Below are 115,343 nucleotides of genomic sequence, written 5' to 3'. Positions count from 1 at the left end.
TGGTCCTCGCCTTTAAACAATTTAAAACCCGATTCAACGAACACCGTGCAGTAAAGCTCAGCAGGCTGGCCGCGGTGCTTAATCCTCTGTCTGAAAAGAAGGAAGTATGATGCGTACTCAAATCTCCCCGTCACTGATGTGTATGAACCTGATGGAGATCAAGCACCAGCTACAGGTTCTCGACTCGCGCGCTGACTTTCTTCATGTGGATATCATGGATGGTCATTACGTTAAAAATATAACGCTCTCCCCTTTCTTCATTGAGCAGATCCGTCCTTTCACCCGCGTGGCGATCGACGTGCATCTGATGGTGGAAGAGCCGACTAATTTTATCGAGGCGGTTGCAAAAGCGGGGGCTGACTATATCTGTCCGCACGCGGAGACGATCAACCGCGACGCGTTTCGCGTCATTAATCTGATCCGCAGTTATGGTAAAAAAGTGGGCGTGGTGCTCAATCCAGCCACCCCAATCTCATATATTCAGCACTATATCCATTTGCTCGACAAGATCACCGTGATGACGGTGGATCCGGGCTACGCCGGCCAGCCTTTTATCCCGGAAATGGTTGAAAAGGTGCGTGAGCTGAAAGCACTGAAGCAGCAGCACGGATATCACTATCTGATCGAAATCGATGGCTCCTGTAACACCCGCACTTATCACCAGCTTATTGGCGCGGGCGCAGAAGTCCTGATTGTCGGTACCTCGGGCTTATTTAACATTCATGACGATTTAGCCACCGCCTGGAAGATGATGCGCGACAGCATTGATGAAGCCCAGGGGCTGGCGCAGGTGTCTGCATGAAACCGCGCTGGCTCGGTATCGACATTGGCGGCACCGGTACCCGGCTGCAGCTCATGGAAGCGGGAGGCGTCTGGAGCAGCTTTCGCAAGGTGCCCACCGCCAGCTGGGCCCGGCAGCCGGACGCGCTGCAGGCACTGGCTCAGCTTATTGATGATACGCTGGAACAGCAGCCAGTCAGCGGCATTATGCTGGGCCTGCCGGGTATCCTCAGCCGCGACAGAATGCAGGTGATTTCGCTGCCTTTTATCCAGGCGCTGGACCACCAGCCTGTGGCGGCATGCCTGGCAGCGGAGCTCGGTGTGCCCGTGGCGATGGACAAAGATGTGAACCATCTGATGCTGTGGGATCTGCTGCAGCTGGAGCAACTGCCGGATAACGCCGTCGGCCTCTATCCCGGCACCGGAATGGGCAACAGTCTGTGGCTCAATGGGCAGTTTTATCATGGCGAGCATGGCGGTGCTGGCGAACTGGGGCATGTGCCGGTGGCAGGCAATGATCTCCCCTGCCCGTGCGGTAATCGCGGCTGTGCGGAGACCCTGACTTCAGGCCACTGGCTGAGTCACTGGGCCACGCTGAACGCCGCCGACACGCCTATTTCTGCGCTGTTTACCCATCACGGCGACCAGCCTGAACTTCAGGCATTTGTGCGACGGCTGGCGCAGCTGATTGCAACTGAGATGAATATACTCGACCCGGAATATCTGATCCTCGGCGGCGGTGTGCTGGCGATGGCTGATTTTCCGCTGGCGTTGCTGCGCAACCAGATTCAGCAGCATCTTCGGCCACCGGTCACGCGCGAAAACCTGAAGATCATTTTCAGCCACTCAACCGACTACACGGGCTGTCGCGGTGCCTGTCTCGCCGCCGAACGCCTGTTCAGGAGCGCAGGATGAAAGGAAAAGTATGTGTTTTCGGTTCCTTTAACCTCGATGTTGTTGCCGTGATGCGTCGCTTTCCGCTACCAGGGGAGTCGCTGACAGCGCACAACAGCATGATGGGCGCGGGCGGTAAAGGCGCCAATCAGGCTACGGCGGCGCTGCGCGCTGGTGCTCGGGTGCACTACATCGGTAAAGTGGGCAATGACGATTTTGGCCTTTTCGCGCGACGTCATCTGGAGAAAACCGGCTTTGACGCCATTACGCTGTTTACCTGTAAAGAGAAACCCACCGGTAACGCGCTGATTTACGTCGCAGGCGACGACGCTGAAAATATGATTTCTGTCTATCCGGGCGCCAATACCACCGTGACCGCTGCAGAGGTCACGCGCTGCCAGCCTACGGTAGCCGCTGCCGATATTCTGCTGGTACAGCTGGAAAACAACCTGAGTGCCATTCAACGCATGGTTGATAACGCGCGTGCCAGCGGCACCTTTGTGATTCTCAACCCGGCGCCGTGGCAAAAAATCAGCGATGCGCTGCTGGCAAAGGTTGATTTGCTGACGCCTAACAGCACGGAAGCGAGCCAGCTTAGCGGGGTAACTGTTACTGATTTTGCCAGCGCACGTCGCGCCGCTGAGGTACTGCATCGTAAGGGTGCGCGTCAGGTCATTATCACGCTGGGCATTGCTGGCGCCCTGCTCTCTACACCTGCGCAGCAGCAGCGTATTCCGCTTTTTCCGGCACAGCCGCGCGATACCACAGGTGCTGGCGACGCGTTTAATGGCGCGCTTGCCGCCCGGCTCGCGTCCGGCGAGGATCTGCCCCAGGCGGCGCGATTTGCTGCGGCATTTGCCTCACTCTGTGTCGAACGTGCCGGCGCAGCCGACTCGATGCCCTCGTATGCCGAGGCTTTCGCGCGGCTGCAGGCGCATCCGGAATGTATTATCGAGCCGATTGAGAGCGTAATCGCGTGATGCAGACCGGCAAGCTGATCTTCATCAGTTCCACTCTGAACTCGCGCTGAACAGCGCGAGGATTTTCAGGAGAGTGCTCATCGGGCATCTCCTCCCGTGCCTGGCAGGAAACCGTCGTGCTGCGACGTGTTGATGGCGTTACAGCCCGGCGATCAGTTATCAGGAGGGGAATCGTTTTTTGCTCAGTATAAAATGCTCAACGCCTGAAGATGTGCGCTGACGCCCTTCCCCCTTTACAGCTCCCGCCCAAACACGAAATAATCTCCTTTTGAGCCATGCCACGAACGACGGTGAGGCCTTAACGTAACTTCAACGCTGCGGACACCCTATGAATAACGAAATTTCTCTCAAATATTATGATGTCGCAGATGAGTATGCGACGGAGTCTGCTAAGCCGGTAAGCGAAGCAGAACGTACCCCGCTGGCGCATTACTTCCAGTTGCTGATCACCCGTTTGATGAACAACGAAGAGATCAGTGAAGCGTCGCAGCAGGATATGGCGCGTGAAGCCGGCATTGATGAGCAGCGTATTGATGATATCGCGGAGTTCCTGAACCGCTGGGGCAACGAGTAACTGTTACTCATCGCCAGACGAGTGAGCGCCATACCGTCGCTCCCTGGCGCAGCTGAAAATTATCATCCAGACTTATATAGTCTGTGCAGGCATTGTGTTTTACACTGCGCGCTGTAAAAAACTGAGTAGATTAAGCAGGCAAAAATGGCGATGAACGGAACGATCACAACGTGGTTTGAAGATAAAGGTTTTGGCTTTATCAAAGATGAAAACGGCGATAACCGCTATTTTCATGTGATTAAGGTCGCCAACCCTGACCTGATCAAAAAAGATGCGGCGGTGACCTTTGAACCCACCACCAACAACAAAGGCTTATCTGCCTATGCGGTGAAAGTCGCGCCGACAAGCAAATACATCTACATCGCAGGCGAGCGGCTGAAGATCACCTCGATCAAATCTTACCTGGTCTACAGCGAAGAAGTCCCGGTCGATGCCGGTGTCGATAAAGAGAACGCGGTGCTGTCAGTCGGCCTGTTGCTGAATAACATCCGGCCGAAATCTGACACGAAAGCGAATGAAATGCGCTCGCTGAAAAAGCTGGCGGTCACCACATTCCAGGGAACCACGCTGACCTTCTCTGAAGATGAGATCGACATCGACAGCACGGTTAACGTGCTTAAAAGCCTGAAATAATCCCGCAGGTGGGCCAGTTTTCTGTGAGCAGGATGCTGGCCTGACAGACCGCTTCGGTCTGCTCTACAGGTTTTTCCCCGGATACATCATCCCTGCCAGCTGTGCGCAGTGGCCAGAAAACGATACTCGTGCAGACAAAACTGCCCTGCTCTTCCAGCTAATCCATTGTTTATGAAAAAACAAAGGTCAAACGCGCTGGTCATCAAGGATCATCCCCATAAAGCTACATTCCAGGGTAGAATCAGATTCTTTGTTCAGTCATTGCCAATATTTCCATCATCGCAAATTGATACGAAAAGTGGGTGAAATAAGGTATAAAGCCGCATGAAAATCCCAAACAGAATCCAGCCACTGGTCGATGACGGCCTGATTGACGATGTCCTGCAGCGGCTGAAAAGCGGCAAAGAAGCAGACGTCTATACCGTGCTTTGCGGCGGCAAGGTGCAGTGCGCCAAAGTCTATAAAGAAGCGACTCAGCGTAGCTTCAAGCAGGCGGTGCAGTATCAGGAAGGACGTAAAACCCGCAACAGCCGTAACGCCCGCGCCATGCAGAAAGGCACGAAATTTGGCCGTAAGCAGCAGGAAGAGTCCTGGCAGACTGCCGAAGTAGACGCATTGTTCCGCCTGGCTAACGCCGGTGTTCGTGTACCTCAGCCTTATCTCTGCATCGACGGTGTGTTACTGATGGAGCTGGTGACTGACGCCAACGGTGCGGTTGCGCCGCGCCTCAGCGATGTCATGCTCTCCGAAGAGCAGGCAATCACCGATTTCAACACCATGATCCGTAACATCGTTCGCATGCTCTGTGCAGGTATCGTGCATGGTGACTTATCCGAGTTCAACGTGCTGCTGGACGATCAGGGACCGGTGATTATTGACCTGCCCCAGGCGGTTGATGCGGCGGCCAATAACCATGCCGAGTCGATGTTCGAACGTGACGTAAACAACATCACTTCATACTATGGTCAGTTCGCTCCGCAGCTGCTTAAGACGCGCTATGCCAAAGAGATCTGGTTGCTGTATGAGGATGGCAAGCTCACACCAGAAACGCCGCTTACCGGAGAGTTTGTGGAAGAGGAGCGCGTGGTTGATATGGATTCGCTGATGGATGAGATCATCACTGCAGAGGATGAATATTACGAACGCCAGCGTGCCAGCCGTGAGCGCGACGAAGAGTAATCGCCCATTAATAAAAAAGGCAGTGAGTCGCCTCGCTGCCTTTTAATGTTCGCAGTTTTACAACGCTATCATCGCACCACGACCGTCAGCGCAATCAGAGTTAAGCCGATAATCATCACGCCAACAAAAACTTTATCGAGCCTGCCTTTTTTCATCTTCTCCTCCCTAGAACCACTGACCAAACCTGCGGATGTAGACATGTTTCATTCCCTGCGCCACCAGGCAGTAGCTGAACAGCGTCAGCACCAGCCACGGGAAGTATTGCCATGGCAGTGGCACCAGACCGACCATCGCGCCCAGCGGTGAGAACGGAATCAGGATGCCCAGCGCCATAATCGTCAGCGTGGTCAGCATCACCGGTAAGGTGGCGCGACTCTGGATAAACGGAATCTTCCGGGTACGCAGCATATGCACTACCAGCGTCTGTGACAGCAATCCCTCTATAAACCAGCCGGACTGGAACAGCGACTGCACGCCCGCATGATTCGCGCCAAAAACGAACCACATCAGCGCAAAGGTCGTGACGTCAAAAATTGACGACGTCGGCCCCATCCACAGCATGAAGCGTTTAATGTTGCCGGCATCCCATTTACGCGGCTTATTCAGAAACTCACGGTCAACCTTGTCCCACGGCAGTGCCAGCTGGGAAATGTCATACATCAGGTTCTGAATCAGCAGATGAATGGAGAGCATCGGCAAAAACGGAATAAAAGCACTGGCCACCAGCAGCGAGAAAACATTGCCGAAGTTGGAACTGGCGGTCATGTTCAGGTACTTGATGATGTTGCCAAAGGTCTCGCGTCCTTTGAGGACACCTTCATTCAGTACCTGTAAATCTTTCTCCAGCAGGATGATGTCCGAGGAGGCTTTCGCCACATCTGCCGCGCTGTCCACGGAAATCCCGGTATCCGCCGCCCGGAGTGCAGGCGCGTCATTAATGCCATCTCCCAGGAAACCGACGGTGTGACCATTCTGCTGCATCAGCCGCACCAGACGTGATTTCTGCAGCGGCGTCAGCTGGGCAAACAGCGTGCAACGTTCCACTTCCTGCGCCAGTTCGTCATCGTTCATCGCCTCAATCTGATCGCCGGTCAGCATCGCCGGATCGGTCAGTCCGACATCGGCGCAGACACGCAGCGTCACCAATGGGTTGTCGCCGGTCAGCACTTTCACCGCCACACCACTGTCGCGCAGGGCTTTAATCGCTTTACCCGCGCTGGCTTTTGGCGGATCGCGGAAGGTCAGCATGCCCTGAATAACCAGATCGCGCTCGTCACTGTCGTTGAGCGGCGCGCGCAGCTCCTCATCACGGGTTGCCACGAGCAGCACACGATAACCCTGCTGATGATAGTGTTCGGTCTGTGTCAGCAGCGCCGCTCGCTGCGCCGCATCCAGTGCAACGACCGCATCGCCCTTGCGCACGGCGATACTTACCGCCAGCATCTCTTTGACTGCGCCTTTGCAGATCAGCTGTGAACGATGCTGAGCCAGATCTTCCACCAGCACTGAAACCCGGCGGCGATCAAAATCAAACGGCAACTCATCCACCAGTTGAAACTGGCTGCGCAGAGACTGCGAAATGATTTTATCGCCCGCGCTGAGTACGGCGCGGTCCATCAGGTTTTTCGCGCCACTCTGGCTGCTGCCGTTCAGCCATGCCAGCAGCAGGACCTGAGCATCTTCATTGCCCTGTGCATCCAGATGATGCGCCAGCAGAATGGTGTCCTGAGTCAGCGTGCCGGTTTTATCCGTACAGAGCACGTCCATTGCCCCAAGGTTCTGAATGGCATTGAGCTTTTTAACGATGACTTTGCGACGAGACATCGCAATTGCGCCTTTGGCCAGGTTGGCGCTGACAATCATCGGCAGCATTTCCGGGGTCAGCCCGACCGCAACCGCCAGTGCAAATAGCGTGGCATCCATCCAGTCACCTTTGGTGAAGCCATTTATCAGCAGCACCACCGGCACCATCACCAGCATAAAGCGGATCAGCAGTTTGCTGACGCTATTCACCCCGCGATCAAATGCAGTTTGCGGACGGCTTCCGGTCAGCGATGAGGCCAGCGAGCCAAACCAGGTTTCGCCACCGGTCGCGACGACGACGGCGCTGGCTGTACCGCTGGCTACGCTGGTACCCATCAGGCAGATATTCGCTGACGCCAGCAGCTCTTTAGCAGTCTGGCCTGTGCCGTCAATACCCGCTTCACTGCTGTGTTTCTCAACCGGCAGCGACTCGCCGGTCAGCACCGCTTCACTGATAAACAGGTTACGTGAACTCAGGAGGCGCACATCGGCTGGCACCTGGTCGCCGGTGCTGAGCAGAATGATATCGCCCGGCACCAGTTCACTCATATCCACATCCTGGCGCTGTGCGGTTTCGCTGTCCGCCTCACGCCGCAGCACGGTAACCTGGCTACGAACCAGTGACTGCAGCGCCTGCGCCGCACGGTTGGTGCGAAACTCCTGCCAGAAGCGCAGCAGCCCGCTCAACATCACCATGGTGCAGATGATGATCACCCCGGAAAGATCGGTCTCCTGACCGGCGCGCAGCGGCAGCCAGTAGTCCGTTACAAAACTCACCAGCGCCAGGACCAGCAATACGTAGATAAACGGGTTATTAAACGCCATCAGCAGCTGAATCAGCGCCGGTGGCGCTTTCTCATGCGCGACTTCATTGCGGCCGTACAGGCTCAGGCGTTTCGCCGCTTCAGCCTGAGTCAGGCCCTGGTGGTGGCTGCGCAGGTTTGCCAGCGTCGTCTCAATGTGCTGGCCTGCCTGCTGTGCCACAGCAAACATTTTTTTACTTTTTTTATCGTTACGGTTGCCGGATGAAGTGATCGCAACCTGCTCCAGTTTCATGTCGCTCATTTCGACATCTCCCTGATTTAAAGCAATAGTTGTCCTGCACGCAAAATAAGGTGCATGGATAAAACCTGGCGAAGCCGGGTTATTTAATGCGGTGACCTTCAGGAATAATCACGTTATTCCGCCTGCACGCAAAATAATGATGCGCACAGGATTAGCCGACGTCGGTTAAACGCAGCATGTTGAAAGTCTGAGATCGTCAATCGGGCGTAGCCTGCGCTACGCCAATCGGGGCGGAGGAAAAAGAGCGAATATAAACAGCAGCATAACGCGCACTCCTGTGAATGACAGGATTTAAAAAAGGAGCGCGATCGTTAATTAAAGCGGGGATCGCTGCTCGCCGATTGGCAAGCAGCAAAGAAAATTCAGCTTGCCAGAATTAAAGTTAATCGGGTATCACTGTCCAACTGAATTCTCCTGAAATTATCTGCAGCCATTATAAAGAGCGTCTGGCTGCGGTAAAGCAATAATAACCTGAATAATGGTTTCGTTGAGGTTTTGTTTCTGCTCAGCTTACCGCTTCGTTAACAGAGTGGCGATCTTCTTATAACCAGCAGGTAACCCTTATAACCTTTTGGCATATGATTAGCCCATATTCGACTATTCTTCACACCGGCCCTTTCGTAAACTCGCGTAACTTTTTAGAGGCAAGGAAATTTCATGAAAACTATAATTCCATCACTGCTGGCGCTGACGCTGGCTGGCGCCTTCACAGCACAGGCCGCAACACCAAAAGATACGCTGGTAATTGCACAATCTACTGACGACGCCGACAGCTTCGATCCGGCCAAAGGGTTTGAACTGACCAGCGTTCAGGCTTTTACAAACATCTATCAGCGTCTGGTCCAGTCCGATCCGCAGAACCCGGTGGACCTGAAGCCTACTCTGGCGACCTCATGGCAGCCCGGCAGCGACAACCGCAGCCTGACCTTTGAACTGCGCAAAGATGCGAAATTCTCTACCGGCAACCCACTGCGTCCGGAAGATGTGATCTTCTCGCTGGGCCGCGTGGTAAAGCTGAACCTCGATCCCTCTTTCATCCTGACACAGCTTGGCTGGACTAAAGATAACGTCGACGGCTTCCTGAAGAAGGTCGACGACAATCACGTGCAGATTAGCTGGACGGCTAACGTCAGCCCGACCTACGTGCTGAGCCTGCTCTCTGCCCCGGTTTCTTCCATCATTGATGAAAAAACCGCGATGGCGAACGCGAAGAACGGCGATTTTGGTAACGCCTGGCTGGCAACTCACTCTGCGGGCAGCGGTCCGTATCAGATCCGTAAAGTGGTGATGCATCAGGTGGTACTGCTCAGCGCTAACCCGACCTCACCGGCGGGCGCGCCAAAGATGAAAAATATCCTGATCAAAAACGTACCGGAACCGGCTGCGCGTCGTCTGCTGCTGGAACAGGGCGATGCCGATATCGCCCGTAACCTGGGTGCCGATCAGATCGCTGCGCTGAACGGCAAGAAAGGCGTGAAGACGGAAGCGATTCCCATGGCGTCGCTCTACTACATCCAGTTCAACATCGGCGCAAACGAGACGATGAAGAATCCGGCCTTCTGGGAAGCAGCACGCTACCTGTGGGATTACAAAGGTATCGCTAACGAGCTGCTGAAAGGTCAGTTCGACGTGCATCAGAGCTTCCTGCCGAAGGGCTTCCTGGGCGCAATCAACGACACGCCATACAGCTACGATCCGGAAAAAGCCAAAGCGATTCTGAAGAAAGCGGGCCTGAGCAACGTGACCTTCAAGCTCTCTACCAGCAACCAGCCGCCTTATCTGGATATCGCACAGGCGCTGCAGGGCAGCTTCGCCAAAGCAGGCGTGAAAGTGGAAGTGGTACCGGGCCTGAGCTCAGAAGTGTCGACCAATGTGAAAGCGCATAAATATGAAGCGACGCTGAACGCCTGGGGTTCTGACTACTTCGATCCCAATACCAATGCCGCCTCGTTTGCTTACAACCCGGAAGATGGCAGCAAAACCATCGCTTACCGTTCAGACTGGCATATTCCTGAGCTGAACAAGCAGGTGATTGCGGCGACAGCAGAAAGCGATCCGAAAAAACGCGTGGCGCTGTATGAAGCAATGCAGCGTGAAGTAATGAAAAATTCACCTTACGTGATTGGGATGCAGGCGAAGAACCTGATCGCCCTGCGCGACAACCTGAAAGGCTACGTGCAGGGTATCAACCCTGACATGGTGTATTATTCGCAGGTTACTAAGTAATGGCACAGTCTGTCCCTTCAGCCGGGTTCGCCCGGCTTTTTTGGCAGCGTGGCGGACGGCTGCTCGGTAGCGTATTGTCGCTGCTGGTCACGTTGCTTGGCCTGCTTGCCTTCACCTTTATGCTGTCGCATCTGTCGCCGATTGATCCGGTGCAGCAGATTGCCGGCGATCACGCCAGTGAAGCGACTTACGCGCAGGTGCGTCATGACCTGGGTCTCGACGAGCCGGTGCTGATGCAGTTCTGGCGCTATGTCGAACATCTGGCGCACGGCGATCTGGGTGTCTCCCGTCTGACCAATCAGTCGGTGAGTGGCGATCTGATGTCCACGTTCCCGGCCACCATTGAGCTGGCGACCTGCGCGATGATCTTCGCGGTGGTATTCGGCGTCGCGCTGGCGCTGCTGGCGGCCTGGAAACCGGGCAGCTGGATCGATAACCTCGCCCGCTTTATCTCGCTGCTGGGCTACTCGGTGCCGGTGTTCTGGCTCGGCCTGCTGGGTCTGCTGCTCTTTTATGCGGTGCTGCACTGGTCCGCCGGACCGGGACGACTGGATGATATCTGGGTCTATACCCTTGAGCCGAAAACCGGCTTTGTGCTGATCGACAGCTGGCTCTCAGGTGAACCGGAGATGTTCCGCAACGCGATTGCGCACCTCTGGCTGCCGGTGGTGATTCTCGGTCTGCTGGCGATGGCGGGCATTACCCGCCTGCTGCGTGCGGCGCTGCTGGAAGAGAGCAGTAAAGAGTATGTGGTGCTGGCGCGTGCCAAAGGTGCCGGTCGGGTGCGCATCCTGCTGCGCCATATATTCCCTAACGTGCTGGGCACGCTGGTTACGGTGATCGCCCTCTCCTACGCCACGCTGCTGGAAGGCTCGGTGCTAACCGAAACCGTCTTCGCCTGGCCGGGAGTGGGTCGCTATATGACCAATGCGCTGTTCTCCGGCGATGTGCCGGCGATTCTGGGCTCAACCCTGTTGATTGGCAGCTGCTTTATCCTGATTAACACCCTGGCAGATGTTTTAACCTGGTTAACCGATCCGAGAACCCGATGACGCAACAACTCTCTGAACCCGAAACGCTACGGCCACGCCGTCGCCGTCAACGCGTGACCTCGTTAACCGTTGGCCTGACGCTGGTCGCGATTCTTATCCTGATGGCGCTGCTGGCACCGCTGATTGCACCTTTCGACCCGAATGTGCAGACCATGTCGAGCCGCCTGCTGGCGCCGTCAGCACAGCACTGGTTTGGCACCGATGGCTTTGGCCGCGATCTGCTGTCGCGCGTGATTTACGGCACACGCCCTACGCTGCTGCTGGTATCGCTGATTCTGGTGCTGACTATTCCGGCCGGACTGCTGATCGGCATCACCGCCGGTTACGTTGGCGGCTGGACCGAACGCCTGCTGATGCGCATCACCGATATTTTCCTGTCGCTGCCCAACCTGGTAATCGCGCTGGCGCTGGTGGCGATTCTCGGCCCTGGCCTGATGAACGGCGCGCTGGCACTGGCGCTGACCAGCTGGCCGCCGTTTGCCCGTCAGGCACGCGCTGAAACGCTGGCACTGCGCCGCAGCGATTACCTCGCCGCCGCGCGGATGCAGGGCATTACGGGCTTTCGCCTTATGTTCGGTCATATCCTGCCGCTCTGCATGCCGACGGCGGTGGTCCGCGCTGCGCTAAGCCTGGGCGGGATTATCCTGGCTGCTGCCGGACTCGGTTTCCTCGGCATGGGCGTTCAGCCGCCGACGGCTGAATGGGGCTCAATGGTCGCCGAAGGCAGTAAAGTGATCTTCGATCAGTGGTGGGTTGCGGCTGCACCGGGTGCGGCGATTCTGTTTGCCAGCCTGGCCTTTAACCTGACAGGCGATGGCCTGCGCGACCGACTGGATACCCGTCATGCAAAATAATCTGCTCCTTGCCGAAGGGCTGACCATTCGCAGTGATGAAGCACTGCTGGTCGATAACATCAGCTTTTCCGTGGGCCGCGAACGTGTGGCGCTGGTCGGTGAGTCCGGCTCCGGGAAGTCACTGACCGCCCGCAGCCTGATGGGACTGCTCTCGCCCGCGCTGCATCTGCAGGCCAGCCAGCTTCAGGTGGCAGGTGAGAATGCGCTGACGCTGAGTGAGCGTCACTGGAACCAGCTGCGCGGTAACCGCGTGGCGATGGTGATGCAGGACCCGAAATATGCTCTTAATCCGACGCGCACCATTGGCTGGCAGGTGGAAGAACCGCTGATCCTGCATCGCCGCCTGAGCCGTGCCGAGCGCAAAGAGAAAGTGTGTGAGATGCTGGATGCGGTCGGCCTGCCCGATCCGCGTCGTCTGATGCAGCAGTATCCGCATCAGCTCTCGGGCGGCATGGGCCAGCGTGTGATGCTGGCAATCGCACTGATCACCGATCCTGACTTCCTGATCGCTGATGAACCCACCTCTGCACTGGATCATGCCATGCGCGATCAGGTGCTGGCGCTGATTCGCGGTCTGGTGGAAGCGCGTAACATGGGTCTGCTGCTGATCAGCCACGATTTGCAGCAGGTTTCGGAACATTGCGAGCGGGTGATGGTGATGTACAAAGGCCGGTTGCTGGATACGCTGCCCGCCGCTGAACTGCCTCACGCGACCCATCCTTACACCCGCACACTGTGGGCCTGCCGTCCGGGTAAAGCGACCCACGGACAGACTTTACCGGTGCTGGATCGCGCTGCGCTGGAGGCGAATTATGATTGAGTTACACAATCTCAGCGTCGCCCACAAACAGGGTTATGACCTTCGCACCGTGGTGCATGAGGTTAATCTTGAGGTTAACGCGGGCGAGTGTTTTGGTCTGGTGGGTCCTTCGGGCTGCGGCAAATCGTCACTGCTGTGGGTGCTGGCAGGTCTGAACCCACACTGGCAGGGCCAGATGCAGCTTGCCGGTCATACTGTTCAGCCGGGCAAAGCCTTTACCGGTGCGCTGCGTCAGGAAGTGCAGATGGTGTTCCAGGACCCTTATGCCTCGCTGCATCCGCGTCACCGGCTGCGTCGCACCCTGTCGGAGCCGCTGAAGCTGCTGAAACGCGACAATATCAACGATCGTATCGATCAGGGTTTCCGTCACGTCGGACTCGATCCTGCACTGGCAGATCGCTATCCACATCAGCTCTCCGGCGGTCAGCGTCAGCGCGTCGCCATCGTGCGCGCCCTGCTGCTGCAGCCAAAGATCCTGCTGCTGGATGAGCCGACATCGGCACTGGATATGTCAGTGCAGGCGGAGATCCTCAACCTGCTCAACGATCTGAAACAGCAGGATGGTCTGACAATGGTGCTGGTCAGCCACGATCCCGATGTTATCGATCATATGTGCGATCGCGCGGTGCGCATGGCGCAGGGCCGCATCATCGAACAGATCTCTGCCTGAAACCCGGCCGGACGGCGTTAATCTGCCGTCCGGCGCTGTTTCACTCGTCGCGCATTTCGTAACTCGCCTCTTAATCGGCCTTAACCCCTCTTCTCTCCTGCCGGACGGTGTGTGGTTCTCTCACAGCCATCTTGATTGCCACGCTACGCTATTGACGGTTGTACGCTAAAGCAGCGCCTCTATACGACTGCACAAAACGCAGCACCAGACTGATGCGGTATACTCGCGGCAACTATTTCATGAGAGGAAAAAGCGATGACGGTAAAACTGCGTCCACTGGAGCGGGAAGACCTGCACTTTGTCCATCAGCTGGATAACAACGCCAGCGTGATGCGCTACTGGTTTGAGGAGCCCTATGAAGCGTTTGTGGAGCTGTCCGATCTCTACAACAAGCACATTCATGACCAGACGGAACGCCGCTTTGTGGTGGAGCATAGCGGGCAGAAAGCGGGATTAGTGGAACTGGTGGAGATTAACCATGTGCACCGCCGCGCCGAGTTTCAGATCATTATCGATCCGGCGCATCAGGGCAAAGGGCTGGCAACCCAGGCGGCAAAGCTGGCGATGGATTACGGCTTTTCGGTTCTCAATCTCTATAAGCTCTACCTGATTGTCGATCAGGAAAACGAGAAAGCGATCCATATCTATACCAAGCTCGGCTTCGAGATCGAAGGCGTGCTTAAACATGAATTTTTCATTAATGGGGAGTACCGCAACACCATCCGCATGTGCATTTTCCAGCATCAGTATCTGGAACGCCATAAAACGCCAGGCGGAATGGTGAAGCCGACCGCGCAGTGATCAGCCGCGCGCGCCAACCGGATTCATGAAGGGACGTGGATGTTCCGGCTTGAGGTCGTACATGCCGCCATAGAAAGGATCGACCAGCAACCAGCCGGGGAATCCACCTAATGGGATATTGCCCAGCAGATACCAGAGGTTAGCGCGAGCCTCGATAGGCACTGTAACCGGCACGTAGCCCGGGCTTTCCAGCATCAGCAGATAGTGCTTTTTGCCGAAGTAGCGGCCGGTGGATTTTGCCAGCTCAACGGTCTGCGGCGTGAAACCCTGCGCAACTGCGTAGCCACGCTCATCCTGCACGGTAAAGCGCGCGCCCTGCGGCAGAGAGTCGATGCGCACCATTTGGGTTTCAGTGCCGACAATGGTGGCACAGCCGCTAAGCAGCAGCGCGGCGGCCAGAGCCAGAATTCGCTGTTTCATGAAGGGGTCCACAGAGTGATCAGTGCTCAAAGTGTAGACCGCCTTCTTTGTCTCAATCGGGCTATCATCGCCCGATTCAGCCAGCTTATTGCGGTTGACAAGCGCGGGCGATAGCCGCGATGTCGTTGGGTGAGGTGCGACAGCAGCCGCCAATCAGCTTCGCGCCCGCCTGCTGCCACTCATCCAGCTTGTCGTGCAGCGTGCAGCCCGACGGCGCGGAATGCCATGTTTTGCTGCTGGCATCATACTGCTCGCCGGAGTTGGGATAGACCACCAGCGGCTTGTCGGTCAGCCTCTGCAACTGCTGCAGCGCTGGCGTTACGCTCTCCAGCGCTACGCAGTTGATCCCCAGCGCTATCACCTGCGGCTGCTGATTCAGCCAGCTCACCACCTCTGACAGCGGCGTGCCGTCGCTGATATGCCCGGCATCACGCAGCGTAAACGTGAACCACGCACGGCCTTCCGGGAATTCAGCCAGCAGCTTCACCAGTGCCTGCGCTTCCGCAAACGAAGGCAGGGTTTCACAGGCCAGCAGATCGGCACCCGCCGCCAGCAGCGCCTGCACGCGCGGACGGTGAAACGCCATCATTTCCGCTTCCGGCAGTGCATAGTCACCGCGATATTCCGAACCATCCGCCAGGAAAGCACCATATGGCCCCACCGATCCCGCCACCAGCAGCGTTTTCGCATCGGGCCGGACCGCCAGATAGTCCTGACGTGCGCGGCGCGCCAGCTCGACGCTCTGGGCGATCAATGCCAGTGACTGCGCTTCATCAAGACCACGTGTGGCAAAGCCCTGCGGCGTCGCCTGATAGCTGGCGGTAATGGCACAACGCGCACCGGCGACAAAATAGTCGTAGTGCACCTGATAGATGAGCTCAGGATTTTCCATCAGCACCTTTGCTGACCAGAGCGCATCGGCCAGATGGCAGCCGCGGGCTTCCAGTTCGGTGGCCAGCGCGCCATCCAGAATCAGCAATGGTGACTCTGTTAAAGCCTGCGCGACAGGGTTATGCGACATCTTTGGCCTCCTCAGGCTTCGGGGATGATTTGTGGGTCAGATGGTATGCGGCGTAGCAGAACAGGACAAACGGGATGCCACACCATAGCGCGATACGCTGAGTTGGATCGAATGCCAGACCAACACAGGCCAGCAGACAGAGCAGAAAGCCCAGAATCGGCGTCAGCGGATAGAGCGGCGCGCGGTAAGCCAGATCGGCCAGCGATTTGCCCTGCTGAAGGTGACGGCGACGGAAAACAAAATGCGAGGCGCAGATGCTGAGCCAGACCGCGACCACCGCAAAGCCAGAGATAGCCGACAGCGCCACAAACACCGTGTCTGGCGCAACCACGCTGGAAACCAGCGCCAGCAAACCGCCCACCATGCTGACAGTAATTGCCAGCATGGGTACGCCGCGCTTGTTCACCCGGGAAAAGGCACGCGGCAGCGTATTTTCGTTGGCCAGCGACCAGAGCATACGGCCCGATGCGTAAAGGCCGGAGTTGGCTGCTGACAGGATTGCAGTCAGGATCACAAAGTTAATGATGTCAGCCGCATACGGGATGCCGATCTTTTCGAACACCAGCACAAACGGACTTTTTACGATGCCAGCCTGATCCATCGGAATCAGCGCCGCCAGCACAAAGACTGTGCCGATGAAGAAGATGATCAGCCTGGCCACGGTGGTGCGGATCGCCAGCGGCAGCACTTTCTCCGGCTGCTGGGTTTCACCGGCCGCAATCCCGATCAGCTCGGTGCCAGAGAAGGCGAAGTTCACCGCCACCATCGTCATCAGAATCGGCAGTACGCCATTGGGCAGCCAGCCGTGCGCGGTAAGATTGCTCAGACCGGGCGCGGGCGTGCCATCTTTCATCGGGATAAAGCCAAACATCGCTGCGCCGCCCAGCACGATAAAGGCGACGATCGTGACCACCTTAATCAGCGAGAACCAGAACTCCCCTTCGGCGAAGAAGCGGGTTGAGATGACGTTCAGCAGATAGATGGCGCAGCAGAAGACCAGGCACCATATCCATACCGGAATCTGCGGGAACCAGTACTGCATACAGAAGCCCGCCGCCGTCAGGCTGGAGCCCAGGGCTACCGTCCAGGTCAGCCAGTAGAGCCATGCCACGGTATAGCCGGTTGCCGGACTGAGATAGCGCGCAGCGTAAACGTGGAACGCGCCGGTTTCCGGCATCGCCACAGAGAGTTCACCCAGACAGACCATCACCAGCCAGACCACCAGCGCGCCAATCAGATAGGCAAGCAGCGTCCCCGCTGCTCCGGTAGTAGAAATGATATAGCCGGTGTTAAAAAACAGGCCAGTGCCGATTACGCCGCCCAGCGATAACATCACCAGATGGCGCACTTTCATGGTGCGTTTAAATTGTTCCTGCGAGGGAGTTGGCTGTTCGCTCATCTTTTTTATCCGTATGGACGTCTAAACATCTATAGTGGACAATTTTATACGCGTCACAGCGGGTAATTGCAACGGCAGGAAACAGGGAGGATGGAAAGGCAGTTCAGAGCCCCGTCGCGGCGGGGCCTGATGCGTCAGCCGAAAACGCTTTGAATATAGCGTTCCAGCGCCATGCGGGAACTGAATCCGTGCGGGATGCCGTAATGTTCCTGTGAATCACCCGCCAGGTAGAGAGGGAATTGGGTGTAGTGATCGCAGGTCTTCATTTCTGAAGCGGGTTCAGCGAACGGCTGGCTCTTCTCTTTCAGTGTCGGGTGAATCACTAAAGCCATGCGCCCCATGCGCGCTTCGCGATTCACATAAACGTAGTTCTCTCCACGGCGATAGCCATAGGCCCGTGGGGTAATTTCATCGACTTCGAAACCCGCTTTTTCCAGTACGCGCGCTACCTCATCCGGTCGTAAATACATGCTCGATCCTCTCCTCTTTCAAAAGCTTCGCAACCTTACAACAGCATGACAGAGTGGGCATTCGGAATTTTCCCTAAAGAACACTCCCGCGTCTCGTTAATCTCAAGGTCGTCTACACTAGTATTACGTTTTTAAATCAAAGGGAGCTAAAAAATGTTTAATCGCACTGTAAAAAACGATGACATTGATATCAATCAGGACGTTAACGAACTGGCCGATTCACTGGAAGCGCTGTTGAAATCTTACGGCAGTGACGCCAAAGACGAAGTGGACTCAGCCCGCAGTCAGGCTGAGAAACTGCTGAAACAGACCCGCTCTAAACTGAACGGCGGCAGCAACCGTGTTTCACAGGTTGCGCGTGATGCTTCCGCTCAGGTTGATACCTATGTCCATGACAAGCCATGGCACGGTGTAGGTATCGGTGCCGCATTCGGTATCGTCGTGGGCGTACTGCTGGCTTCACGCCGCTAAGCTAAGCGCTGAGAAATCCCCTGAGCCCTGCCCTGTGCGGGGCTTTTTTTTGCCTTTTTTGCGGCCAGCGACATTTACAAAAGATTTTTCCAGGCTGCAGGGCGCATCCCTGCTGGCTTTTCCTCTGTTGCGCAAATACAAATCATAAAACCCTATATATGGTGGGCTTGACCACAAAAACCACTACATCTAGTATTTAGCTCATCAGCACGACACCTGCTGTTCGTCACAATGAAGCCCGCAACCTGTCGCGTCAGCTTTGTTTTCGGGCATCAGAACCGCACACAGAGGGAAATACGAATCATGCGCATTATTATTTACACTAAAGATAACTGTGTCCAGTGCACGGCGACCAAAAATGCGATGGACCGTCAGGGTCTCGCCTATCAGTTAATCAATCTCGACAGCCAGCCGGAAGCGATCGACAACCTGAAATCACTGGGTTACCGCCAGGTGCCGGTGGTGATGGCAGATAACGATCACTGGAGCGGCTTCCGCCCGGACAAGATCGCCACTCTGCGATCGCTTTCTGCCGTCGGGGGCTAAGCGCATGTTCCCGCTGGTCTATTTTTCCAGCCAGTCGGAAAACACCCACCGGTTTGTCACGCGCCTCGGCCTGCCCGCCTGGCGCATCCCGCTTGATGCCAGTGATCAGTTGCATATCGACCAGCCCTATATTCTGGTGGTACCCAGCTATGGCGGTGGCAGCAGTCGCGGTGCAGTGCCCGGTCAGGTGATTCAGTTTCTTAATGATGAGGCGAACCGCCGTGGTATTCGTGGCGTGATCGCAGCAGGCAACCGTAACTTCGGTGCCGGTTACTGCCTGGCGGGCAGCATCATTGCAAAAAAATGTCAGGTTCCTTGTCTTTATCGCTTCGAGCTAATGGGAACCCCTGACGATATTGCGAAAGTTAAAGCGGGAGTAACCCAATTTTGGCAACAACAGATACCCTCAACGGCGTGACGCTCGATTATCACGCCCTCAATGCCATGCTGAACCTCTACGATGCTGACGGCCGTATCCAGTTCGACAAGGATCGCGAAGCGACACGTCAGTTTTATCTGCAGCATGTGCAACCTAATACCGTCCCCTTCTCCAGCAACGCCGAGCGTTTACGCTATCTGGTGGCGGAGAGCTATTACGAAGCGGATGTGCTGAATCAGTACGATTTTGATTTTCTGCTTGAGCTGCATGAGGTGGCGGAGAAGTGGGGATTTGAGTTCAAAACTTTTCTGGGCGCCTGGAAGTACTACACCAGCTATACCCTTAAGACCTTTGACGGCAAACGCTATCTGGAAACCTTCGAACAGCGCGCCTGCATGGTGGCACTGACACTGGCTCAGGGCGATGAAACGCTGGCGCGAGCGCTGCTGGAGGAGATCCTCAGCGGCCGTTTCCAGCCCGCGACGCCGACCTTTCTGAACTGCGGCAAACAGCAGCGCGGTGAGCTGGTCTCCTGCTTCCTGCTGCGCATCGAAGACAATATGGAGTCGATTGGTCGCGCAGTGAACTCGGCATTGCAGCTGTCAAAGCGCGGCGGCGGCGTCGCCTTTTTACTGTCGAACCTGCGTGAGTCTGGTGCGCCGATTAAACGTATTGAAAATCAATCGTCGGGCGTTATCCCCGTAATGAAAATGCTGGAAGATGCCTTCTCCTATGCGAATCAGCTTGGTGCGCGTCAGGGCGCCGGCGCAGTCTGGCTTAATGCGCATCATCCCGATATTTTCCGCTTTCTGGATACCAAACGCGAAAATGCCGACGAGAAGATCCGCATCAAAACGCTGTCGCTGGGCGTGGTTATTCCTGATATCACTTTTCAGCTGGCAAAAGAGAACAGACCCATGGCGCTGTTCTCGCCCTATGATGTTGAGCGGATTTATGGTCAGGCCTTTGGCGATATCAGTATCAGCGAGAAGTATGACGAGATGCTGGCGGACGATCGCATCCGTAAAACGTATATTCAGCCACGCGACTTCTTCCAGACGCTGGCCGAGATTCAGTTTGAGTCGGGCTATCCCTATATCATGTATGAGGACAGCGTGAACCGCAGCAACCCGATTGCCGGTCGCATCAATATGAGTAATCTCTGCTCTGAGATTCTGCAGGTGAACAGCGCCAGCGAGTACCATGATGACCTGAGCTATCGCCGCATCGGCAAAGATATCTCCTGTAATCTTGGCTCCCTGAATATTGCGCATGCCATGGATTCGCGCGATCTGGCGCGCACCGTGGATGTGGCGGTTCGCGCTCTGACCTCGGTGTCGATGATGAGCGAGATTGGCTCGGTGCCGTCGGTCGCCGAAGGCAATCGCCGTTCGCACGCCATCGGGCTGGGTCAGATGAACCTGCACGGCTATCTGGCGCGGGAAGGCATCGCCTACGGCTCACCGGAAGCGCTGGATTTCACCAATCTCTACTTCTATTGCATTACCTACTATGCGCTACGCACCTCTAATCAACTGGCGCAGGAGCATCAGAAGACGTTCGAGGGCTTTGCGGATTCGCAATACGCCAGCGGCGTTTACTTCGATAAATATCTGCAGCGGGAATGGCTGCCGCGCACTGAACGGGTGACGACGCTGTTTGCCGATGCCGGACTGACACTGCCGACCCAGGCGGACTGGCAGGCGCTGCGTGATGCAGTGATGCAGCACGGGCTGTTTAATCAGAACCTGCAGGCGATCCCGCCGACCGGTTCGATCTCCTACATCAATCATGCCACCTCCAGCATCCATCCGATTGTCTCCCCTATCGAGATCCGCAAAGAGGGTAAAACCGGTCGCGTCTACTATCCCGCGCCGTTTATGACCAATGAGAATCTCCACCTCTATCAGGATGCGTATCAGATTGGGCCGGAAGCGATTATTGATACCTACGCAGAAGCGACTCAGCACGTCGATCAGGGCCTGTCACTGACGCTGTTTTTCCGCGATGACGTCACGACCCGCGACATCAACAAAGCGCAGATTTACGCGTGGAAAAAAGGGATCAAAACGCTTTATTACATTCGACTGCGTCAGATGGCGCTTCAGGGCACGGAGGTTCAGGGCTGCGTCTCATGCTCCCTGTAATGAAAACGATGAAACTTAAACAAATTCAGGCGATTAACTGGAATCGCATTCAGGATGAGAAAGATCTTGAGGTGTGGAACCGTCTCACCAGCAACTTCTGGCTGCCAGAAAAGGTGCCGCTCTCTAACGATCTGCCCGCCTGGCAGACGCTGGATAAACAGCAGCAGCAACTGACCATCCGGGTCTTCACCGGCCTGACGCTGCTGGATACCATCCAGAACGTGATCGGCGCGCCGGGACTGATGGACGATGCTATTACGCCACACGAAGAGGCGGTACTGTCGAACATCAGCTTTATGGAAGCCGTCCATGCGCGCTCTTACAGTTCTATCTTCTCAACTCTTTGTAATACGCAGGATGTGGATGCCGCCTATCAGTGGAGCGAAGAGAATGTGCCGTTGCAGAACAAGGCGCGCATCATCCTTGAACACTACCGGGCGAATGATCCGCTGAAGAAGAAGATCGCCAGCGTTTTTCTGGAGTCGTTCCTGTTCTATTCCGGCTTCTGGCTGCCGATGTACTGGTCGAGCCGGGGCAAGCTGACCAACACTGCCGATCTGATTCGCCTGATTATTCGCGATGAAGCGGTGCACGGTTACTACATCGGCTACAAATATCAGCAGGCGCTGGCCACGGCTGACGATCTGCGTCGCGAAGAGCTGCAGCAGTTCGCCTATGATCTGCTGCTGGCGCTGTATGAGAATGAAGTGGCTTACACCGAGGCGCTCTATGCCGATGTCGGCTGGGTGGAAGAGGTGAAAACCTTCCTGCACTACAACGCCAACAAAGCGCTGATGAATCTGGGCTACGAGGCGCTGTTCCCGGCGGAGCTGACGGCGGTAAATCCGGCCATTCTGTCGGCGCTGTCCCCCAATGCTGACGAGAACCACGACTTCTTCTCCGGTTCAGGCTCCTCCTATGTGATGGGTAAAGCGGTCGAAACCGAAGATGAAGACTGGAATTTCTGAGGGTTACCGGGTGCTGTTTTATCAGCATCCGGTTTTCACTGGCAATGGCATAGCAGCCGCGCCACCGCGACTCATCATAAGAAAAAAATATTACTGCAATACCGCCTGACTATTTCATTGTTTATTGATGTTCATCCGCCCCGTATTTTCTTTTTTTCGGCCAATTATTTCACTGAACATGGTCGTTTCAGGCGTGATTATTTTCCTGCATCGGTCCCCATTATTTCCGTAATATTTCACGTTGGTGACGTCTGTTTTTCTCCCTTTCACGCAGCAAATCGACCTAAATGCCAATAAATCCCTGATTATTTCACAAAAAATTAATCCGCGCTTATCCCTTGTGAGCACTGAAGATAATCTACATCTGAATGCCCCGTGCCCGGCAAACATCCCAACTCAGGGTTGTCAGATAACGTCAGTGTGCTACGGTATGGCCTGCTTAAATTTCAGCGGGAACGACAGGTTAATATCAGATATTTCAACCAGGATTTAATGACTGCATGGCTATTAAGCTCGAAGTAAAAAATCTCTATAAAATATTTGGCGACAATCCGGATCGCGCGTTTAAATATATTGAAAAAGGTGCGACCAAAGATGTCATTCTGGAGAAGACCGGTCTCTCTCTTGGCGTAAAGAACGCCAGTCTGGCTATTGAAGAAGGCGAGATATTCGTCATCATGGGGTTATCTGGTTCAGGAAAATCGACCATGGTTCGCCTTCTCAATCGTCTGATAGAGCCGACGCGCGGCCAGGTGATTATTGATGGTGTCGATATTGCCAAAATATCGGCCAGCGAACTGCGTGACGTGCGCAGAAATAAAATCAGCATGGTATTCCAGTCATTTGCTTTGATGCCGCACATGAATGTATTAAATAACACGGCATTTGGCATGGAATTAGCGGGCGTCGCACTGGCTGAACGCCAGGAAAAAGCCCTGGAAGCGTTACGTCAGGTCGGGCTGGAGAATTATGCGCACGCTTACCCGGATGAACTTTCCGGGGGAATGCGACAGCGCGTCGGATTAGCCCGCGCGCTGGCAATCAATCCTGACATCTTATTAATGGATGAGGCCTTCTCCGCACTGGATCCGTTGATTCGTACTGAGATGCAGGATGAGCTGGTTAATTTACAAGCCAGGCATCAGCGCACCATCGTCTTTATTTCCCACGATCTGGATGAAGCGATGCGTATTGGCGATCGCATTGCCATTATGCAGGGCGGCGAAGTGATACAGGTTGGTACGCCGGATGAGATCCTGAATAACCCAGCCAACGACTATGTCCGCACCTTTTTCCGTGGCGTCGATATCAGTCACGTATTCAGCGCCAAAGATATAGCCCGTCGTAGCGCGGGAGCATTGATCCGCAAAGCGCCTGGTTTCGGTCCGCGCTCCGCCATGAAACTGCTGCAGGATGAAGACCGCGATTACGGCTACGTGCTGGAAAAGCAGAAATTTATCGGCGTGGTTTCCACCGATTCTCTGAAAGCGGCGCTGGCAGCAGGCGAAGGTATCGACAGCGCCCTGCTCGACACCCCGGCGGCGGTTCCCGCCGATACCTCATTGAGCGATTTGCTCTCTCACGTCGCGCAGGCTCCCTGTGCGGTGCCCGTGGTCGGCGAAGAAAATCACTATGTCGGTCTCATTTCCAAAAGCACGCTGTTGCGCGCGTTAGATCGTGAAGGAGCCCAGCCATGAGTCAGGACACCACCAATCCGTGGGATAGCGGCACCGCTGCCAGCACTCAGGCTGCGCCCACCAGCAGCGGCGGTGCCGATGCCTGGGGCACGCCCGATGGTAGCGCGACAACCCATGCAGCCAGCAGCAGTGACTGGCTCAACAGCGCCCGTGCACCCGCACCGGAACATTTCAGTATCATGGATCCGTTCCACAAAACCTGGATCCCGCTTGATCACTGGGTGACCACCGGTATCGACTGGGTGGTCAACCATTTCCGCCCGCTGTTTCAGGGGATCCGGGTGCCGGTTGACTATATCCTCAGCGCCTTTCAGCAGCTGTTGCTGGGAATGCCAGCACCAGTGGCAATTCTGGTGTTTGCGCTGATTGCCTGGCAGATCGCAACCCCCGCCATGGGCATTGCCACGCTGGTATCGCTGATCGCCATAGGTGCCATTGGCGCCTGGTCGCAGGCGATGGTGACGCTGGCGCTGGTGCTTACCGCGCTGATGTTCTGCATTCTCATCGGCCTGCCGCTGGGGATCTGGCTGGCCCGTAGCGAACGGGCAGCGCGTATTGTACGACCTCTGCTGGATGCAATGCAGACCACACCCGCCTTTGTCTACCTGGTGCCGATTGTGATGCTGTTTGGTATCGGCAACGTGCCGGGCGTGGTGGTAACGATTATCTTCGCCCTGCCACCGATTGTGCGTCTGACTATTCTCGGCATTAAGCAGGTACCCGCCGATCTGATCGAAGCGAGCGAATCCTTTGGTGCCAGTCCGAGACAGCTGCTATTCAAAGTGCAGTTGCCGCTGGCGATGCCCACCATTATGGCGGGCGTCAATCAGACCCTGATGCTGGCGCTGTCAATGGTGGTGATCGCCTCGATGATCGCCGTCGGCGGACTCGGTCAGATGGTCCTGCGCGGTATTGGCCGTCTTGATATGGGGCTGGCTACGGTGGGTGGCGTGGGAATTGTGATTCTTGCCATTATCCTTGATCGCCTGACCCAATCGTTTGGTCGCGATAGCCGCAGCCGCGGTAATCGTCACTGGTATCACACCGGTCCGCTGGGCCTGATCTTCTCTCCTTCGCGTAAAAAATAATCTGTCGGGCGGTGCCTGCGCGCCGCCCATCCTGACGCGACATCTTAAATAAGGAATGACTATGCGCAACAGAGCCTCTCTGCTCGCCGCCGTGGTAACCACGCTGGCCGTTTCACACGTCTCCGCTGCCGATCTGCCGGGCAAAGGTATTACGGTGCAACCTATACAGAGTACTATCGCTGAAGAGACTTTTCAGACCCTGATTGTCAGCCGCGCGCTGGAAAAACTCGGCTATCAGGTCAGCAAGCCGAGTGAAGTGGATTACAACGTTGGCTACACCTCTATCGCCGCTGGCGACGCCACCTTTACCGCGGTGAACTGGCAGCCACTGCATGACGACATGTATAAAGCTGCCGGTGGCGATCAGAAGCTGTATCGACAGGGAACCTACGTTACCGGTGCCGCCCAGGGTTATCTGATTGATAAGAAGACCGCCGAGAAATATCACATCACCAATATCGAACAGCTGAAAGATCCTAAGATCGCCAGACTGTTTGACGCCAACGGCGATGGCAAGGCGGATATGACCGGCTGTACGCCAGGCTGGGGCTGTGAAGCGGTAATTAATCATCAGAACAGCGCCTTTGGTCTCAGTGATACCGTGACCGCTAATATGGGTAACTATTCGGCGATGGTGGCGGATACGCTGGCACGCTACAAACAGGGTAAGCCGATCCTTTATTATACCTGGACGCCCTACTGGCTGAGCGATGTGCTGAAGCCGGGCCGCGATGTAGTCTGGCTGCAGGTGCCGTTCTCGTCGCTGCCTGGCGAACAGAAGGATGTGGATACTAAGCTGCCAAACGGCGCGAACTACGGTTTCCCGGTTAATACCATGCACATCGTCGCCAACAAAGCCTGGGCGGCGAAAAATCCGGCGGCGGCCCGTCTGTTTGCGGTCATGAAGCTGCCTATTACCGATATCAATGCTGAAAACTCAGCGATGCATGCCGGACAAAACTCAGAAGAGGCGATTAACCGTCATGTTGATGGCTGGATTAAAGCGCATCAGGCTGAGTTCGATAAATGGATCAGCGAGGCTCAGGCCGCCGCGCAATAACATGAAAACATGTCCACCCCAGGGTGGTTGGTAAAAGTGCTGGCTCAGGGAGCATACGCCTTAAGTCGGACAGTGATTAAGGGCGGAAACATTTCTGCCCTTTTTTATGCCTGCTATCCCGACTGGTATGGCCTGTTAATAAACATGCGTGTGAAATAGTTTTTTGAGTTATTATTAACCTCAAATGATTATTAGCGACCGATGCTGTTTATGAATGCGACTCGCCAGGGTCTGACGCCTGCTTTAGTGATTCTGATGTCGGTAGCAACCGGCCTCTGCGTAGCCAGTAACTACTACGTTCAGCCACTGCTTAATACCATCGCTCAACAGTTTGATCTCTCTGTTAGCCTCGCCGGGTTTATTGTCACCACGGCGCAACTCGGCTATGCCTGCGGATTGCTGTTGCTGGTGCCGTTAGGCGATCGCTTTGACCGACGCAGCCTGATTGTAACGATGATCCTGCTGGCTGCGGCGGGCATGGTCATCATCGCCCTTTCGCACTCATTTCCCTTTTTACTGCTGGGCACAGTCATGACTGGCCTGTTTTCGGTCGCTGCGCAAATCCTGGTGCCGCTGGCTGCCACACTGGCCGAGCCGGAGCGGCGCGGCAAAATCGTTGGTACCGTCATGAGCGGTTTGCTGCTGGGGATTCTGCTGGCGCGCACCGTGGCAGGCGGTCTCGCACAGCTTGGCGGCTGGCGTACGGTCTACTGGACAGCCAGTTTGCTGATGGTCGTGATGGCGCTGGCGCTGTGGCGAGCGCTGCCACGTGTTAAGCAGTCCGTGCCAATGAGCTATCCACAACTGCTGGCCTCTATCTTTCGCCTGTATGCAGGTAATCGCGTGATCCGCACCCGCGCGTGGACCGGCTGTCTCGCGTTTGCCAATTTCAGCCTGCTGTGGACCTCAATGGCGTTTCTGCTTTCTGGCGCGCCTTATCACTTCTCAGAAGGTGAGATCGGCCTGCTGGGGCTGGTCGGTGCCGCAGGGGCGCTGGCCGCTCGTCAGGCGGGCTCACTGGCTGACAGGGGTAAAGCGAAGCTGACGACCCGACTCGGCCTGCTGCTCATGTTGCTCTCCTGGGCCGCTATTGCATGGGGCGCAGCGCAGCTGGTGCCGCTTATTATTGGCATTCTGCTGCTGGATCTGGCGGTGCAGGCTGTCCATATCACCAATCAAAGCGTGATCTATGCGCAGATGCCGGAGGCGCGTAACCGTCTGAATGCAGGTTACATGACCAGCTACTTTATAGGTGGTGCGGCGGGTTCGCTGCTCTCCGCCACCGCTTATCATCTGTGGGGCTGGCATGGCGTCTGTGGCGCTGGCGCACTGCTTACGCTGACTAATCTGCTGATCTGGGCAAAGGGATCGCGCTTTGAGTCGGAAATAATCAACTGAATCCTGGCCCGACAGTGCAAGGGTCTGGTCACAAATGGTTAGGTTTGTTATGGTTAGTAACAAAGCTATTCACTTCGGTTATTTTTCCTCGCGATATTATTAAATTTGCCCTCTTTTGAAAACGTCCCGGCTCAGCGCTGCCGCCGGGTGTACGGGTTTTTGACCCAGGGCCAGGGAGTGGCCTGGAATACCTTTGATGGTACAGAGTGCGGGTCTGAGAGCGATCACCTGCCAAAAAGTGACTACGCTTACCCTGTCACCATAGTTATTATACAAGTTGCAATTAGTGAGGTTTTTTTTAATGGAAAGTTCGTTTACTCCCATTGAGCAGATGCTAAACATCCGTGCCAATCGCCATAAGGATTTTCCGTTACAGGAAATTATTCTGACGCGTCTCTGTATGCATATGCAGGGTAAACTGCTGGACAACCGTAATAAGATGCTGAAAGCACAGGGGATTAATGAAACCCTGTTCATGGCGTTGATTACGCTGGATGCGCAGGAAAACCACAGCATTCAGCCTTCTGAACTCAGTTCAGCCCTTGGCTCTTCACGCACCAATGCGACGCGCATTGCCGATGAGCTGGAGAAGCGCGGCTGGATTGAGCGTCGCGAAAGCGATCACGACCGTCGCTGCCTGCACCTGCATCTGACCGATAAAGGCATGGAGTTCCTGCGTCAGTTGCTGCCCCCTCAGCATCAGAGCCTGCAGTATCTCTGGTCGTCGCTGTCAGTCGATGAGAAATCCCAGCTGGAAGGTATTACCCGTAAGCTGCTTAATCGTCTTGATAAAATGGATGAAGATCAGCTGATCGCCTCGCTGTCCCGCTAATAGCAATAAGTGCGACACAATCACCCGTCGAAATCGTTATTTTAACTTCCTTTTTTATCTGGCCAGCGCCTAGTCGCTGGCTTTTTCGACTCGGGCGCTGGCAGAAATGGATTTCTGCTGCCCGTCTAAATGGAAAACGTGGAGAAAGTCATGAGTGCAACGGCAGAAGCACAAAGTCCGCAACCGTCAGCCAGTAAAAAGAAGAAGCGCAAAAGTGTGCTCATTGTGCTGGCGCTGATCTTTGTGCTGATTGGTATTGCCTGGGGGGTTTACTGGTTCCTGGTCCTGCGCCATTTTCAGGAGACCGATGACGCCTACGTTGCAGGTAATCAGGTGCAGGTGATGGCACAGGTTTCCGGTAGCGTTAACAAAGTCTGGTTTGAAGATACCGATTTCGTTAAAAAGGGCGATGTGCTGGTTTCACTCGATAAGACGGATGCTGAACAGGCGTTTGAAAAAGCGCAGACAGCACTGGCCACCAGCGTGCGTCAGACGCATCAGCTGATGATCAATGGCAAACAGTACCAGGCCAGCATTACGTTGCAGCAAACTGCGCTGGCGCAGGCACAGGCCGACCTGAAACGTCGTGAGCCATTGGGTGTAGCTAACCTGATTGGCCGTGAAGAGTTGCAGCACGCCCGGGACGCTGTCGCGACGGCTAAAGCGCAGCTGGATGTCGCGATTCAGCAATATAATGCTAATCAGGCGATGATCCTCAATACCTCGCTGGAGAATCAGCCAGCTGTGCAACAGAGCGCAGCTGAGTTGCGTGATGCCTGGCTGGCACTGCAGCGCACTGAGATCCGCAGCCCGATGGATGGTTTTGTCTCACGTCGCAGCGTGCAGGTCGGTTCACAAATCTCCACCAGCACCCCGCTGCTGGCTGTCGTGCCTGCAACGAATCTGTGGGTCGATGCCAACTTCAAAGAGACCCAGCTGGCTGGCGTACGCATTGGTCAGCCTGCCACCGTGGTTGCCGACATCTACGGTGACGACGTCGTTTATCATGGCAAAGTCGCAGGACTGGATATGGGCACCGGCAGCGCCTTCTCTCTGCTGCCTGCACAGAATGCTACCGGTAACTGGATCAAAGTGGTTCAGCGCCTGCCGGTTCGTATCGAACTGAATCAGGAAGATATCGCCAGACATCCACTGCGCATCGGCCTCTCCACGCTGGTCAAAATCGATACCACCAGCAACGAAGGCAGTGTGCTGGCTACCAGCGTCCGCCAGCAGGCCGCTTACAGCAGCAATGCTCTGGCGATTGACCTTGCGCCGGTCAATCAGCTGATCACCGATATTGTCCGCGCCAACGCCGGATGATGACGCGGAGGCTGTAATGGCACAAAAACCGCTTGAAGGGATGCCGCTGGTCCTGATGACCGTTGCGCTGTCGCTGGCGACGTTCATGCAGGTGCTGGACTCGACCATCGCCAACGTGGCCATCCCTACGATTGCCGGGAACCTGGGCGCGTCGAACTCTCAGGGTACATGGGTAATCACCTCGTTTGGTGTCGCGAATGCGATCTCGATCCCGCTGACCGGCTGGCTGGCAAAGCGCATTGGTGAAGTGAAGTTGTTCACCTGGTCGACCATTCTGTTTGCCATCGCCTCCTGGGCGTGTGGTATGTCAGATAGCCTGGAGATGCTGATCTTTTTCCGTGTCATTCAGGGGATTGTTGCAGGTCCATTGATCCCGCTGTCGCAAAGTCTGCTGCTCAACAACTATCCGCCCGCTAAGCGCAGTCTGGCACTGTCGCTGTGGGCGATGACGGTGATCGTCGCGCCGATCTGTGGCCCGATACTGGGCGGCTGGATCAGCGATAACTATCACTGGGGCTGGATCTTCTTTATCAACGTGCCGATTGGTGTGGCCGTGGTCATACTGACGCTGCAAACGCTGCGTGGCCGGGAAACTAAAACCGAAATCCGGCGGATCGACATGGTCGGGCTGGTGCTGCTGGTCGTGGGGATCGGCTGTTTACAGGTCATGCTGGATCGCGGAAAGGAGCTCGACTGGTTTAACTCGGTCGAGATTATCGTGTTAGGGGTCGTGGCATTGATTGCGCTCACAGTCCTGCTGGTCTGGGAGCTGACGGACGATCACCCGATCATCGACCTCTCCCTGTTTAAGTCGCGCAATTTTACCATTGGCTGTCTGTCGATCAGTCTGGCGTACATGCTCTACTTCGGCTCGATAGTTCTGTTACCGCAGCTGCTGCAGGAGGTTTACGGTTATACCGCAACCTGGGCTGGCCTGGCGTCGGCACCGGTAGGCATCATACCGGTGATCCTGTCGCCGATTATTGGTCGCTTTGCGCATAAGCTCGACATGCGACGACTGGTCACATTCAGCTTCATTATGTATGCCATCTGCTTCTACTGGCGCGCGTATACATTTGAACCGGGGATGGACTTTGGTGCCTCAGCCTGGCCGCAGTTTATCCAGGGCTTTGCCGTGGCCTGCTTCTTTATGCCACTGACGACTATTACGCTGTCGGGACTGCCGCCGGAGCGCATGGCCGCAGCATCCAGCCTGTCGAACTTTATGCGTACGTTTGCTGGCTCGGTAGGCACGTCGATTACAACCACGATGTGGACGAATCGCGAGTCGATGCATCATAGCTATATGACCGAGTCGATTACCCCGTACAACGTTAATTCGCAGCAGATGTATAGCCAGCTGGAGAGCCTGGGAATGACGCAGCAGCAGGCCTCGGCGTATATCGCGCAGCAGATTACCAATCAGGGACTGATCATTTCAGCGAATGAAATTTTCTGGGCATCGGCGGGGGTATTCCTGATCCTGCTGGTGCTGATCTGGTTTGCCCGTCCGCCGTTTGGTGCAGGCGGTGGCGGCGGTGGCGCACACTGACGTGACAAAGCAAAACGGGCCTTTCGGCCCGTTTTTTTATGCGTTCTGACGCCACCATTCGGCGAGCAGTACGCCGGTTGCGACCGAAACGTTGAGACTTTCTACGTTGCCGGTGCCGCCAATCGACAGGCTCATGTCACCCTGTTTGAACGCGGTGTCAGAAAGACCTTCACGTTCCTGACCTAACACCAGCACCATTTTCTCCGGCAGCTTAGCCTGCGCCAGCGGCGTGCCCTGATGGCTGGAGGTGGTCACGATGGTGTAACCCGCTTTACGGAACGCTTCCAGACCTTCGCTGAAAGTTGCGCCGCTGATGGCCTGAACATGCTCGGCACCGCCTTCTGCGGTGCGCACTGCTGCACCCGACTCCAGCAGTGAGGCATCGTTTACCAGCAAACCTTTTACGCCAAAGTGCGCGCAGCTGCGCATAATCGCGCCCAGGTTATGCGGGTTACTGACATCTTCCAGTGCCAGTACGCAATCTTTGGTTGTTGCCTGGCTCAGCCATTCCGAAACCGCCATACCCATACGCTTTTTGATCAGGAAGCAGACGCCACCGTGATGCTCAGTGCCTGATGCTTTGGTGATCTCTGCATCTTCTACCACGTGATAGGCTTTGCGGTTCGCCGCCAGCCAGCGCAGCGATTCACGGAAACGCGGAGTCACTTCCTGAATGAACCAGGCGCGAACAATCGCTTCCGGACGACTCTGGAACAGTGCCTGACAGGCGTTCTCACCATAAACGCGGGTTTCTTCGTTACGCTGACGACGGATCTGCTCAGGATCAACAAAGCTCTTGCCGCTGATGCCGCCATGATCGGGCTTATCACTCTCAGGCGATGCAGCACGGTCTGCTGATGGCGCGCGTGATACGGTGCGCCATGGGGAGTCGCTGCTGCCATAGGCGCCACGGCTATCATCGCCACGATCGTTGCGGCGACCTGCACCCTCGTCTGAACGGCGTGGCGCGCCACGTCCGCCTTCGTCACGGCGCGGTGAACTGCTGCGACCAGTGTCGTCGCTGCGACGCCCCGCGGAGCGACCACCTTCCTGACTGCGTTCTGTACGGGGGCCAGATGAACGACGATTATCATCCTGGCGGGCAGCAGCGTGACCACCTTTGCCTGTACGAGGATTCGGCGCACGCGCACTTTTATCGTCCTCGCCACGCACGTACATCACCTTAACCTTGCCGCTCTTGCCTTTAAATTCGTCGTTCATATCTTCCTCCTGCATTGAGAGCGCGCAGATTACCTGATGTGCTGGCGCTTAGCTATCAACTATTGAACCTATAGAGCAATCCAGATTGAGCAGGAATCCGCCCTCTTTCATAATGGACAACAATTACCAGACTGACACTTTTAAACCTCAGAGGTTCCTATGAATACGGTATGCGCTTCCTGCCAGGCAACCAATCGCGTTCCTGAAGAACGCCTTGCCGATGCGGCGAAATGCGGCCGCTGTGGAAATGCGTTGTTTGATGGCGAGGTGGTCAATGCCACCAGCGCTAACTTTGACAAATATCTGCAGGACGATCTGCCGGTGGTGATCGATTTCTGGGCGCCCTGGTGCGGTCCCTGCGTCAATTTTGCGCCCGTGTTTAAAGATGTCGCCAGCGAGCGCAGCGGGAAAGTCCGCTTTATTAAAGTAAACACCGAAGCGGAACCGGCCCTGAGCGCCCGTTTCAACATTCGCAGTATTCCTACCATCATGCTGTTTAAGAACGGCGAGCGGGTGGACATGCTTAATGGTGCCATGCCCAAGGCACCGTTTAACGAATGGCTGGATGAATCACTGTAATATTAAGAGGCCAGCCAGTCTGGCCTTTTCCTTTTCACCTGCGCTTCGATTACACTGACGTTTTTTCCTGCCCTGAAACCTCATGTCTGATAATGCTGTTTTGCGCTTGCGCACCGAACGCCTGGCGCGTGCCACCCGTCCTTTCCTTGCGCGTGGAAATCGTGTCATTCGCTGCCAGGGTTGTCTGCTGCCAGAAGCCAGCTGTCTTTGCAGTCAGATCGTGCCTGCGTCTGCCCGTAGCCGCTTCTGCCTGGTGATGTTTGATACCGAGCCGATGAAACCGAGCAACACCGGGCGTCTGATTGCCGATATTCTGCCGGATACCCAGGCGTTTGGCTGGTCACGCACCGAGCCGCATCCGCTGCTGCTGGCGGCCGTGCGCAATCCTGATTATCAGCCGCTTGTCGTCTTTCCGGCCGCCTATGCGGATCCCGGTCGCGAGGTGCTGACAACGCCACCCACCAGCGGCAAGCCGCCGCTGTTTATCATGCTGGATGGCACCTGGACCGAAGCTCGCAAGATGTTCCGCAAAAGCCCCTGGCTCGACGCCCTGCCGGTGATGTCGCTGAATGTGAGTACCCCTTCGCGCTATACACTGCGGGAGGCGCACGGCGAAGGTCAGCACTGTACCGCTGAAGTGGCCGCGGCGCTGCTGGCGCAGGCGGGCGATCGGCTGGCGGCAGAAGCACTATCTCACCATTTTGATCAGTTCCGTGCGGCCTACCTGGCAGGGAAACCGCATCACGCCGGACAGGCTTAGCCGCATCCCTCTTCTTCCGGCAGGCGAGCGCCTGGGCTGACCGATCCGAAGATCCGGATCTTCAGCCTGCGATCTGCCCGGAAGCACTGCCAGCAAAAAGCGTTTACAATCACGCAAATCCCGATCTCTGGAGGGCGAGATGAGCCAACGCGGACTGGAAGCGCTGTTACGACCTAAATCAATTGCGGTGATTGGTGCCTCGGTCACGCCCGGGCGTGCCGGATACTTTATGATGCGTAACCTGCTGGCGGGCGGTTTTAGCGGGCCGGTTTTGCCGGTGACGCCAAAATATAAAGCAGTCAGCGGCGTGCTGGCCTGGCCCACCATCGACAGCCTACCTTTCGCGCCCGACCTGGCGGTGATCTGTACCCACTCGAAACGTAACCTCGAGTTGCTGCAACAGCTCGGCGAAAAAGGCTGCAAGGCCTGCATTATCCTCTCCGCGCCCGCCAGCCAGTCGGCCGAGCTCAAAGCCTGCGCAGGTAAATGGCAGATACGTCTGCTGGGACCGAACAGTCTGGGCCTGCTGGCGCCCTGGCAGGGATTGAATGCCAGCTTCTCGCCGGTGCCAATTGAGAAAGGCCGCATCGCGTTTATCTCTCAGTCCGCCGCCGTCTCTAATACCATTCTCGACTGGGCGCAGCAGCGTAATCTCGGTTTCTCCTGGTTTATTGCGCTGGGTGACAGTCTGGATACCGATGTCGATGACCTGCTCGACTTCCTGGCGCGTGACGGCAAGACCAGCGCCATCCTGCTCTATCTTGAGCACCTCAGCGACGCGCGTCGTTTTGTTTCCGCTTCCCGCAGTGCCTCGCGGAATAAACCGATATTGATCATCAAGAGTGGTCGCAGCCGCGAAGCCCAGGCGCTGCTTGGCACCCACAGCGGCCTTGACGCCGCCTGGGATGCGGCCATTCAGCGCGCCGGGTTGCTGCGGGTCCAGGATACCCATGAGCTGTTCTCCGCCGTTGAATCGCTAAGCCATATGCGCCCGCTGCGAGGCGACAGGCTGATGATCATCAGCAATGGAGCCGCACCTGCCGCGCTGGCGCTGGATGAACTCTATGCCCGTAACGGAAAACTGGCGCAGCTCAGCGATGAGACACGTCAGCAACTGGAGGCGCTGCTACCCGCGGGTGCAGGTCGCGGTAATCCGCTGGATTTAAAAGATGACGCCACAGCGGAACGTTATGCCGCCTGTGTGGAGATTCTGCTCAACAGCCATGAACTTGATGCATTAATGATTATTCATGCGCCAAGCGCGGTCGCGCCCGCAACTGAAACGGCCGCACATCTGATCGACACCATAGCCCGTCACCCGCGCGGTAAGCTGGTGACGCTGCTGACCAACTGGAGCGGCGAGTTCTCTTCCCAGGCTGCACGTCGTGCCTTTACGCAGGCAGGCATCCCGACCTGGCGCACGCCGGAAGGCACCGTCACCGCCTTTATGCATCAGGTTGAGTATCGCCGTAACCAGAAGCAGCTGCGTGAAACCCCTGCCCTGCCCACAACACTGAAGCAGGATAGCGCTCAGGCTCACCAGTTGCTGTCACAGGCGCTGTCGCGCGGCGTTACCGCGCTGGATACGCACGAAGTGCAGCCAGTATTGCAGGCATACGGGCTGGCGACACTGCCGACCTGGATCGCCAGCGACAGCACATCGGCTGTGGCGATTGCCGATCAGATTGGCTATCCGGTGGCGCTGAAACTGCGTTCACCCGATATCGCCCATAAGTCGGAGGTTCAGGGTGTAATGCTCTATCTGCGCAATGCCAGCGAAGTAGAGCATGCCGCTGAGGCCATTTTTGATCGGGTCAGACAGACGCTGCCGCAGGCGCGTATTGAAGGGCTGCTGGTTCAGAGCATGGCCAGCCGTGCGGGCGCGCAGGAGTTGCGGGTCGTGGTCGAACAGGATGCCCTGTTTGGCCCAATCATTATGCTGGGCGAAGGCGGCGTTGAATGGCAGGCCGATAAACAGGCTGCGGTTGCCTTGCCTCCGCTGAATATGACTCTGGCACGCTATCTGGTGATTCAGGCAATCAAAAGCGGAAAAATCCGCAGCCGTAGCGCCCTGAATCCGCTGGATATCCCCGGTTTAAGCCAGTTGCTGGTGCAGGTTTCTAACCTGGTGGTGGATTGCCCGGAGATCCAGCGACTGGATATTCACCCGCTACTGGCAGCGGGTAATGATTTTACCCTGCTGGATGTCACCCTGACGCTGGCTCCGTTCGATGGCGATAACGAAGCGCGACTGGCAATTCGTCCTTATCCTCAGCATCTTGAGGAGCAGGTAGAATTGAAGAATGGGCAATTCTGCCTGTTCCGGCCGATCCTGCCAGAAGATGAACCTTTGCTGCGCGACTTCATCAGCCAGGTGACCAAAGAAGACCTTTACTACCGCTACTTCAGTGAAATCAATGAATTCACCCATGATGACCTCGCCAATATGACTCAGATCGATTATGACCGTGAGATGGCGATCGTAGCGGTGCGTCAGCATCAGGGACGACCTGAGATCATCGGCGTAACCCGCGCTATTTCTGATGCGGATAACATTGATGCGGAGTTTTCGGTGCTGGTCCGTTCTGACCTGAAAGGGTTAGGCATGGGCCGCCGTCTGCTGGAAAAGATGATCCGCTACACCCGACATCACGGCTTGCAACAATTGAACGGTATCACCATGCCCCATAATCGCGGCATGATTACGCTGGCCCGTAAACTTAACTTTCATGTTGATATTCAACTGGATGACGGTATTGTCAGCCTGAAATTGTCCTTACAGAATGAGATCAACCCACCTTGTAGAGAAAGGTAAAAAACGTTCGAATTGACGGAGTTGATGTTATTATTTGTGGTTATAACCCTGATTTGATGGCAAAAGGCCATGCAATGAACAGAGAAGAAGTGCACTGTGATGTTGTCTAAATTCAAACGTAACAAACACCAACAACACCTCGCACAGCTGCCTAAACTGTCACAATCCGTTGCGGATGTGTCGACACTTTATTCGCCTGCTGAGTTTCGCCAGACGTTGCTGGAGAAAATAGCGACCGCACAGACACGCATCTGTATTGTTGCGCTTTATCTGGAAAATGATGACGCCGGACGTGCCGTTATGGATGCGCTCTATAGCGCGAAGCAGGCGCGGCAAACGCTGGATATCTCCATTCTGGTCGACTGGCACCGCGCGCAACGTGGCCGAATTGGCGCAGCACGAGGCGTAACCAATGCTGACTGGTATTGCGAAATGGCCACACGCTATCCGGATATTGCCATCCCGGTTTATGGCATTCCGGTTAATACGCGTGAAGCGCTGGGTGTGCTTCATCTAAAAGGCTTCATTATTGATGATATGCTGCTCTATAGCGGTGCCAGCATCAATGATGTCTACCTGCATCAGCATGATAAGTATCGGTATGATCGCTATCAGGTTATCCGGAATCCCCAACTGACCGATACCATGTATGAGTGGATCACGCTGAATCTTAAACCTGCAGAAGCCGTCAACCGGCTCGATTTTGCAGAACGCCCCTCAAGTCCTGAAATCAAAAATGAGACACGCCAGTTCCGTCAGGATCTCCGGGGTTTCAATTACCAGTTTGAAGGCAATGCCGGCAATGATGAACTGACGGTCACGCCACTGGTCGGTCTGGGCAAGCATAGCCTGCTCAATAAAACCATTTTCCATCTGATGCCCTGTGCGGAACAGAAGCTGATCATCTGTACCCCTTACTTCAACATGCCCGCCCTGCTGGTGCGTAATATCATTCATCTGCTGCGCCAGGGGAAAAAAGTCGAGATCATCGTCGGTGATAAAACCGCCAATGATTTCTACATTGCGCCTGATGAGCCATTCAAAATTATCGGCGCGCTGCCTTACCTGTATGAAATCAATCTGCGTCGTTTCATGAGCCGTCTGCACTACTATGTTACGACCGATCAGCTGGTCGTGAGACTCTGGAAGGATGGTGAAAACAGTTATCACCTTAAAGGGATGTGGGTTGATGACGAATGGCAGCTGATTACCGGTAATAACCTCAACCCGCGTGCATGGCGGCTTGATCTGGAAAATGCGGTGCTGATTCACGATCCTCATCAGGAGTTAGCGGCTCAGCGTGAGAAAGAGCTTACGTTAATCCGTCAGAACACGACGATAGTGACGCATTTCCGTGAGCTTGAAAGCATTGCCGATTATCCGGCTAAAGTGCGGAAACTGATTCGCCGTCTGCGCCGGATACGTATCGATCGCCTGATCAGCCGTATTCTTTAATCGCTGCGGCCATAGAGGCATTCATTACGCGAAGTGTCCTGTTGCTGTGCTGTTGTGCAGTGGATGCGTCGATATGGCGGAAGATCAGCGAACCTGACGGGATAAAGCGGAACATGTTTTCGCTTCTGCCGCGCTGGCTGCTGCAGGCAATAAATATGGGCAGCGTCAGCCTCTTTCTGGCCGTCAAAACCAGACTATCGGCATCCTGTTTTCATTAAGTATTGGGGCGGAAAAAGAGTGGTATGACAGCCGCCCGAATGGCAGCGGCTGGCGCTGGAAAGCGTTCGTGTGGGATGCCGCGGATGCAACCCGCGGCATTACCCTGTGGAATCTGAGTCAGTCGCCTTGTTAAAGCGTAATCCCTTTGCCGCGTCTGTGCAGCAACAGCGACACCAGAAAGGCTACCGCACCCATCGCTGAAACATACCAGAAGAAGGTGGTCTCAATCCCCTGCTGCTTCATCAGCAACGCCACATACTCCGCCGACCCACCGAACAGCGCATTCGCGACTGCGTATGATAGCCCGACACCCAGAGCACGCACCTGCGGCGGAAACATTTCGGCTTTAAGAATGCCGCTGATGGCGGTGTAGAAGCTGGTAATCAACAAGGCCAGCATGATTAACAGGAAAGCTACGCCAGGACTTTGCACGTTTTGCAGCAGGGTCAGAATGGGTACTGTACATATCGCCGCCCCCGCACCAAAGATCATCATCGAAGTGCGACGACCGATTTTATCTGACAGCGCACCGATTATTGGCTGAATCAGCATGAAGACCAGCAGTGCCCCGGTCATCAGCCCGCTGGCCGTTTTTGGATCCATGCCTGATGTGTTAACCAGATACTTTTGCATGTAGGTGGTGAAGGTGTAAAAACTCAGGGATCCACCCGCGGTGAAACCCAGCACCATCAGGAAGGGACGGGTATGATTGCGCAGTAACCCGATGACGCTACCCGCATCACGATGTTCGCGGCTGGCTTTATCTGACGTTTCTTCCAGAGAGCGTCGTAGCCATAATGCGACAACGGCGAGCAGTGCGCCGAGGAAGAACGGAATGCGCCAGCCCCAGCTGCGCAGCTCTGCATCAGTGAGCACAAATTGCAGGACCACCACGGTCAGCACCGCCGCTAACTGACCGCCAATCAGCGTGACGTACTGGAAAGAGGCATAGAATCCCTTGCGTCCTTCCAGGGCGACTTCACTCATGTAGGTTGCGCTGGTCCCATACTCCCCACCCACCGATAATCCCTGAAACATACGCGCCAGCAGCAGAATGACGGGAGCGGCTACGCCAATCGCTGCATAACCGGGCAGGCAGGCGATCACCAGCGAACCAAAACACATCATACAGACCGAAACCAGCATCGAATTTTTTCGGCCATGCTTGTCGCCAATATAGCCGAATAACCAGCCGCCAATCGGACGCATTAAAAATCCTGCTGCAAAAACGCCCGCTGTCTGCAATAACTGCGTTGTGGTGTCACCCTTTGGGAAGAAGATGTGCGCAAAGTAGAGCGAGAAGAATGAATAGACATAGAAGTCGAACCATTCAACCAGGTTGCCCGATGACGCGCCGACGATTGCCCAGATACGTTTCTTTGTATCATCCGGCTGAGTTTTATTATTGGTGGGTGTCATGCCTTACCTCTGTTCCTTGCTGATCAACAGCGTTTAAAGGAGTGAGTAAAGCATTTAAGTCTACCGAAGGTAAAGGCGGGGTAATCCGAGATTATATTTGTGAGCCATGTCGCTAATTATCGAAAAATCAGCGAGTTGCTGGCAATCATGAGAGAAAGCCGGCCGGTGATAGCGCTGCAGGAAGCGGGAAAATCATTAACAATTTTGCTAAATAAAGCGTAATTCAGACGTAAAAAAGCCCCGCACTCTCGTGCGGGGCTTCTTCACTTATATAATGCCTGGCAGTTCCCTACTCTCGCATGGGGAGACCCCACACTACCATCGGCGCTACGGCGTTTCACTTCTGAGTTCGGCATGGGGTCAGGTGGGACCACCGCGCTAAAGCCGCCAGGCAGATTCTGTCTCCGCGCCGCCCCTTAAGGCCGCGCAGATATATCCGGTACAGGCTGAAAATCGTCTCTCTCAAAAACGCCTCTGGCGTTGTAAGGTTAAGCCTCACGGGTCATTAGTACCGGTTAGCTCAACGCATCGCTGCGCTTACACACCCGGCCTATCAACGTCGTAGTCTTCAACGTCCCTTCAGGACTCTCAAGGAGTCAGGGAGAACTCATCTCGGGGCAAGTTTCGTGCTTAGATGCTTTCAGCACTTATCTTTTCCGCACTTAGCTACCGGGCAATGCCATTGGCATGACAACCCGAACACCAGTGGTGCGTTCACTCCGGTCCTCTCGTACTAGGAGCAACCCCCCTCAATTCTCCAGCGCCCACGGCAGATAGGGACCGAACTGTCTCACGACGTTCTAAACCCAGCTCGCGTACCACTTTAAACGGCGAACAGCCGTACCCTTGGGACCTACTTCAGCCCCAGGATGTGATGAGCCGACATCGAGGTGCCAAACACCGCCGTCGATATGAACTCTTGGGCGGTATCAGCCTGTTATCCCCGGAGTACCTTTTATCCGTTGAGCGATGGCCCTTCCATTCAGAACCACCGGATCACTATGACCTGCTTTCGCACCTGCTCGAGCCGTCACTCTCGCAGTCAAGCCAGCTTATGCCATTGCACTAACCTCACGATGTCCGACCGTGATTAGCTGACCTTCGTGCTCCTCCGTTACTCTTTAGGAGGAGACCGCCCCAGTCAAACTACCCACCAGACACTGTCCGCAGCCCGGATCACGGGCCTACGTTAGAACATCAAACATTAAAGGGTGGTATTTCAAGGTTGGCTCCACGCGAACTGGCGTCCGCGCTTCAAAGCCTCCCACCTATCCTACACATCAAGGCTCAATGTTCAGTGTCAAGCTGTAGTAAAGGTTCACGGGGTCTTTCCGTCTTGCCGCGGGTACACTGCATCTTCACAGCGAGTTCAATTTCACTGAGTCTCGGGTGGAGACAGCCTGGCCATCATTACGCCATTCGTGCAGGTCGGAACTTACCCGACAAGGAATTTCGCTACCTTAGGACCGTTATAGTTACGGCCGCCGTTTACCGGGGCTTCGATCAAGAGCTTCTCCTTGCGGATAACCCCATCAATTAACCTTCCGGCACCGGGCAGGCGTCACACCGTATACGTCCACTTTCGTGTTTGCACAGTGCTGTGTTTTTAATAAACAGTTGCAGCCAGCTGGTATCTTCGACTGGCTTCGGCTCGGGGAGTAAATCCCTCCACCTACGCGCCAGCGTGCCTTCTCCCGAAGTTACGGCACCATTTTGCCTAGTTCCTTCACCCGAGTTCTCTCAAGCGCCTTGGTATTCTCTACCTGACCACCTGTGTCGGTTTGGGGTACGATTCTGTGTTACCTGATGCTTAGAGGCTTTTCCTGGAAGCTGGGCATTTATCACTTCAGCACCGTAGTGCCTCGTCGTCACGCCTCAGCGTTGATAAGGGACCGGATTTACCTGGACCCTCCGCCTACACGCTTAAACCGGGACAACCGTCGCCCGGCTGATATAGCCTTCTCCGTCCCCCCTTCGCAGTAACACCGAGTACAGGAATATTAACCTGTTTCCCATCGACTACGCCTTTCGGCCTCGCCTTAGGGGTCGACTCACCCTGCTCCGATTAACGTTGAACAGGAACCCTTGGTCTTCCGGCGAGCGGGCTTTTCACCCGCTTTATCGTTACTTATGTCAGCATTCGCACTTCTGATACCTCCAGCATGCCTCACAGCACACCTTCGACGGCTTACAGAACGCTCCCCTACCCAACAACACATAGTGTCGCTGCCGCAGCTTCGGTGCATGGTTTAGCCCCGTTACATCTTCCGCGCAGGCCGACTCGACCAGTGAGCTATTACGCTTTCTTTAAATGATGGCTGCTTCTAAGCCAACATCCTGGCTGTCTGTGCCTTCCCACATCGTTTCCCACTTAACCATGACTTTGGGACCTTAGCTGGCGGTCTGGGTTGTTTCCCTCTTCACGACGGACGTTAGCACCCGCCGTGTGTCTCCCGTGATAACATTCCTCGGTATTCGCAGTTTGCATCGGGTTGGTAAGCCGGGATGGCCCCCTAGCCGAAACAGTGCTCTACCCCCGAGGATGAGTTCACGAGGCGCTACCTAAATAGCTTTCGGGGAGAACCAGCTATCTCCCGGTTTGATTGGCCTTTCACCCCCAGCCACAGGTCATCCGCTAATTTTTCAACATTAGTCGGTTCGGTCCTCCAGTTAGTGTTACCCAACCTTCAACCTGCCCATGGCTAGATCACCGGGTTTCGGGTCTATACCCTGCAACTTAACGCCCAGTTAAGACTCGGTTTCCCTGCGGCTCCCCTATACGGTTAACCTTGCTACAGAATATAAGTCGCTGACCCATTATACAAAAGGTACGCAGTCACCCCCATAAAGAAGGCTCCCACTGCTTGTACGTACACGGTTTCAGGTTCTGTTTCACTCCCCTCGCCGGGGTTCTTTTCGCCTTTCCCTCACGGTACTGGTTCACTATCGGTCAGTCAGGAGTATTTAGCCTTGGAGGATGGTCCCCCCATATTCAGACAGGATACCACGTGTCCCGCCTTACTCATCGAGCTCACAGCACGTGTGCTTTTGTGTACGGGAGTATCACCCTGTACCCTGCGACTTTCCAGACGCTTCCACTAACACACATGCTGATTCAGGCTCTGGGCTGCTCCCCGTTCGCTCGCCGCTACTGGGGGAATCTCGGTTGATTTCTTTTCCTCGGGGTACTTAGATGTTTCAGTTCCCCCGGTTCGCCTTGCAGCACTATGTATTCATGCTGCAATGATGCACAGAGTGCACCGGGTTTCCCCATTCGGACATCGACGGCTGTAGCGGTTCATATCACCTTACCGTCGCTTTACGCAGATTAGCACGTCCTTCATCGCCTCTGACTGCCTGGGCATCCACCGTGTACGCTTAGTCGCTTAACCTCACAACCCACAGGCGTTTTACAACGCTGCGAGCTGCAAGCATTTGAGAGACTCGAACATGTCGCGCTTTTCATTCTTATTACGGAGAATGAAAACGACACGTCGTTTCAATTTTCAGCTTGTTCCGGATTGTTAAAGAGCATAATACTTCGCAGCACACCGTTGCCGGTACGCTCTGAAGTATTCAGAAAAAACAGATAAACGGTATGGTGGAGCTAAGCGGGATCGAACCGCTGACCTCCTGCGTGCAAGGCAGGCGCTCTCCCAGCTGAGCTATAGCCCCATACAGTTACTGCAGAGACCACTACTACCACTCAACCGAGTACACTTCGTGAGAAATGCAATTCGTGCTCAGGCAAGGCATGTTTCCGCGAAGCATAGTGAACTATGCGAGCCGGAGACATAACGCAGCGTGAGTGCGAATTTGGTAGGCCTGAGTGGACTTGAACCACCGACCTCACCCTTATCAGGGGTGCGCTCTAACCACCTGAGCTACAAGCCTGTAGAGGTTTTTTCTGCTCGTTACTTTTTATCAGACAATCTGTGTGGACACTGCGCGGGAAGGTATCTTCAGGTAAGGAGGTGATCCAACCGCAGGTTCCCCTACGGTTACCTTGTTACGACTTCACCCCAGTCATGAATCACAAAGTGGTAAGCGCCCTCCCGAAGGTTAAGCTACCTACTTCTTTTGCAACCCACTCCCATGGTGTGACGGGCGGTGTGTACAAGGCCCGGGAACGTATTCACCGTGGCATTCTGATCCACGATTACTAGCGATTCCGACTTCACGGAGTCGAGTTGCAGACTCCGATCCGGACTACGACGCACTTTGTGAGGTCCGCTTGCTCTCGCGAGGTCGCTTCTCTTTGTATGCGCCATTGTAGCACGTGTGTAGCCCTACTCGTAAGGGCCATGATGACTTGACGTCATCCCCACCTTCCTCCGGTTTATCACCGGCAGTCTCCTTTGAGTTCCCGCCATCACGCGCTGGCAACAAAGGATAAGGGTTGCGCTCGTTGCGGGACTTAACCCAACATTTCACAACACGAGCTGACGACAGCCATGCAGCACCTGTCTCACGGTTCCCGAAGGCACTAAGGCATCTCTGCCGAATTCCGTGGATGTCAAGAGTAGGTAAGGTTCTTCGCGTTGCATCGAATTAAACCACATGCTCCACCGCTTGTGCGGGCCCCCGTCAATTCATTTGAGTTTTAACCTTGCGGCCGTACTCCCCAGGCGGTCGACTTAACGCGTTAGCTCCGGAAGCCACTCCTCAAGGGAACAACCTCCAAGTCGACATCGTTTACGGCGTGGACTACCAGGGTATCTAATCCTGTTTGCTCCCCACGCTTTCGCACCTGAGCGTCAGTCTTTGTCCAGGGGGCCGCCTTCGCCACCGGTATTCCTCCAGATCTCTACGCATTTCACCGCTACACCTGGAATTCTACCCCCCTCTACAAGACTCAAGCCTGCCAGTTTCAAATGCAGTTCCCAGGTTAAGCCCGGGGATTTCACATCTGACTTAACAGACCGCCTGCGTGCGCTTTACGCCCAGTAATTCCGATTAACGCTTGCACCCTCCGTATTACCGCGGCTGCTGGCACGGAGTTAGCCGGTGCTTCTTCTGCGGGTAACGTCAATCGGTAAGGTTATTAACCTCACCGCCTTCCTCCCCGCTGAAAGTACTTTACAACCCGAAGGCCTTCTTCATACACGCGGCATGGCTGCATCAGGCTTGCGCCCATTGTGCAATATTCCCCACTGCTGCCTCCCGTAGGAGTCTGGACCGTGTCTCAGTTCCAGTGTGGCTGGTCATCCTCTCAGACCAGCTAGGGATCGTCGCCTAGGTGGGCCATTACCCCGCCTACTAGCTAATCCCATCTGGGTTCATCCGATAGTGAGAGGCCCGAAGGTCCCCCTCTTTGGTCTTGCGACGTTATGCGGTATTAGCCACCGTTTCCAGTGGTTATCCCCCTCTATCGGGCAGATCCCCAGACATTACTCACCCGTCCGCCACTCGTCACCCAAGAGCAAGCTCTCTGTGCTACCGTCCGACTTGCATGTGTTAGGCCTGCCGCCAGCGTTCAATCTGAGCCATGATCAAACTCTTCAATTTAAGTTTGATTTGCTTAAACAAGTTAAGCGGTGCTCATCTGTAAAACGTCATAATGAATTTCATTATGTGTTCACTCGTGAGGCTTTGATATTTTGTTGCGTCCGGAGACGCTGATATCAATCCTGCGAGTGCCCACACAGATTGTCTGATAAATTGTTAAAGAGCAGTGCGAACAGTGCGTTAGCGTCCTGTCGCGAGGTGGCGTATATTACGCTTTCCTCCTGCAGAGTCAACCTCTTTCTCAGAAGTTTTTCTCCGGCGGCGCAGTCTCCTGTGCCTGCTGACCCGTTTTCCGTTTCCGGTTTGCCGTGTCAGTGGAGGCGCATTATAGGGAACGGCTGAGATAGCGCAAGTGCAAATTAAGACTTTTTTTCTGACCGTTCACTTTGCAGCCAAAAAGAACAGTAAGTAAGCAAAAACCCCTTTAAAGGGTAAAAAAAACGGGCCAGAGGCCCGTTTTTCGATTCGCACTATTACTGATGTGCCGTTATGACGTCGTTAACGACATCCATTTCGATGGTTTTACCCGGCACCAGCGAACCTGCAAGGATCTGCTGAGCCAGCGGGTTCTCGATCTGCTGCTGTATCGCACGTTTCAGCGGACGCGCACCATAGACCGGGTCATACCCATTTTCCGCCAGCAGTTTGATCGCATCATCGGAGATGTGCAGCTGATAGCCACGTTCATCCAGACGTTTGTACAACCGCTGCAGCTGAATCTGCGCAATGGAGGCAATGTGTTTCTCCGCCAGCGGATGGAACACCACTACCTCATCAATACGGTTGACGAATTCAGGACGGAAATGCTGTCCGACCACACCCATCACAATATCTTTCATTTCCGGATAGCTGAGATTACCGAACCGCTCCTGGATTAAATCTGATCCCAGGTTAGAGGTCATGATCACCACGCTGTTACGGAAATCGACCGTACGGCCCTGTCCATCCGTCAGACGCCCATCATCCAGCACCTGCAGCAGAATGTTGAAGACATCAGGATGCGCCTTTTCAACTTCATCCAGCAGGATGACGGAATAAGGACGACGGCGCACCGCTTCGGTCAGATAACCGCCCTCTTCATAGCCGACGTAGCCCGGAGGTGCACCCACCAGCCGTGAGACCGAATGTTTTTCCATAAACTCGGACATGTCGATACGCACCATCGCATCGTCACTGTCGAACAGGAAATTAGCCAGCGACTTACACAGTTCGGTTTTACCTACCCCGGTTGGACCCAGGAACAGGAAAGAGCCGATAGGCCGGTTAGGATCAGAGAGACCTGCACGACTACGGCGTATGGCATTCGATACCGCTTCTACCGCTTCATCCTGTCCAATGACCCGGCCATGCAGATCCTGCTCCATGCGCAGCAACTTATCACGCTCACCTTCCATCATGCGTGCCACCGGAATACCGGTCCAGCGCGCCAGTACATCGGCAATCTCCACATCTGTTACGCGGTTGCGCAGTAACTTCATGGTTTTACCTTCAGCCTGAGTCGCTGCGGCTAACTGTTTTTCCAGTGCCGGAATTTTACCGTACTGCAGCTCTGACATCTGAGCGAGATCGCCCTGGCGACGGGCCTGCTCTAAATTCAGACGCGCCTGCTCCAGTTCAGCTTTGATGTTCTGCGTGCCGGACAGCGAGGCTTTCTCTGTCTTCCACTCATCTTCCAGCTCAGCGTATTCACGCTCTTTCTGATTCAGCTCGGTTTCCAGCATTTCAAGACGCTTGATGCTGGCATCGTCCGCCTCTTTCTTCAGCGCCTGCTGCTCCAGCTTCAACTGAATGATACGGCGCTCCAGGCGATCGAGTGACTCCGGCTTGGAGTCCATCTGCATACGAATACTGGATGCCGCCTCATCAATCAGGTCAATGGCTTTATCCGGCAGCTGGCGGTCAGCAATGTAACGATGAGACAGCGTTGCTGCCGCGACAATGGCCGGGTCAGTGATCTGCACATGATGATGCAGTTCGTAACGCTCTTTCAGGCCACGCAGAATCGCGATGGTGTCTTCCACACCTGGCTCAGCCACGAAGACTTTCTGGAAACGACGCTCCAGCGCGGCATCTTTCTCGATATACTGACGATACTCATCCAGTGTGGTGGCACCCACGCAGTGCAGTTCACCACGCGCCAGCGCAGGCTTAAGCATATTGCCCGCGTCCATCGCACCGTCCGCTTTACCCGCACCGACCATAGTGTGCAGTTCGTCGATAAACAGAATGACGTTGCCTTCCTGTTTCGACAGATCGCTCAGCACCCCTTTCAGACGCTCTTCGAACTCACCGCGATATTTCGCCCCGGCGACCAGTGCACCCATATCCAGCGCCAGCACCCGACGACCTTTCAGGCCCTCAGGCACTTCACCGTTAATGATGCGCTGCGCCAGCCCTTCAACAATCGCAGTTTTACCCACACCAGGTTCACCAATCAGCACCGGGTTATTTTTGGTACGGCGCTGCAGAACCTGAATAGTGCGGCGAATCTCTTCGTCACGGCCGATGACCGGATCGAGTTTGCCCTTCTCGGCACGCTCGGTCAGATCGATGGTGTATTTCTTTAATGCCTGGCGCTGATCTTCAGCACCCTGATCGTTCACGTTGTCTCCTCCCCGCATCTGTTCAATCGCACCGGTGATTTTTTCGCGTGTTGCGCCCGCTGCTTTGAGCAGATCGGCCAGTGAGCCACGAGATTCCAGAGCGGCCAGAACAAATAATTCTGATGAAATAAAGTTATCGTTGCGCTTCTGCGCCAGCTTATCGCACAGGTTTAATACCCGGACGAGGTCAGATGAAGGTTGAACGTCCCCTTCGCTGCCTTCAACTTGTGGCAGGCGATCGATGGCCTGCTCAACCTGAGCGCGAAAAGGCGTAACGTCGACACCCGCCGAAGTCAGTAAAGGTGAAACCGATCCGCCTTCCTGTTTAAGCAATGCGCTCATCAGGTGCAGAGGTTCAATGAATTGGTTGTCGTGTCCCAGAGCCAGGGACTGCGCGTCGGCGAGAGCCAGCTGAAATTTGTTAGTAAGACGATCCAGACGCATAATTCCTCCCATTACAGGTCAAAATGCTACTGGAGATTAAATGAGGTCATCCCTCAAAAATTTCAAGGTTAATGACCTGAGATTTGAGTAAAAAACACGCTAACTGGACCGTCTTATGGCGTAAGGTTATAACAGCCAGATTAAAGTTGCCATACGCCCGGTGATACCATCGCGACGGAAGGAGAAGAAATCATCGCGCTGCGTAAAGGTACAACGGCTGTCAGCGCTGATTGAATTCACGCCCGCTGCCTGCAGTCGCATACGCGCCAGCAGCCAGATATCAGCGTAAAAACGGTCGCCTGAAGGACGGAAAGCCTGCACAGCGCGGGGATCCTGCGCCATAAAAGCCTCACGCACTTCTGCGCCAACCTCAAACGCATCCGGTCCGATGGCCGGCCCCAGCCAGACATGAATCTGCTCAGGCGGAGAACGAAACTGCGCCAGCGTATTTTCCAGTACACCGGCACAGAGCCCGCGCCAGCCTGCATGTGCTGCCGCCACTTCCGTCCCATCCTGCGAACAGAACAGCACCGGCAGACAGTCAGCGGTCATGATGGCGCAGACGACCCCGGGCTGATCGGTAATGCAGGCATCAGCACGTAATGGCATGTTTCCGCCTGCAGTCAGACGCACGACCTCCGTGCCATGAACCTGCTCCAGCCACTGCGGCATAGCGGGCAAATCCGCCTTATCCACCAGCAACTGACGGTTAAGCGCCACCGCATCCGGATTATCTCCCACGTGCCCGCCGAGATTCAGCGCATCCCAGGGCGACGTGCTTACGCCACCCTGTCGCTGCGTCGAGCAGGCCCGAACGCGTGACGAGGCGGGCCATTGCGGCGTAATCAGACTCATCACCAATTCATCTGGTCTTTAAATTCTTCAGTGTCTGCTTTTAACGCCGCGATTAAATCAACCATGTCCTGTGGAAGCGCAGCATGGAATTCCATCTCAATACCACTGATTGGATGATAGAGGCGCAACATCGTGGCGTGCAGTGCCTGACGATCGAAACCGCGCAGCGTAGTAATAAATGCCTCTGATGCCCCTTTTGGCGGACGCGGGCGGCCACCGTAAAGTGGATCGCCCACCAGCGGATGGCTGATGTGAGACATATGCACACGGATCTGGTGAGTACGACCCGTCTCCAGACGCAGACGCAGACGGGTATGAGCCCGGAAATGCTCCATGATGCGATAATGCGTCACCGCCGGTTTGCCCATTGGATGAACCGCCATATGGGTACGTTTGGTGGAGTGACGGCTGATAGGCTGCTCAACCGTGCCGCCCGCCGTCATATTGCCAATCGCGACCGCTTCATATTCACGGGTGATTTCGCGACGCTGCAGCGAGTCCACCAGATGCGTCTGAGCCGGAACGGTTTTCGCGACCACCATTAAACCGGTGGTGTCTTTATCCAGGCGGTGTACGATGCCGGCGCGTGGCACATCCATAATCGCAGGGTAGTGATGAAGTAAGGCGTTTAACACCGTGCCATCCGGATTACCGGCGCCAGGGTGAACCACAAAGTCACGTGGTTTGTTGATGACAATAATGTCTTCATCTTCATAAACGATGTCGAGTGGCAGATCCTGAGGTTCCCAGCGCTGTGCCTCTTCGATCTCAGCGTCAATCGCGACCAGCTCGCCGCCCAGCACTTTTTCTTTGGGGGTATCGACCATAACGCCGTTTACAGTAACGCGACGATCAAGGATCCACTCTTTTATGCGGGAACGTGAATAATCAGGGAACAATTCCGCCAAAGTCTGATCTAAACGTTGTCCGAGTTGTGATTCGGATACCGTTGCGGTGAGTTGAACTTGTTGTGCCATATACAGCTTCTTCGTTAACGTTGGGTTTTCACGGCGATGCCGTTTAATATAATGTGCTATCGTACCTGGTCATTACCGGGAGCTATACGGACAGCTTCCGCCATAACATTTGAGGATAATCACTTCGTCATGACGCGTATGAAACATCTGGTGGCTGCTGCCACACTGAGCCTGGCACTTGTTGGTTGTTCCGGCTCAAATGACGCGGTACCGGACAACCCGCCTTCTGAAATCTATGCTACAGCGCAGCAAAAGCTGCAGGACGGTAACTTTAAAGCCGCGATTAAGCAACTGGAAGCGCTGGATAATCGTTATCCGTTCGGTCCTTATTCGCAGCAGGTGCAGCTGGATTTAATCTACGCGTACTATAAAAATGCCGATCTGCCCCTGGCGCAGGCTGCCATTGCTCGCTTTATGCGTCTGAACCCCACGCATCCGAACATTGACTATGTCATCTATATGAAAAGTCTGACGGACATGGCGCTGGATGACTCCGCGCTGCAGGGCTTCTTTGGTATTGATCGTTCTGACCGCGATCCGACGCACGCTCGTGATGCTTTCCGCGACTTCTCCCAGCTGCTGCGTAATTACCCGAACAGCCAGTATGCGGCTGATGCTCAGAAACGCCTGGTCTATCTGAAAGACCGTCTGGCTAAATATGAGCTGTCAGTGGCGCAATTCTATACTAAGCGTGAGGCTTATGTCGCGGTTGTTAACCGTGTAGAAGGTATGATGCGCGATTATCCGGATACGCAGGCGACACACGATGCCCTGCCGCTGATGGAAAATGCTTACCGTAATCTGCAGCTGAACGCTGAAGCTGACAAAGTGGCGAAAATCATTGCAGTCAACAAAAGCTGATTGCCCGACCGATTTCAGCCACAAAAAAAGCAGCCTGCGATGGCTGCTTTTTTTTGCCCGAAGAACAGTCAGATTTGGATCTGATTCCAGCGAGCTAACTCATCCAGCATGCCGTGTTAATCGTTTCGCTTCAAGCCATTTCAGCGAGTTTCTCTGCCTTTCTCACAGAATGTTGTAACTGACAAAAAGTGACATTTTTTTGTGATCAAAATCTCACATTTAACGTTTTTTCGCGCTATGCTGAGAAGACCAAGACGGAAATGACAGAGAGGTAAGAATAATGATTCTGAACATTACCAGTAAACAAATGGACATCACCCCGGCAATCCGAAGCCATGTTGAAGACCGTCTCGCCAAGCTCGAAAAATGGCAAACCGACCTGATTAATCCGCATATTGTCCTGTCCAAAGAGCCCAAAGAATTCGTGGCTGATGCCACTATTAACACACCGAACGGGACTCTGGTGGCCAGCGCCAAGCACGACGATATGTATACCGCCATCAACGATTTGATTGCGAAACTCGAACGTCAGCTGAATAAAGTTCAGCATAAGTCTGAAGCCCGCCGCGCCAGTGCCAGCGTAAAAGACATTATCCCCGCCGACGAAGAGTCCTGATTTCCTTAACGCGCCTCCGGGCGCGTTTTTTATTGACAGCTTTTAAGCAGTACGGTTACTCTCAGGTCACTCACATTTCGGACATTACGATGAAACCCACTCTGTTTTTCTTCGCTTTCTTTTTTACCTTCCCCTGAACGGGAGGCTATTCGTCGTGTGAAAATGAAAGCGAAGACGAACAACGAAGCCTCCCAACCGGGAGGCTTTTTTATTGGATAGCATACAGGTGAGCCCTATGAATCCCGACAATCCCTTGCTGGCGTTACGCGATAAGATCAGCGCAGTGGATAAAAAACTTCTGACGCTGCTGGCCGAGCGTCGTCTGCTGGCAGTGGAAGTCGCACATGCAAAACTTGCCACGCATCGCCCGATTCGGGATGTGGAACGCGAACGTGCGCTGCTGGAGAATCTGATTGTACTGGGTAAAGCGCATAAACTGGATGCGCACTACATCACCCGGCTGTTCCAGCTGGTTATTGAAGATTCAGTGCTGACTCAGCAAGCACTGCTGCAGAAAAATCTCAACCATCCTCATGCGCATGCCGCCCGTATCGCATTCCTCGGCCCGAAAGGCTCTTACTCGCACCTTGCCGCACGCAACTACGCGTCACGTCATTTCGACAGCATGGTGGAGTGTGGCTGCCTGAAATTTCACGACATCATCAAGCAGGTCGAAAATGGCCTGGCTGATTACGCCGTGATGCCGATTGAGAACACCAGTTCGGGCTCGATCAATGATGTCTACGATCTGCTGCAACAGACCAGCCTCTCTATCGTGGGCGAACTGACCTTACCTATCGACCACTGCGTGCTGGTGAATGGCCCCACCGATCTGCAGCAGATTGAGACGGTGTACAGCCATCCTCAGCCCTTCCAGCAGTGCAGCCAGTTTATTAACCGTTTCCCGCACTGGAAAATTGAATATACCGAGAGTACTGCGGCAGCGATGGAGAGAGTGGCTGCGCTCAACTCACCTAAGGTGGCAGCATTAGGCAGTGAAGCCGGTGGTGAGCTCTATCAGTTGCAGGTGCTGGAACGTAATCTGGCAAACCAGCAGCAGAACCATACCCGCTTTATCGTGCTCGCCCGAAAAGCCATCGAGGTTTCAGATCAGGTGCCAGCGAAAACGACACTGATTATGGCAACCGGCCAGCAGGCGGGTGCGCTGGTTGATGCACTATTGGTGCTGCGTCAGCACAACCTGATTATGAGCAAGCTGGAGTCACGCCCGATTAATGGCAATCCGTGGGAAGAGATGTTTTACATTGATGTGCAGGGTAACCTGCAATCAGAGCGGATGCAGCAGGCTCTGCAGGAGTTACAGACCATGACCCGCTCTCTGAAGGTGCTGGGCTGCTATCCCAGCGAGAATGTGATACCCGCTGAACCCGGCGATGAAACCGTTGAATAGCAAAAAGGCATCCGCAGGGATGCCTTTTTCGTTTATGGCCGACTGTCATTGGCCGAGCGTAACAGACTCCGGCTTTCCACCAGGAAGCGTTTCGCGTGATCGCCAAACCACTGCTCGACCCGGTTAAAGCTGGCAATGAATGCCTGTTTATCGCCCTGCTCCAGCAGCGCAATCGCTTCACCAAAGCGCTGGTAATAACGTTTGATCAGCGCCAGATTACTCTCTGACGACATGATGATATCCGCGTAAAGCTGCGGATCCTGAGCAAACAACCGCCCTACCATTGCCAGCTCCAGTCGATAGATAGGCGATGAGAGTGCCAGCAGCTGATCAAGATTCACGTTTTCTTCAGCTAAATGCAGACCGTAGGCAAAGGTGGCAAAGTGACGCAGTGCCTGAATAAACGCCATGTTCTGGTCATGCTCTACAGCGCTGATACGATGCAGACGCGCACCCCAGACCTGAATCTGCTCCAGGAACCACTGATACGCTTCCGGCTGTCGGCCATCACACCAGACCACCACCTGTTTTGCCAGGCTGCCGCTGTCCGGGCCAAACATCGGGTGCAGACCCAGCACCGGACCATTATGAGTGGCCAGCATCGCCTGCAGAGGCCGGTTTTTCACAGAAGCCAGGTCCACCAGAATACAATCTTCCGGCAGTGGCGGCAGCTGTGCAATAACCTGCTCGGTCAGGTGAATCGGCACACTGATGATGACCATACCGGCATCGCTGAGCAGCGTTTCAGCCTGAGGCCAGTCTTCTTTATCCAGCGTTTTAACTGTGTAGCCTGACAGGCCGAGCATTTTTTCAAACAACCGGCCCATCTGGCCTTTGCCGCCGACAATCACCACCGGGCGCAATTCAGGACAGAGGGTTTTAAAGCCTTTGTCATTTTCGCTGGTATAGGACTCGCGCATCACACGACGCAGCACATCTTCAATCAGATCCGGGGGGACGCCGAGCGCCTCTGCCTCTTTGCGACGCGAAGCCAGCATTGACGCTTCACGCTCAGGGACATAGATAGGCAGACCGTAACGGCTCTTCACCTCCCCCACCTCAGCCACCAGCTCCAGCCGTTTAGCCAGCAGATCCAGCAGCGCCTTATCAACACTGTCAATTTGATCGCGTAACGCGGTCAGTTCAGCCACCATTGCTCTTACACCTCTTGTGACAGACGCGCCGACAGCACTCCCTGCAGATCCTGATGCATCTCACGCAGCAACGTTTCGGTCACTTCCCAGTTGATGCACGCATCGGTTACGGAAACGCCATACTTCATTTCGCTGCGCGGCTGCTCAGAAGACTGGTTACCTTCATTGATATGGCTTTCCAGCATCAAACCAATGATTGAACGGTTTCCGTCTTTGATCTGCGCAATAGCGGATTCCGCTACGCCAGGCTGACGGCTGTAGTCTTTATTCGAATTGCCATGGCTGCAATCTATCATTAAGGCTGGACGCAGTCCCGCCTTCAGCATCTCTTTTTCACACTGCGCGACATCTTCGGGACCGTAGTTCGGCGCTTTGCCACCACGAAGAATTACGTGACCATCCGGATTGCCCTGAGTCTGCAGCAGGCAGACCTGACCGGCCTGATTAATCCCGACAAAACGGTGCGGCATTGCAGCAGCACGCATCGCGTTGATTGCTGTGCCCAGACTGCCATCGGTGCCATTTTTAAAGCCAACTGGCATCGACAGGCCCGAGGCCATCTCACGGTGCGTCTGAGATTCTGTCGTCCGTGCGCCAATCGCCGACCAGCTGAACAGGTCGCCCAGGTATTGCGGGCTATTCGGATCCAGCGCTTCTGTGGCCAGCGGCAAGCCCATTTCAACCAGGTTCACCAGCAGCTGGCGCGCAATATGCAGACCCGCTTCCATATCAAACGAGTTATCCATGTAAGGATCATTGATCAGCCCTTTCCAGCCAACGGTAGTACGGGGTTTTTCAAAATAGACGCGCATCACAATATAGAGCTGATCTTTCAGCTGTTCAGAAAGCGTTTGCAGACGACGAGCATAGTCCAGTGCCACTTCGGTATCGTGAATCGAGCAGGGTCCGCACACCACCAGCAGACGCGGATCGCGGCCGGCAATAATGTCAGAGATAGTCTGGCGGGACGCCGCGACCTGATCCTGCTGTTCAGTTGTCAGTGGAAACTTCGCTTTCAGTTCTTCAGGCGTGATCAATACCTGTTCACCGGCGATATGCACATTGTTCAGCGCGTCTTTTTGCATGATGGCGATCCTTTGGCTCGATATAGCGGATAAGGGCTCCTCATTGAGGATTGCAAATACTGTATCACAGACAATACATAGCGCAAGATTACATGTACACATTTATTACCACAGGTCTGAATAAACCAACCTAACGACAAATAAGATCATATATATCATTTATTTAAATTTGATAACGGGATTAATTACAGCCTCCTTAATGTAAAATAAAGTTTACATACACTCTTATTGCGTTTCTGTCAGTTGCAGGCAAAATGAGAATATTGTTTATTTTCAGGCTGAGTCCATTATGCACGCCTCCCCACTGAACATCTCCCTCCGACCTTTTCTGCTAAGCGACGTCTCCGCGTTTACCGCTGCGGTCAATGCTTCTCTGGACAGCCTGATCCCGTGGATGGTCTGGGCGCATCACGATTACCAGCCTCATGATGCCGAAAGCTGGATCCGCTTTACCCACTGGCAACGGATGAAGGAGGAAGCGGAAGAGTTTGCGATTGTTGATCAGCATGACCAGCTGCTGGGGGGCGCAGGAATACGCTTTGCCCGCCATCCGGGTGACACCAGCGCAATAGGTTACTGGGTTCGCAGTGACGTTCAGCGCCAGGGAATTGCCAGCCGCGCGGTGGCAAAGCTACTCCCTCTGGGGTTTTCACGACCGGAGACCCGGTTGATTGAAATTCTGGCGGCGGAGGACAATCTGGCCAGTCGGAGAGTCGCTGAAAAGTGCGGCGGTCAGTTTATTGGCTGTCGCTATGGCCTGATCGTATTAGAGGCGGGACCGGTTAATACGGCGATTTATCATTTTCACCGGCCGGACGCCGGTTGACTGCAGGCTGCAAGGATGGCACTGACATAAAAAAGGGGCTGGCAGATGCCAACCCCTTGTTTGCTATTAACTTTTAGATGTCGCGTTAGCGATACCTTAGTTAAGACGCTCTTTAATACGAGCAGACTTACCAGTACGCTCACGCAGGTAGTACAGTTTGGCTTTACGCACAGCGCCACGACGTTTAACAGCGATGCTGTCAATTACAGGTGAATGAGTCTGGAATACACGCTCAACGCCTTCGCCGTTAGAAATTTTGCGAACAGTGAATGCAGAGTGCAGACCGCGGTTACGAATAGCGATAACCACGCCCTCGAATGCCTGCAGACGTTTTTTAGAACCTTCAACGACCCATACTTTCACTTCCACGGAATCACCCGGGCGGAAGGAAGGTACGTCCTGTTTCATCTGCTCTTGTTCAATTTGCTTGATAATGTTGCTCATAATTAAATCTCATATCCTGGGTAAACTGATAGTCGGGGAAGAGCTTACTCTTCCACATCATCGTTTTGTTGCTGCTGAGATTCCCGCTGGAACTCATTCAACAACCTTGCTTGCTCTTCAGTCAGAGCCAGGTTTTCCAGAAGTTCAGGTCTTCTCAGCCAGGTACGGCCTAGCGACTGCTTCAGACGCCAGCGGCGAATATCAGCATGGTTACCTGACAGTAATACTGCCGGGACTTCCACGCCGTCTAACACTTCAGGTCGGGTATAGTGCGGACAATCCAGCAAACCTTCAGAGAACGAATCCTCATCGGCTGACGCCTGCTTGCCGAGTACGCCGGGAATAAACCGGGCGACTGCGTCAATCATCGTCATCGCTGGCAGTTCCCCGCCACTGAGAACGTAATCACCGATTGACCATTCTTCATCAATTTCGGTCTGGATTACGCGCTCATCAATCCCTTCATAACGGCCACAGACCAGAATTAACTTGTCCCGTGCCGCCAGTTCGCAAACGCCCTGTTGGTCCAGTTTGCGACCCTGAGGTGAAAGATATATCACCCTGGCCCCTTCACCTGCCGCTGCTTTCGCTGCGGAGATGGCATCCCGTAAGGGTTGTACCATCATCAGCATTCCCGGTCCGCCGCCGTAAGGACGATCATCCACGGTACGGTGCCGGTCGTGAGTGAAATCACGAGGACTCCAGCTCTGAATGCTGAGCAGACCGTTTTTTACAGCCCGGCCAGTTACCCCGTAATCGGTAATAGCGCGAAACATTTCTGGAAACAGGCTAATAACACCAATCCACATTGTATTCGCCGTTACGTTACCGTTCGATTCGGAGATCAAAAACCAGGATCCCAATCTACCTCAATGACGCCAGTAGAGAGATCGACTTTCCTGATAACCTGTTCATCAAGAAACGGAATTAACCGCTCCTGAGCACCGAACGCATCCTTCAGGTTTGCCTTAACGACGAGAACGTCGTTCGAGCCGGTTTCCATCATATCGATGACTTTACCCATCTCGTAGCCTTCAAGGTTAACGACCTGGCAGCCCATAAGGTCTTTCCAGTAGTAGTCGCCCTCTTCCAGCGATGGCAACTGCGTCGAGTCAACCTGAATTTCGCAATTGGTTAACTGAGCCGCCGCATCCCGATCTTCAATGCCTTTGACTTTGATGATCAGGTCCTGATTGTGGTGCTTCCAACCTTCCAGTTCGACCTGCTGCCATTTACCGGCGCGCTGGATGAACCAGGGTTGGTAGTTGAAGATGCTTTCAGCGTCTTCAGTGGAGGAAAACACTTTGAGCCAGCCGCGAATACCGTAGGCGGCTCCCATCTTACCCAACACAATTGGGTTAACAGGAGGCTGTGCGGCAAGTTGTCTGCTCATGCTCACCACCGTGACAGATTAAGCTGCTTTCTTAGCTTCTTTGACCAGCGCGTTAACGCGGTCAGAAAGCGTTGCGCCCTGGCCAACCCAGTGCTCGATACGATCCAGATCAAGACGCAGACCTTCAGCCTGACCAGATGCGATCGGGTTGAAGAAACCAACGCGCTCGATGAAACGACCGTTGCGTGCATTGCGGCTGTCAGTGACGACGACCTGATAGAACGGACGCTTTTTAGCGCCGTGACGTGCCAAACGAATTGTTACCATAACATCCTCTTCAGTTAATAAAACACCCGGCCCCCATCGAGGAACGGGGTCCGGGTGCTGTATAAAAAGCCCGAAAATTTTACTCATTTTGGCGAAAAAAGCAACCCAAACCGTGCCTTTTCGGGCTTTTTTGTGGAACGCTTTAGCGGCCAGGGAAACCTGGCGGCATCATACCCTTCATGCCGCGCATCATTTTCGCCATACCGCCCTTCTTCATTTTCTTCATCATACGCTGCATGTCGTCGAACTGCTTTAATAAGCGGTTAACGTCCTGCACCTGCATACCGGAACCGGTAGCAATACGGCGCTTGCGCGAGCCTTTGATGATTTCTGGTTTCTCACGCTCTTTGCGCGTCATCGAGTTGATGATGGCTTCCATGCGCACCAGCACTTTGTCATCCATCTGCGACTTTACGTTATCTGGCAGCTGTCCCATACCCGGCAGTTTACCCATCAGGCTGGCCATGCCGCCCATGTTGCGCATCTGCTTTAGCTGCTCAAGGAAGTCATTGAGATCAAAACCGTCGCCGGTTTTCAGCTTCTTAGCCAGTTTCTCCGCCTGATCGCGGTCAACTTTGCTTTCGATGTCTTCAATCAGGGAGAGTACGTCACCCATGCCCAGGATACGCGAAGCAATACGCTCCGGGTAGAATGGCTCAAGCGCTTCGGTCTTTTCACCGACGCCCATGAATTTGATCGGTTTGCCGGTGATATGGCGAATTGACAGCGCCGCACCACCGCGTGCATCACCGTCAACCTTGGTCAGAATAACACCGGTCAGCGGCAGCGCTTCATTAAAGGCTTTTGCCGTGTTTGCGGCATCCTGACCGGTCATGGCATCGACCACAAACAGGGTTTCTACCGGCTTGATCGCCGCATGAACCTGTTTGATTTCGTCCATCATTGCTTCGTCAACGTGCAGACGGCCGGCGGTATCCACCAGCAGCACATCGTAGAACTTCAGACGAGCTTCACGCAGCGCATTGTTGACGATATCGACCGGCTTCTGGCTGAGATCGGACGGACAGAAATCCACGCCAACCTGCTGTGCCAGCGTTTCCAGCTGTTTAATTGCCGCCGGACGATAGACGTCGGCAGAAACCACTAAAACTTTCTTCTTGTGCTTCTCGCGCAGGAATTTACCCAGCTTAGCAACACTGGTGGTTTTACCGGCACCCTGCAGGCCCGCCATCAGCACCACGGCTGGTGGCTGTGCTGCCAGGTCGAGTGCGTTGTTCTCTGCACCCATCGCCGCAACGAGTTCGTTACGTACGATTTTGATAAACTCCTGACCTGGCGTCAGACTTTTATTCACATCATGACCGACCGCGCTCTCTTTCACACGGTTGATGAAGTCACGCACCACCGGCAACGCAACGTCAGCCTCAAGCAGTGCCATGCGCACTTCACGCAGGGTCTCTTTGATGTTCTCTTCAGTCAGCCTTCCGCGGCCGCTGATATTTCGCAGGGTTTGCGACAAACGATCGGTTAAATTATCAAACATGGTCTCTCACTAAAAAAAAGATCGCGAGGCGCCTGATCGGCAGAATGCGGCGGATTATAACACGAAGCCTCGGCGATCTCTGCAATTGCCCCTCAGATCGTTTGGAGCCTGCTTCGGCTGGCGCTATACTGCCTTTTTCCTTATCTGACTGAACCTGAAAGGATCTATGTTCGTTTTCGCGATAGTGGCGCTATTCGCCTACTCCTTAAGTCTTGCCTTGATCATTCCCAGCCTGTTGAAACGTAACGGCGGCTGGCGGCGAATGGCGATGCTCTCTGCCTGTGTGGCGCTGGTGACACACGCGGTGGCCTTGCAGCAACGCATATTTGCTATTGATAGCGGACAGAACTTAAGCCTGCTTAACATTGGTTCACTGGTCAGCCTGTTGATTTGCGCCATCATGACCATTGTGGCGTCACGCAACCGTGGCTGGCTACTGCTGCCGATTGTTTATAGCTTCGCGCTGATCAATCTGGCCTTTGCCACCTTTGTCCCCAATGCGTTCATCACGCATCTGGAAACTACGCCAGGCATGATGATCCACATCGGCCTGTCGCTGTTCGCCTACGCAACGCTGATCATCGCCGCGCTTTATGCGCTGCAGCTGGCGTGGATCGATTATCAGTTAAAAAACAAGCGACTGGCGTTCACCCAGGATATGCCGCCGCTGCTGACCATCGAACGTAAGATGTTTCATATCACCCAGGTTGGCGTCGTGCTGTTAACGCTGGTGCTCTGCACCGGTCTGTTTTATATGCAGGATCTCTTCAGCGCAGAAAACGTCGATAAAGCCGTGCTCTCGATCATCGCGTGGTTTGTTTATATCGTTTTGCTCTGGGGGCACTATCATGAAGGCTGGCGTGGTCGCCGCGTCGTCTGGTTTAACTGCAGCGGTGCGGTGCTGTTGACCATGGCTTACTTCGGCAGCCGCATCCTGCAGCATCTGCTTGTCCCTGGTTCTCGTTAAAAAGGAAGTTTTGCGTTGGAGAATGTTTCAACTACCACGCTGATTATTATTCTCTGCATCATGGTACTGGTTTCAGCATATTTCTCAGGTTCTGAAACCGGCATGATGACACTGAATCGCTATAAACTGCGCCATCAGGCTAAAAATGGTGATCGCGCAGCTCGACGTGTCGAAAAACTGCTGCGCCGCCCGGATCGTCTGATCAGTCTTGTGCTGATTGGTAATAACCTGGTCAACATCCTTGCTTCCGCGTTAGGCACTATTGTCGGAATGCGTCTGTATGGTGATGCGGGTGTCGCCATTGCAACCGGCGTGCTGACCTTCGTGGTGCTGGTCTTCGCTGAAGTGTTACCCAAAACCGTGGCGGCCCTTTATCCGGAAAAAGTGGCCTATCCGAGCAGCTTTTTACTTACTCCGCTGCAATACATCATGCTACCGCTGGTCTGGCTGCTGAACACCATTACCCGGCTGCTGATGCGCCTGGCAGGTATTCGCTCTGACGGCTCTGTTAACTCAGCGCTGAGCAAAGAGGAGTTACGCACCATTGTCTATGAGTCGCGTAGCCTGATGTCACGCCGTAACCAGGACATGCTGCTCTCCGTGCTCGACCTGGAGAAAGTCAGCGTTGACGACATTATGGTGCCGCGTAATGAGATTGTTGGTATCAACATCAACGATGACTGGAAGTCAGTCGTGCGCCAGCTAAGCCATTCACCTCATGGGCGCATTGTGCTGTTCAGAGATTCACTGGATGACTGCGTCGGCATGCTTCGTGTGCGTGAAGCCTGGCGCATGATGACGGAGAAAAAAGAGTTCACTAAAGAGACGCTGCTGCGCGCTGCCGATGAAATCTACTACATTCCCGAAGGAACGCCGCTGAACACCCAACTGGTGAAGTTCCAGCGCAACAAAGAGAAAGCGGGCGTGGTGGTGGATGAATATGGCGACATCAAAGGGCTGGTGACGATAGAGGACATTCTGGAAGAGATTGTCGGTGACTTCACTACCTCCATGTCACCGTCGCTGGCGGAAGAAGTGATGCCGCAGAATGATGGCTCCGTGCTGATTGAAGGCAGTGCCAGCGTGCGCGAAATCAATAAGGCCTTTAACTGGGATCTGCCAGAGCAGGAAGCGCGTACCATCAACGGCATGTTGCTGGAAGCGCTGGAGGAGATCCCTTCTATTGCCACACGTGTTCAGATTGGTAACTACAACGTCGATATTCTGGACGTGCAGGATAATATGATTAAACAGGTGCGCATCACGCCGAAGACGCCGCTGAAAAAATCGGTCGGTTCCTGAAGCCATAAAAAAACGCCGCAATCGAGATGATGCGGCGTTTTTTTTAGCAGAGAAGCCCTGACTAGATGTGCAGTTCTTTCAGCTTTTCAGCAGGCAGTTTCAGATCGTCATTACGGTTTACGCCGATCTCATGCGCCAGCACATTGCGGGCAATCTGCTGCGCTTCATCCAGTGAGTGCAGCTTGTAGCTGCCACACTGATATTCATTCAGCTCAGGGATCTGGTTCTGATCTTTCACTTTCAGAACATCTTCCATCGCCCCTTTCCACGCTTTCGCAACGCGCTGCTCGTCTGGCGTACCAATCAGGCTCATGTAGAAGCCGGTACGGCAGCCCATTGGCGAGATATCGACGATTTCCACACCGTCACCATTCAGGTGATCACGCATGAAGCCGGCAAAGAGATGCTCCAGCGTATGAATGCCACGCTCAGTGAGGATATCAATGTTCGGACGGCAAAAACGCAGGTCAAAAACGGTAATCGTATCGCCATGCGGAGTCTTCATGGTTTTCGCAACGCGGACTGCCGGTGCGCCCATGATGGTGTGATCAACGGTAAAACTGTCCAGTAGTGGCATACGTCACCTCCTGTTCTGAGAATTTTTTTTAAAACGATGAAACTTTTCTGTTCGCCCAACGTCTGAATATATGAAAGACGCGCATTTGTTATCATCATCATCCCTGACAACAGAGATGTTAATTTGGCCACATTGATGTGGCCTTTTTCTTTTCTACCCTTCCCGGCTCGCCAGATACGCTTCAAAATCCAGCTTATCATTTGCTTCCAGCTGCTGCTGTGCAGCAACAGATTCCTGCGCCTGACGCGTGAAATCTTCTTCTGTCAGCACTTCCAGCGGTTCTTCACAGAGCATATGGCGATACTGTTCAGCCAGTGCCACGCCGGTGCCGGTTACACCATTATCCTTCATTGCCTGAAGGATGCGCGCCGAGTAGGTTAGCTCAGGATCATCAAAGGATGCTACCAGTTGATCACAAACCTGCTGATATTCCGTGCTGTCCTGATTGTGACTGTCTAAGACTTCAGCAACCCGGCGCAGGTCGGCAAACAGGGTTTTGCCCACTTCAACCAGCGAATGTTCCGCTTCTCCACAACCCACCGCAATTTTCTGATCCGGTTTACGCCCTTCGAGCACCACCCGATTCCAGTTTTTGCGGGTGCATTGCAACTCATCTGCACTCATTTCCGGTGCATCCGCCAGGGTACACCAGATCAGGAACAGATCGAGGAAGCGAACCTGATTCTCATCGACGCCGATGGCAGAGAACGGATTGATATCCAGTGAACGTACTTCAATGTATTCGATGCCACCGCGCAGCAGCGCATCAGAAGGCGCTTCACCCGAGCGTGTAACACGCTTAGGCCGGATGGGCGCATAGAGCTCGTTCTCAATCTGCAGCACGTTAGTGTTGAGCTGCAGCCAGTTACCGTCAGCATCTTTGGCGCCCATCGCTGCATACTCATCTGACGGCGTCTTGATCGCTTTTTTCAGCGCAGTGACATAGCCTTCCAGCGAGTTAAACGTGATGCCCAGAGCGCTCTGCGATTTATTGGTGTAGCCTAAATCGCTCAGACGCAGCGAGGTGGCATACGGCAGCCACATCGTATCTTTGTCATTGGTTTCAAATGGCAGCGCGCTCTCACGACCCTGCAGGAAACTGGAGCTGATAGCCGGTGATGCGCCAAACAGATAAGGTATCACCCAGCCGAAGCGATAGTAGTTACGAATCAACCGCAGATAACCTGCGGAGATAGTCTCTTTTCCGCTTTCCTGATCTTTCACGTCAGCCCACTCCTGCCAGAAAGAAAGTGGCAGCGAGAAGTTATAGTGAATGCCAGAGATCGTCTGCATTAACGCGCCGTAGCGGTTTTTCAGACCTTCGCGGTAAAGGGTCTTCATCTTACCGATATTGGATGTGCCATATTGCGCCAGCTCAATATTGTCAGCATCGTCAATGACGCACGGCATACTGAATGGCCACATGCGTTCATCACCGAGTTCACGGGCAACGTGACGGTGGATATCGCGCAGGAACGCCAGCATATGATCAATGCTGTGATCCACTGGCGTGATGAATTCCAGTAACGTTTCGGCAAAATCAGTGGTGATCCAGTCATGTTTCAGCGCCGAGCCCAGAGATTCCGGGTGGCCGCTTTTTGCCAGATCGCCATTTTCCTGTACACGCAGCGTTTCACGCTCGATGCCACGACCAATCCCTTTAAGGGCATTGGGATGCGCTTCCAGCCAGGATAGCGCTTTAGATACGTCCGGGATCACATTACCCCCCCGCTGTGATAATAATTTATTTTTGTTCAGCATAATGTTAACCGTAGCCCCGAATCTGTGCGAATCAATGCCACCATTGCATACCCTGTAATGTGGCAGTCGCGATAACGATATAACGCAGTGTTTTGCCGACAGCGAGAAACAGTATCGCTGGCAGCCAGGCGAAACGTAACCAGCCCGCGAGAACGCAGAGCAGATCACCTATCACCGGTAGCCAGCTGAATAAAAGTGCTGCTGGTCCCAGTCGGTGCAACCACGTCATTGCTGTGTCATGCCATCGCCCCTGACGTTTTAACGGCAGCAGGCGACCAATAAGAATGTTGGTTAAACCGCCCAAGGTGTTTCCCAGTGATGCGGCTACAAGCAACCCGTAAACTGATGTCTTTTTTGCTATCAATAGTGCTATCAGTAATGCTTCAGAACTTCCCGGCAGGAGCGTCGCACTCAGAAAACTGCTGCCAAACATCGAGGCATAGGTAAGTACGTCACTCACAGTAAACGAACATCCACCACTGCAATGCCTGCCGCTTTAGCGGCCTGAATACCAAAGTCTGCATCTTCGAACACCACACAACGTGCCGGCGCCACACCCATCAACTCAGCGCAGCGCAAGAAGGTCTCAGGCTCAGGTTTATGATGCTGTACGTCGTCAGCGCCGACGACTGCCGTAAAGAGCTCACGCACGCCAAGCTGCGTCAGTAACGCCTCTGCCATGCTATGTTCACTTCCGGTCCCCACAGCCATAGGACGACGCCCGTGATACGCCTTCGCCACATCCAGTAAAGGCAGCGGCTTAACGTTTTCCAGCAGCATCGCTTTCACAGCAGCGGTTTTTTCTGCAGCAAGAAGATGAGGGTCGTGTGACGACTGATTGGATTCAATGATGAATTGCGCAAGCCGCCAGGCAGGTGCGCCATTAAAGTCGATAATACGTGCTTCATCCAGCGTTAATCCGTAACGCTGGAGCACCTGACGCCACGCTTTTCGATGTGTCGGCTCAGTATCAAGAATCGTGCCGTCCATATCAAAAATCAGGCCGTCATATTGATCGTACATTGTCACTCCGGACATTCACCAAATGAGACATTACTTTAGCCTAATGTGGACAGGTTGTCGCCAGGGGGGATGAACAGCAAATGCTTTGAAAGCATTAGCAATTTTTGTTTTCAGATAAAGGTGATCGTGCGCGGCCAGCGATAACCGTACGAATTTTCAGCGATTTTTTAACATTACTCTGGCAGGCAAGCGGTGGCGGACGGGCGTGGGCAGTAAAATGGCGATCTCTGAGGCGGAGAAAATGTGTTACGTGTCGCTTAAGTCAGGATGATGAATCAATGGGGCAGATCAGGCAGGAAAACAGTGTGGGTAAAGCCAGAGGGTAACTGCAGGGGAGCAGTTCAGGATGCTCGTTCAGCGCTTGCTGTACAGGGTATAAAAAAGTATGTCTCTTTTGAGGTCTTAGCGATGATTACGCCAAATTCATTGAGGGAACTTAAAACTGAAGAAGATGGTGCATCCAGGAGGATTCGAACCTCCGACCGCTCGGTTCGTAGCCGAGTACTCTATCCAGCTGAGCTATGGATGCATTGGGGTCTATCTTTTGGGGTACAACTTTTTATGGACTAACAGAAACCAACCTGAGGATGTTACAAAGAATGGTGCATCCAGGAGGATTCGAACCTCCGACCGCTCGGTTCGTAGCCGAGTACTCTATCCAGCTGAGCTATGGATGCATAAATCTAATTCTTGTACAACGCAGGGTGCTAACTACTCACCATGAAAGGAATTGCTAATTCGCTTTATTTCTTTATTTTCGATGGTGCATCCAGGAGGATTCGAACCTCCGACCGCTCGGTTCGTAGCCGAGTACTCTATCCAGCTGAGCTATGGATGCATCGAAAATGGCGGTGAGGGAGGGATTCGAACCCTCGATACAGCTTTTGACCGTATACTCCCTTAGCAGGGGAGCGCCTTCAGCCTCTCGGCCACCTCACCTTACGCTTTCTTTCGAACCGTGCGTCTGAACTTGTTTCTGCTCATCGGCACTGCGTGGCGCACATATTACTTTCCCGGACTTTTAAGTCAAACAATTTTTCCGAAACTTTGTTTGATTGAGCAAATCACACACAATTGGGGCAAAATGAAGACAAAAAGAGTGAATTATCAACAATGAGAGAGGATGACGTTAACTACACAGGGAGAAAGCGGGAGAGAAGAAAAGAGAGGATTTTTAGACAAAGCGGTAGCGCCTCGCACAGGTGCGAGACGCTGAATCCGTTAAACGCTGGTTTGTTGCGTTTTTTCAGCCTGGATGCGTTGATAGATCTCTTCGCGATGCACAGACACTTCTTTCGGTGCGTTAACCCCAATACGTACCTGGTTACCTTTAACACCCAGCACCGTTACAGTTACCTCATCACCGATCATGAGGGTTTCACCAACTCGACGAGTTAGAATAAGCATTCTTTGCTCCTTGAAAGATTAAAAGAGTCGGGCTTGTACAGGCTCCCGGCATTATCCATCATTTAACGCTGCACATTGACTATGAGAGATACACCAATGCACATCGATGCGCCAATACATTCTGCTGATAGTTAGTTTAGCCGAAATACACTACATCAGCCTGACTTTGTCATTTGCTGCTTTAGCATCGTATTAAAAAGCGCCGGAACCAGAGTTCTGACGCTTTTTACAATGCCTTGTTCTAAGTCATTAAAGGCGGCTGTTAACCCAGCTCTCAACGCCTGCCAGAGCGCCTTTCAGCCCTTTAGCATCCGTACCACCCGCTTGTGCCATATCAGGACGGCCACCGCCCTTCCCGCCTACCTGCTGTGCCAGACCGGCGATCAACTCGCCCGCTTTAACACGGCCAGTCAGATCTTTGGTCACCCCGGCAATCAGCGACACCTTACCTTCGGCAACCGTCGCCAGCACGATAATCGCAGACCCGAGTTGATTCTTGAGGTCATCAACCATGGTACGCAACATCTTAGGCTCGACATTGTTGAGCTCGCTGACCAGCAGTTTCACGCCCTTAACATCGATGGCATTGCTACTCAGTGAAGCGCTCTCCTGGGCAGCTTGCTGGTCGCGCAGTTGCTGCAACTCTTTCTCCAGAGCCCGCACATGGTCAACGAGACCACGCACTTTCTCGTTCAGGTTGCTGCTGTTCGCTTTAACCAGTTGCGCAAGATCCTGCAGCTGACTGCTTTGCGCATTAACCTGTGCCAGCGCGCCTTCACCCGTAATAGCTTCGATACGACGGATACCTGCTGCCGTACCTGACTCAGCCTGAATACGGAACAGGCCGATATCACCGGTGCGTGCAGCGTGAGTACCACCACACAATTCGACTGAGAAATCACCCATGGTCAGAACGCGCACGCGCTGATCATATTTCTCGCCAAACAGTGCCATTGCACCTTTAGACTTCGCCGCATCCAGATCCATCACTTCCGTTTCAACCGGCAGGTTGCGACGAATCTGCGCATTGACGATATCTTCGACCTGACGAATCTCCTGAGGTTTCATCGCTTCGAAATGCGAGAAGTCAAAACGCAGGTATTTGTCGTTAACCAGCGAGCCTTTTTGCGCCACATGCTCACCTAAAACCTGACGCAATGCGGCATGCAATAAGTGGGTAGCAGAGTGGTTCAGACGGATGCGCGCACGACGTGCCGCATCAACCTGCGCCTCAAGACGATCACCGATACGCAACTGCCCTGCGGTCAGCTTACCGACATGACCGATTGCCTGACCATATTTTTGTGTATCCTGGACGCTAAATTCAGCATTCTTCCCTTTCAGCAGACCGGTATCGCCTACCTGACCACCTGATTCGCCATAGAATGGCGTTTCATCCAGCACGACCACGGCATCCTGACCTGCGGTCACTTCATCTACCGCTTCGCCCGCAACATAGAGCGCTTTTACCGTGGCGGCTAAATCGAGCTGATCATAACCTTTGAATGATGAGGCGGCATCAATGCGAATAACATTGCTGTAGTCAGCACCGAAGCCACTCGCTTCACGTGCGCGCTGACGCTGCTGCTCCATCGCCTGCTCAAAGCCCGCTTCGTCGATTTTCAGATTGCGTTCGCGGCAGACGTCAGCCGTTAAGTCAGCCGGGAAGCCAAAGGTATCGTAAAGACGGAAGACGATTTCGCCATCCAGCGTGTCGCCCTGCAGTTTTTCCAGCTCTTCATCCAGCAGCGCCAGTCCGCGCTCCAGCGTTCTGGCAAACTGGTCTTCTTCGCTCTTCAGCACCTGCTCAACCTGAGCCTGTTGACGCTGCAACTCTTCGCCTGCCGCGCCCATGACCTCAATCAGTGGTGCAACCAGCTTATAGAAGAAGGCTTCTTTGGCGCCCAGCATGTTGCCATGACGCACGGCACGACGAATGATACGACGCAGCACATAGCCACGGTTCTCATTCGACGGGATCACACCATCGGCAATCAGGAAAGCACAGGAACGGATGTGGTCGGCAATAACGCGCAGCGATTTGTTGCTGAGGTCAGTTGCACCGGTAACCTGCGCAACGGCCTGAATCAGTTTCTGGAACAGGTCGATTTCATAGTTGGAGTTAACATGTTGCAGAACGGCGGAAATACGCTCAAGGCCCATTCCGGTATCAACCGACGGTTTTGGCAGCGGCAGCATGGTGCCATCTGCCTGACGGTTGAACTGCATAAAGACAATGTTCCAGATTTCAATGTAACGATCGCCATCTTCTTCCGGGCTGCCTGGTGGGCCACCCCAGATGTGATCGCCGTGATCGTAGAAAATCTCGCTACATGGACCACAAGGACCGGTATCGCCCATCTGCCAGAAGTTATCAGACGCGTATGCGCTGCCCTTGTTGTCACCGATGCGAATAATGCGCTCGCGCGGCACACCGATTTCATTCGCCCAGATATCAAAGGCTTCATCGTCGGTTTCATAGACCGTCACCCACAGACGCTCTTTTGGCAGGCTGAACCACTGCTCGCTCGTCAGCAGTTCCCAGGCAAAACCAATCGCCTCTCTCTTGAAGTAGTCACCAAAGCTGAAGTTACCCAGCATTTCAAAGAAGGTGTGATGACGTGCGGTGTAACCGACATTTTCAAGATCGTTGTGTTTACCGCCTGCGCGTACGCAGCGCTGTGACGTGGTCGCACGTGTGTAATCACGTTTGTCCTGCCCGAGGAACACATCTTTAAACTGGTTCATCCCGGCGTTGGTAAACAACAAGGTTGGATCGTTATTCGGTACGAGGGAGCTGCTGGTTACAACCTCATGTCCCTTGCTATGAAAAAAGTCGAGAAACGCTTGACGGATCTCAGCAGTGCTCTTGCTCATATATGTCCTGGAATCACGCTAACGAACGTTCCCTCTGATCGGCGCGACCACACTTTCGTGGTGCCTGATTAGTGGAACAAAAAGTGGGAATAAGATAAATTTTCTTCAGTGGGAAGTAAAATTACATCGGCTTTTAGTCATCAAAATTTCTGAAAACGGATTGGATATCTTCGGTCATAAAGCCCTTTGACTGCAGATAGCGTAGTACTTTCGCTTTCTCTTTCCACTCTGTGGGCAATGGGTGTCCGAATTTTCGTTCCGCCAGCTGAGCCGCGCACACCGCCCAGTCGACTTCCGTCTCTTCCATCGCAAGATCAATGGATTCACGGTCAATGCCTTTCTGGGCCAGTTCGAGGCGCACACGTTGCGACCCAAAACCTTTGCGGCTTCGACTCTGAATAAAACGCTCGGTAAAACGTTCGTCATTGAGCCAGCCGCTCTCCTGGCACCAATTCAGTACCTGTTCAAGCAGCGCTTCAGTGACAATTTCAGGCTCTTTTTTCTGTGCCCATGCGGAACGCTGCGCTGATTGTTGCAGCTTACGGGCTAATTCTGCACGGCTGTGATCGCGCTGGCCAAGAATACGCATCGCACGGTCCAGCAGACGGGAATAGGAGACGACATCAGGTTGGGGCTGAGAGGGTTCAGTCATACTGCGCACCTTGTACAAACAGGAGTGAGATTATGGCGACAGAACAGGACAGAGGGAAGGCAAGAAGAGTAATGGCGGGGGGAAACAACGATGGGAGAGGCTTTCGCCCCTCCCGCATCAGTGATTAGAAGTCTTCGTTCGCTTCACTTGCTGCGTTTTCTTTCTCGGCAGCCTTGTCAGCTGCTGCGAGTTTTTCATCCGCGCCGTTGAGCAGCATCTCACGCAACTTCAGATCAATTTCGTTTGCCACAGCAGCATTCTCTTTCAGGAAGTTGCCGGCATTCGATTTGCCCTGACCAATCTTGTCGCCGTTATAGCTGTACCACGCACCCGCTTTTTCAATCAGCTTGTGCTTCACGCCCAGGTCGACCAGCTCACCAAAGGTATTGATACCTTCGCCATACATGATCTGGAACTCAGCCTGTTTGAATGGCGCGGCGATTTTGTTTTTCACCACTTTAACGCGGGTCTCACTGCCGACCACGTTATCGCCCTCTTTGATTGCGCCGATACGACGGATATCAAGGCGGACAGAAGCGTAGAACTTCAGCGCGTTACCACCGGTGGTGGTTTCCGGGTTACCAAACATCACACCAATTTTCATACGGATCTGGTTGATGAAGATCAGCAGGGTATTAGACTGCTTCAGGTTACCGGCCAGCTTACGCATGGCCTGGCTCATCATACGTGCCGCGAGGCCCATGTGAGAGTCACCGATTTCACCTTCAATTTCTGCTTTAGGCGTCAGAGCGGCAACGGAGTCGACGATGATGACATCAACCGCACCAGAGCGCGCCAGCGCATCACAGATTTCCAGCGCCTGCTCACCCGTATCGGGCTGAGAACAGAGCAGGTTCTCAATGTCTACGCCCAGTTTCTTGGCGTAAACCGGATCGAGCGCATGCTCAGCATCGATAAAGGCACAGGTTTTGCCTTTACGCTGCGCAGACGCGATAACCTGCAGGGTCAGCGTGGTTTTACCAGAAGACTCCGGTCCGTAGATCTCAACGATACGACCCATTGGCAGACCGCCTGCGCCTAACGCGATATCCAGCGACAGCGAACCAGTAGAGATGGTTTCCACATCCATTGAGCGGTCTTCACCCAAGCGCATGATGGAGCCTTTACCAAATTGTTTCTCAATCTGGCCAAGCGCGGCAGCTAAAGCCTTCTGTTTGTTTTCATCAATCGCCATTTCAACTCCTAATCAAGCCGGGTAAACACGCACTCAGGGTGCCTGTACTCTTTCTGTTGCCAGTAATTATACTGTATAGTCATACAGTATCAAGTTTAATTTGTCAGAAATTCGCCATACAGCGTCTGTAAGGCCCATGCCACCGACTGGCGGCGAACGGCCTCACGATCGCCGTTAAAATGTTGCTTCAACGCCAACACGTTGTCCTGTGGACCGGCAAAGCCGAACCACACCGTACCCACCGGTTTTTCTTCATTGCCGCCATCCGGGCCCGCAATACCGCTGACAGAGATCGCGTAGTCAGCATGGGCCGCCTTGCGGGCACCCTGCGCCATCTCGCGCACCACCGCTTCACTGACCGCGCCATACTGCGCCAGCGAGTCAGCCTGCACATCCACCATCTGATGTTTTGCTTCATTGCTGTAGGTCACAAAACCGCGTTCGAACCAGGCGGAACTGCCGCTGATATCGGTAAAGACTTTAGCAATCCATCCACCCGTGCAGGATTCCGCACAGGTTACGGTGGCATTGCGTTGCTTCAGCTTCTCACCTATCTGCGCACTAAGCGCCTGCAACTGCTGATCATCCATTACCATTTCTCCCTGGGTTGTGGATTGAAGGTGGTGCAGAAAGTCTGCTTTTTCAAGGACGCTTATCCCGATTGCACTGTTTTTGCGACCGGCTTTCCATCGTACTTACTCTTTTTTCATCGCAACCATGAAAAGACGCGGGAAAGCGAGCAGAACCTGACCATCGGCCTGAGCCGGATAGGCGGTAAGCAGACGCTGATGATAATCAGACAGAAAAGCCGTCTGTTCAGACGCATCCAGCGTCGCCAGGAAAGGTCGTAAGCCCGTCGCCTGCAGCCAGCTGATAATCGCCTGCGCATCGGCCATTACGTGATAGTAGGTGGTACGCCAGATATCCACCTCACAACCGGCCTGCACCAGCAGATCGTAGTACTCGCCTGTTGAAAGCAGCTCTGTACGTTCAACTGCACTGGCATTGATGCGTGAATGCCAGCGCTCTGTTGCCGCCACCTCGCGCATCAGTTGATGCGAGGGCTCATTAAGGTTATCAGGCATCTGGATAGCCAGCACGCCTCCAATTGCCAGCTGGCTGACAAGATGAGGAAACAGCATGGTGTGGTTGTCGAGCCATTGCAGAGAAGCGTTGGCATAAATAACCTGCTGCGGCACCTCTGCCTGCCAGCTGCGAATGTCTGCCTGAACAAAACGGCAGTGCGGCAGGCGTTCGCTGGCCTGAGATAACATCGCTGCTGAACTGTCGAGTCCGGTGACCTGCGCCAGCGGCCAGGTATCGGCGAGCAGTTCGGTACTGTTGCCGGGCCCGCATCCCAGATCGGTTACCTGCTCAACCTGTTCCAGGCTAATACGCGCCAGCAATTCGCGGGCTGGACGGGTTCGTTCCGCTTCAAATTTACGATACAGCACAGGATCCCACTCTTTCATCATGACCTCTCGCTCAGTTATCAGGTGCATCCGCTTACTGAGACGGATGAAAGACGAAAAAGTGCGACACGTTGCTCACTTTTGAATCATGTGCTGGCAGAGATGGACTGGAATAATTAAGTTAAAACACTGTTTCATTTTTTAACGCCCCATCCAGGAGTTCGCTATGAGTGAAAAATCGGCTTTTGCCGGCGTCTGGTGCCCTAGCGTCACCCCGTTCAATGCGCAGGGTGAACTCGATATCGACGCGCTCGGACGACATTTTGCCCGCCTCAATGATTCCGGTCTGGATACCTTGTTGGTGATGGGCAGCATTGGTGAATTCGCCTCACTGACACAGCAGGAGCGTTTACAGCTGATCAGGGAAGCCAGGCCGTTGTCACCCCTAAAAATGGTGGCGAATGTCTCGGCGACCTGTATCCCTGACATGCTGGAACTGACTGAAGCCGCCTGGAAAAATAACTTTGACGCAGTGATGGTGCTGCCGCCCTACTATTACGGCCAGACGCAACAGCAACTGATGCACTACTTCGAGGCACTTGACGCGCAGCTTGGGGGAAAATGGTTTGCCTATAATTTTCCGGCACGCACCGGCTGTGATTTGACGCCGGCGCTGATTGCTGAGCTGGCAGCAAAGTTACCTAACTTTGTGGGTATCAAAGATACGGTGGATTGCCTGTCGCATAACCGGGCGATGATTGAGGAGACCAGCAAAGTGCGCAGTGATTTCGCCGTGCTGTCAGGCTATGACGAATACCTGCTTCCCAATCTTCTGGCGGGCGGCGCCGGGGTGATTTCAGGTCTGAATAATCTTGTACCAGAGTACTTTGCGCAGATGATGGCCGCGTGGCGAAATGGCAATCTGTCTGAGCTGACGCGTCTGCAGCAGCAGATCGGCAGGCTGATGGCAATTTACAGTATTGGCGATGATTTTGTGACGACGATTAAGACGGCCGTGGCACGTCGTTATGACTCAATGAACAGCGCCTCACGTAACTACGGTGGTGCGCTGAATGCGGAACAGTGCGCCGCGATCGATCGGCTTTTCAGCTAACTGAATAACGGGCGCATCCCTGCGCCCCGGATCTCAGTTCTTTTTCACGAACTCAGATTTCAATTTCATCTGACCAAAACCGTCAATTTTACAATCGATGTTGTGATCCCCTTCCACCAGACGGATGCTTTTCACTTTGGTACCAATCTTCAGCGATGAGGAGCTGCCCTTCACCTTGAGATCTTTAATCACCGTGACGCTGTCGCCATCTGCCAGCAGATTGCCATTGGCATCACGCACTTCCAGCGATCCGTTGCTGCTGTCACCCTCTCCTTCGGTCCAGATATGACCGCAGGAGGGGCAGTTGAGGTTATCGCCATCTTGCCAGGTGTAATCGGCGTGACAAGCTGGGCAGGCAGGTAAAGACATAACGACTCCAGAGATATCAGTGGCTGTGTGGCCTGAAAAAGGGCGTCATCATATAACCTTACAGTTAACAAGGATAGCCTTTATAACAGGCCACCCTGCCGTGCCTTGCTCACCGCCTCACCCAGCTGCCACACCGCCATCGCATAATGGGTGCTGTGGTTGTAGCGGGTAATGACATAGAAATTCGGTAAGCCGTACCAGTACTGGTAGCTGGTGCCTAAGTCGAGGCGCAGCAGACTGACCTGATCGTTTCCGTCCAGCGAGCCCTGTGGTGACAGGCCTGACGCCGCCAGCATGCTCACGCTGTAACGGGTTTTGAAGCCATCTTCCAGCATCGGTGCCTGACCGCTGGCCGGAACCGCCACATTTTCGCCGCTGCGCCAGCCGTGCTTCTGGAAGTAGTGCGCCACGCTGCCGATAGCATCCTCCGGATCCCACAGGTTTGCGTGACCGTCGCCGTTGAAGTCAACCGCATAATCATTGTAAGACGACGGCATAAACTGGCCATAGCCCATCGCCCCGGCGAAAGACCCTTTCAGCGCCAGCGGGTCATCCTGCTCTTTACGCGACATCAGAAGGAAGGTTTCCAGCTCGCTGCTGAAGTACTCGGCGCGGCGCGGATAGTTAAACGATAAGGTTGCAAGCGCATCCAGGATCCGCGTTTTCCCCATCACGCGACCCCAGCGGGTTTCCACGCCAATGATGCCGACAATAATTTCTGGCGGCACACCATAGACCTGCTGCGCACGTTGCAGCGCATCCTGATACTGGTTCCAGAACGCCACACCGTTTTGTACGTTATCGGGCGTAATAAACTTGTTGCGATAGCGGATCCAGGCACCGTTAGGCCCCGGCGCAGGCGTGTAGCTCGGCGCCTGGCGATCCATCAGCCGCAGCACATAATCCAGTCGCTTAGCCTGACCGATGATGTTGTGCAGCTGCTCACGATCAAAGTCATGCTTCTCCACCATTTTATCGATAAATTGCTCTGCTGCCGGATTACCGGCGAAGTCGCCGAACATTGCCTGTCCGCTGTGGGACGGCTGCAGTAAAAAACCGCCCTGAGGTGCAGCCAGCATCTTCTGCTGGGACGGAACTTCAGGTTTGCTGCTGCAGGAGGCCAGAAGCGGGATGAACGCAAGGAGGGCTAACTTGAGACGCATCGGTTATCCATAAACGAGGGGTAAATTCAGATGCGGTAATAGTAGTCGTTCAGCGCAGTGACATACAGTCCGGAATGTTAAAAAAACGTCAACGCCGCAGTGGATCAGACAGGGCTGCGGGGCGGTGTCTCCCCCGCAGCCATCGGGCGTTTAGCGGCGGTTTCTCACCAGCTGATAACGACGGGTCAGATACTCAACCGGCGCGCTCCAGATATGCACCAGTCGGCAGAACGGGAACAGCAGGAACAGCGTCATGCCCAGCACCATGTGCACGCGGTAGATAAACGCCACGCCTTCCAGATGCTGCGACGCGCCACCGTGGAAGGTCACCACTGCCTGAGCCCAGCCCACCAGCTTCATCATCTCACTGCCGTCCATATGCTGAGCGGAGAACGGAATGGTCAGCAGGCCCAGCGTGGCCTGAGCCACCAGCAGTGTCAGGATCAGAATGTCGCCGACGCTACTGGTGGCCCGCACCCGAGGATTGGTCAGACGGCGCTTCAGCAGCAGCGCGCCACCCGCCAGCGTCAATGCACCAAACAGGCCTCCGGCTATCATCGCCAGCTTCTGCTTCACGTCGATTGGCAGGAACGATTCATACATCCAGTGCGGCGTCAGCATTCCGACGATATGGCCGAAGAAGATACCGATGATGCCGATATGGAACAGGTTAGAGGCAAGACGCATTCCTTTTTTGTCCAGCATCTGACTGGAGCCGGCCCGCCAGCTGTACTGCCCATAGTCATAGCGCAGCCAGCTCCCCACCAGGAAGACCGTTCCGGCAAGATAGGGGTAAATATCGAAGAAAAAAGTGTTAATAAAATTCATGCTGATTCTCCCGTGCTGCGCGCCGTCGCCGCGGCAATATCCAGATACTGCGGCGCAACCGCATCGGCGAAGCGACGCTGATGCATCGCCTGCTGCGCCGAGGCGCAACCTTGTTCGCCGAGAAATTTAATCTGCTCCTCTTCCCAGACCGCATCCAGTGCTGTCGGGGTATCGTCCCGCGCTTCCTGCGCCACCTGGGGCTTGAGGGCCGCAGGATCGACCGCGCTACCGGATAGCGTCAGTAACACCCTTAAAAGGTCAGCATAAGGACTCTGACGCGCTTCCAGCCGCGCAGCCAGCAAAGCCAGGATCGGCACGATGTCATCCAGCCCCTGACGCGCGGCTTCATCGCTTTTACAGGCGAGATATTCCAGGTAAAGCGGCAGATAATCGGGCAACTCTTTGCTGTCCAGCTCCAGACCGTCGGCCCGGTACTGTTCAAGCAGATCGACCATCGCCTGACCGCGATCGCGGGATTCCCCGTGTACATGTTCAAACAGCAGCAGCGAGGTGGCGCGGCCGCGATCAAACAGCTCGCAGTAATCAGCCTGCACATCCAGTATTGGTCGGGCGCAGAGCTCATGGATAAAGCGCACCAGCCGTGCGCTCTGCTGCAGGTTAAGTTCACTGGCCTCTTCCAGTGCCGCAATCAGGTCGGGATAGTGCGTAAACAACGCCTCGTCCGGGTAGTCCAGCAGGCGTGACAGAACACGCAGCGTCATCATGAGGCCTCCTCGGGACGGCTGGTTTTTTTGCTGACATCGATGGCATCAATACGCCGGCTGTTGAACAGATTGAATTTGGTGTCACTGCCGTGGCAGCCATCGCCAAAGCTAAAACCGCAGCCTTTGCTTTCCGGGAAGGCTTCACGTGCCAGTTCGCGGTGGCTGGAGGGCACCACAAAGCGATCTTCATAGTTTGCGATCGCCAGATAGCGGTACATCTCCTGCGCCTGCGCTTCGGTCAGACCGACCTGCTCCAGCGCCCGGATATCATGCTCACCGTCCACACTTTCTGCGCGCTTGTAATGGCGCATCGCCAGCATCCGTTTCAGTGCCAGCAACACCGGTGCGGTGTCACCTGCGGTTAGCAGGTTCGCCAGGTACTCAACCGGAATGCGCAGGCTTTCCACATCCGGCAGCACGCCGGTGTGCGCCAGCGCCCCACCATCCACCACCGACTGAATCGGTGACAACGGTGGCACATACCAGACCATCGGCAGCGTGCGGTATTCAGGGTGAAGCGGCAGCGCCAGCTTCCACTCCATCGCCATTTTATAAACCGGGGATCGCTGTGCTGCGTCGATCACGCTCTGCGCGACGCCATCTTTCAGCGCCTGCGCAATCACCACGGGATCATTAGGATCAAGGAAGATATCCAGCTGGCTCTGATAGAGATCTTTCTCGGTTTCTGCTGCGGCAGCCTCTTCAATGCGGTCAGCGTCATAGAGCAGCACGCCGAGATAGCGAATACGGCCGACACAGGTTTCTGAGCAGACGGTGGGCTGACCCGCTTCAATACGTGGATAACAGAAAATACATTTTTCTGATTTGCCGCTTTTCCAGTTGAAGTAGATCTTCTTGTACGGACAGCCGGTCAGGCACATGCGCCAGCCGCGACATTTATCCTGGTCGATCAGCACGATGCCATCTTCGCCGCGCTTGTAGATCGCGCCGCCAGGACAGGTCGCCACACATGCCGGATTAAGGCAGTGCTCACACAGGCGTGGCAGGTACATCATGAAGGTGTGTTCAAACTGGCCGTAAATCTCCTTCTGGATGTTATCGAAGTTTTTATCCTGCGCGCGTTTGGCAAACTCGCCGCCGAGGATCTCTTCCCAGTTCGGGCCGTTTTCGATCTTTTTCATCCGCTGACCGGTGATCAGCGAACGCGGGCGTGCGATCGGCTGATGTTTACCGGCCGGCGCAGTGTGCAGATGCTGATAATCGAAATCGAACGGCTCGTAATAATCATCCAGCGCCGGCACATCCGGGTTGGCGAAGATCTTCGACAGCAGGCCGACGCGACTGCCCATGCGCGGTTCCAGCTTGCCGTTGATCTTACGGATCCAGCCGCCCTTCCACTTCTGCTGATCTTCCCAGGCGTGCGGATAGCCGACGCCAGGTTTGCTTTCGACGTTGTTGAACCAGGCGTATTCCATGCCCTCGCGGCTGGTCCAGACATTTTTACAGGTCACCGAGCAGGTGTGGCAGCCGATACATTTGTCGAGGTTCAGCACCATGCCAACCTGTGAGCGAATTTTCATGGTTTTACCTCCTGCTGGCTGCCCTGGCAGGCATCGTTGCCTTCCCCATCTAACCAGTTAACGTTGTTCATTTTTCTCACCACCACGAATTCATCGCGGTTGGAGCCGACAGTGCCGTAGTAGTTAAAGCCCCAGGAGAGCTGCGCATAGCCGCCGATCATATGGGTCGGTTTCGGGCAGGTTCGCGTCACCGAGTTATGAATACCGCCACGCTGGCTGGTGATTTCCGAGCCGGGGATATTCACGATGCGCTCCTGGGCGTGGTACATCATGGTCATACCGGCCGGGATGCGCTGGCTCACGACCGCACGCGCAGTCAGCGCGCCGTTGGCGTTGAACGCCTCGATCCAGTCGTTATCCACAATGCCCAGCTCGCGGGCGTCATCTTCACTCATCCAGACGATGGGTCCGCCACGTGACAGCGTCAGCATCAGCAGGTTGTCGCTGTAGGTTGAGTGAATGCCCCACTTCTGGTGTGGCGTCAGGAAGTTCAGCGCCTTCTCCGGATTACCGTTGGGCTTGCTGTTCAGCAACGGCTTCGCCGCGCGGGTATCAATGGGCGGACGATAGACCATCAGGCTTTCCCCGAAGGCGCGCATCCACTCATGATCCTGATAAAGCTGCTGACGGCCGCTCAGGGTGCGCCACGGGATCAGCTCATGAACATTGGTGTAGCAGGCGTTGTAAGAAACGTGTTCATCTTCAAGACCTGACCAGGTCGGGCTGGAGATAATTTTGCGCGGCTGCGCCTGGATATCGCGGAAGCGGATTTTCTCGTCTTCTTTGTTGAGTGCCAGATGCGTGTGGTCACGACCCGTAATAGCGCCCAGCGCCTGCCAGGCTTTCACCGCCACCTGACCATTGGTTTCCGGTGCCAGCGCCAGGATCACTTCTGCTGCATCGATCGCCGTATCAATATTCGGCCGTCCTGCCGCCGGGCCATCCGCTTTGACGTAGTTCAGCTGTTTGAGGAAATCGACTTCTTTGCTGGTGTTCCAGCTGATGCCTTTGCCACCGTTACCCAGGCTATCCAGCAACGGTCCCAGCGAGGTAAAACGCGCCCAGGTCGCCGGATAGTCGCGTTCCACCACCATAATGTGTGGCGCGGTTTTGCCTGGAATCAGGTCGCACTCCCCTTTTTTCCAGTCTTTAGTCTCAAATGGCTGCGCCAGTTCGGCTGGCGAATCATGCAACACCGGCAGCGTAACCACGTCAGTTTCAACGCCTAAATGGCCAGGACAGAGATCGGAGAAAGCTTTGGCAATGCCTTTGTAGATCTCCCAGTCGCTTTTTGAATCCCAGGCAGGATCGACAGCGGCCGAAAGCGGATGAATAAACGGATGCATATCCGAGGTATTCATATCGTCTTTTTCATACCAGGTGGCGGTAGGCAACACCACGTCGGAATAGAGACAGGTGCTCGACATGCGGAAGTCGAGTGTGACCACCAGATCCAGTTTGCCTTCGGCGCCCTGGTCCAGCCATTCAACTTCTTCGGGCTTCACGCAGCCCTGCTGGCCCAAATCTTTGCCCTGAATACCGTTTTCGGTACCCAGCAGGTATTTCAGCATGTACTCATGCCCTTTACCGGAAGAGCCAAGCAGATTGGACCGCCAGACAAACAGGTTGCGCGGGAAGTTCTGCGGGTCGTCCGGCTGTTCAGCGGCGAACCGCATGGTGCCCTGCTTCAGGCTCTCCACGGTATAATCCAGCGGTGACTGACCGGCGGCTTTCGCCTGTGCCGCGATGTGCAGCGGGTTGACGTTAAGCTGAGGCGCAGACGGCAGCCAGCCCATACGTTCGGACCGTACGTTAAGGTCGATCAGGCTGCCGCTGTAGCGGCTTTTGTCCGCCAGCGGTGACAGCAGTTCGCTGGTGGCCAGGGTTTCATAACGCCACTGACTGGAGTGGTTATAGAAGAAGGAGGTGCTGTTCATCTGACGTGGCGGACGCTGCCAGTCGAGTCCAAAGGCCAGCGGGGCCCAGCCGGTCTGCGGACGGAGTTTTTCCTGGCCGACATAGTGCGCCCAGCCACCTCCGCTCTGACCCACACAACCGCAGAAAATCAGCATGTTCATCAGGCCACGGTAGTTCATGTCCATGTGATACCAGTGGTTCATACCGGCACCGACGATGATCATTGAACGGCCACGGGTTTTCTCGGCGTTTTCGGCAAACTCGCGGGCAATGCGGATGATGTTCTGACGGGAAACGCCCGTAATCTGTTCCGCCCAGGCCGGGCTATAGGCCTTGATCTCATCATAGTTTTGCGCGCAGTTGGCATCGTCCAGACCGCGATCCAGACCATAGTTTGCCAGGGTCAGGTCGTAAACGCTGGTGACCAGCGCTTCGCTGCCATCGGCCAGCTGCAGGCGTTTCACCGGCAGTTTGTGCAGCAGGATCTCATCCAGCGCGACGCTGTTGAAATGCTCACTGGTGATGCCGCCAAAGTAAGGGAAACCGACCTCAACCACCTCATCGTGGCTGCCGAGCAGGCTAAGCTGCAGTTCCACTTCTTTTTGTGACAGACCGTCGCGCTGCTCCAGGTTCCATTTGCCTTTTTCGCCCCAGCGGAAGCCGATAGATCCCTGCGGCGCGGTAAGCTCGCCGGTCGCCTCGTTGATTGCGACGGTTTTCCATTCCGGGTTATTTTCCTGACCCAGACCATCCACCAGATCGCTGGCGCGCAGCTGACGGCCTGCCGCGAAGTAGCCGCCCTCGCGCGGTTCCAGCATGACCAGCATCGGCATATCGGTATAACGTCGCACGTAGTCGCGGAAATAGCCAACCTCGCGATCAAGATGAAACTCTTTCAGCATCACATGGCCCATTGCCAGCGCCATCGCGCTGTCGGTGCCCTGCTTCGGACTCAGCCACTGATCGCACAGCTTCGCGACTTCAGCGTAGTCTGGGGTGATCGCCACGGTTTTCGTTCCCTTATAACGGACTTCGGTAAAGAAGTGGGCGTCCGGGGTGCGGGTCTGCGGCACGTTAGAGCCCCAGGCGATGATGTAAGAGGAGTTGTACCAGTCAGCCGATTCCGGCACGTCGGTCTGCTCGCCCCAGGTCATCGGTGACGCTGGCGGCAGGTCACAATACCAGTCGTAAAAGCTCAGGCAGGTGCCACCAATCAGCGACAGGTAACGTGCGCCTGCCGCATAAGAGACCATCGACATTGCCGGAATCGGCGAGAATCCGACAATGCGGTCAGGGCCGTAAGTTTTCGCGGTGCAGATGTTCCCAGCGGCGATCATCTCATTGACTTCCTGCCAGCTGGAACGAACAAAGCCCCCGCGGCCACGCGCCTGCTTATAACTTTTTGCTTTTTCCGGATTGCTGATGATGGATGCCCAGGCCTCCACCGGATCGCTGTGCTGCGCTTTCGCGTCGCGCCACAACTGAATCAGCTTCTTGCGCATCAGCGGATATTTCAGGCGATTAGCGCTGTAGAGATACCAGGAGTAGCTTGCACCGCGTGGACAACCGCGCGGCTCATGGTTGGGCAGATCGGGACGGGTACGTGGATAGTCGGTCTGCTGGGTCTCCCAGGTGACCAGACCGTTTTTCACATAGATTTTCCAGCTGCATGAGCCGGTACAGTTAACACCGTGGGTGGAGCGCACGATTTTATCGTGCTGCCAGCGGCTGCGATAGCCATCTTCCCAGTCGCGGTTGCTGTTTAAGGTCTGGCCATGCTGGCCGGAAAACGGCTCGGCCAGCTGTTTAAAATAACGAAATCGATCAAGAAACTTGCTCATCCGGAATACTCCTGAAGGCGTTGTATGACATTGCTGACTCTGCATCTGTCGTGACACAGAAAGGAAAATTTTGCCGGTGTGCCACACCGGCTTTATCGTTATCAGGCGCGGGCTTTTCGTACGTAAACCAGCCAGGTCACTGCGATACAGCAGAGGTAAAAGACCAGGAAGATTTTCATCGCGCCAGCGGGTGAACCGGTCATCGCGAGCGACAGGCCAAAGGTCTGCGGAATAAAGAAGCCGCCCAGCGCGCCAATGGCGGAGATAAAGCCGAGCGCAGCCGAGGTTTCCGTTCCAGCTTCACGCTGCGCATGCGCATCGTCGCCGCCTTCAGCTTTGATACGTTCCAGCGTCAGCTTGCGGAAGAGCACCGCAATCATCTGGTAGGTAGAGCCGCTGCCCAGACCGGAGGTCAGGAACAGGCCCATAAATACGGCGAAGAAGGCGATAAATGAGCCGTCATGTCCGTCACCCGGCAGGGTGAGGAACAGCAGCGCGGTAAACAGCGCCATCAGGATGTAGTTGACCAGCGTGACGCGGGTGCCGCCGAGACGGTCAGAGATGATGCCACCTGCTGAACGGGCCAGCGCGCCAATCAGCGGGCCGAAAAAGGCGTAATGCATGATCACAACATCAGGGAATTGAGTCTTCGCCAGCATGGCAAAACCGGCCGAGAACCCAATAAATGAACCGAAGGTCGCCAGATAGAGCAATGCCATAACCCACAGGTGTGGGCGTTTCAGCACCGGCAACTGTTCACGCAGCGAGGATTTCGCCGCTGCCAGGTCGTTCATGCCGAACCAGGCCGCCAGCGTGCCGAGTGCCAGAAACGGCACCCATATCCAGGCCGCATTTTCCAGCCAGATGCTGTCGCCGGTGACAGTGGTATGGCCTGTATCCGCAAAACCAAAAATGGCGCAGGAGATGGCCAGCGGTGCAACAAACTGCATCACGCTGACGCCAAGATTACCCAGACCGCCGTTGATGCCCAGCGCGCCGCCCTGACGGGCTTTGGGGAAGAAGAAGCTGATGTTGCCCATGCTTGAAGCGAAGTTAGCACCGCCAAAACCGCACAGCAGAGCAATCACCATAAAAGTGGTGAATGAAGTCTGGCTGTCCTGTACAGCAAAACCAAGCCACAGACAGGGAATGATCAGGATGCCAGTGCTGAAGGCTGTCCAGCGGCGTCCGCCAAAGATGGGAATAACAAAAGAGTAAGGAACACGCAGCAAGGCGCCAGAAACCGACGGCAGTGCGGTCAGTAAAAAGAGCTGTTCGGTGCTGAAGTTAAAGCCCACTTTATTGAGGTTAACCGCGACGGTGCTGAACAACATCCAGACACAGAAACCCTGCAACAGGCAGAAAACAGAAATCCACAGGTTACGGCTGGCGATACGCTTACCGCGCGCCTGCCAGAACGCCTCGTTTTCCGGCTGCCAGTCCTGAATTAATGCGCCGCGCATCGGAGTTTGCAAAGGAGCGGATTGGGTCATAAATTTCTCATCAGCAGAATAATAATTGTGCATATCCTGCGTATCCGGCCTGGCGGCTTGCTTGATACAAATCAACGGCAAGGCAGGTTACAAAGGCGCGGCAATCCCTGACCATCCCGGTTAAGTAGTTAGCTGGCTGCTTATAACCCTTATAAATCATGCGGTTTAATGGCAGCCGCAAGCGCCGTCAGCAAAGGGATGTCTGAATGGAAATAAAGGAGTAGTCCACAAGGGGTATATAGCGACCGGACTTACCCGTTAAGATAGGCATTGTCGCCCGCCGGGGCTGACGCAGATGACAGGAACAGGAGCCATAGTGACGGACGGGAAATTTACGCTTTTACTGATCGATGACCATCCCATGCTGCGTAGTGGACTTAAGCAGCTGATTGCGCTGGATGAGCGACTGCAGGTCGTTGCCGAAGCAGGTAATGGCATTGATGGCCTGACGCTGGCACAGCTGCACGATCCCGATCTGATCCTGCTTGATCTCAATATGCCAGGCCTGAACGGACTGGATACGCTAACCCAGCTGCGTGAAATCGCCCTCTCTGGCCGGGTGGTGGTATTCAGCGTTTCAGATAATGAAGAGGATGTGATCAGCGCGCTGAAACGCGGTGCTGATGGTTATCTGCTGAAAGATATGGAACCGGAAGACCTGCTGAAAGCGCTGCATCAGGCGGCTGCCGGACAGATCGTGCTGAGCGAAGCGTTGACACCGATTCTGGTTGCCCGATTACGCGAAGCGCAGCCTGGTCAGACGCGCGACATTAATCAGCTGACCCGCCGTGAACGCGAGATCCTGCAACTGATCAGCGACGGCATGACCAACAAAGCCATCGCCCGCAAACTGGACATCAGTGAAAGTACGGTCAAGGTCCACGTCAAATATCTGCTGAAGAAAATGAACCTTAAGTCGCGACTTGAAGCCGCCGTCTGGGCGCTGCAAAACGGGCTGCACTGATCTGCAACACGCCCTGATGCGGCGTGTTGCCGCCCTGCCTGCCGAAAGCTGTCGCAGAAACCGCGAGCTGTCTCGCAGCCCCACATCAGAATCAGGAAACCAGGTACTTTTCTGTCGCCAACCGCCGCCACATTTGTCAGGATGCCAGCCAGGTTATACCCGGTCAGGATCGGGGTGATTATCAGGCTGGCATATGCACTGCCCTATTCGTTATCATCTGATCATCCAGCGCGCCTGGAATCCTTTCGGTTTCATGGGCGTTGATCGCCAGAAATTTACCGCATTAAAGATGAGCTAAAACCTTATGCAAGAGCCAACCGAAAAGGACTTTCCTTCTCACACACCCATGATGCAGCAGTACCTGCGCCTCAAGGCAGAGCATCCTGACATTCTGCTGTTTTACCGTATGGGTGACTTCTACGAGCTGTTTTATGACGACGCAAAGCGCGCCTCTCAGCTGCTGGAGATTTCACTCACCAAACGCGGTGCGTCAGCGGGTGAACCGATCCCGATGGCTGGCGTGCCCTATCATGCGGTTGAAGGTTATCTGGCAAAACTGGTGCAGCTGGGCGAGTCCGTGGCCATCTGTGAGCAGATAGGCGATCCGGCACTAAGCAAAGGCCCGGTTGAGCGCAAAGTGGTGCGAATCGTCACGCCAGGCACCATCAGTGACGAGGCGCTGCTGCAGGAGCGGCACGACAACCTGCTGGCTGCAATCGTGCAAAGTCCGCGCGGTTTTGGCTACGCCACGCTGGATATCAGTTCAGGCCGTTTCCGCCTGAGCGAGCCTGCCGATGCAGAAACCATGGCGGCAGAGCTGCAACGCACCAATCCCGCTGAACTGCTCTACCCCGAAGATTTTCAGGCGATGTCGCTGATCGATCAGCGACGTGGCCTGCGCCGCCGTCCGCTGTGGGAGTTTGAAATCGACACCGCGCGTCAGCAGCTGAACCTGCAATTTGGCACCCGCGATCTCAATGGCTTCGGCGTGGAGAATGCGCACCTCGGACTGAGTGCGGCGGGCTGCCTGCTGCAATATGTCAAAGATACCCAGCGCACTACGCTGCCCCATATCCGCTCGCTGAGCATGGAGCGGCAGCAGGACAGCATCATCATGGATGCCGCCACCCGCCGTAATCTGGAGATCACCCAGAACCTGGCCGGCGGCACCGACAACACCTTAGCGGCCGTGCTGGATAAAACCGTCACGCCGATGGGCAGCCGGATGCTGAAGCGCTGGCTGCATATGCCGCTGCGCGATGCGCGCATCATCAACCAGCGTCAGGAGTCGATTGCTGAGCTGCAAAATCTCAGCGACGTATTGCAGCCAGTGCTGCGTCAGGTCGGCGATCTTGAGCGAATCCTGGCCCGCCTGGCGCTGCGTACAGCCCGTCCGCGCGATCTGGCCCGCATGCGTCATGCGTTTCAGCAACTGCCAGAACTGAACCAGCTGCTGGCCGATGTCGAAGCACCGCAGCTGCAGAAACTGCGCGCGCAGATGGGCGAGTTCACCGCGTTACGTGAGCTGCTGGAGCAGGCGGTGATTGAGTCACCGCCTGTGCTGATCCGTGACGGCGGAGTGATTGCGCCCGGTTATAACGCAGAGCTGGATGAGTGGCGCGCGCTGGCCGATGGCGCAACCGACTATCTTGACCGGCTGGAGATTCGCGAACGCGAAAAGCTGGGACTGGATACCCTTAAAGTCGGCTTTAACGGTGTGCATGGCTACTACATCCAGGTCAGCCGAGGACAGAGTCATCAGGTTCCGATGCACTATGTCCGTCGTCAGACGCTGAAAAACGCTGAACGCTACATCATTCCTGAACTGAAAGAGTACGAAGACAAGGTCCTCACCTCGAAGGGCAAAGCGCTGTCGCTGGAGAAAAGCCTGTATGAGGCACTGTTCGACCAGTTGCTGCCGCACCTTGAAGCACTGCAGCTGAGTGCTGCCGCGCTGGCAGAGCTGGATGTGTTGAGCAACCTGGCGGAACGCGCCTGGTCACTGAACTATTGCCGTCCGGTCTTGCAGGAAAAAGCCGGGATTAAAATCAGCGGGGGTCGCCATCCGGTGGTGGAACAGGTTCTGAAAGAGCCGTTTATTGCCAACCCGCTGTCGCTGGCACCCCAGCGCAGGATGTTAATCATTACCGGGCCAAACATGGGCGGTAAGAGTACCTATATGCGGCAGGCAGCACTGATTGCACTGATGGCATGGATCGGCAGTTTTGTTCCCGCTGATGAGACGCTGATTGGTCCGCTGGATCGCATCTTTACCCGTGTCGGTGCCGCAGACGATCTCGCCTCCGGGCGCTCGACCTTTATGGTTGAAATGACCGAAACCGCCAACATCCTGCACAACGCCACCGAAAACAGCCTGGTGCTGATGGATGAGATTGGACGCGGAACCTCCACCTACGACGGTTTATCGCTGGCCTGGGCCTGCGCCGAAAACCTGGCGAATCGCATCAAGGCAATGACGCTGTTTGCTACCCATTACTTTGAGCTGACCACCCTGCCGGAAAAAATGGAAGGCGTGGTCAACGTCCATCTGGATGCGGTTGAGCACGGTGACACTATCGCCTTTATGCACAGCGTGCAGGAAGGAGCCGCGAGTAAGAGTTACGGTCTGGCGGTAGCAGCGCTGGCGGGCGTGCCTAAAGAGGTGATTAAGCGGGCGCGCAATAAGCTCAAAGAACTTGAGAACGTTTCAAACCATTCGGCTTCATCGACGGTCGATGGTTCTCAGTTGCCGCTGCTGGTTGAAGAGACCTCGCCTGCCGTGGAGGCGCTTGAGGCGCTGGATCCGGATACGCTGACACCGCGCCAGGCGCTCGACTGGATTTATCGTCTTAAATCGCTGGTCTGACAGTGTGGCGCACCGCGTTATTGCGCGGTGCGCCGTTAATCAACAGCAAAAATTTTCTGCAGACATAAAAAAAGCGATGGTTTTCACCATCGCTTTTTGCATTCTTACTCAGACCATCTTAAATACGATTATTCACGAAACAGTGCTTCAATGCTGAGGCCCTGCGCCTGCAGGATTTCGCGCAGACGGCGCAAACCTTCAACCTGAATCTGGCGTACACGCTCGCGGGTTAAGCCGATTTCACGACCTACATCCTCAAGTGTTGCCGCTTCATAGCCCAACAGGCCGAAACGACGCGCCAGCACTTCACGCTGCTTGGCGTTCAGTTCGAACAGCCATTTGACGATGCTTTGTTTCATATCATCGTCCTGCGTGGTGTCTTCCGGGCCGTTGTCTTTTTCATCGGCCAGAATGTCCAGCAGCGCTTTTTCAGAATCACCGCCTAATGGCGTATCAACCGAGGTAATGCGTTCGTTAAGACGTAACATGCGGCTTACGTCATCAACCGGCTTATCCAGCTGTTCGGCGATCTCTTCCGCACTTGGCTCATGGTCGAGCTTGTGGGAAAGTTCACGCGCTGTACGCAGATAAACATTCAGTTCTTTTACAATGTGAATCGGCAGACGGATGGTACGGGTTTGATTCATGATCGCCCGTTCAATGGTCTGACGAATCCACCAGGTGGCGTACGTTGAGAAACGGAACCCGCGCTCCGGGTCAAATTTCTCTACGGCGCGAATCAGGCCGAGGTTACCTTCTTCAATCAGGTCCAGCAGAGCTAAACCACGATTGCTGTAACGACGGGCGATTTTCACCACCAAACGTAAGTTACTTTCGATCATACGGCGACGGGAAGGGATATCACCCCGCAATGCACGGCGAGCGAAGAAAACTTCTTCCTCTGCCGTTAACAACGGAGAATAGCCAATCTCCCCGAGATAGAGCTGCGTCGCATCTAATACACGCTGCGTCGCACCCTGTGAAAGCAACTCTTCTTCCGCTACGTCGCTATCACTGGCTTCGTTTTCAACGAGTGCCTTCTCGTCAAAAATTTCAGCTCCGTTCTCATCGAATTCCGCGTTCTCATGTAACTCGTTTACTTTCAGCGTATTCTGGCTCATAAGCGGCTCCTACCCGTGATTCCAGGGCAGAACATACATCTGTTTTGTTCTGCCGGATTATCGCTGCGGCAAATAACGCAACGGGTTTACGGATTTCCCCTTGTAACGAATTTCAAAGTGTAATCTGACTGAACTGGTTCCGGTGCTACCCATGGTAGCGATTTTTTGCCCCGCCTTAACTTCCTGTTGTTCCCGAACCAGCATTGTATCGTTGTGGGCGTAGGCGCTCAGGTAATCATCATTGTGTTTGATGATGATTAAATTACCGTAACCCCGGAGTGCGTTACCTGCGTAAACCACTCGTCCTGAAGCAGTGGCGACAACAGATTGTCCGCGCGTCCCGGCGATATCGATACCTTTATTGCCACCTTCGGCGGCAGAGAAGTTATCGATAATCTTCCCGTCAGTCGGCCAGCGCCAGCTTCCGACCGGCGTTGAACTGTTAGTTGTACTGCTAACCGTTGGGGGTGCGGTAACTACTGGAGCTGTTGTCGTTGCAACATTTGCTCCTTTCGAAGGCAACAATTTGCTGCCACCCGAATTACCCGAATCATCAGAATACGTAATAACAGGTTGCTGTGCAACAACAGGCGATTTAATTTGTGGTGCCACAGGGACCCCGCCCTGTGTTGCATCAGCAACGGTAATGGGATTGCCACCGGTAATCGGCTGACCCGACCCATTTCCAATCTGTAAAGTCTGGCCGACATTCAGGCTATAAGGCGCGGGAACGTTGTTGCGCTGGGCTAAGTCACGGAAATCATTGCCGGTAATCCAGGCAATATAAAACAACGTGTCGCCACGCTTAACGGTATATGTTTCACCGGAATAGCTACCCTTAGGAATATTCTGGTAACTGCGGTTGTACACTATCCGGCCATTCTGCGTCTCAACATTACTGCTGGTACTAATCATTCCACCATTGCTGGGGGTAGATGATGAATTTCTGCTTAACATTTGTCCCTGAGACGGCGCGGCTGGAATGCCACCAGAAACCTGGCCTCCTCCCGCCTGACTGTTCATCATGCCGCCCTCATCGCCAACGCGACTGATAGGTGCCTGAGAATTGTCGCTGGAGCTGCAGCCTGCCAGCCAAAAACCTACCAGTGAAAGCGCCGCCAGACGGCGTAACTGAAAAAGTGTGCTTCCCGTGCTCATTAATCCCCCGTGATGGCAACTCTGATCTATCTGCTTCACTGTACCTGTCAGCAGAATGCTCTGCGTGGCGCGATAATTTCTGCATTTTTGTTGAATAAACTGGATAGTAACAACATCAGGTACGTGGTGCCATGAAACAGTTGTGAAGAAATACGAAGAGCGTCAGGCCAGATCGCCCTGTACCAGCGGAACAAAACGCACCGGCTCGATGATCTCCTCGATAACCTCCTCGCCCTGACGACGCAGCCGCTTGAGTACCTGCTGCTCTTCGCCAACCGGCAGCACCATAATGCCGCCTTCTGCCAGTTGTGCTATCAGCGCAATCGGAATTTCCGGAGGTGCGGCAGTGACAATAATGGCGTCGAACGGCCCCCGTGAAGGCCAGCCCTCCCAGCCATCGCCATGACGGGTAGAGACATTGTGCAGATCCAGCTGCTTCAGGCGGCGTTTAGCCTGCCATTGCAGGCCTTTGATGCGTTCAACTGAATAAACATGGTCCACCAGATGGGCAAGAATCGCCGTCTGGTAACCAGAACCTGTGCCAATCTCCAGCACACGCGAATGCGGATTAAGCCCGAGCAGCGCGGTCATCCGCGCGACCATGTAAGGCTGTGATATCGTCTGACCGGAGCCGATAGGTAAGGCAACATTGTCCCAGGCTTTATGCTCAAACGCCTCGTCGATAAAGCGTTCACGCGGCACCTCGCTAATGGCTTTCAGCAGGTTTTCATCATCAATGCCCTGCTGACGCAGTTGTGACAGCAATGTCTCAATACGCCGATTCACCATGCCAGGTTCACCTCAGCTTTTGCCAGCCAGTCGCTGAGCACGTTCTGCGCGCTGTGCGCCGTTAAATCAACATGCAGCGCGGTGACAGAAACGTAGCCCTGATCAACGGCAGCGAAATCTGTATCCGGGCCTGCATCGAGTTTTTCGCCCGGTGGACCTATCCAGTAGAGGGTATTGCCGCGTGGATCCTGTTGCGCGATCACCTGATCAGCCGGATGGCGACTGCCACAGCGCGTCACGCGGATACCTTTCAGCTCGGAGAGTGGCAGATCGGGGACATTGATATTGAGAATGCGGCCAGTGCGCAGGGGTTCATGCGTCAGCGCCCGGAGAAGCGCGCAGGTCACTGCCGCTGCGGTCGCGTAGTGCTGATGGCCATTGAGCGACACAGCGATTGCAGGCAGGCCAAGATGCCGCCCTTCCATCGCTGCTGCCACCGTACCGGAATAGATCACATCATCGCCCAGATTGGGACCGGCATTAATGCCTGACACCACAATGTCAGGGCGTGGCTGCATCAGCGCATTCACCCCCAGATAGACGCAATCGGTCGGCGTTCCCATCTGAACCGCGATATCGCCGTTTTCATGGGTAAAGGTACGCAGAGGTGTTTCCAGCGTTAATGAGTTAGAGGCACCGCTTCGGTTACGATCGGGGGCAACAACCTGCACGTCAGCAATCTGCCGCAGGGCTTTCGCCAGAGTCTGAATACCCGGTGCATGAATGCCGTCATCGTTGCTGAGCAATATCCGCATTTCGTTCTGACCTTTTTTTATTCGACTGGTCGCCGTGACTGAACCTGTTTTAACGGCATGGCAACAGGTGAGGAATGGACAGCGATTTTTGCATTCTAACGAGGCGCGCAAGGAAGTGGTAGGCGTAAATCACACAGCGGTGGGGGTTTGCCGCAACATTACCCACACTGCGGGTAATGTTGCAGCGAAGATTACTCATCAATCTGATCGAGCGAGTCTGCGGAGGTCAGCAGCTCCCGGACCACGCTGGTCGCAAAGCTCCCCGCGGGCAGCCAGAATGTCAGTTCCAGCGTGACGTCATCCCACCAGCGCCACTGCATATCCCGTGGCACCACCAGCATGGCGCGGCGGGCTGCATCGACCTTCTCACGTTCAATGAGGCTCAGCAGCGGCGTATCATTAGCCAGCGTCTGCTGTTCAAACGCCAGCGCATCTGCCTGCGTGCCAGCGTCCCCGCGTCCCGGCAGCGGCGCGGTAATCCGCAGCTCATGGTGATCAACCCGCCGTTGTGAGTCGGCCAGTTCTTCAGGCTGTGCCACAAACCAGCTGCCTCGACCGGTCAGCTGCAATGCATCACCGTTGAGCACCTGAGTCAGACTGCCCTGCTGCTGCAGACGTGCACTGGTCACCTGATTAAACAGCGCACTGCGCGCGGCAGAGAGCATCAGGCTGCGCTTGTTGCGGTCACGGACAATGATCTCATTGCGCGCCCACTTTTCTGCCATCACCAGGTTATTGCCGCCGCGCCCAAAACGCTGCTCACCAAAATAGTTGGGCGCGCCCGCATCGCGGATCTGCGCCAGACGCGCTTCAACCGCATCACGATCGCTGATCTGACGGATGACCAGCCGGAACGCATTTCCGGCCAGTGCGCCGATGCGCAGCTTACGCTTGTGGCGCACCGCCTGCAGAATCTCAACCCCTTCCAGCGTAAAACCGCGCAGGTCGGGCATCGCATTGCCCGGCAGGCGAAAACAGAGGGTCTGCTCCGTCACCGCATGGCGATCTTTCATTCCGGCATAACTCATGTCGCGCGGATGAATACCCAGGTACTTAGCCAGCGCTTCTGCCACAAAACGGGTATTCGCACCTGTTTTACGGATCCGCACCAGCAGATGCTCACCTTCACCATCCGCGCCATAGCCGAGATCTTCAACCACCACGAAATCTTCGGGACTGGCTTTGATCACGCCAGAGGCCACAGGAGTGCCGTGCAGGTAATTCAGACTCATTGGCTGTCAGCTTTCAGGACTAACGCGACCGCTTCACAGGCAATGCCTTCACCGCGCCCGGTAAAGCCGAGTTTCTCGGTGGTGGTCGCTTTGACGTTGACCGCATCCATATGGCAGCCCAGATCTTCTGCGATGTTGATGCGCATCTGTGGCACGTGCGGCAGCATTTTCGGAGCCTGAGCAATAATTGTGACGTCGACATTACCGATGCGATAGCCTTTGGCTTCGATACGACGCCAGGCCTCACGCAGCAGGCCGCGGCTGTCCGCCCCTTTAAAAGCCGGATCGGTGTCGGGGAATAACTTGCCGATATCGCCCATCGCCACAGCGCCCAGCAGCGCATCAGTCAGCGCATGCAGCGCCACATCGCCATCCGAATGGGCGATAAAACCGTGTTCAAATGGGATCCGCACACCGCCAATCACTAACGGACCCTCTCCGCCAAAGGCGTGAACGTCAAAACCGTGACCGATACGCATCATGCGCTCTCCTTTAATTGAATCTGACTCAGATAAAAAGCCGCCAGCGCCAGATCTTCTGGCCGGGTGACTTTGATGTTATCACTGCGTCCGCTGACCAGCAGCGGATGATAGCCGCAATACTCCAGCGCCGATGCTTCATCGGTGATGGTTGCGCCTTCTGTCAGCGCCCGCGTCAGACAGGCAGTGAGCAGCGCATGCGGGAAGAATTGCGGCGTTAAGGCGTGCCAGAGATCGTCGCGTTCCACGGTATGGGCCACTGCGGCTTTGCCCGGCTCGCCCCGTTTCATAGTGTCGCGCACTGGCGCAGCCAGAATTCCGCCCACGTGGCTCTGTTCACGCACGTTAAGCAGTTTCTGAAGATCGTCGGGATGCAGACAGGGACGCGCAGCATCATGGACCAGCACCCAGGCGGAACCCTGTGCGGCCTGTAATCCGGCCAGCACCGATTCAGCGCGGGTCTCGCCGCCTGTGACCCTGAGCACACGCGGATCGCGTGCCAGCGGCAGTGAAGCGAAGTGCTGGTCATCGGGACTGAGGGCGACAATCACCTGTCTGATGGCGGGATGGGAAAACAGACGTGCAATGCTGTGTTCCAGAAGGGTGTGCTGACCAATCGTCAGATACTGCTTCGGACAGGTTGCCTGCATGCGGCTGCCGATTCCGGCAGCGGGCACCACGGCAATCACATCCGCAAGGGAGGCCAGAGTGTTCATGTTTTATCGTTGTAGGTTTTGCGCTGATTGTTGCGCGTTACGTTTGTTCTGGTCAGGCACCAGACGATAGAAGGTCTCACCGGGCTTAATCATGCCCAGTTCATTGCGTGCACGCTCCTCGATCGCTTCCGAGCCGCCATTGAGATCGTCAATTTCGGCAAACAGCTGATCGTTTCGCGATTTAAGTTTGGCATTGTTTGCCTGTTGTACCGCGACATCATCATTGACGCGCGTATAGTCATGGATGCCATTTTTCCCCAGCCACAATGAATATTGCAGCCAGCCAAGCAGCACCAATAACAGTAACGTCAGTTTTCCCATCCCGCCCCCTAAAAACGGCCCAATCATCCCATAACTTTGCACAGGACTCCACACCAGCAGCGAAAATGGCGCGCTTTGCTGCGCCTCTGCGCAATCAGTACCGATTCTGACGGGAAAAGTTTTGTAACCTGCCGATGCGTTTGCACATCAGCACGGACGCCGTTAAGGCTTACCAGCCGGAAAGAAAGGAGAACATTAACCAGAAGAGAGTCACCACCATAATGACTGTAGCGAGGGCGGCCCAAATCCAGTGTCCGCTCAGCAGCGTATTCAGTGCGATGCCCGTGACCACGGCAACCGGCAGCAGCGCCAGAAAGAATGGCCAGGTATAGAGAAAGAAGAACAGCGTGTTAGAGCCGAACAGCAGGAAAGGAAGCGCCAGCGCACACCAGTAAGCGAGTAAGCCGATAACACCGCCCGGCAGCAATGAGCGTGGCTCATCCTGGGAGGAGTCATCTTTACGAGCGAGCATGGGTGTGATGTTCTGCATAGGCATCCTGTTGTTGCGAGGGCGGCAAACCCGAAGCGATTTGCCGCTGTCTCTTCAGGATCTGATGATATCGCGGTCGCGCAGCACGTCTAACAATTGGGCGGCCAGTTTTGTAACCAATTGTTCGCCATCCAGCTGGATTTCCGGGCTGTCGGGCGCTTCATAGACGCTGTCAATACCGGTGAAATTACGCAGTTCACCGGCACGTGCTTTGCGGTATAACCCTTTCGGATCGCGTGCTTCACACACCGCCAGCGGCGTATCGACAAACACTTCGATAAACTGACCCGGCTCCAGCAGGTCGCGCACCATCTGGCGCTCGGCGCGATGCGGTGAAATAAAGGCAGTGAGCACCACGAGCCCGGCATCCACCATCAGTTTCGCCACTTCGCCGACCCGGCGGATATTCTCTTTGCGGTCATCGTCGCTGAAGCCGAGGTCACGACAGAGGCCGTGACGCACATTGTCACCATCCAGCAGATAGGTACTGACGCCAATACGGTGCAGCGCCTGCTCCAGCGCGCCTGCGACTGTGGATTTCCCCGAGCCCGAAAGCCCGGTGAACCACAGCACCACGCCCTGATGGCCATGCTGCTGTTCGCGTGAAGCACGAGTTACCGGATGGTCATGCCACACCACGTTATCATCGTGCTGAGCCATTATTGACCGCCCAGCAGGTCGCGCGCGTTCCAGTGTGGGAAGTGACGGCGCACCAGTGCATTCAGTTCCAGCTCAAACGCGCTGAACTCGCCGGTATTAACCGGAGCGTCATGGTTTGGCTGATGGATCATGCCGGCACCCACGGTCACGTTGGTCAGGCGATCGATAAAGATCATGCCGCCGGTCACCGGATTCTGCTGATAGCTGTCGAGCACCATCGGTTCGTCAAAGGTTAATTCAATGCGACCAATACCGTTTAGCGGCAGCGCATCGACCTGACGTGTCTCCAGCGAGTTAATCTCCACCTGATGCAGGACTTTCTCTACCCGTCCACGGGTTTTCTTACCGGCGATTTTCAGATCATAGCTCTGACCGGCCTGCAGAGGCTGTTCTGCCATCCAGACCACGTCAACGCTGGCAGACTGAACCGCAGCCAGCGTTTCGCTGGCATCAACCAGCAGATCGCCACGACTGATATCAATCTCATCCTGCAGCACCAGGGTGATCGCTTCACCTGCGCCCGCTTCCTGCAGATCGCCATCAAAGGTCACTATGCGGGCAATAGTCGACTCTACGCCAGACGGCAGCACTTTAACGCGCTGGCCCACCTGCACGCTGCCTGACGCCAGGGTACCGGCATAGCCACGGAAATCCAGGTTAGGACGGTTAACATACTGCACCGGGAAACGCATCGGCTGGTGATCCACCACGCGGTTCAGTTCCACTGTTTCCAGGACATCCAGCAGCGTCGGGCCGCTGTACCATGGCATGGTCTGACTGGCGGATGCCACGTTATCCCCTTCCAGCGCCGACATCGGCACAAAGCGGATATCGAGGTCATCCGGTAACTGGCCTGCAAAGTCCAGGTAATCCTGTTTGATCTGCTCGTAGCGCGCCTGATCGTACTCAACCAGATCCATCTTATTAATCGCCACCACCAGATGTTTGATCCCCAGCAGCGTCGAAATAAAGCTGTGACGGCGGGTCTGATCCAGCACGCCTTTACGGGCATCGATCAGCAGAATCGCCAGGTCACAGGTTGATGCACCGGTCGCCATATTGCGGGTGTACTGCTCATGGCCCGGCGTATCGGCGATGATAAATTTACGCTTTTCAGTCGAGAAATAGCGGTAGGCCACATCAATGGTAATGCCCTGCTCACGCTCAGCCTGCAGACCATCCACCAGCAGCGCCAGATCGAGTTTCTCGCCCTGGGTGCCATGACGTTTGCTGTCGTTATGCAGCGATGAAAGCTGATCTTCATAGATCTGACGGGTGTCATGTAGCAGACGCCCAATCAGGGTACTTTTTCCGTCGTCAACGCTGCCGCAGGTCAGAAAACGCAGCAGGCTCTTATGCTGTTGCGCGGTCAGCCAGGCTTCAACGCCGCCCTGGTCGGCAATCTGTTGTGCAATTACGGTATTCATCTGGCGTCTCCTTAGAAATAACCCTGACGTTTTTTCAGTTCCATCGAACCGGATTGATCGCGGTCGATCATGCGGCCCTGACGCTCACTGGTTGTAGAGACCAGCATCTCTTCGATGATCTCAGGCAGCGTCTGCGCGTCGGACTCTACCGCGCCGGTCAGCGGCCAGCAGCCGAGCGTGCGGAAGCGAACCATCCGTTGGGTGATCTCTTCACCCGGCTGCAGGTTGATGCGATCGTCATCGATCATCATCAGCATGCCATCACGCTCCAGCACCGGACGCGGCGCGGCGAGGTAGAGCGGCACGATCTCGATGTTTTCCAGGAAGATGTACTGCCAGATATCCAGTTCAGTCCAGTTCGACAGCGGGAAGACGCGGATGCTCTCGCCCTTGTTGATCTGGCCGTTGTAGTTGTGCCACAGCTCAGGACGCTGGTTTTTCGGGTCCCAGCGATGGAAGCGGTCGCGGAAAGAGTAGATACGCTCTTTGGCGCGAGACTTCTCTTCATCACGACGTGCGCCGCCAAAGGCCGCATCAAAACCATATTTATTCAGCGCCTGCTTCAGCCCTTCGGTTTTCATGATGTCAGTGTGTTTGGCACTGCCGTGGACAAACGGGTTAATCCCCATCGCCACGCCTTCCGGGTTGCGGTGAACCAGCAACTCTGCGCCCATCGCTTTCACGGTGCGGTCGCGAAACTCGTACATTTCACGGAATTTCCAGCCGGTATCCACATGCAGCAACGGGAACGGCAGCGTGCCAGGATAAAAGGCTTTACGCGCCAGATGCAGCATTACCGAGGAGTCTTTACCGATGGAGTACATCATCACCGGATTGCTGAACTCGGCCGCGACTTCGCGAATGATGTGGATACTCTCCGCCTCCAGCTGACGCAGATGAGTGAGTCGTTTTTGGTCCATGATTTTCCCTCAAGCCAGATTGACAACGGCGGACTCGCGAGCCCCCTGCTGTGCCGAATGTTTAAACCAGGCGAGTTGCCCGTGCAGATTAACCACCTCTCCGATCACCAGTAGCGCCGGAGTAGGTGCCGAGGCGGCCAGCGCCTCAAGTTGTTCTAAGGTGCCGGTCAGCACCTGTTGATCCTGACGGGTGCCGCGACTGATCACCGCCACCGGCGTTGATGGCGCGCGACCATGCTGAATCAGCGCCGCGCTGATGGCAGCAGCTTTAACCGTTCCCATGTAGATCGCCAGCGTCTGACGCGCACGCGCCAGTGATGGCCAGTCAATGTCATCCCCATCGGGACGGCAGTGACCCGTAATAAACATTACGCTCTGCGCATAATCGCGGTGGGTCAGCGGAATCCCGGCATAGGCCGTTGCACCGGCAGCCGCGGTAACGCCCGGCACCACCTGGAACGGAATGCCCGCCTGCTGAGCCGCCTGCAGCTCTTCGCCGCCACGGCCGAAGATAAAGGGATCGCCGCCCTTGAGGCGGACAACGCGCTTGCCTTTCAGCGCCAGTGAAACCAGCAACTGATTAATCTCTTCCTGCGGCAACGTGTGCGCGCTGGCTCGTTTGCCGACGCAGATGCGGTCGGCATCGCGGCGCACCAGGTCCAGCACCTCTTCACTGACCAGATGGTCGTAAAGCACCACATCCGCTAACTGCATCACCTGCAGGCCGCGCAGCGTCAGCAGGCCGCTGTCGCCCGGTCCGGCACCCACCAGGAAAATCTCGCCCTGACGGGTTGGCTCTTCCTGCAGTTCACGGTCCAGGGTACGTTTCGCCTCTTCGACGTTACCGGCTGACATCTCACTGGCGAACCGGCCATCGAAAGCGCGTTCCCAGAAGCGTCGACGGTCAGACATGCGGCTGAAGCGTGCTTTAACTTTATCGCGCCAGAGTCCGGCCACCTCAGCCATCTGGCCGAGACTGGCAGGCAACAGCGTTTCGATTTTTTCGCGCAGCATACGTGCCAGCACCGGTGCGGTGCCGCTGGAGGAGATCGCCACCACCAGAGGTGAGCGGTCAACAATCGAGGGGAAGATAAAGGTGCATTTTGGCTGGTCATCAACCACGTTAACCAGCTTCTGCCGCGCGTTAGCAGCTTCAAAGACCTGGGTGTTGAGATGGTTGTCGTCGGTCGCGGCGATCACCAGGAAAACCCCATCCAGCTGGGCCGGGTCAAATTCAGTCGCCAGCCACTCCAGCTCCTGCTTTTCCAGCAGTGCCTGCAGTTCAGGGCAGAGTTCACGCGAGGCGATCAGAACGCGCGCACGCGCACGGCGCAGTAGTTCAATTTTTCGCGCCGCAATATCTCCACCGCCGACAACCAGAACCGGGCGGCCAGAGAGCTCGGCAAAAAGAGGCAAATAGTCCACGTTAACCCTGATGTTTTAACTTTGTATTAACGCGACTATACGTCGCCGGGTTTATGCAGTTGAAATTACGAATTGGAATGAGTAGTTACCGAATGGAATAAAGACTTCGCAAAGCACAGAACAATTTGGTCTTAGCAGATGAAATATAATGGCTTTTTCGTGAACAGGTTCACAGATTCACCTCTGTGCCTGTAACTGTAAAAGCAGATAAGTGCCAGCAATAAACACGCGTTACCCCATCATGTTAAGGCAGCAACTTATTCCGTTAACCAGGTCGCAGAACAAAGAGGGTATAATACGCGCGGCATGACTGACTCAGGTCCGCATGTTGAATGCCTATCGAATAATGAAAAAAGGACGCATTATGTTTTGTTCCCTCCGCCTGAGGGTAGCGACAGTTTTGTTTAGCGCACTCATTTCCCCGCTGGTTTTAGCCACGCCGACAGGTCAGTTTGCCGAACAGCAGGTCCGGCACATCGCCACTTATTTTCCTGGCCGCATGAGCGGCAGTCCGGCTGAATTGATGGCCACGGACTATCTGCAGCAACAATTTACCGCGCTGGGTTATAAAACCGATACCCGCCAGTTCAACACGGGCTACAAATGGCAGGAAGATGACGGCACGCAGCGCTGGCATAAACTGACGGCAACCTCCGTCATTGCTGCGCGCGCAGGCAGCGTGCCACAGGAGATTCTGATCGTGGCGCACCTGGATACCTGGACACCGCAAAACAGCAACCAGGTCCATCACAATCTGGGCGGCTTACGCCTGCAGGGTGTTGATGACAATGCGTCAGGTCTTGGCGTGATGCTGGAGCTGGCGCAGCAACTGAGTCGCAAGCCGCTTCACTATGGCATTCGCTTTGTGGCGCTGAGCGCCGGAGAGGCGGATCTGCACGGCCTGGATGATTATGTTGAGCGAATGAGCACCCGTGAGAAGAAGAACACGCTGCTGGTCATCAATCTGAATAGCCTGATAACCGGCGATCATCTCTATTTCAACAGTGGCATGAACACGCCCCGGGCGGTGCGCAAACAGACCAGCGATCGCGCCCTGCTACTGGCACGTCAGCAAGGCATTCCCGCTGCCAGTCATCAGCTGAATCGCAAGGACTTCAATGGCCTCAATGCCTTTGACAAGGCAGGCTTTCCGCTGCTGAATGTTACTGCCAGTAACTGGTCGCTGGGTAACAAAGATGGCGCACTACAGCGTCATCACAGCCCGCACTTTCCTGATGGCGTGACCCGTCATCAGACTGACCTGGATAATCTGAACTATCTCGACCGCTGGCTGCCGGGCCAGATAGCCCTGCGCACCCGTGACAGTGTCCGCGTGCTGCTGCCGCTGATCAGCGAACTGACCAATCCCAAAGTGTGAGGATCTGACATGTATGTGGTCTTTCTGAATTACGTTCGTCCGATAGAAGAGGTTGAGGCGCTGCTGGCAGGCCATATTGAATGGCTTGACCGCTATTTTGAGGCAGGCAGTTTTATTGCCGCAGGACGTAAAGATCCACGCACAGGAGGCATGCTGCTGGTCAGGGAGATGGCGCGTGAAGCGCTGGATGCGATTTTAGCGGAAGATCCGTTTGTGGCGGTGGCAGAGTATGAGGTGACGAAAGTGAATGTGACCCGTGCAGCGGAGGCGTTTGCCGGATTAAAAGGCGTTTAACTTTCCGCCTGACCGTCAAGAAGCACTTCTCTCCCTGATTTCAGGGAGAGAAGCTCGGTATTACCCTTCGTGCAGACCACACTCGCGCTTGAGACCGAAGAAGCGTGTCTCTTCTTCTGCCATACCCGGCTCCCACTTGCGGGTGGTGTGGGTATCGCCCACTGAAAGATAGCCTTCATCCCACAGCGGATGGTACTTAAGCTTGTGCTGCTCCAGGTACTGATGAATCTGGCGGTTATCCCAGTCGATAATCGGCAGCAGCTTAAAGACGCCACGCTGTACACCCAGCACCGGCAGATTCGCCCGGCTGCCTGACTGGTCGCGGCGGAGGCCAGCAAACCAGGTCTGCGCGCCCAGGGTTTCGATGGCGCGGTTCATCGGCTCGACTTTGTTAATCTCGTTATATTTCTCAATCCCCTCGACGCCCTGCTCCCACAGTTTGCCGTAACGCGCTTCCTGCCAGGCCGGTGAGGTCTCGGCGCGAAACACTTTGAGGTTGAGGTTGAGCTGGTCCGCCAGCTCATCAATAAAACGATAGGTCTCCGGGAACAGATAGCCGGTGTCAGTCAGGATCACCGGAATATCGGGCTGCTGGCGCGTCACCAGGTGCAGCGACACCGCGGCCTGAATACCGAAACTGGAGGAGAGCACATAAGCGCCCGGCAGATTCTCCAGCGCCCAGCTGACCCGCTCTTCCGCTGATGACTTCTCCAGCTGCGCATTGGTCGCGGCCAGCGCCATGGCACGCTGGACTTTGGACATCTCATTCAGTGCTGCGAGGTCGGGCTGACTCATTTTGCTTCCTCCCAAAAATCGCGTGCCGGGTCCAGCACCGGCGCAACAATGCCCGCGCGGATGGTGAAGTCACCAAAGCCTTCTGCGGCCTGGCGCTCGGTGGCCCAGCGTCCCACCAGCTCATCAATCGTGGCGAGAATTTCGCTTTCGTTAATGTTTTCACGGTACATACGGGGAATACGCGTTCCGCTGCGGTTTCCGCCCAGATGCAGGTTGTAGCGGCCTGGCGCTTTACCCACCAGACCCAGCTCAGCCAGCATGGCACGGCCGCAACCGTTCGGACAACCGGTAACGCGTAACACTATGTGCTCATCGCCGACGCCATGCGCGTGCATGATGCCTTCTACTTTGGTCACAAACGCTGGCAGGAAACGTTCGGCTTCTGCCATCGCCAGCGGACAGGTCGGGAACGCGACGCAGGCCATCGAGTTTTCGCGCTGAGGCGTAACCTGATCCATCAGACCATGCTCACGGGCGATCGCTTCGATCTGCGCTTTCTCACTTTCCGGCACGCCTGCCACAATCAGATTCTGGTTGGCGGTCAGACGGAAATCACCCTGATGAATTTTCGCAATTTCAGCGATGCCGCTTTTCAGCGGTCGGCCCGGATAATCGAGCAGACGACCATTTTCAATAAACAGCGTCAGGTGCCATTTGTTGTCGATGCCTTTGATCCAGCCAATACGATCGCCACGGGTGGTGAACTCATACGGACGAATCGGCTCAAACGTCACACCAGCACGTTTTTCAACTTCCGCTTTAAACGTCTCGACGCCAACGCGTTCCAGGGTGTATTTGGTTTTGGCGTTTTTACGATCGGTACGGTTGCCCCAGTCGCGCTGAGTCGTCACAACCGCCTCGGCCACATCAAGGATCTTCTCTACCGGGAAGTATCCAAACTCGCTGGCGGTGCGCGCGTAAGTCGCTTTGTTACCGTGCTCGATCGACAGGCCGCCGCCCACCAGCAGGTTGAAGCCCACCAGCTTGCCATTCTCAGCGACCGCAACAAAGTTCAGATCGTTGGCGTGCAGATCCACATCGTTGTGCGGCGGAATCACGACTGTGGTTTTGAATTTACGCGGCAGATAGGTTTCACCGAGAATCGGCTCTTCATCAGTGGTTGCGACTTTTTCTTTATCCCACCAGATCTCTGCATAGGCACGGGTGCGCGGCAGCAGATGCTCAGAGAGCTTCTTCGCCCACTCATAGGCTTCCTGATGCAGCTCAGACTCTACCGGGTTCGAGGTACAGAGCACGTTACGGTTTACGTCGTTGGCGGTCGCCAGCGCATCCAGTCCCACTTCATGCAGCATCTGATGCGTCGGCTTGACGTTCTTCTTCAGAATGCCGTGAAACTGGAAGGTCTGACGGTTGGTCAGACGGATGCTGCCGTAAATGGTTTTATCGGTAGCAAATTTGTCGATAGCCAGCCACTGGGTCGGCGTAATGATGCCGCCCGGCAGTCGGCAGCGCAGCATCATTGCGTGACGCGGCTCCAGCTTCTGCTCGGCACGTTCGGCGCGAATGTCGCGGTCATCCTGCTGGTACATGCCGTGAAAGCGGATCAGCAGGAAGTTGTCGCCGGTGAAACCGCCGGTCAGACCTTCTTCCAGATCTTCTTTGATGGTGCCGCGCAGATAGTTGCTCTGCTTCTTCAGACGCTCAGCGTCTGTTAATTTGCCTTCGACAACCAGCGGTCCAGGGTGTTTATCGCTCATTAGTAAACGTCTCGCTGATAACGGCGCTCAATGCGCAGCTCACTTAAAAATTCGTCGGCCGTTTCACGATCCATTCCGCCGTGTTCGACCACCACATCCAGCAGTGCCTGCTCGACGTCTTTTGCCATACGGTTCGCATCGCCACAGACATAAAGATGCGCGCCCTCTTCAATCCAGCGCCAGACTTCGGCCCCTTTCGCACGGATCTTATCCTGTACGTAAATCTTCTCTGCCTGATCGCGTGACCAGGCGAGGTCGATATTCGTCAGCAGGCCATCCTTCACATATTTCTGCCACTCCACCTGGTAGAGGAAATCGTCGGTGAAGTGCGGATTACCAAAGAATAGCCAGTTTTTACCGCTGGCACCGTCGTTGTCGCGCTGCTGCATAAAGGCGCGGAACGGCGCGATGCCGGTGCCCGGACCAATCATGATCACAGGCGCGTCCGGATTAGCCGGCAGGCGGAAATTGTCGTTGTGTTCGATGAAGACCCGGACCTCGCCCTCTTCTTCGATGCGATCGGCCAGCCAGGTCGAAGCCCCGCCGCCGCGCTGGCGACCTTCAATATCAAAGCGCACCGCACCTACGGTGATGTGTACTTCGGACTCGGTTTCGGCCTGCGAGGAGGCAATAGAGTAGAGTCGCGGCGTCAGCGGTCGCAGCAGGCCGGTCAGCTGTTCTGCGGTGAGCTCAGCCGGGGCCAGACGCACCATATCCACAATCGGATAGTGCTGCGCATACTGCTGCAGCCTGGCTTTATCATCCACCAGTGACAGCAGCTCGGCGTTGCGGGACAGCTGGGCGTACTGCGCCACGATCTGCGCAGTATTCACCGTCAGCTCGAAATGCTTCTGCAGCGCCTCAGCCAGCGGCAGGGTTTTGCCCTGAACCTCTACTGACTCATCGCCTTTCAGCCAGACCAGCTCCAGCAGCTCGCTGACCAGCGCCGCGTCATTTTCATACCAGACGCCCAGCGCATCGCCAGGCTGGTAGCGGAGACCCGAGTCGCCCAGATCGATTTCGATATGGCGCACATCTTTGTCTGAGTCACGTCCGGTGATTTTCTGATTTACCGCCAGACTGGCGCTGAGCGGAGACTCTTTGCTGTAGGGACTGGTGGTGACTTCGTTGACGCTGCCTGCCGCTGTCGCCGCAGCCTGCGCCGGGGATTCGGTCGGCACGCGCTTTTTCAGAATTTCCGTCAGCGCACTGCGCCAGGCGGAAGCCTGCTCAGCATACTCAACATCCGCATCGACGCGATCCAGCAGACGCTCGCCACCCAGCTCTGCCAGACGGTTGTCAAAATCTTTGCCCGCCTGACTGAAAAATTCGTACGAGGTGTCGCCCAGGCCAAACACCGCAAAGGCTGCACCGGCCATTTTCGGTGCCTTTTTCGACATCAGGAATTTATGCAGTGCCACCGCCTCTTCCGGCGGCTCACCTTCGCCCTGGGTGGAGGTCACCACGACCAGCATTTTTTCCTGGCCAATCTGTTTGAACTTGTAATCACCGGCGTTCACCAGGTTTACGTTGAGCTTCGCGGCCAGCAGGTCATCACGCAACTGCTCAGCCAGACGACGGGCATTGCCAGTCTGGGAGGCAGAAAGCAGCGTAATGGCGGGCACGTCTACCGGAGCGGGTGTACTGCCTGCGACGGCGCTACCTGGCGTCTGTTCTACCCGACCCCAGAAATAGCCGGACAGCCACGCCAGTTGAGTCGGGGAATAATCTGTCGTCGCCGCCTGTAAGCGGGCGAGTTGTTCCGGTGAGAGCGGAAGCATAGAACCAGGTGCCTGAGTCGTCATCGCGTTAAAAATTCCAGTATCAGAAGTCCGGACCGTAAATGGCGGAAGAGTGCGTAGGTTACCGGTCTGTATATTAACGATTAAATACACCTTCGACATATCAAATAACCAAAATGACTAAAGGGTTTTCCAGGTAGGCATAATCGTTAAAAGTGGTAAGCAAAGCGGTGATATATCAGTTGATTAGCTGGTTACCGGGAATTAACGCCGCGGGAAACGTATCGGTTTGTGCGGTGCGGGTGCGAAAAAAGCGGTAATCAGGTAGAATTCAGCGGTTTTTTAATGTCTGAGAACCACTATGTCTACCACCTTGTTTAAAGAGTTCCAGTTCGAAGCCGCGCACCATCTACCGAATGTGCCGGCCGGACACAAATGTGGCCGTCTGCACGGTCATTCGTTCCTGGTTCGTCTGGAGATTACCGGCGAAGTGGATGCGCATACCGGCTGGGTTATGGATTTTGCTGAACTGAAGGCGGCGTTTAAGCCCCTCTATAATCGGCTGGATCACTACTATCTGAATGATATTCCTGGCCTGGAAAATCCCACCAGCGAAGTGCTGGCAAAATGGATCTGGGATCAGATGAAGCCAGAACTGCCGCTGTTAAGCGCGGTGATGATCAAAGAAACCTGCACTGCAGGCTGCGTTTACCGCGGCTAAGCCTGTCGGATCGAACCCTTCGATCCGACGCTATTTCCTCTCTGTCCCGCCCTTCACGCTCGTTTCCCCGCGATTAACCACGCAATACGCTTAATCAGGCAATATTCAGGTACTTATGGGTTTGCATCGACAGACGCCAGTTACGTGCAATGCAGGTCTCGATGCAGAGTCGGGTGGCATCATCTTTGCGGCTGATCGGCTGTAACGCGATGATCCGGGCTTTAGTGTCGTCTATTCCTGCCAGCAGCAGATCCAGCGCGTCCACATCACGCTCGCGCGCCACCGGATGCTTGATTTCATCGGCCCGGCTCAGCGCCTGAGGCAGCACATCATAACCGCCGCGCATGTTGACTTTCGGGGAGACGGTCACCCAGGTCTGTTCGGAACAGTGAATCTCGTGCGTTCCGCTGGTCTCAATCTGACATTGAAAACCGTGCTGTTCCAGCGCAGTCGTTAACGGACGCAGATCGTAAATCGCCGGTTCGCCGCCGGTAATCACCACGTGCCGGGCCGTCCAGCCCTGCTGTGCAATGGCATTCACCAGGGTCGCCGCGTCGGCATCACCCCACGCATCGCTTTCCACTGTCTTGATCAAAATATCGCCCAGCGACGTTTCCCGATCTGTCCGCTTTTCCCAGGTGTGTTTGGTATCGCACCAGCTACAGCCCACCGGGCATCCCTGTAAGCGAATGAAAATGGCAGGCACGCCGGTGTAATAACCTTCGCCCTGCAGTGTCTGGAACATTTCGTTAATCGGGTAGAACATTTTTTACTCGCCTGGAGAAATCGGGGCGCTGATTATGCCAGCGTGTGCCGCACAACAACAGCTGCGCGACACGAAAAAGCAAAAGCCCCGCACAAGGCGGGGCTTTCAGAATATGCGATGCCGCTTAACGCGACATCAGCACAGGGTCATTACTGACCTTTAACTTCTTTCAGACCGTTGAATGGCGCTTTAGAACCCAGCGCTTCTTCGATACGGATCAGCTGGTTGTACTTAGCAACACGGTCAGAACGGCTCATTGAACCGGTTTTGATCTGGCCCGCTGCAGTACCTACCGCCAGGTCAGCGATGGTGGCATCTTCGGTTTCGCCTGAACGGTGAGAGATCACGGCAGTGTAGCCTGCGTCTTTCGCCATTTTGATCGCAGCCAGGGTTTCGGTCAGAGAACCGATCTGGTTGAATTTGATCAGAATGGAGTTAGCGATACCTTTATCGATACCTTCTTTCAGGATTTTGGTGTTGGTGACGAACAGATCATCGCCCACCAGCTGGATTTTGTCGCCCAGCACTTTAGTCTGGTAAGCGAAGCCGTCCCAGTCAGATTCGTCCAGGCCATCTTCGATAGAAACGATCGGATACTGTTTAGTCAGATCTTCCAGGAAGTGGGTGAACTCTTCAGAGGTAAACGCTTTACCGCCTTCACCGGCCAGAACATATTTGCCATCTTTGTAGAACTCAGATGCTGCACAGTCCATTGCCAGGGTGATGTCTTTACCCAGCTCGTAGCCTGCTGCTTTTACCGCTTCAGCGATAACGGCCAGGGCTTCTGCGTTAGAACCCAGGTTAGGCGCGTAGCCACCTTCGTCACCCACTGCAGTGCTCATGCCTTTGCTTTTCAGCACTTTTGCCAGGTTGTGGAAAACTTCAGAACCCATACGGATGGCTTCTTTCAGGTTTGCTGCACCAACCGGCTGAATCATGAATTCCTGGATGTCGACGTTGTTGTCGGCATGCTCGCCGCCGTTGATGATGTTCATCATTGGCAGTGGCATAGAGTATTTGCCTGGGGTGCCGTTCAGTTCAGCGATGTGCTCATACAGCGGCTGACCTTTAGAGGCTGCAGCAGCTTTAGCCGCTGCCAGTGAAACGGCCAGAATGGCGTTAGCACCGAAGTTAGATTTGTTCTCAGTACCGTCCAGGTCGATCATGATCTTATCGATGTTCGCCTGATCTTTCGCGTCTTTGCCTTTTACCGCTTCAGCAATCGGACCGTTTACTGCAGCAACGGCTTTGGTTACGCCTTTGCCCAGGAAACGTGATTTGTCACCGTCACGCAGTTCCAGCGCTTCGCGTGAACCGGTAGAGGCACCTGATGGCGCAGCGGCCAGGCCAACGAAACCGCCTTCCAGATGCACTTCAGCTTCAACAGTCGGGTTACCACGTGAGTCGATAATTTCGCGACCGATGACTTTTACGATTTTGGACATTACGATTTTCCTCAGTACAAGTTAGTCAATCCTAAGACAGGCAACGCGCGAAAAGTTCGCGCGCTGCCTGTGAAACTTACTTCGCTAAACGCTTCTGATGCTCATGCGCGGCTTTAACAAAGCCGGCAAACAACGGATGGCCGTCGCGTGGGGTCGAGGTAAACTCAGGGTGGAACTGGCAAGCCACAAACCACGGATGGTTCGGGAGTTCGATAATCTCAACCAGTTGATCATCACCCGAGCGACCTGCTACGCGCAGACCGGCTGCTTCAATCTGCTTTAACAGCATATTGTTCACTTCATAGCGGTGGCGATGGCGCTCAACGATGGTGTCAGAGCCGTAGAGCTGGCGAACCTGACTGCCCGGCGTTAACTGACACTGCTGGCTGCCCAGACGCATAGTGCCGCCCAGATCGCTCTGCTCGCTGCGGACTTCGACGTTGCCATCTTCGTCACGCCATTCGGTGATTAATGCCACCACCGGATATTTACAGTCTGGCACAAATTCAGTGGAGTTGGCGCCAGGCATGCCAGCGACATTGCGGGCAAACTCCATCAGCGCGACCTGCATACCCAGGCAGATGCCGAGGTAAGGCACGTTGTTTTCACGTGCGTATTGCGCGGTCATCAGCTTGCCTTCCACGCCACGGTAACCGAAGCCACCTGGAATCAGAATCGCATCCAAATCTTTCAGTAATTCGACACCACGTGACTCAACATCCTGCGAATCGATCAGTTTGATGTTCACAGTGACGCGATTTTTCAGGCCGCCATGTTTCAGCGCTTCGATGACTGACTTGTAGGCATCCGGCAGCTCAACATACTTGCCCACCATACCGATGGTGACTTCACCACCCGGATTGGCTTCTTCGTAAATCACCTGCTCCCACTCAGCCAGGTTGGCTTCCGGTGCATTCAGGTTGAAGCGCTTACAGATATAGTCATCCAGGCCCTGCGACTTCAGCATGCCAGGAATCTTGTAGATGGAATCAACGTCTTTCAGCGAAATAACCGCTTTTTCAGGGACGTTACAGAACAGGGCGATTTTGGCACGTTCATTGGCCGGTACGGCACGGTCAGAACGGCAAATCAGCACATCTGGCTGGATACCAATCGACAGCAGCTCTTTTACAGAGTGCTGAGTCGGTTTCGTTTTCACTTCACCCGCCGCCGCCATATAAGGCACCAGCGTCAGGTGCATATACATCGTGTGTTCGCGGCCCACATCCACGGCCATCTGGCGAATCGCTTCCAGGAACGGCAGTGATTCGATATCTCCTACCGTGCCGCCGATTTCAACCAGCACCACATCATGACCTTCACCGCCTTCAATGATGCGTTCTTTGATGGCGTTGGTGATGTGCGGGATAACCTGAATAGTTGCGCCCAGATAGTCGCCACGGCGTTCTTTGCGCAGGACTTCTGAGTAGATACGGCCAGTGGTGAAGTTGTTACGACGCGACATTTTGGTGCGGATGAAGCGCTCGTAGTGACCCAAATCCAGATCGGTTTCAGCGCCGTCATCAGTGACGAAAACTTCACCGTGCTGTGTCGGGCTCATGGTGCCTGGATCCACGTTGATATACGGGTCCAGCTTCATGATGGTCACGTTCAGACCACGCGCTTCGAGAATGGCTGCGAGGGAGGCTGCGGCAATGCCTTTACCCAGAGAGGAAACGACCCCGCCGGTCACAAAAATATAATTCGTTGTCATGCTGAACCTGAGAGTTTAGGTTTAAAGACGGTGGAATAACCAGGACGGGAAAACAGTATACTGGAAACCGCTATCAGCCACAATTGATGAATCACAGCCATCCTCCAACGCATTGCTGCGTCTTAACATAGCGGATAGCTGCCGATGAAATGTTGATGTGCGTCACAAAGTTGCCGCCGCGCTGAATCGAGTAAGCGTAAACGGCGACTTTATGCACAGCGGTGGAATAATCAGCGCTTCTCGCCCTGTTTCACCTGCTGCCAGGCGGCCTCCATTTGCTCCAGTGTGGCGCCCGGCATGCTGAGACCTTGTGCATTGATAATTGCTTCCACTTCACGGAACCGGCGCTCAAACTTGTCATTCGCCTTTTGCAGTGCGGTTTCCGCTTTGCTGCCAAGATGACGCGAGAGGTTAACCGTGGCAAACAGCAGGTCGCCAATCTCCTCTTCCAGCTTCTCACCATCCACCACGCTCTGCTGCGCCTCGTGCATCACTTCATCAATCTCTTCATGCACTTTTGCCACCACCGGTCCCAGCGTGGTCCAGTCGAAGCCGACGTTGTGACAGCGCTTCTGAATCTTGTGGGCGCGCATCAATGCGGGCAGCGCTTTGGGGATATCATCCAGCGCGGAATGCTGGGCTTTGTCCGCACGCTCGGCAGTTTTAATCGCTTCCCAGTTTTTCAGCACGTCGCTGCTGGTTTCTGCTGTGGCATCGCCAAAAATATGCGGATGACGTCGCTCCAGCTTGTCGCTGATAGCAACACAGATATCCTCGAAATTGAAGCGTTCCTGTTCGCTGGCCATCTGCGCATAGAACACTACCTGAAACAGCAGATCGCCCAGTTCGCCGCGCAGGTCGTCAAAATCTTCGCGCTGAATGGCGTCCAGCACTTCGTAAGTCTCTTCCAGGGTATAGGGCGCAATAGTGGCAAAGGTCTGTTCACGATCCCATGGGCAACCATGCTGTGGATCGCGCAGCGTTTTCATTATGCCAAGCAGGCGCTCAATAGCGTTCATTCAGGCGGTTCCTTGATGAATCAGGTGATGGGCAACGATCAGAGAAGCAAGGCGTGTAACCCGGCCGGATGTGGTGAACAGCATCCGGCCGGGTTTCAGGGTGCAGAAAACGCCCGCGCAACCTCCTGTTGCCGGTTGCTTCAGAGCCTGACTGAATATCAGTGCAGGCGGCGGGCATCAATGATATCAGAGACCTGGTTCAGTCGCGCCAGGACACGTCCCAGAACCTGGTGGTTGTAGATCTCAATATCCATATCGATAGTCGCCAGCTGCTTTTTGGTGTCGCTGCGGCTTGAGACGCCCAGTACATTCACTTTCTCGTTGGCGAGAATCGTGGTGATGTCGCGCAGTAAGCCGCTGCGATCGTTGGCGGTGACACGCACCACCAGCGAGTAACCGCTGGAGTAGCTTTCGCCCCATACCGCATCGACGATACGTTCCGGCGCGTGCGACGTGAGTTCAGCCAGCTGGTCACAGTCCGCGCGGTGAATCGAGATGCCGCGCCCCTGGGTGATGAAGCCGACAATGTCATCCCCCGGAATCGGCTGGCAGCAGCGGGCGATGTGGTGCATCAGATTGCCTACGCCCTCCACGACCACGCGACCACTCTCTTTGCGCGCAGGCTGAGAGTAGGCTTTCTGAGTCAGCTGGCGCAGCGCTTCGCGATCTTCCTCTTCAGCACTCGGCTTGTTCAGCTTCGCCTGCAGGAAGTTAACCATCTGATTCAGACGAATATCGCCGCCGCCAATCGCCGCCAGCAACTCTTCAAGCGAGGTCACGTTATAGCGCGGCAGCAGCAGTTTTTCCGCTTCGCGCAGGCTGATATCAAGCTGATTCAGTTCGTTATCCAGAATCTGCCGTCCGGCGATAATATTCTTGTCGCGATCCTGCTTGCGGAACCAGTTGTGGATCTTCGAGCGTCCACGGCTGGTGGTAATGTAGCCCAGGTTCGGGTTGAGCCAGTCACGGCTCGGGTTCGGCTGTTTCTGGGTAATCACTTCAACCTGGTCGCCCATCTGCAGCTGGTAGGTGAACGGCACGATGCGGCCACCAATTTTTGCGCCGATGCAGCGGTGACCGATGTCACTGTGAATGTGGTAGGCGAAGTCGAGCGGTGTCGAACCTGCGGGCAGATCCACGACGTCACCTTTTGGCGTAAAGACGTAGACCCGGTCATCAAACACCTGGCTACGGACTTCTTCCAGCAACTCGCCGGAGTCAGCCATCTCTTCCTGCCAGCTGATCAGCTTACGCAGCCAGGCAATGCGCTCTTCGTGGCCCGCTGCGCCACGCGCGCTGCTGGAGGTGGGGCCCTCTTTGTACTTCCAGTGTGCCGCAACGCCCAGTTCGGCATCTTCGTGCATCTGTCGGGTACGGATCTGGATCTCCACCGTTTTGCCCTGCGGCCCAAGCACGACGGTATGAATCGACTGGTAGCCGTTGGGCTTGGGGTTGGCCACGTAGTCATCGAACTCGCTGGGCAGATGGCGATAAAGCGTATGTACCGTACCCAGTGCGCCGTAGCAATCCTGCAGGCGGTCGGCGACGATACGCACCGCACGCACATCAAACAGCTCATCAAAGGCCAGCGACTTTTTCTGCATCTTCCGCCAGATGCTGTAGATATGTTTCGGACGACCATAAACTTCGGCGCGCACGCCCTCTTTCGCCATCTCTTTGCGCAGGTTGCTGACAAAATTGTCGATGTACTGCTCACGATCAATTCGCCGCTCATGCAGTAGTTTGGCAATGCGCTTGTATTCGTCGGGATGGAGATAGCGGAAGCAATAATCTTCCAGCTCCCATTTGAGCTGACCGATACCCAGACGGTTGGCCAGAGGTGCATAGATGTTGGTGCTCTCTTTGGCCGCCAGCACCCGCTCATCTTCCGGCGCATCTTTCATTTCGCGCAGGTTCATGATGCGTTCGGCCAGCTTCAGCACTACGCAGCGGAAATCTTCCACCATTGCCAGCAGCATGCGGCGGACATTATCCACCTGTTCAGAGGCCATGGAGTCGTTGTGAATCGCTTTCAGCTGGCGAATGGCGTCCATGTCACGCACGCCGTGCACCAGCGAGACAATGCCTTTACCGACGGCGGTTTCCAGCTCTTCTTCACTGACCACTTCATCGTTAGCCAGCGGGAAAATCAGTGCTGCACACAGGCTTTCAATATCCATGCTGAGCATTGAGAGGATTTCCACCATCTCGATACCGCGCCACAGAAGCAGCGACTGATCGGGATGGCCCTGCGTCTGCGCTTCGCAGTAGCGCCAGGTCTCGGCAACGCGTTGACATGATTGCGGGTTGGCAATACCGAGACTGGCGATCCACTGGTCGAGGGCGAAATCTCCCTCGGTATTTAAATGCGCACTTCTGACCGCAACCATAACCTCTCCTGCACAACGACATTCATCGCTTATGTTTTTCTGAACAGCACCATGGATTCGAGATGACGGGTATGAGGAAACATATCCAGCATCGCGACCCTTTCCAATTGGTAGCCTGCTGACAGCAATATCTGGCTGTCGCGGGCGAGTGTTGTGGGATTACACGAAACATAGACCACACGTTCTGGTGCAAGTTTAACCACATGCGCCATTACGCCCGCAGCCCCGGCGCGTGCCGGATCGAGTAATACCTTGTTAAACCCCTGTGTCGCCCACGGCTGGCGCGACACCTCTTCTTCCAGATTATGCTGAAAGAAACTTACATTTTTAAGATTATTCAAATCAGCATTATACGCTGCCTGCCGCACTAATGCTGCAATCCCCTCCACACCAACCACATTTTGTACGAAGATTCCTACAGGAAGTGTGAAGTTTCCCATGCCACAAAACAGATCCAGCACGCGGTCTTCCGGCTGCAAATCCAGCCAGGCGATCGCCTTCGCGACCATCTGCTGATTCACCCCATCATTAACCTGGATAAAATCCTGTGGATTGAAGGTTAGCTTAAGTTGATGAGAGTGATAAAAGGGCATCGATTCACTTAACGCCGTCAGATTTTCATCGCCCGCATCCAGGAACAGCATCAGCTGATGTTTATGCGAAAACTGTTCCAGTTTTTCACGGTCATCTGTATGCAGCGCATCAAGATGGCGCAGAATCATCAGCGGGCCATTGTCCGCCAGCACCAGTTCCACATGCCCGAGACGCCTGACAGCTCGCAGGTCGCTGAGACACTGGTGCAGCGGAACCAGCAATGCCTCAAGTTCGGGCACTAAAACGGGGCAGTGCTGTATATCGACCAGATCGTTGCTGGCTTCCTGCCGGAATCCCATCTGCAATCGCTGCGCTTTATTTTGCCATTGCAGACCCAGACGCGCACGACGGCGGTAACCCCAGGGCTGACCGGCGATCACCTCATCCACCGCGACACTCTGTGAGGCGGCCTGGCTCAGCATCCGGCTCAGTGCCTGCGCTTTGCTCTGCTGTTGCAGTGCCACATCGGCATGCTGCTGCTGGCAACCGCCGCAGCGATCATAGTGCGGGCAGCGCGGTGTCACCCGAGCCGGACTGCGGCTAATCAGCCGAGTCACTTTCGCCCGGGCAAATTGACGTTTATCCTCTGTAAGCACAATCTCAGCCTGTTCACCCGGCAGGGCACCCGCGACAAACAGGGTTTTGCCCTTGTGGCGTGCCACACCTTGTCCAAACGGGTCAAGCTCCTCAATGGTGACGGTGAGGCGTTGTTGCGTCGTCACGCGCTGTTTTGCAACGTAGAATTGCGCCATAGTGTTATTCATTCTCTTTATCGAAAAACGACCTGCATAGCTTTATCGACAGCATGCACAGGGACGTTAATGCCGGAGTAGCCAGGCGACTATTATGACCAAATACAGCCTTCGGGCGCGAATGATGATTTTAATTCTGGCACCCACGCTGATGGTTGGCCTGCTGCTCAGCTCATTTTTTGTGGTGCACCGCTACAATGAGCTACAGCGACAGGTAATCGATGCCGGGGCCAACATCATCGAACCCCTGGCGATTTCCAGCGAATACAGCATGACCTGGCACAATCGTGATGCCATGCGTGAACTGGTCAGCCTGCTGCATCGTCGCCACTCCGCCATTGTTCGGGCGATCTCGGTGTTTGATAACCACAATCAGCTCTACGTCACCTCCAATCACAAGCAAAACCTCAGCCTGTTGCAACAGGATGACATCCGCGGCCTGCCCGACGATGTTTCAATGGAACGTCACGGCAGCATACTGATTCTGCGCACGCCGATTACCACCGAACGTTACGATGTGGATGAATTACCGGATGAAGATGCCAAGCCATCGGGCAATCCGCTGGGCTATGTGGCAATAGAGCTGGATCTACAGTCAGTGCGTTTACAGCAGTATAAAGAGGTGTTTGTCGCCACGCTGATGCTGCTCTTCTGCCTCTGCCTCGCCATGCTGTTTGCTTACCGTCTGATGCGCGATGTCACCGGCCCCATCCGCAATATGGTCACCACCGTTGACCGCATCCGTCGCGGCCAGCTTGATAGCCGCGTTGAGGGTTACATGCTGGGTGAACTCAGCATTCTGAAAAACGGGATTAACGCGATGGCCATGTCGCTGACTGCCTATCACGAAGAGATGCAGCACAACATCGACCAGGCGACTTACGATCTGCGGGAAACACTGGAACAGCTGGAGATTCAGAACGTTGAGCTGGATCTGGCGAAGAAACGCGCCCAGGAAGCGGCGCGCATCAAATCTGAGTTTCTGGCCAATATGTCCCATGAGCTGCGAA

General features: G+C 54.9%; 101 protein-coding genes, 6 tRNA genes, 3 rRNA genes and 1 other annotated feature (2 of these 111 running past the window's edge). Of the genes, 43 read left to right on the top strand and 67 right to left on the bottom strand.

What is annotated here, in order from left to right; genetic code table 11:
• From IAI47_RS04640 to IAI47_RS04610, 7 genes are all read left to right on the top strand, one after another.
• Positions 1-110 carry the end of an ABC transporter permease gene (locus tag IAI47_RS04640; RefSeq protein WP_033743482.1) on the top strand. 940 nt of this gene lie to the left of the window's left edge, so the window shows 110 of its 1,050 coding nt (coding positions 941-1,050); its start codon lies off the left edge, out of view; the stop codon is at positions 108-110.
• Positions 110-802, top strand: coding sequence for a D-allulose 6-phosphate 3-epimerase (alsE, locus tag IAI47_RS04635; RefSeq protein WP_003850331.1), 693 nt, complete (start codon positions 110-112; stop codon positions 800-802). Before IAI47_RS04640 ends, alsE begins: the two co-directional genes overlap by 1 nt.
• Positions 799-1,695 (top strand): allose kinase, encoded by an 897-nt coding sequence (gene alsK, locus IAI47_RS04630; RefSeq protein WP_008926753.1) that lies wholly within the window; start codon positions 799-801, stop codon positions 1,693-1,695. The genes alsE and alsK overlap by 4 nt, the downstream gene beginning before the upstream one ends.
• Positions 1,692-2,654: a ribokinase gene (locus IAI47_RS04625; protein WP_003850334.1), complete on the top strand. Its 963-nt coding sequence runs from the start codon at positions 1,692-1,694 to the stop codon at positions 2,652-2,654. Before alsK ends, IAI47_RS04625 begins: the two co-directional genes overlap by 4 nt.
• Positions 2,655-2,982: 328 nt before the next feature.
• A complete protein-coding gene (locus IAI47_RS04620; protein WP_003850337.1) occupies positions 2,983-3,228 on the top strand; it encodes a YmjA family protein in 246 nt (81 codons plus the stop codon).
• A 144-nt stretch (positions 3,229-3,372) separates the two neighbouring features.
• Complete coding sequence (locus tag IAI47_RS04615; protein ID WP_003850339.1) at positions 3,373-3,861, top strand: cold-shock protein; 489 nt, start codon at positions 3,373-3,375, stop codon at positions 3,859-3,861.
• Between the two features lie 324 nt (positions 3,862-4,185).
• Positions 4,186-5,040, top strand: coding sequence for a PA4780 family RIO1-like protein kinase (locus tag IAI47_RS04610; protein ID WP_003850345.1), 855 nt, complete (start codon positions 4,186-4,188; stop codon positions 5,038-5,040).
• A 68-nt stretch (positions 5,041-5,108) separates the two neighbouring features.
• Here IAI47_RS04610 and mgtU read toward each other — a convergent pair whose 3' ends face one another.
• Positions 5,109-5,240: a magnesium transporter protection protein MgtU gene (gene mgtU, locus IAI47_RS21960; RefSeq protein WP_008926754.1), complete on the bottom strand. Its 132-nt coding sequence runs from the start codon at positions 5,238-5,240 to the stop codon at positions 5,109-5,111.
• Complete coding sequence (gene mgtA / locus IAI47_RS04605) at positions 5,206-7,908, bottom strand: magnesium-translocating P-type ATPase (RefSeq protein WP_110411065.1); 2,703 nt, start codon at positions 7,906-7,908, stop codon at positions 5,206-5,208. The genes mgtU and mgtA overlap by 35 nt, the downstream gene beginning before the upstream one ends.
• A gap of 657 nt (positions 7,909-8,565) precedes the next feature.
• Here mgtA and IAI47_RS04600 point away from each other — a divergent pair.
• The 6 genes from IAI47_RS04600 to speG all read left to right on the top strand — a co-directional run bounded on the left by IAI47_RS04600 (position 8,566) and on the right by speG (position 14,331).
• The gene (locus IAI47_RS04600; RefSeq protein ID WP_008926756.1) at positions 8,566-10,134 is read left to right on the top strand and encodes an ABC transporter substrate-binding protein; all 1,569 of its coding nucleotides are present in this window, start codon (positions 8,566-8,568) and stop codon (positions 10,132-10,134) included.
• Complete coding sequence (locus IAI47_RS04595; protein WP_008926757.1) at positions 10,134-11,186, top strand: ABC transporter permease; 1,053 nt, start codon at positions 10,134-10,136, stop codon at positions 11,184-11,186. The genes IAI47_RS04600 and IAI47_RS04595 overlap by 1 nt, the downstream gene beginning before the upstream one ends.
• On the top strand, positions 11,183-12,040 hold the full coding sequence (locus IAI47_RS04590) for an ABC transporter permease (protein WP_003850353.1): 858 nt from the start codon (positions 11,183-11,185) through the stop codon (positions 12,038-12,040). The genes IAI47_RS04595 and IAI47_RS04590 overlap by 4 nt, the downstream gene beginning before the upstream one ends.
• Positions 12,030-12,860 carry an ABC transporter ATP-binding protein gene (locus tag IAI47_RS04585; protein WP_003850354.1) on the top strand — a complete coding sequence of 277 codons (831 nt, stop codon included), beginning with the start codon at positions 12,030-12,032 and terminating at the stop codon, positions 12,858-12,860. Before IAI47_RS04590 ends, IAI47_RS04585 begins: the two co-directional genes overlap by 11 nt.
• Positions 12,853-13,530 (top strand): ABC transporter ATP-binding protein, encoded by a 678-nt coding sequence (locus IAI47_RS04580; RefSeq protein ID WP_008926758.1) that lies wholly within the window; start codon positions 12,853-12,855, stop codon positions 13,528-13,530. The genes IAI47_RS04585 and IAI47_RS04580 overlap by 8 nt, the downstream gene beginning before the upstream one ends.
• Positions 13,531-13,785: 255 nt before the next feature.
• A complete protein-coding gene (gene speG / locus IAI47_RS04575) occupies positions 13,786-14,331 on the top strand; it encodes a spermidine N1-acetyltransferase (protein ID WP_003850356.1) in 546 nt (181 codons plus the stop codon).
• Here the strand turns inward: speG and IAI47_RS04570 are convergent, their stop codons facing one another.
• From IAI47_RS04570 to IAI47_RS04555, 4 genes are all read right to left on the bottom strand, one after another.
• The gene (locus IAI47_RS04570) at positions 14,332-14,751 is read right to left on the bottom strand and encodes a hypothetical protein (protein WP_003850357.1); all 420 of its coding nucleotides are present in this window, start codon (positions 14,749-14,751) and stop codon (positions 14,332-14,334) included. It abuts the gene before it with no gap.
• An 85-nt stretch (positions 14,752-14,836) separates the two neighbouring features.
• Positions 14,837-15,772, bottom strand: a complete 936-nt coding sequence (gene mmuM / locus IAI47_RS04565; RefSeq protein WP_003850358.1) for a homocysteine S-methyltransferase — start codon at positions 15,770-15,772, stop codon at positions 14,837-14,839.
• Positions 15,762-17,171: an S-methylmethionine permease gene (gene mmuP, locus IAI47_RS04560; protein WP_008926759.1), complete on the bottom strand. Its 1,410-nt coding sequence runs from the start codon at positions 17,169-17,171 to the stop codon at positions 15,762-15,764. Before mmuP ends, mmuM begins: the two co-directional genes overlap by 11 nt.
• Before the next feature lie 134 nt (positions 17,172-17,305).
• On the bottom strand, positions 17,306-17,641 hold the full coding sequence (locus tag IAI47_RS04555; RefSeq protein ID WP_003850360.1) for a DUF2002 family protein: 336 nt from the start codon (positions 17,639-17,641) through the stop codon (positions 17,306-17,308).
• A 153-nt stretch (positions 17,642-17,794) separates the two neighbouring features.
• On the opposite strand from IAI47_RS04555, the gene IAI47_RS04550 reads away from it, so the two are divergent.
• The 12 genes from IAI47_RS04550 (at position 17,795) to emrB (ending at position 31,102) form a co-directional block, all read left to right on the top strand.
• A complete protein-coding gene (locus tag IAI47_RS04550) occupies positions 17,795-18,112 on the top strand; it encodes a DUF883 family protein (RefSeq protein WP_003850361.1) in 318 nt (105 codons plus the stop codon).
• 303 nt (positions 18,113-18,415) lie between these two features.
• Entirely contained in the window at positions 18,416-18,658 is a 243-nt protein-coding gene (gene nrdH / locus IAI47_RS04545; RefSeq protein ID WP_003850362.1) for a glutaredoxin-like protein NrdH, read from the top strand.
• 4 nt (positions 18,659-18,662) lie between these two features.
• On the top strand, positions 18,663-19,076 hold the full coding sequence (gene nrdI, locus IAI47_RS04540; protein WP_008926760.1) for a class Ib ribonucleoside-diphosphate reductase assembly flavoprotein NrdI: 414 nt from the start codon (positions 18,663-18,665) through the stop codon (positions 19,074-19,076).
• A gap of 26 nt (positions 19,077-19,102) precedes the next feature.
• Positions 19,103-21,184, top strand: coding sequence for a class 1b ribonucleoside-diphosphate reductase subunit alpha (gene nrdE, locus IAI47_RS04535; protein ID WP_033743484.1), 2,082 nt, complete (start codon positions 19,103-19,105; stop codon positions 21,182-21,184).
• 8 nt (positions 21,185-21,192) lie between these two features.
• Complete coding sequence (gene nrdF / locus IAI47_RS04530; RefSeq protein ID WP_033743485.1) at positions 21,193-22,152, top strand: class 1b ribonucleoside-diphosphate reductase subunit beta; 960 nt, start codon at positions 21,193-21,195, stop codon at positions 22,150-22,152.
• A 500-nt stretch (positions 22,153-22,652) separates the two neighbouring features.
• A complete protein-coding gene (gene proV / locus IAI47_RS04525; protein WP_003850372.1) occupies positions 22,653-23,849 on the top strand; it encodes a glycine betaine/L-proline ABC transporter ATP-binding protein ProV in 1,197 nt (398 codons plus the stop codon).
• Positions 23,846-24,937 carry a glycine betaine/L-proline ABC transporter permease ProW gene (gene proW / locus IAI47_RS04520; protein WP_008926763.1) on the top strand — a complete coding sequence of 364 codons (1,092 nt, stop codon included), beginning with the start codon at positions 23,846-23,848 and terminating at the stop codon, positions 24,935-24,937. Before proV ends, proW begins: the two co-directional genes overlap by 4 nt.
• Before the next feature lie 61 nt (positions 24,938-24,998).
• Positions 24,999-25,997, top strand: a complete 999-nt coding sequence (gene proX, locus IAI47_RS04515) for a glycine betaine/L-proline ABC transporter substrate-binding protein ProX (RefSeq protein WP_003850376.1) — start codon at positions 24,999-25,001, stop codon at positions 25,995-25,997.
• A gap of 210 nt (positions 25,998-26,207) precedes the next feature.
• The gene (locus IAI47_RS04510) at positions 26,208-27,395 is read left to right on the top strand and encodes an MFS transporter (protein ID WP_033743490.1); all 1,188 of its coding nucleotides are present in this window, start codon (positions 26,208-26,210) and stop codon (positions 27,393-27,395) included.
• Between the two features lie 301 nt (positions 27,396-27,696).
• Positions 27,697-28,227, top strand: a complete 531-nt coding sequence (gene mprA, locus IAI47_RS04505; RefSeq protein WP_003850381.1) for a transcriptional repressor MprA — start codon at positions 27,697-27,699, stop codon at positions 28,225-28,227.
• A gap of 150 nt (positions 28,228-28,377) precedes the next feature.
• Positions 28,378-29,550 (top strand): multidrug efflux MFS transporter periplasmic adaptor subunit EmrA, encoded by a 1,173-nt coding sequence (emrA, locus tag IAI47_RS04500; RefSeq protein ID WP_008926765.1) that lies wholly within the window; start codon positions 28,378-28,380, stop codon positions 29,548-29,550.
• Between the two features lie 16 nt (positions 29,551-29,566).
• Positions 29,567-31,102: a multidrug efflux MFS transporter permease subunit EmrB gene (gene emrB / locus IAI47_RS04495; RefSeq protein ID WP_003850384.1), complete on the top strand. Its 1,536-nt coding sequence runs from the start codon at positions 29,567-29,569 to the stop codon at positions 31,100-31,102.
• 36 nt (positions 31,103-31,138) lie between these two features.
• On the opposite strand, the gene IAI47_RS04490 is transcribed toward emrB, so the two are convergent.
• Positions 31,139-32,323 carry a tRNA/rRNA methyltransferase gene (locus IAI47_RS04490; RefSeq protein ID WP_003850386.1) on the bottom strand — a complete coding sequence of 395 codons (1,185 nt, stop codon included), beginning with the start codon at positions 32,321-32,323 and terminating at the stop codon, positions 31,139-31,141.
• A gap of 159 nt (positions 32,324-32,482) precedes the next feature.
• Between IAI47_RS04490 and trxC the strand changes: the two genes are divergently transcribed.
• The 4 genes from trxC (at position 32,483) to pssA (ending at position 37,932) form a co-directional block, all read left to right on the top strand.
• A complete protein-coding gene (gene trxC / locus IAI47_RS04485) occupies positions 32,483-32,902 on the top strand; it encodes a thioredoxin TrxC (protein WP_008926766.1) in 420 nt (139 codons plus the stop codon).
• An 82-nt stretch (positions 32,903-32,984) separates the two neighbouring features.
• Entirely contained in the window at positions 32,985-33,662 is a 678-nt protein-coding gene (locus tag IAI47_RS04480; RefSeq protein ID WP_008926767.1) for a tRNA-uridine aminocarboxypropyltransferase, read from the top strand.
• Positions 33,663-33,801: 139 nt separating this feature from the next.
• Complete coding sequence (locus IAI47_RS04475; protein WP_008926768.1) at positions 33,802-36,477, top strand: bifunctional acetate--CoA ligase family protein/GNAT family N-acetyltransferase; 2,676 nt, start codon at positions 33,802-33,804, stop codon at positions 36,475-36,477.
• A gap of 99 nt (positions 36,478-36,576) precedes the next feature.
• Complete coding sequence (pssA, locus tag IAI47_RS04470) at positions 36,577-37,932, top strand: CDP-diacylglycerol--serine O-phosphatidyltransferase (protein WP_008926769.1); 1,356 nt, start codon at positions 36,577-36,579, stop codon at positions 37,930-37,932.
• On the opposite strand, the gene IAI47_RS21955 is transcribed toward pssA, so the two are convergent.
• The 10 genes from IAI47_RS21955 to rluD form a co-directional block, all read right to left on the bottom strand.
• The gene (locus IAI47_RS21955) at positions 37,916-38,047 is read right to left on the bottom strand and encodes a hypothetical protein (RefSeq protein WP_255348851.1); all 132 of its coding nucleotides are present in this window, start codon (positions 38,045-38,047) and stop codon (positions 37,916-37,918) included. The genes pssA and IAI47_RS21955 overlap by 17 nt on opposite strands.
• 233 nt (positions 38,048-38,280) lie before the next feature.
• A complete protein-coding gene (locus IAI47_RS04465) occupies positions 38,281-39,570 on the bottom strand; it encodes an MFS family transporter (protein ID WP_008926770.1) in 1,290 nt (429 codons plus the stop codon).
• A 276-nt stretch (positions 39,571-39,846) separates the two neighbouring features.
• A 5S ribosomal RNA gene (gene rrf, locus IAI47_RS04460) occupies positions 39,847-39,962 on the bottom strand.
• 92 nt (positions 39,963-40,054) lie between these two features.
• Positions 40,055-42,962 (bottom strand): 23S ribosomal RNA (locus tag IAI47_RS04455).
• 207 nt (positions 42,963-43,169) lie between these two features.
• Positions 43,170-43,245 (bottom strand) — tRNA-Ala (locus IAI47_RS04450).
• A gap of 142 nt (positions 43,246-43,387) precedes the next feature.
• Positions 43,388-43,464 (bottom strand) — tRNA-Ile (locus IAI47_RS04445).
• Positions 43,465-43,537: 73 nt separating this feature from the next.
• Positions 43,538-45,078: ribosomal RNA gene (locus IAI47_RS04440) — 16S ribosomal RNA — on the bottom strand.
• Together the 16S, 23S and 5S rRNA genes with 2 tRNA genes alongside form the textbook arrangement of a ribosomal RNA operon.
• A gap of 473 nt (positions 45,079-45,551) precedes the next feature.
• Positions 45,552-48,137, bottom strand: a complete 2,586-nt coding sequence (gene clpB, locus IAI47_RS04435) for an ATP-dependent chaperone ClpB (protein ID WP_182630296.1) — start codon at positions 48,135-48,137, stop codon at positions 45,552-45,554.
• Between the two features lie 114 nt (positions 48,138-48,251).
• Entirely contained in the window at positions 48,252-48,980 is a 729-nt protein-coding gene (yfiH, locus tag IAI47_RS04430; RefSeq protein ID WP_008927083.1) for a purine nucleoside phosphorylase YfiH, read from the bottom strand.
• Positions 48,980-49,957: a 23S rRNA pseudouridine(1911/1915/1917) synthase RluD gene (gene rluD / locus IAI47_RS04425; protein WP_003849028.1), complete on the bottom strand. Its 978-nt coding sequence runs from the start codon at positions 49,955-49,957 to the stop codon at positions 48,980-48,982. Before rluD ends, yfiH begins: the two co-directional genes overlap by 1 nt.
• 129 nt (positions 49,958-50,086) lie before the next feature.
• Here rluD and bamD point away from each other — a divergent pair, with 129 nt between their 5' ends.
• From bamD to pheA, 4 genes are all read left to right on the top strand, one after another.
• Entirely contained in the window at positions 50,087-50,818 is a 732-nt protein-coding gene (bamD, locus tag IAI47_RS04420) for an outer membrane protein assembly factor BamD (RefSeq protein WP_187961173.1), read from the top strand.
• 280 nt (positions 50,819-51,098) lie between these two features.
• The gene (gene raiA / locus IAI47_RS04415) at positions 51,099-51,434 is read left to right on the top strand and encodes a ribosome-associated translation inhibitor RaiA (protein WP_003849030.1); all 336 of its coding nucleotides are present in this window, start codon (positions 51,099-51,101) and stop codon (positions 51,432-51,434) included.
• A gap of 88 nt (positions 51,435-51,522) precedes the next feature.
• Positions 51,523-51,647, top strand: a sequence feature (Phe leader region).
• On the top strand, positions 51,524-51,571 hold the full coding sequence (pheL, locus tag IAI47_RS21910) for a pheA operon leader peptide PheL (protein WP_197066373.1): 48 nt from the start codon (positions 51,524-51,526) through the stop codon (positions 51,569-51,571). It overlaps the preceding feature by 48 nt.
• Before the next feature lie 22 nt (positions 51,648-51,669).
• Positions 51,670-52,845: a bifunctional chorismate mutase/prephenate dehydratase gene (gene pheA, locus IAI47_RS04410; RefSeq protein WP_008927084.1), complete on the top strand. Its 1,176-nt coding sequence runs from the start codon at positions 51,670-51,672 to the stop codon at positions 52,843-52,845.
• A gap of 32 nt (positions 52,846-52,877) precedes the next feature.
• Here the strand turns inward: pheA and tyrA are convergent, their stop codons facing one another.
• Positions 52,878-53,999, bottom strand: coding sequence for a bifunctional chorismate mutase/prephenate dehydrogenase (tyrA, locus tag IAI47_RS04405; protein ID WP_008927085.1), 1,122 nt, complete (start codon positions 53,997-53,999; stop codon positions 52,878-52,880).
• A gap of 5 nt (positions 54,000-54,004) precedes the next feature.
• Positions 54,005-55,084 carry a 3-deoxy-7-phosphoheptulonate synthase gene (locus tag IAI47_RS04400; protein ID WP_003849031.1) on the bottom strand — a complete coding sequence of 360 codons (1,080 nt, stop codon included), beginning with the start codon at positions 55,082-55,084 and terminating at the stop codon, positions 54,005-54,007.
• Between the two features lie 289 nt (positions 55,085-55,373).
• Between IAI47_RS04400 and IAI47_RS04395 the strand changes: the two genes are divergently transcribed.
• A complete protein-coding gene (locus IAI47_RS04395; RefSeq protein WP_008927086.1) occupies positions 55,374-55,910 on the top strand; it encodes a GNAT family N-acetyltransferase in 537 nt (178 codons plus the stop codon).
• A gap of 96 nt (positions 55,911-56,006) precedes the next feature.
• Here the strand turns inward: IAI47_RS04395 and rplS are convergent, their stop codons facing one another.
• The 5 genes from rplS to ffh all read right to left on the bottom strand — a co-directional run bounded on the left by rplS (position 56,007) and on the right by ffh (position 59,518).
• On the bottom strand, positions 56,007-56,354 hold the full coding sequence (gene rplS / locus IAI47_RS04390) for a 50S ribosomal protein L19 (protein WP_003849035.1): 348 nt from the start codon (positions 56,352-56,354) through the stop codon (positions 56,007-56,009).
• A 44-nt stretch (positions 56,355-56,398) separates the two neighbouring features.
• On the bottom strand, positions 56,399-57,163 hold the full coding sequence (trmD, locus tag IAI47_RS04385; protein ID WP_003849037.1) for a tRNA (guanosine(37)-N1)-methyltransferase TrmD: 765 nt from the start codon (positions 57,161-57,163) through the stop codon (positions 56,399-56,401).
• A gap of 35 nt (positions 57,164-57,198) precedes the next feature.
• A complete protein-coding gene (gene rimM, locus IAI47_RS04380; protein WP_003849039.1) occupies positions 57,199-57,747 on the bottom strand; it encodes a ribosome maturation factor RimM in 549 nt (182 codons plus the stop codon).
• 18 nt (positions 57,748-57,765) lie between these two features.
• Complete coding sequence (gene rpsP, locus IAI47_RS04375; RefSeq protein WP_003849041.1) at positions 57,766-58,014, bottom strand: 30S ribosomal protein S16; 249 nt, start codon at positions 58,012-58,014, stop codon at positions 57,766-57,768.
• A 142-nt stretch (positions 58,015-58,156) separates the two neighbouring features.
• Complete coding sequence (gene ffh / locus IAI47_RS04370) at positions 58,157-59,518, bottom strand: signal recognition particle protein (protein ID WP_003849043.1); 1,362 nt, start codon at positions 59,516-59,518, stop codon at positions 58,157-58,159.
• A 166-nt stretch (positions 59,519-59,684) separates the two neighbouring features.
• Here ffh and IAI47_RS04365 point away from each other — a divergent pair, with 166 nt between their 5' ends.
• Together IAI47_RS04365 and IAI47_RS04360 are read left to right on the top strand one after the other, a co-directional pair.
• On the top strand, positions 59,685-60,485 hold the full coding sequence (locus IAI47_RS04365; RefSeq protein WP_003849045.1) for an inner membrane protein YpjD: 801 nt from the start codon (positions 59,685-59,687) through the stop codon (positions 60,483-60,485).
• Positions 60,486-60,500: 15 nt separating this feature from the next.
• Positions 60,501-61,787, top strand: a complete 1,287-nt coding sequence (locus tag IAI47_RS04360) for an HlyC/CorC family transporter (RefSeq protein ID WP_003849047.1) — start codon at positions 60,501-60,503, stop codon at positions 61,785-61,787.
• Between the two features lie 61 nt (positions 61,788-61,848).
• Here the strand turns inward: IAI47_RS04360 and luxS are convergent, their stop codons facing one another.
• From luxS to tam, 14 genes are all read right to left on the bottom strand, one after another.
• The gene (luxS, locus tag IAI47_RS04355) at positions 61,849-62,364 is read right to left on the bottom strand and encodes an S-ribosylhomocysteine lyase (RefSeq protein WP_003849049.1); all 516 of its coding nucleotides are present in this window, start codon (positions 62,362-62,364) and stop codon (positions 61,849-61,851) included.
• Between the two features lie 153 nt (positions 62,365-62,517).
• A complete protein-coding gene (gshA, locus tag IAI47_RS04350) occupies positions 62,518-64,125 on the bottom strand; it encodes a glutamate--cysteine ligase (protein ID WP_008927088.1) in 1,608 nt (535 codons plus the stop codon).
• 31 nt (positions 64,126-64,156) lie between these two features.
• Positions 64,157-64,585, bottom strand: a complete 429-nt coding sequence (locus tag IAI47_RS04345) for a YqaA family protein (RefSeq protein WP_008927089.1) — start codon at positions 64,583-64,585, stop codon at positions 64,157-64,159.
• Positions 64,582-65,148 carry a fructose-1-phosphate/6-phosphogluconate phosphatase gene (yqaB, locus tag IAI47_RS04340; protein WP_008927090.1) on the bottom strand — a complete coding sequence of 189 codons (567 nt, stop codon included), beginning with the start codon at positions 65,146-65,148 and terminating at the stop codon, positions 64,582-64,584. The genes IAI47_RS04345 and yqaB overlap by 4 nt, the downstream gene beginning before the upstream one ends.
• 452 nt (positions 65,149-65,600) lie before the next feature.
• Positions 65,601-65,677: transfer RNA gene (locus IAI47_RS04335), tRNA-Arg, on the bottom strand.
• A 71-nt stretch (positions 65,678-65,748) separates the two neighbouring features.
• Positions 65,749-65,825: transfer RNA gene (locus IAI47_RS04330), tRNA-Arg, on the bottom strand.
• Between the two features lie 84 nt (positions 65,826-65,909).
• Positions 65,910-65,986: transfer RNA gene (locus IAI47_RS04325), tRNA-Arg, on the bottom strand.
• Positions 65,987-65,994: 8 nt separating this feature from the next.
• Positions 65,995-66,087, bottom strand: a tRNA-Ser gene (locus IAI47_RS04320).
• Between the two features lie 282 nt (positions 66,088-66,369).
• Entirely contained in the window at positions 66,370-66,555 is a 186-nt protein-coding gene (csrA, locus tag IAI47_RS04315; protein WP_008927091.1) for a carbon storage regulator CsrA, read from the bottom strand.
• 249 nt (positions 66,556-66,804) lie between these two features.
• Positions 66,805-69,432, bottom strand: a complete 2,628-nt coding sequence (alaS, locus tag IAI47_RS04310; protein WP_008927092.1) for an alanine--tRNA ligase — start codon at positions 69,430-69,432, stop codon at positions 66,805-66,807.
• 133 nt (positions 69,433-69,565) lie between these two features.
• Positions 69,566-70,084: a regulatory protein RecX gene (locus tag IAI47_RS04305; protein WP_008927093.1), complete on the bottom strand. Its 519-nt coding sequence runs from the start codon at positions 70,082-70,084 to the stop codon at positions 69,566-69,568.
• 124 nt (positions 70,085-70,208) lie between these two features.
• A complete protein-coding gene (gene recA, locus IAI47_RS04300) occupies positions 70,209-71,279 on the bottom strand; it encodes a recombinase RecA (protein WP_003849064.1) in 1,071 nt (356 codons plus the stop codon).
• A gap of 95 nt (positions 71,280-71,374) precedes the next feature.
• Positions 71,375-71,869, bottom strand: coding sequence for a nicotinamide-nucleotide amidase (gene pncC / locus IAI47_RS04295; RefSeq protein ID WP_008927094.1), 495 nt, complete (start codon positions 71,867-71,869; stop codon positions 71,375-71,377).
• A 105-nt stretch (positions 71,870-71,974) separates the two neighbouring features.
• Complete coding sequence (tam, locus tag IAI47_RS04290; RefSeq protein WP_008927095.1) at positions 71,975-72,751, bottom strand: trans-aconitate 2-methyltransferase; 777 nt, start codon at positions 72,749-72,751, stop codon at positions 71,975-71,977.
• Between the two features lie 166 nt (positions 72,752-72,917).
• Here tam and IAI47_RS04285 point away from each other — a divergent pair, with 166 nt between their 5' ends.
• Positions 72,918-73,805, top strand: coding sequence for a dihydrodipicolinate synthase family protein (locus tag IAI47_RS04285; protein ID WP_008927096.1), 888 nt, complete (start codon positions 72,918-72,920; stop codon positions 73,803-73,805).
• Between the two features lie 33 nt (positions 73,806-73,838).
• Here IAI47_RS04285 and IAI47_RS04280 read toward each other — a convergent pair whose 3' ends face one another.
• From IAI47_RS04280 to IAI47_RS04250, 7 genes are all read right to left on the bottom strand, one after another.
• Positions 73,839-74,174, bottom strand: coding sequence for a zinc ribbon domain-containing protein YjdM (locus tag IAI47_RS04280; RefSeq protein WP_003849071.1), 336 nt, complete (start codon positions 74,172-74,174; stop codon positions 73,839-73,841).
• An 80-nt stretch (positions 74,175-74,254) separates the two neighbouring features.
• Entirely contained in the window at positions 74,255-75,337 is a 1,083-nt protein-coding gene (gene mltB, locus IAI47_RS04275; RefSeq protein ID WP_003849072.1) for a lytic murein transglycosylase B, read from the bottom strand.
• 150 nt (positions 75,338-75,487) lie between these two features.
• On the bottom strand, positions 75,488-76,165 hold the full coding sequence (gene narI / locus IAI47_RS04270; RefSeq protein ID WP_008927097.1) for a respiratory nitrate reductase subunit gamma: 678 nt from the start codon (positions 76,163-76,165) through the stop codon (positions 75,488-75,490).
• On the bottom strand, positions 76,162-76,890 hold the full coding sequence (narJ, locus tag IAI47_RS04265) for a nitrate reductase molybdenum cofactor assembly chaperone (protein ID WP_008927098.1): 729 nt from the start codon (positions 76,888-76,890) through the stop codon (positions 76,162-76,164). The genes narI and narJ overlap by 4 nt, the downstream gene beginning before the upstream one ends.
• Positions 76,887-78,431, bottom strand: coding sequence for a nitrate reductase subunit beta (gene narH / locus IAI47_RS04260; protein WP_008927099.1), 1,545 nt, complete (start codon positions 78,429-78,431; stop codon positions 76,887-76,889). Before narH ends, narJ begins: the two co-directional genes overlap by 4 nt.
• Positions 78,428-82,189, bottom strand: a complete 3,762-nt coding sequence (locus IAI47_RS04255; protein ID WP_008927100.1) for a nitrate reductase subunit alpha — start codon at positions 82,187-82,189, stop codon at positions 78,428-78,430. Before IAI47_RS04255 ends, narH begins: the two co-directional genes overlap by 4 nt.
• Before the next feature lie 101 nt (positions 82,190-82,290).
• Positions 82,291-83,682 carry a NarK family nitrate/nitrite MFS transporter gene (locus tag IAI47_RS04250; RefSeq protein WP_008927101.1) on the bottom strand — a complete coding sequence of 464 codons (1,392 nt, stop codon included), beginning with the start codon at positions 83,680-83,682 and terminating at the stop codon, positions 82,291-82,293.
• Positions 83,683-83,977: 295 nt separating this feature from the next.
• On the opposite strand from IAI47_RS04250, the gene narL reads away from it, so the two are divergent.
• Complete coding sequence (gene narL / locus IAI47_RS04245) at positions 83,978-84,646, top strand: two-component system response regulator NarL (protein ID WP_050540861.1); 669 nt, start codon at positions 83,978-83,980, stop codon at positions 84,644-84,646.
• 304 nt (positions 84,647-84,950) lie between these two features.
• Positions 84,951-87,512, top strand: a complete 2,562-nt coding sequence (mutS, locus tag IAI47_RS04240; protein ID WP_008927102.1) for a DNA mismatch repair protein MutS — start codon at positions 84,951-84,953, stop codon at positions 87,510-87,512.
• Between the two features lie 128 nt (positions 87,513-87,640).
• On the opposite strand, the gene rpoS is transcribed toward mutS, so the two are convergent.
• The 13 genes from rpoS to cysG all read right to left on the bottom strand — a co-directional run bounded on the left by rpoS (position 87,641) and on the right by cysG (position 99,005).
• Complete coding sequence (gene rpoS / locus IAI47_RS04235) at positions 87,641-88,633, bottom strand: RNA polymerase sigma factor RpoS (protein ID WP_003849090.1); 993 nt, start codon at positions 88,631-88,633, stop codon at positions 87,641-87,643.
• 57 nt (positions 88,634-88,690) lie between these two features.
• A complete protein-coding gene (gene nlpD, locus IAI47_RS04230) occupies positions 88,691-89,791 on the bottom strand; it encodes a murein hydrolase activator NlpD (protein ID WP_033743626.1) in 1,101 nt (366 codons plus the stop codon).
• Positions 89,792-89,953: 162 nt separating this feature from the next.
• Positions 89,954-90,580, bottom strand: a complete 627-nt coding sequence (locus IAI47_RS04225) for a protein-L-isoaspartate(D-aspartate) O-methyltransferase (protein ID WP_003849097.1) — start codon at positions 90,578-90,580, stop codon at positions 89,954-89,956.
• Positions 90,574-91,335, bottom strand: a complete 762-nt coding sequence (gene surE, locus IAI47_RS04220) for a 5'/3'-nucleotidase SurE (protein ID WP_003849099.1) — start codon at positions 91,333-91,335, stop codon at positions 90,574-90,576. Before surE ends, IAI47_RS04225 begins: the two co-directional genes overlap by 7 nt.
• A gap of 191 nt (positions 91,336-91,526) precedes the next feature.
• On the bottom strand, positions 91,527-92,567 hold the full coding sequence (gene truD, locus IAI47_RS04215) for a tRNA pseudouridine(13) synthase TruD (RefSeq protein ID WP_008927106.1): 1,041 nt from the start codon (positions 92,565-92,567) through the stop codon (positions 91,527-91,529).
• Positions 92,564-93,046 carry a 2-C-methyl-D-erythritol 2,4-cyclodiphosphate synthase gene (gene ispF / locus IAI47_RS04210; protein ID WP_008927107.1) on the bottom strand — a complete coding sequence of 161 codons (483 nt, stop codon included), beginning with the start codon at positions 93,044-93,046 and terminating at the stop codon, positions 92,564-92,566. Before ispF ends, truD begins: the two co-directional genes overlap by 4 nt.
• Complete coding sequence (gene ispD, locus IAI47_RS04205) at positions 93,046-93,762, bottom strand: 2-C-methyl-D-erythritol 4-phosphate cytidylyltransferase (protein ID WP_003849105.1); 717 nt, start codon at positions 93,760-93,762, stop codon at positions 93,046-93,048. The genes ispF and ispD overlap by 1 nt, the downstream gene beginning before the upstream one ends.
• A 3-nt stretch (positions 93,763-93,765) precedes the next feature.
• Positions 93,766-94,083 carry a cell division protein FtsB gene (gene ftsB, locus IAI47_RS04200; RefSeq protein ID WP_003849108.1) on the bottom strand — a complete coding sequence of 106 codons (318 nt, stop codon included), beginning with the start codon at positions 94,081-94,083 and terminating at the stop codon, positions 93,766-93,768.
• Between the two features lie 169 nt (positions 94,084-94,252).
• Positions 94,253-94,573: a DUF3561 family protein gene (locus tag IAI47_RS04195; RefSeq protein WP_003849111.1), complete on the bottom strand. Its 321-nt coding sequence runs from the start codon at positions 94,571-94,573 to the stop codon at positions 94,253-94,255.
• Between the two features lie 54 nt (positions 94,574-94,627).
• Complete coding sequence (cysC, locus tag IAI47_RS04190; RefSeq protein ID WP_004571202.1) at positions 94,628-95,233, bottom strand: adenylyl-sulfate kinase; 606 nt, start codon at positions 95,231-95,233, stop codon at positions 94,628-94,630.
• Complete coding sequence (cysN, locus tag IAI47_RS04185) at positions 95,233-96,660, bottom strand: sulfate adenylyltransferase subunit CysN (protein WP_004571203.1); 1,428 nt, start codon at positions 96,658-96,660, stop codon at positions 95,233-95,235. The genes cysC and cysN overlap by 1 nt, the downstream gene beginning before the upstream one ends.
• Before the next feature lie 11 nt (positions 96,661-96,671).
• Positions 96,672-97,580, bottom strand: a complete 909-nt coding sequence (gene cysD / locus IAI47_RS04180) for a sulfate adenylyltransferase subunit CysD (RefSeq protein ID WP_004571204.1) — start codon at positions 97,578-97,580, stop codon at positions 96,672-96,674.
• Between the two features lie 9 nt (positions 97,581-97,589).
• Positions 97,590-99,005, bottom strand: a complete 1,416-nt coding sequence (cysG, locus tag IAI47_RS04175) for a siroheme synthase CysG (RefSeq protein ID WP_008927108.1) — start codon at positions 99,003-99,005, stop codon at positions 97,590-97,592.
• Positions 99,006-99,369: 364 nt separating this feature from the next.
• On the opposite strand from cysG, the gene IAI47_RS04170 reads away from it, so the two are divergent.
• Positions 99,370-100,383 carry an aminopeptidase gene (locus tag IAI47_RS04170; RefSeq protein WP_008927109.1) on the top strand — a complete coding sequence of 338 codons (1,014 nt, stop codon included), beginning with the start codon at positions 99,370-99,372 and terminating at the stop codon, positions 100,381-100,383.
• Positions 100,384-100,392: 9 nt separating this feature from the next.
• Positions 100,393-100,677 (top strand): YciI family protein, encoded by a 285-nt coding sequence (locus IAI47_RS04165; protein ID WP_008927110.1) that lies wholly within the window; start codon positions 100,393-100,395, stop codon positions 100,675-100,677.
• A gap of 60 nt (positions 100,678-100,737) precedes the next feature.
• Here the strand turns inward: IAI47_RS04165 and IAI47_RS04160 are convergent, their stop codons facing one another.
• The 3 genes from IAI47_RS04160 to cysJ are packed head-to-tail and all read right to left on the bottom strand — an operon-like array spanning position 100,738 to position 104,995.
• A complete protein-coding gene (locus IAI47_RS04160; RefSeq protein ID WP_004571209.1) occupies positions 100,738-101,472 on the bottom strand; it encodes a phosphoadenylyl-sulfate reductase in 735 nt (244 codons plus the stop codon).
• Positions 101,469-103,190 (bottom strand): assimilatory sulfite reductase (NADPH) hemoprotein subunit, encoded by a 1,722-nt coding sequence (gene cysI / locus IAI47_RS04155; RefSeq protein WP_004571210.1) that lies wholly within the window; start codon positions 103,188-103,190, stop codon positions 101,469-101,471. The genes IAI47_RS04160 and cysI overlap by 4 nt, the downstream gene beginning before the upstream one ends.
• Complete coding sequence (gene cysJ, locus IAI47_RS04150) at positions 103,190-104,995, bottom strand: NADPH-dependent assimilatory sulfite reductase flavoprotein subunit (RefSeq protein WP_033743630.1); 1,806 nt, start codon at positions 104,993-104,995, stop codon at positions 103,190-103,192. Before cysJ ends, cysI begins: the two co-directional genes overlap by 1 nt.
• 298 nt (positions 104,996-105,293) lie before the next feature.
• Between cysJ and queD the strand changes: the two genes are divergently transcribed.
• Positions 105,294-105,653 (top strand): 6-carboxytetrahydropterin synthase QueD, encoded by a 360-nt coding sequence (gene queD, locus IAI47_RS04145; protein WP_004571212.1) that lies wholly within the window; start codon positions 105,294-105,296, stop codon positions 105,651-105,653.
• A 94-nt stretch (positions 105,654-105,747) separates the two neighbouring features.
• Here the strand turns inward: queD and queE are convergent, their stop codons facing one another.
• From queE to rlmD, 6 genes are all read right to left on the bottom strand, one after another.
• Positions 105,748-106,419, bottom strand: coding sequence for a 7-carboxy-7-deazaguanine synthase QueE (gene queE / locus IAI47_RS04140; protein WP_008927111.1), 672 nt, complete (start codon positions 106,417-106,419; stop codon positions 105,748-105,750).
• Positions 106,420-106,568: 149 nt separating this feature from the next.
• The gene (gene eno / locus IAI47_RS04135; protein WP_008927112.1) at positions 106,569-107,864 is read right to left on the bottom strand and encodes a phosphopyruvate hydratase; all 1,296 of its coding nucleotides are present in this window, start codon (positions 107,862-107,864) and stop codon (positions 106,569-106,571) included.
• Positions 107,865-107,940: 76 nt separating this feature from the next.
• Positions 107,941-109,578 carry a glutamine hydrolyzing CTP synthase gene (gene pyrG, locus IAI47_RS04130; protein WP_003854607.1) on the bottom strand — a complete coding sequence of 546 codons (1,638 nt, stop codon included), beginning with the start codon at positions 109,576-109,578 and terminating at the stop codon, positions 107,941-107,943.
• A 230-nt stretch (positions 109,579-109,808) separates the two neighbouring features.
• Positions 109,809-110,597: a nucleoside triphosphate pyrophosphohydrolase gene (gene mazG / locus IAI47_RS04125; protein ID WP_008927113.1), complete on the bottom strand. Its 789-nt coding sequence runs from the start codon at positions 110,595-110,597 to the stop codon at positions 109,809-109,811.
• A gap of 158 nt (positions 110,598-110,755) precedes the next feature.
• Positions 110,756-112,987 (bottom strand): GTP diphosphokinase, encoded by a 2,232-nt coding sequence (gene relA, locus IAI47_RS04120; protein WP_003854613.1) that lies wholly within the window; start codon positions 112,985-112,987, stop codon positions 110,756-110,758.
• A gap of 29 nt (positions 112,988-113,016) precedes the next feature.
• The gene (rlmD, locus tag IAI47_RS04115; protein WP_003854615.1) at positions 113,017-114,333 is read right to left on the bottom strand and encodes a 23S rRNA (uracil(1939)-C(5))-methyltransferase RlmD; all 1,317 of its coding nucleotides are present in this window, start codon (positions 114,331-114,333) and stop codon (positions 113,017-113,019) included.
• A 94-nt stretch (positions 114,334-114,427) separates the two neighbouring features.
• Here rlmD and barA point away from each other — a divergent pair, with 94 nt between their 5' ends.
• A protein-coding gene (barA, locus tag IAI47_RS04110) for a two-component sensor histidine kinase BarA (RefSeq protein ID WP_008927114.1) crosses the window boundary here: on the top strand, positions 114,428-115,343 show its start. Its footprint extends 1,814 nt past the window's final position; only the first 916 of its 2,730 coding nucleotides appear in the window; the start codon lies at positions 114,428-114,430; its stop codon lies beyond the right edge, outside the window.

The sequence above is a fragment of the Pantoea sp. MT58 genome (assembly GCF_014495885.1).
Classification (GTDB): domain Bacteria; phylum Pseudomonadota; class Gammaproteobacteria; order Enterobacterales; family Enterobacteriaceae; genus Pantoea; species Pantoea eucalypti.
This window is presented reverse-complemented; position numbering and strand designations above follow the sequence as displayed.

What these genes read in the sequence shown, in the direction of transcription:
- alsE (WP_003850331.1), top strand. Translation starts at nt 110, where the DNA reads ATGCGTACTCAAATCTCCCCGTCACTGATGTGTATGAACCTGATGGAG.
- alsK (WP_008926753.1), top strand. Translation starts at nt 799, where the DNA reads ATGAAACCGCGCTGGCTCGGTATCGACATTGGCGGCACCGGTACCCGG.
- IAI47_RS04625 (WP_003850334.1), top strand. Translation starts at nt 1,692, where the DNA reads ATGAAAGGAAAAGTATGTGTTTTCGGTTCCTTTAACCTCGATGTTGTT.
- IAI47_RS04620 (WP_003850337.1), top strand. Translation starts at nt 2,983, where the DNA reads ATGAATAACGAAATTTCTCTCAAATATTATGATGTCGCAGATGAGTAT.
- IAI47_RS04615 (WP_003850339.1), top strand. Translation starts at nt 3,373, where the DNA reads ATGGCGATGAACGGAACGATCACAACGTGGTTTGAAGATAAAGGTTTT.
- IAI47_RS04610 (WP_003850345.1), top strand. Translation starts at nt 4,186, where the DNA reads ATGAAAATCCCAAACAGAATCCAGCCACTGGTCGATGACGGCCTGATT.
- mgtU (WP_008926754.1), bottom strand. Translation starts at nt 5,240, where the DNA reads ATGTCTACATCCGCAGGTTTGGTCAGTGGTTCTAGGGAGGAGAAGATG.
- mgtA (WP_110411065.1), bottom strand. Translation starts at nt 7,908, where the DNA reads ATGAGCGACATGAAACTGGAGCAGGTTGCGATCACTTCATCCGGCAAC.
- IAI47_RS04600 (WP_008926756.1), top strand. Translation starts at nt 8,566, where the DNA reads ATGAAAACTATAATTCCATCACTGCTGGCGCTGACGCTGGCTGGCGCC.
- IAI47_RS04595 (WP_008926757.1), top strand. Translation starts at nt 10,134, where the DNA reads ATGGCACAGTCTGTCCCTTCAGCCGGGTTCGCCCGGCTTTTTTGGCAG.
- IAI47_RS04590 (WP_003850353.1), top strand. Translation starts at nt 11,183, where the DNA reads ATGACGCAACAACTCTCTGAACCCGAAACGCTACGGCCACGCCGTCGC.
- IAI47_RS04585 (WP_003850354.1), top strand. Translation starts at nt 12,030, where the DNA reads ATGCAAAATAATCTGCTCCTTGCCGAAGGGCTGACCATTCGCAGTGAT.
- IAI47_RS04580 (WP_008926758.1), top strand. Translation starts at nt 12,853, where the DNA reads ATGATTGAGTTACACAATCTCAGCGTCGCCCACAAACAGGGTTATGAC.
- speG (WP_003850356.1), top strand. Translation starts at nt 13,786, where the DNA reads ATGACGGTAAAACTGCGTCCACTGGAGCGGGAAGACCTGCACTTTGTC.
- IAI47_RS04570 (WP_003850357.1), bottom strand. Translation starts at nt 14,751, where the DNA reads ATGAAACAGCGAATTCTGGCTCTGGCCGCCGCGCTGCTGCTTAGCGGC.
- mmuM (WP_003850358.1), bottom strand. Translation starts at nt 15,772, where the DNA reads ATGTCGCATAACCCTGTCGCGCAGGCTTTAACAGAGTCACCATTGCTG.
- mmuP (WP_008926759.1), bottom strand. Translation starts at nt 17,171, where the DNA reads ATGAGCGAACAGCCAACTCCCTCGCAGGAACAATTTAAACGCACCATG.
- IAI47_RS04555 (WP_003850360.1), bottom strand. Translation starts at nt 17,641, where the DNA reads ATGTATTTACGACCGGATGAGGTAGCGCGCGTACTGGAAAAAGCGGGT.
- IAI47_RS04550 (WP_003850361.1), top strand. Translation starts at nt 17,795, where the DNA reads ATGTTTAATCGCACTGTAAAAAACGATGACATTGATATCAATCAGGAC.
- nrdH (WP_003850362.1), top strand. Translation starts at nt 18,416, where the DNA reads ATGCGCATTATTATTTACACTAAAGATAACTGTGTCCAGTGCACGGCG.
- nrdI (WP_008926760.1), top strand. Translation starts at nt 18,663, where the DNA reads ATGTTCCCGCTGGTCTATTTTTCCAGCCAGTCGGAAAACACCCACCGG.
- nrdE (WP_033743484.1), top strand. Translation starts at nt 19,103, where the DNA reads ATGCTGAACCTCTACGATGCTGACGGCCGTATCCAGTTCGACAAGGAT.
- nrdF (WP_033743485.1), top strand. Translation starts at nt 21,193, where the DNA reads ATGAAACTTAAACAAATTCAGGCGATTAACTGGAATCGCATTCAGGAT.
- proV (WP_003850372.1), top strand. Translation starts at nt 22,653, where the DNA reads ATGGCTATTAAGCTCGAAGTAAAAAATCTCTATAAAATATTTGGCGAC.
- proW (WP_008926763.1), top strand. Translation starts at nt 23,846, where the DNA reads ATGAGTCAGGACACCACCAATCCGTGGGATAGCGGCACCGCTGCCAGC.
- proX (WP_003850376.1), top strand. Translation starts at nt 24,999, where the DNA reads ATGCGCAACAGAGCCTCTCTGCTCGCCGCCGTGGTAACCACGCTGGCC.
- IAI47_RS04510 (WP_033743490.1), top strand. Translation starts at nt 26,208, where the DNA reads ATGAATGCGACTCGCCAGGGTCTGACGCCTGCTTTAGTGATTCTGATG.
- mprA (WP_003850381.1), top strand. Translation starts at nt 27,697, where the DNA reads ATGGAAAGTTCGTTTACTCCCATTGAGCAGATGCTAAACATCCGTGCC.
- emrA (WP_008926765.1), top strand. Translation starts at nt 28,378, where the DNA reads ATGAGTGCAACGGCAGAAGCACAAAGTCCGCAACCGTCAGCCAGTAAA.
- emrB (WP_003850384.1), top strand. Translation starts at nt 29,567, where the DNA reads ATGGCACAAAAACCGCTTGAAGGGATGCCGCTGGTCCTGATGACCGTT.
- IAI47_RS04490 (WP_003850386.1), bottom strand. Translation starts at nt 32,323, where the DNA reads ATGAACGACGAATTTAAAGGCAAGAGCGGCAAGGTTAAGGTGATGTAC.
- trxC (WP_008926766.1), top strand. Translation starts at nt 32,483, where the DNA reads ATGAATACGGTATGCGCTTCCTGCCAGGCAACCAATCGCGTTCCTGAA.
- IAI47_RS04480 (WP_008926767.1), top strand. Translation starts at nt 32,985, where the DNA reads ATGTCTGATAATGCTGTTTTGCGCTTGCGCACCGAACGCCTGGCGCGT.
- IAI47_RS04475 (WP_008926768.1), top strand. Translation starts at nt 33,802, where the DNA reads ATGAGCCAACGCGGACTGGAAGCGCTGTTACGACCTAAATCAATTGCG.
- pssA (WP_008926769.1), top strand. Translation starts at nt 36,577, where the DNA reads ATGTTGTCTAAATTCAAACGTAACAAACACCAACAACACCTCGCACAG.
- IAI47_RS21955 (WP_255348851.1), bottom strand. Translation starts at nt 38,047, where the DNA reads ATGTTCCGCTTTATCCCGTCAGGTTCGCTGATCTTCCGCCATATCGAC.
- IAI47_RS04465 (WP_008926770.1), bottom strand. Translation starts at nt 39,570, where the DNA reads ATGACACCCACCAATAATAAAACTCAGCCGGATGATACAAAGAAACGT.
- clpB (WP_182630296.1), bottom strand. Translation starts at nt 48,137, where the DNA reads ATGGGAGGAATTATGCGTCTGGATCGTCTTACTAACAAATTTCAGCTG.
- yfiH (WP_008927083.1), bottom strand. Translation starts at nt 48,980, where the DNA reads ATGAGTCTGATTACGCCGCAATGGCCCGCCTCGTCACGCGTTCGGGCC.
- rluD (WP_003849028.1), bottom strand. Translation starts at nt 49,957, where the DNA reads ATGGCACAACAAGTTCAACTCACCGCAACGGTATCCGAATCACAACTC.
- bamD (WP_187961173.1), top strand. Translation starts at nt 50,087, where the DNA reads ATGACGCGTATGAAACATCTGGTGGCTGCTGCCACACTGAGCCTGGCA.
- raiA (WP_003849030.1), top strand. Translation starts at nt 51,099, where the DNA reads ATGATTCTGAACATTACCAGTAAACAAATGGACATCACCCCGGCAATC.
- pheA (WP_008927084.1), top strand. Translation starts at nt 51,670, where the DNA reads ATGAATCCCGACAATCCCTTGCTGGCGTTACGCGATAAGATCAGCGCA.
- tyrA (WP_008927085.1), bottom strand. Translation starts at nt 53,999, where the DNA reads ATGGTGGCTGAACTGACCGCGTTACGCGATCAAATTGACAGTGTTGAT.
- IAI47_RS04400 (WP_003849031.1), bottom strand. Translation starts at nt 55,084, where the DNA reads ATGCAAAAAGACGCGCTGAACAATGTGCATATCGCCGGTGAACAGGTA.
- IAI47_RS04395 (WP_008927086.1), top strand. Translation starts at nt 55,374, where the DNA reads ATGCACGCCTCCCCACTGAACATCTCCCTCCGACCTTTTCTGCTAAGC.
- rplS (WP_003849035.1), bottom strand. Translation starts at nt 56,354, where the DNA reads ATGAGCAACATTATCAAGCAAATTGAACAAGAGCAGATGAAACAGGAC.
- trmD (WP_003849037.1), bottom strand. Translation starts at nt 57,163, where the DNA reads ATGTGGATTGGTGTTATTAGCCTGTTTCCAGAAATGTTTCGCGCTATT.
- rimM (WP_003849039.1), bottom strand. Translation starts at nt 57,747, where the DNA reads ATGAGCAGACAACTTGCCGCACAGCCTCCTGTTAACCCAATTGTGTTG.
- rpsP (WP_003849041.1), bottom strand. Translation starts at nt 58,014, where the DNA reads ATGGTAACAATTCGTTTGGCACGTCACGGCGCTAAAAAGCGTCCGTTC.
- ffh (WP_003849043.1), bottom strand. Translation starts at nt 59,518, where the DNA reads ATGTTTGATAATTTAACCGATCGTTTGTCGCAAACCCTGCGAAATATC.
- IAI47_RS04365 (WP_003849045.1), top strand. Translation starts at nt 59,685, where the DNA reads ATGTTCGTTTTCGCGATAGTGGCGCTATTCGCCTACTCCTTAAGTCTT.
- luxS (WP_003849049.1), bottom strand. Translation starts at nt 62,364, where the DNA reads ATGCCACTACTGGACAGTTTTACCGTTGATCACACCATCATGGGCGCA.
- gshA (WP_008927088.1), bottom strand. Translation starts at nt 64,125, where the DNA reads ATGCTGAACAAAAATAAATTATTATCACAGCGGGGGGGTAATGTGATC.
- yqaB (WP_008927090.1), bottom strand. Translation starts at nt 65,148, where the DNA reads ATGTACGATCAATATGACGGCCTGATTTTTGATATGGACGGCACGATT.
- csrA (WP_008927091.1), bottom strand. Translation starts at nt 66,555, where the DNA reads ATGCTTATTCTAACTCGTCGAGTTGGTGAAACCCTCATGATCGGTGAT.
- alaS (WP_008927092.1), bottom strand. Translation starts at nt 69,432, where the DNA reads ATGAGCAAGAGCACTGCTGAGATCCGTCAAGCGTTTCTCGACTTTTTT.
- IAI47_RS04305 (WP_008927093.1), bottom strand. Translation starts at nt 70,084, where the DNA reads ATGACTGAACCCTCTCAGCCCCAACCTGATGTCGTCTCCTATTCCCGT.
- recA (WP_003849064.1), bottom strand. Translation starts at nt 71,279, where the DNA reads ATGGCGATTGATGAAAACAAACAGAAGGCTTTAGCTGCCGCGCTTGGC.
- pncC (WP_008927094.1), bottom strand. Translation starts at nt 71,869, where the DNA reads ATGGATGATCAGCAGTTGCAGGCGCTTAGTGCGCAGATAGGTGAGAAG.
- tam (WP_008927095.1), bottom strand. Translation starts at nt 72,751, where the DNA reads ATGAAAGAGTGGGATCCTGTGCTGTATCGTAAATTTGAAGCGGAACGA.
- IAI47_RS04285 (WP_008927096.1), top strand. Translation starts at nt 72,918, where the DNA reads ATGAGTGAAAAATCGGCTTTTGCCGGCGTCTGGTGCCCTAGCGTCACC.
- IAI47_RS04280 (WP_003849071.1), bottom strand. Translation starts at nt 74,174, where the DNA reads ATGTCTTTACCTGCCTGCCCAGCTTGTCACGCCGATTACACCTGGCAA.
- mltB (WP_003849072.1), bottom strand. Translation starts at nt 75,337, where the DNA reads ATGCGTCTCAAGTTAGCCCTCCTTGCGTTCATCCCGCTTCTGGCCTCC.
- narI (WP_008927097.1), bottom strand. Translation starts at nt 76,165, where the DNA reads ATGAATTTTATTAACACTTTTTTCTTCGATATTTACCCCTATCTTGCC.
- narJ (WP_008927098.1), bottom strand. Translation starts at nt 76,890, where the DNA reads ATGATGACGCTGCGTGTTCTGTCACGCCTGCTGGACTACCCGGACGAG.
- narH (WP_008927099.1), bottom strand. Translation starts at nt 78,431, where the DNA reads ATGAAAATTCGCTCACAGGTTGGCATGGTGCTGAACCTCGACAAATGT.
- IAI47_RS04255 (WP_008927100.1), bottom strand. Translation starts at nt 82,189, where the DNA reads ATGAGCAAGTTTCTTGATCGATTTCGTTATTTTAAACAGCTGGCCGAG.
- IAI47_RS04250 (WP_008927101.1), bottom strand. Translation starts at nt 83,682, where the DNA reads ATGACCCAATCCGCTCCTTTGCAAACTCCGATGCGCGGCGCATTAATT.
- narL (WP_050540861.1), top strand. Translation starts at nt 83,978, where the DNA reads ATGACAGGAACAGGAGCCATAGTGACGGACGGGAAATTTACGCTTTTA.
- mutS (WP_008927102.1), top strand. Translation starts at nt 84,951, where the DNA reads ATGCAAGAGCCAACCGAAAAGGACTTTCCTTCTCACACACCCATGATG.
- rpoS (WP_003849090.1), bottom strand. Translation starts at nt 88,633, where the DNA reads ATGAGCCAGAATACGCTGAAAGTAAACGAGTTACATGAGAACGCGGAA.
- nlpD (WP_033743626.1), bottom strand. Translation starts at nt 89,791, where the DNA reads ATGAGCACGGGAAGCACACTTTTTCAGTTACGCCGTCTGGCGGCGCTT.
- IAI47_RS04225 (WP_003849097.1), bottom strand. Translation starts at nt 90,580, where the DNA reads ATGGTGAATCGGCGTATTGAGACATTGCTGTCACAACTGCGTCAGCAG.
- surE (WP_003849099.1), bottom strand. Translation starts at nt 91,335, where the DNA reads ATGCGGATATTGCTCAGCAACGATGACGGCATTCATGCACCGGGTATT.
- truD (WP_008927106.1), bottom strand. Translation starts at nt 92,567, where the DNA reads ATGAGTCTGAATTACCTGCACGGCACTCCTGTGGCCTCTGGCGTGATC.
- ispF (WP_008927107.1), bottom strand. Translation starts at nt 93,046, where the DNA reads ATGCGTATCGGTCACGGTTTTGACGTTCACGCCTTTGGCGGAGAGGGT.
- ispD (WP_003849105.1), bottom strand. Translation starts at nt 93,762, where the DNA reads ATGAACACTCTGGCCTCCCTTGCGGATGTGATTGCCGTGGTGCCCGCT.
- ftsB (WP_003849108.1), bottom strand. Translation starts at nt 94,083, where the DNA reads ATGGGAAAACTGACGTTACTGTTATTGGTGCTGCTTGGCTGGCTGCAA.
- IAI47_RS04195 (WP_003849111.1), bottom strand. Translation starts at nt 94,573, where the DNA reads ATGCAGAACATCACACCCATGCTCGCTCGTAAAGATGACTCCTCCCAG.
- cysC (WP_004571202.1), bottom strand. Translation starts at nt 95,233, where the DNA reads ATGGCTCAGCACGATGATAACGTGGTGTGGCATGACCATCCGGTAACT.
- cysN (WP_004571203.1), bottom strand. Translation starts at nt 96,660, where the DNA reads ATGAATACCGTAATTGCACAACAGATTGCCGACCAGGGCGGCGTTGAA.
- cysD (WP_004571204.1), bottom strand. Translation starts at nt 97,580, where the DNA reads ATGGACCAAAAACGACTCACTCATCTGCGTCAGCTGGAGGCGGAGAGT.
- IAI47_RS04170 (WP_008927109.1), top strand. Translation starts at nt 99,370, where the DNA reads ATGTTTTGTTCCCTCCGCCTGAGGGTAGCGACAGTTTTGTTTAGCGCA.
- IAI47_RS04165 (WP_008927110.1), top strand. Translation starts at nt 100,393, where the DNA reads ATGTATGTGGTCTTTCTGAATTACGTTCGTCCGATAGAAGAGGTTGAG.
- IAI47_RS04160 (WP_004571209.1), bottom strand. Translation starts at nt 101,472, where the DNA reads ATGAGTCAGCCCGACCTCGCAGCACTGAATGAGATGTCCAAAGTCCAG.
- cysI (WP_004571210.1), bottom strand. Translation starts at nt 103,190, where the DNA reads ATGAGCGATAAACACCCTGGACCGCTGGTTGTCGAAGGCAAATTAACA.
- cysJ (WP_033743630.1), bottom strand. Translation starts at nt 104,995, where the DNA reads ATGACGACTCAGGCACCTGGTTCTATGCTTCCGCTCTCACCGGAACAA.
- queD (WP_004571212.1), top strand. Translation starts at nt 105,294, where the DNA reads ATGTCTACCACCTTGTTTAAAGAGTTCCAGTTCGAAGCCGCGCACCAT.
- queE (WP_008927111.1), bottom strand. Translation starts at nt 106,419, where the DNA reads ATGTTCTACCCGATTAACGAAATGTTCCAGACACTGCAGGGCGAAGGT.
- eno (WP_008927112.1), bottom strand. Translation starts at nt 107,864, where the DNA reads ATGTCCAAAATCGTAAAAGTCATCGGTCGCGAAATTATCGACTCACGT.
- pyrG (WP_003854607.1), bottom strand. Translation starts at nt 109,578, where the DNA reads ATGACAACGAATTATATTTTTGTGACCGGCGGGGTCGTTTCCTCTCTG.
- mazG (WP_008927113.1), bottom strand. Translation starts at nt 110,597, where the DNA reads ATGAACGCTATTGAGCGCCTGCTTGGCATAATGAAAACGCTGCGCGAT.
- relA (WP_003854613.1), bottom strand. Translation starts at nt 112,987, where the DNA reads ATGGTTGCGGTCAGAAGTGCGCATTTAAATACCGAGGGAGATTTCGCC.
- rlmD (WP_003854615.1), bottom strand. Translation starts at nt 114,333, where the DNA reads ATGGCGCAATTCTACGTTGCAAAACAGCGCGTGACGACGCAACAACGC.